This is a genomic window from Aliiglaciecola sp. 3_MG-2023 (assembly GCF_030548205.1).
Taxonomy (GTDB): Bacteria; Pseudomonadota; Gammaproteobacteria; order Enterobacterales; family Alteromonadaceae; genus Aliiglaciecola.
The window spans coordinates 1-107,190 of the sequence record NZ_JAUORV010000020.1 but is presented as its reverse complement, the minus strand read 5'-3'; the positions used below and the strand labels follow the sequence as shown (position 1 = coordinate 107,190).

The following is a 107,190-nucleotide window of genomic DNA, read 5'->3' as shown; positions in this document are numbered from 1 at the left end:
CCATGATTTCCTTCATGGCCGAGCTTACATAGACACCCATGGTTTCCTTCATGGGCGAGCTTACATAGACACCCATGATTTCCTTCATGGGTGAGCTTACATAGACACCCATGATTTCCTTCATGGCCGAGCTTACATAGACACCCATGGTTTCCTTCATGGGCGAGCTTACATAGACACCCATGGTTTCCTTCATGGGCGAGCTTACATAGACACCCATGGTTTCCTTCATGGGTGAGCTTACATAGACACCCATGATTTATTCAGATTCGGTAACTGCTCGGTCGTCAATGGGGGTATAGAGTTGGGCTCCTTGAGCTTTAAATTCTTCTGATTTTTGTGCCATTGCTGAGTCGATTTCTTGTTGATTCAGTCCTGCTTTACTTAATTTCAGTCGAGACGCGTCTTGTTCGATCTGTATTTTTTGCTTCGCGGCATACTCGCGTACGTCTTGGGTGATTTTCATGGAGCAGAATTTGGGGCCGCACATGGAGCAAAAATGCGCCACTTTAGCTGACTCTTGAGGCAGGCTTTCATCGTGATATCGTCTGGCGGTATCGGGATCTAAGCCAAGGTTGTATTGGTCTTCCCAGCGGAATTCGAAACGGGCTTTAGACAATGCATTATCGCGAATTTGTGCACCCAAGTGGCCTTTTGCTACGTCAGCCGCATGGGCTGCTATTTTATAGGCTATCAAGCCTTGCTTAACATCTTCTTTATTGGGTAAGCCTAAATGCTCTTTTGGGGTGACATAACACAACATTGCGACGCCATACCAACCTATCATCGCTGCGCCTATGCCTGAGGTGAAATGGTCGTAGCCTGGCGCTATATCCGTTGTTTGAGGGCCAAGAGTGTAAAAGGGCGCTTCGGCACAAATTTGCAATTGTTTGTCCATATTTTCTTTGATCAATTGCATAGGAATATGCCCAGGGCCTTCAACGATAGTTTGCACATCATATTGCCAAGCTATTTTGACTAGCTCTCCCAAGGTTTCTAATTCGGCAAACTGGGCTTCGTCATTCGCGTCGGCGATACAGCCCGGGCGCATACCATCCCCTAAAGACAGGGATACGTCGTAAGCGGCGCACAGTTCGCAAATTTCCCGAAAATGTTCATACAAAAAGCTTTCCTTATGATGGAATAAACACCATTTAGCCATAATTGAACCGCCGCGAGACACTATGCCCGTGAGCCGTTTTGCGGTCATGGGCACGTAACGAAGTAGTACGCCGGCATGAATAGTAAAGTAGTCTACTCCTTGTTCGGCTTGCTCGATGAGAGTGTCACGGAATATCTCCCACGTAAGGTCTTCTGCAACCCCATTTACTTTTTCCAGGGCTTGGTAAATGGGAACTGTGCCAATTGGGACAGGGGAGTTGCGGATAATCCATTCTCGGGTTTCGTGAATATAGCGTCCAGTGGACAAATCCATCACAGTGTCGGCCCCCCAGCGTGTTGACCACACTAGTTTTTCAACTTCTTCTTCGATAGAGGAAGTGACCGCAGAGTTACCAATATTAGCGTTTACTTTGACTAAGAAATTACGCCCGATGATCATGGGTTCGGATTCGGGGTGATTAATATTGGCTGGGATAATGGCACGACCTCTGGCTACTTCGTCACGCACAAATTCGGCGGTAATAGGTTTTCCGACCATTGCTCCAAAAGCATTGCCTTGGGCTTTTTGGCATAACACAGGATCGCTGACATCTTCTCTAGCCATATTTTCACGGATCGCGATATATTCCATTTCTGGAGTAATGATCCCCGCTTTTGCATAGTGCATTTGGGTGACCGCTTTACCAGGTTTGGCTTTTAGTGGGTTCACCGAGCGGTTAAATCGCAAATGCTCTAAATCATCATCGCCGCTGCGTGCTTGGCTAAACTCAGAGCTAACTTGCCCTAGCTGTTCGACGTTTCCTCGGTGCATAATCCAGTTGTGGCGAAGCTTACTTAAACCTTGGTGTATATTAATTTTTGCCGCAGGGTCAGAATACGGCCCTGTGCAGTCGTATACTAAAATATCTGGATTTTGTTCGGTGATAGGCGCGTCTTTACTGCCACCTAAAATAGTCTCTGTCTGGGATATTGCACGCATACCAACACGAATATCGTGTAGATCACCTGGCACATACACTTTGTTCGAGTTGGGATAAGAAAAGGGTGTAAAGTTATCAATAAATTGTTTCGCATTAGCGCGAGTTTGACGACGATTTGACATTAGCAATCTCTCATATTGTTAAAAATGAAGTTGCTTGTCTGGAGAGGTTTGGTGTTGAAAAGCGCCAATTATCGAAAAGGGCAGGTTGCTTCTAACAATTCAGAAGATTACCCCAATTGGCAAAATAAGCTGTAAAACTAATCAGCAATAAAAGCACGTTAGTGGTTACAGCATTACGCTTGTTTCCTTCGCGGGTATTAGCCCGATCAGGTTCAACGGATCCCGAATTAACGGTCTCAGCCCACACTACTTAGTAACCTAAATGGTGCTAGCACTCCGACAAGAGGCACTAATATAAACACACTAATGAGATTTAACAAGGGAATTATTGAGTAATAAATTTATCTTAGATTGAATAATGGTTCGCCTAGATTAAAGCTAATAAAGCGATAATATCGAAGCCCTTTCTATTCATTTTAAAGGACTATAAAGCTATCTGGTGTTGACGGTTTCTAGTTGAAAATGAGGAATGAGCATACAAAAAGCCCTCGTTTTACGGAGAGCTTATTTGCATTTTTAGTTTACATCATCCCTTTAGAATCGAGGGATGGAGAAGAGAATGAAGCTTTATTCTTCATCGTATTTTATATACTCAAAATCATGCTCAGATTTTGACATGTTGAATGAATACATTTCAGATAAAACATGAATTCTGAAATCACGTTCAACCACGGCTTTCCAGGGGCGAACACAAATGTAATGAGTAAGACGGCGGCACGAACGACTTTTGGTCATGATATTTCGGGCTATTTCCCAAGCGCGGTCTACAATGTTTTCACGTTCAACCACTTCGTTAACTGCACCCAATTCTAAACAAGTTTGTGCATCCATGGCTTCACATGTCAGCATCATATAGTTGCCACGTTTTACCCCTAAAATCTCTTGTAAACAAAGACCCATACCATCACCAGGTACATGGCCACTGTCCATGCCGTAATGGTCATCCTGTAATACGAAATCAGGTGTACACAGTGTAATGTCGCTCATCATACACATTTCCCAGTGGATCCCTTTACCGTTAATCACTGCGATGGTAGGGATTTCCAGATCATTGATAAAGTTCTCAACAATTTTAAGGGTATCGTATATTTGCACATCAAAACGTTTGTCATCATCTGGTGATTGCTCAACTTCTTTGAATGATTCAACATCCCATTCGTTAATCCACTTATCGTCAGTCGACGTTAAAATTAATACTTCGTTTTCTTTGTCGTGACCGATGACTGTCCACAGTTCTGCAAGGGCATGGTGGAACTGATAACTCCATTTTACCGGGCCGTTTTTGGTGTGCATTTTCACTTCGAGAATGCCATTTTCCCGCTTGAACTTGAAAAAGTCCTTAAACTTTTCGCTATATTCTTCTAATTTAGGTACTTGATAATATTGATTAATAGCCATTATGTTGTCCTCGTTAGGTTGCGATTTTCGCTCAATTAGTTAGTGTTTGTTTCGCTTTCGCGACTAAATGTTCACGTACGCGATTGCGCACTTCGTCTGCGGCTTCAGGCGTCCATTGGCGAAAACCGCCACCCGTCTTCATGCCTAATTGTCCAGTTTCAACTCGCTCAACCAATGTGGATTGCGGCGTTGCACTGGTATCTAGTGATGGATAAATAGTTGTTAGAATGCGCAGGGTGAGATCCAGTCCCACTAAGTCAGATTGCTCAAGGGGGCCCAGCACAGCTAAGCGTTGACCAAACCCATGTTTAACCACATCGTCAATGGTCTGCGCATCACAGACGCCTGCTTCTAACATGGCAATCGCTTCACGTTTCATCGCGTGTTGCAGACGATTGCCGATAAAACCTGGAATATCCCGCTTAACATGGACTGACTTCATGCCCACACTATCAAGTAGCGCAATGGTCTGTTCTATGGTGCTTAGGCTAGTTTCATCTCCTTGCACCACTTCAACCAATCTCACTAAGTGTGGTGGGTTCCAGAAGTGGGCCCCAACAATGCGTTGTGGATGGGAAATGCCTTTGGCAATCTCCGAAATGGGGATAGCTGAAGTATTACTCGCTAGTATGCATTCCGGTCCGCTAAAGCGTGCTAGTTGGGTAAAGATATCTCTTTTTACATCGAGTATTTCTGGTCCTGCTTCGATGACCAACTTAGCGCCTTCCACCGCGGGTTGTATTTCTGTGTACAGGCTTAAAAGATCACCCTTGACATAAGGTTGTTCAAGCAGTGTGAAAATATCACTAATTTGCTGCTCAGCTTGCTCGAGCACTTGCAAATTGGGATCAACTAAATTGACTGGATAGCCCGCGGCTAAAAAGCGCTGAGCGATACCGTGTCCCATTAAGCCAGCACCAATTACGGTAACCTTAGGTTGATCTGCCATTTTCATTACCCCGCTGTAAAGCCGCCATCAACGTACATAATTTGGCCTGTACAAAAGTTTGATGCAGGCGACAAAAGATATAACGCCATACCCACTAAATCTTCAGGTTCGCCAAGGCGTCCCAAAGGTAAACGTGATAAAGAACGCTGCTTAGTTGCCTGTCCTAGTTCGTTGTCTTCGTCAAACATCCAAGCGGTGAGTTTTGAGCGAAATACCGTGGGTGCAATAGAATTGACGTTGATACCGTGCTGTCCCCACTCGGTGGCGAGCACTTTGGTTAACATATCGGTAGCGCCTTTGCTGGTGCAATAACCCGTGTAGCCTGAAATATTGCCATGGCGGCCACGCACCGACGACACCATCACCACTTTACCGCCAGTTAAGTTATTGTTGATGCGGTAGGTGCCGTAGGCTTTCGCCATGAACCAATTACCTCGTACATTGGCATCCATAACGGCCTGCCAATCTTCGTACTCCTGTTCGTGAATAAAGCCGGCTTTGTTGTAACCTGAGCCGATGAACATCAACTCAAGGTCACCATAAGCTTCAACCGCAGCGTTGACCATGGCACTGGCATCTTCTAATGAGTCTGGACGCAAATTAAGGGTTTGCACAGTGCCGCCCACTTCTCTACATTCTGCAGCAACGGCTTCTAATTCTTCTTTGTTGCCCGCCACTAAGGTCAACTTAGCCCCAAGAGACGCTAAGGTGATGGCCACAGCGCGACCAAATGCGCCGGATGCACCCGTAATCAATGCAGATTTGTTACTCACATCAAACAACGACAATGGGTTTTTTAAGGTTTCAGAAATCATAATGTGATGCTCCTAATTGGAAATGACAACAAGTATCGTAGCGACCTTGTTAGTGCGATTCTCTACTGCACGGAGTTCGTTGAATTCAATTAAACAGGAATCTAAATGTCCAAGGGTGGTTTCTTTTTGGACACCATCTTCTTTGGTTAATATTGTGATTTCACCGTCAAGTACGATATAGGCTTTTTCATTTGGAGAAGATGCCCACTCAGCGCCACCACCGGGTAAAAAATAAGATAAACAACAGCTAAACTTTTCAATCTCAGTAGCATCTGCGCCTTGTAAGCGTAAACCTGCCATATCCCAATGCTGTTTCGCTTCGTAAGTTTTTGCATCGCTTAATTTAGTTACTTGCATAATCGTCTCCTTTATCGATCACATATGATTGTTCGGGATCTACAATGGCTACTAGTCGAATTCCACAGCCATCGCCACCAGGCCAGCGCCATGGGAAGCCCATGAAAGTGCAACGTTTACCCGTGACTTTATCGATGTCTCCACCAACGTTTTCGATACCCGGGATCCCAGCGGCTAACAGAGCTTTGTGTGACGGTTCCCAGTGTGGGAAGTCTTTCATCACATCTCGCCCCGTTTCTTCTTTATATTCTTTGAATAAGTGGTGGTGAGTGGGGCCAGGACCATGATCAACCAGCTTGGTACCTAGGGGGTGATCTAGCGCCTGCACATCTATGCCTAATAGTTTGATTTTATGCTCAACTAACCATTCAGCACCTTCTTTATAAAGGCCTGGGGAGTATTGAAAATATTCATCATTATCTCCCAAGTTTTTGTGGCTGCCGGTGTTGATTATGACAATATCGTTTTCACGGATCTGTGGTCTGGCTTTTTCTAAATCTTCGGGTGTGACCACACCCCATTTACCCTTTGGAATAGACACAACAACGCCCGTTCCAAAAAAGCGCCAGGGCTCGAAGTCATCTAAATGAGGGGCATTTTCAGTAACATGAATAGGCGCATCCATATGGGTGCCGCGGTGCATAATGCCCTCCCATTCAAGCACTTGACAGCCGTTCATGGCATGAAATTGTTGGGTGCTAATGGCAATTCCTTTAGGGCTAGACGGCCATTGAGGCATACCGTGTCCCCAACGATTACTTAAATCAAAAAACTGTAAACCTTGTGTTGTTTGTGACATTACGCTCTCCTTATTCCTGATTCGTACCGGATTCGATACGGTATTGCCCACTTGGATCTGAAATTGCCATTAAACGAATTACGCAAGCGTCGCCTTCGTTCCAGCGCCAGGGCATAGCATGAAATGTGGTGCGTTTACCGGTGACAGCATCAAGATCGCCACCCACATTCTCGATAGTTGGAATACCGTTTTGTAACAATAGTTTGTGAGCGGGTATCCAATCTGGGAAGTCTTCTGTTGCACTACGGCCAGTTTCAGTTTCATATTCTGGCGCTAAGCGTTTCATGGTTGGGCCGTTTCTGTGCGGTCCCAATGAGGTAGCAAGCGGGTGGTCAACTTGGGGTGTATCAACACCTAACATTTTGATTTTCTTATCCACAAACCATTGTGCGGCATCTTCTGTCATACCTGGAGAATGTCCAAAGTATGCTTGGCTGTCAGCGTAAAGGTGATGCCATCCTGTATTGATTAGTACGATATCGCCAGAATTGATATATTGGTCAAATGCGGCTAAATCGGCAGCGCTAATCTTTTCCCATTTTTGTTTAGGAATAGAAAGGACGACGCCAGTTCCCCAAAATGTCTCAAGGGGTAATTCACCCACGCCTTTTGCGCCGGACACTAAATGTATCGGTGCATTAACATGAGTCGATGTATGAAAAGTAGTTTTAAATTTTTGGCTCATCACACCGTGTTTCGCATGGTTCACGGAACGGTATAAGATAAGTTCGTCGTGTCCAGGCAAAACGGGTTGGTTGTGGTGCCATGGGTGGCTCAACTCTACAAATTGAAGGCCAGTGTTTGGTTCTGTTTTAACGGTCATTTTGTTATCCACAGTTGCAAGGTGTGAAAAGAGTATTGCACGGGAAAAGGGACGCTTCGACAGGGTTGTCTTAACTATTGAAACACTATTTAAATTTAAATGGTTTTTCCCCTTAGACTGCAGAATACTTGGGTTGAAGGCAATTTATTGTCCGTTTTAAACTTAAGGGAGTTACAATTATGCAACAAATATCACCAGCATCTTTATTTAGCCTAGATGGCAAGTCAGCCCTCGTAGTTGGTGCTACGGGTGCGTTGGGATCTGCGGCGGCTAGAGCGTTGGCAGCAGCAGGTGCAAACATTACATTAACAGGCTCGAATAGTGAGACACTGTCTGCCCTAGCAAAGGAGCTTGAATCATACTCAGTGGATGTTTCCTATTTTGTTGGTAGACCCGAAAATGAAGAAGCAGTAGCAAGCATGATTAAGCATGCAACACAAAAGCACCCCCTAGATATTCTTGTCTGTGCTTCGGGCACCGCTGTAGTCAAACCCATCGCAGAAATGAGCCCAGCAGAGTTTGATAAAGTCATGGATGCGAATGTTAAACAAAGCTGGTTGGTGTCACGGGAAGCCAGTAAAGTGATGACCGAACAAGGTCGCGGTGGAAAAATCATCTTAGTGTCTTCGGTGCGCGCCCAATTTGCCACGGCAGCAGGAACTTCAGCCTATGGAACCTCAAAAGCGGCGGTCAATATGTTAACCCGTTCTTTAGCGGTGGAACTAGGGCCACATGATATTTGTGTTAACGCTATCGCTCCTACGGTATTTCGTTCGGCTTTAACTAGCTGGTTGTTTGAACCTGAAGCTGCCGATAAGCGGGCCGATGTGTTAAGTCGGATCCCCTTGGGTCGCTTAGGGGAGCCTGAAGACTTCAATGGCATCTTTATGTTTTTAGCATCCGCAGCTTCAAACTTGGTGACCGGTGAAGTGATTAATATTGATGGCGGATTTTCGTGTAATTAACGATATTGAAGAATGCCCAAGCGTACTAGCTCGGGCACAACCCGCTGATTAAACGCGGGTTGACTTTGAGTAATAATGGAAACGAACATTTGTTTATCTATAGGTTGTCCATTGGCGTCGTGAAACGCATTGCGCAAATCGCTCATTTGATCCCATGCTGAGCCAACATCACCAAATACTAATGCCCACAAATATAATCTATCTTTTATAGGCAGTAGTAATCGCGTACCTATAACCGGCGAGGCCAAAGGGCGTCCGTGTTCTAGGTGGATGTCTTGTTTAAGCAGCGTCTGATTTAAAACTGAAGGCATATACAGACTACCTTGTTGCAATGGGGCCTCAACAGGGTTCGCTAAAGACATCACTCTGGTTGCTAATAACTGGTTGATTAATTTCTCTTTTTCTAAGAAATCATGGCCAGTTTTTTGTTGATATTGCTGGCAAAAATGGGCTACTAATTCATTAATGGTGGAGCAATGTTTATGTTGTCTGAGCAAGGATATGATGCTCGGAGTGAGTAAACTTGCTGCTGGAAATTGGGCAGTAATACCTTTTATCACGGCATCACTAAGTGCGCCAGGTGCAAAATAAAAATGACAGTCACCGACTCTTTGCAAAATCGATGTAGTCGATGGTTTGCAACCCTTACAATAAATGTCTTTTCGCTGTGCCACATTCCAAGCTATATCTTGTAGCATTTGGCGAGTTGCCGTTGAAAATTGTTGACTATTTTTAGGCAATCCTAAATGGGCTGAAAATTCCTCGAGGTTGTGATGAAGTCCTGCACTGCCGACGAATGCAAGGCCGACATCTTCTGCCTTGGCTATAATGTCACGACTCCAAACACTGCGAGCTTGCAAGTTGAGCACTTCGTGAGCTTCATCTTCTGGAGGATTGGCTAGTAATCTATCAAAGCGTTCGTTCGCCTGGCTATTTTGCTGAAAAAACTGGCCATTATTACTTTTAACTTCGGCAAGTAACTGACTTGCCCCTTTTAGTTTTTCAGCACTGCTGCCGGAATATTCACTAGACAACTGCTGTAACATGCCATACAAAGTTGCGTTTTGAGTAATACCTGGCAAGGCACAATAATCTAGGAAAAATAAGCCACCTTGTGCCAGCGCGTGGTTGGCAACATCAAATAATGCAGCTTGGCGGTTTTCATCAAGCCAGGAATATACCCCACTAGCAGTACAGTAATCGAAACCGGTTAAATTCAGTGCCGAGGCATCAGCTATATCGGTGCAAATAAAGGTGAGATTATCTAACTTCCCTTCGCGAGCTAATGTTTGACCTTGTTCAATGTGAACGGGGTTGATGTCTAAGCCAACAAACTCAGCGTCAGGATAGGCATCTGCAAGAAGTGTCAAGGTGTGCCCGTTGCCACAGGCTAAATCTAGATATCGAAAATGGCCGCTATATTTAGCGGCATCCCAACCCGATAGAAGGGCGGCTGTTGCTAAGTGAACAGGTGTTTGTAATGCACCAAAATCTGAATTAAACGCGACGTCTTGAGTGTATTCTGAGTTCATTACTGCACCTGTATTTTAATTGTTATTTGGCTGCTTCCACCCAAGGCACTCGGGTTTCTGGTTTGCGGATATCGTAGACAAATTTGCCATCCGGTCCATAAAATAAGGATTCTGGAGGTGGCCCTTTCGCCGCTTTGGACGGTTGTGCGCTTTTAGTCATTAATTGTTGCGACAGTTTCGACACTATATCTGGGTGCATTGCCGCTAAGTTATGTTGTTCAAACTCATCTTCTAAAAGATTAAATAACAAGGTATCGCCACCATCATTTAACAATTTAAAAGGCCACTGATAGACCGCTTTTGATTTTGCGGTACCAATCACTATGGTTCTGTCGGTATTCTTTGCTGTTCCCGTTTCTAGCAGTGAAATCATACTTTGACCATTAAAATTAGCGGGATCATATTGGATGTTCGCTGCATCTAATAATGTGGGCAGCCAATCTTGGGTGAATAGAGGCGTATCTGCGATTGTCTTTTTCGCAAAACCTGCGGGCCAGCGTACTATTGTAGGCACTCGAACCCCGCCTTCATAGGCGCTGGCTTTACCTTTCAACAGTTGGCCATTACTTGCTCCGGCGTGTAAGTTACCGCCATTATCACTCATAAATACCACTAGAGTATTATCAGCAATGCCTTTTTCCTCAAGTGCTTGTAATACTTCCCCAATGCGCTGGTCAACGTGTGATGTCATATCAGCAAAGACTCTGCGATCAGCTGATTCAATGGCGCTGTAGTCGTAAATTGGTTCAGGTACGTACTGCAAAGGAGTGTGGGGGGCATTGAGGGACAAATACATAAAAAATGGCGCATCATTTTGATAGTTCTGTATTTTTTCAATTGCCTTTTTGGCTAACAAGTCGGTGGCATGGCCTTCTTCTCTAAGTGATGTGTCATTGTGCTGCCAGTCAAGGCCACCAAAATAAACATGAGTATAGAAATCCACAAAACCACCTAAGAAGCCGTAAAAATCATCGAATCCTCGGTTATGGGGCATGGCTGATTTTTTAGCCATGCCTAAGTGCCATTTACCCACCATCCAGGTTTGATAACCTGCTTGTTGAAACATTTCAGGCATAGTGGTCAAGTGTTCAGGTAACATGGCATCATTTTCCATTGGTCCATCAATACCAAATTCTAAAGGATTTTTACCGGTCATTAGTGCAGCCCGAGTGGGGCTGCAAATGGGGTAAGCATAACTATGATTAATCACCACGCCTTGTTCGGCTAGGGCATCAATATTGGGTGTGTTAATTTCCGAGCCCAAATACCCCACATCACCGAAGCCCAAATCGTCCAGCAGAATAAATATGATATTCGGTTGAGCGTTGGCTTGTGGCGCAATGTCCGTTTCAGTTTCTGTTTTAACACAGCCGTTAATACAACAAGCTAAAATCAGTACACCCATTAGATGTAATACAGATTTAGTTATATTCATGTTTCTTAATACCCCTAGCGTGCTAATTAAAAGAAGCTGTATGACAAATTGATACCAGCGGTTCTTGGTTCACGAAGTCGAACACTGGTGTTGTAATACATACCTGCTATGCGGCCATCGAAAAAGCGTACTGCGCCAGCCGGAGAGTCTTCATCAAAAAGGTTGTTAACATACAGTTCAACAGACCAGTTGTCAGCTTGAATTCCACTGCGAAGGTTGACCATCGAATAAGCGGGCAAATAATCGGTGTTTATTTGTTCAACATAACGTTTCGAGCGATATTGATAATCGATACGACTGTATGACACTAAGTCTTGATTGAGCTCTACCGTGTAGGTTGCATTTAATGAGAATGTGAAGCGAGATAACATAGGGGGCGCGTTACCGCCAATGGTTGCCGCACAGTTGTATGGTTCAGTGGACGTTGCCGCTACGCCGTAATCTAACGGAATTGGCGAACAAGCATCATCTTTAAATTCAAGTCCAGTGTAAGATATGGCGGTGCCTATATCTAGATAGTCAATGGGTTGCCACTCACCTTCGAATTCTATTCCTGCGCCGTCTAAATCACCGGTATTTAAAAATAATCGAGAGTAGTAATCATCTGCAGTGGTTCCATCAGCTAAGATACCATCAGAAGGCGTCCAGTTAGCTGTAGCGGGTTGTACATAACCTTCCCAGTCCAAATAGTATAGAGCTAAAGAATAGCGGAAGTCATGATCAGGCAGGTAGCCTTTCATACCGAGTTCATAACTGACAATTACTTCTTCTTCATAGGTTTGGAATGCGTCCAAATCGAAATCTTCTTCGGCAGCGGTTTGCAGTAATATTGGGTCAAGGGCATTGGCATTAAAGCCAGCCGGGTTGGTACCGCGAGCAAATTGAGCGTAGACGTTATTATTTTTATCTAGTTCATAACTAAGGGCAATACGAGGTTGGAAGGATTTCGTATCGCTGCTTGATTCAATGTCGGTTTCAGCGCCTCTAGCGGCATTTTCTGGATAAACACTGTCGATCTCATCCGATTGATAACGACCTTCAAGTGAACCGGTTAAACGGTCGGTAAATTGATAACCAACGTTAAAAAACAAACCGATATTTCTTGCGCCTTCGGAATATAAATCCATAACAGCGCCAGTGGATCTGTTGGCATAAACGGTATTCAAATAATCATATTCATATAAAGATGCACCCACTAACCAATTTAAATCACCTTCATCTGATGATGCTAAACGCACCTCGGCATAACTTTCGTCGCTTTCTGGAGAAGAGCCAACATGGATAAGCAGAAGATCGTCATAGGAGTCTCGATCAAACCAGGTATCGCCCTCTTCATCAGTTACCGCACCTAACACGGTTAATGCCATACCATTGTCAAACTCAACTTCCACTGAACCTTGAATTCGGTCGCGGCTAACTCGCGTTCCTGGATCCAAGATTGGATTGGCCGCTGAATCGAAATTGTAATCAAAGTAAGGTTCGATATGGTCAATTTCACCCATGATCACACATGAGTTTGTACCACCGTTGATGCTACATAACCCGTCACTGTCTAGAGCGTAAGGTTCTAATTGATCCAAGTTGGCGAACAACACCGCGGTATGACCATCATCGATTTCTTGGTTGATATACATCAATTCCGCTTTGATATTATCAGTTGGTGTATACACAAATTTTACCGAACCTAGGGTATCTTTTTTGGCTCCGAGTTGGTCGCCAGATGTAGTGACCCATTCACTAGGACCGCCATAACTGTTTGATTCAAGTGTTACCGCTACCGCCAGCTTATCTTCCACTAAAGGAGAAATAAGGGATAGACTGATATTTTTGGTATCATCTGTACCTATGGTTGCTCTCACATCAAACTCTAAATCACCGAGGGGATCGGGATCACGGGTAACATAGTTTATTGCACCACCAAAGGTTGAACGTCCGAATGCTGCACTTTGTGGGCCACGCAAGACTTCAACTTGTTGTAGGCCTGCAAATGAGCTCATGCCTTGTGCGCCGACGATGGGAATACCATCTATAAAGGTTGTGACCTTGGCTCTAATTGAAGAGTTTTCAGTGGAACCTACGCCGCGAATCGCCGGTTTGTTTGCGATACGGCTTCCGTCTGCGTTGTTTTCTACACCGGGCATTAATGCAAACATGCCAGTAATATCGGAAACACCTGCCTTGGCCAATTCATCTCCACTCATAGCGGTAAGTGATACAGGTACATCTTTTTCTTGCTCACCGCGTTTTCGAGCAAAAACAACAATTTGTTCAACGGCTTCTTCTTCCGTGAGATTTTGTTGTTCTTGTGCAAAAAGTTGAGTGTTACCAACTACCGGATTTAGCAAAAGCGTACATACTGCAAGTGCTAGGGGGTTTCTTTTAAAACGTCTTTGTACATCATTACTCATAAGTACTCCTCAATGCGCCATCGCATTTTCGTGAAACGATCAATGTAATAAATTTGTTAAATCTAGGTTACGAATGGTCGATTCTCCGGTCAATGGATGTGTTTCACATATTGAAACGCTTTGAAAGTAAACTCAGTCCCGTGCTGTGGCGCTATTTGCACATATTCCTGCAAGGTGTCTCATATAGTGATACGCCAGCCTTGCTGCTGAATCCTTTTCAGCCTTACTATTGTTAACGAAACTTTAACAACTATAAAGCAACATTCGGAATATTATTCATGATCTCTCAACAACTAAAAAATATAAAACGCGTAGCCGTTATTGGTGCTGGTGTAATGGGTCAAGGAATTGCGCAAGGCTTTGCCCAAGCCGGTTTAAAAGTCGATGTATACGATATTTCGGAAGATGCTTTAGGGCGTTGTGAAAGCGGCATCAGTCGTAACTTGGAGCAGTTCCAAACACATGGGCTTATTGCTGAGAATAAAGTAGAAATTTTAAAACGGATCAACTACACAGCGACAGAAGATGTGGCTAAACACCTGGAGTATTGTGATGTAGTTGTGGAAGTGTTGCCTGAGCTTATCGATCTAAAACAACAATTTTTCGAGAAACTCGACGGCTTGCCGGAAAACATTATTTTGGCCACCAATACTAGCAGTATGACAGTGTCAGATGTGGGCGCAAAAATGACGACTCAACACCGTTTAATTGGCCTTCATTATTTTAATCCGGCACATATTATTCCAGCTGTAGAAGTACATAAATGTTCGCAAACCTCTCAGCACACCATTGATCTTACCCTTGCCCTAATGAAAGCCATTGGTAAACAGCCGGTATTGGTTAGAAAAGAAATTCCGGGTTTTATTATCAATCGACTTACTGGTGCTATGGAACGGGAAATTGATTATTTGCTGGAGCAAGGCGTTGTGTCACCGGAAGACTTAGATACTGCGGTAAAGGCCAGTTATGGTTTTAGGCTTGCTTGCCTAGGCCCTATGGAGGCCGAAGATATGATTGGTCTTGATACCGCAGCGAGAGCGTCAGCTAACATTTTCCCTACCCTCAGCAAAGCTGATTTACCTTCTCAACAACTCATCGATAAAGTTGAGCGTGGAGAATTGGGATTGAAGTCGGGTGAGGGGTGGTATCAATATGACCAAGGTCGCGGAGAGAAAAAAGTGGCTGTTAATAACGAACGTTTGTTGCGCCAACTTAAGCTTTTCATTGAAAACAATTAACCCCCAGAATGCAAACAAAGCATACTTTTTATTGACGACAAATACTATTTTGCAAGGAGTACACCTGTGAAACTCATTTCTTTTTCTGTTGACTCGCCCTTTGGACCGATTAACCGCATAGGTGCGCAATTGCACGAGTATGTTGTTGATCTTAATTTCGCATACGCGTTTTTCTTAAAACAACATACTGGGTCTGAACGCTGCCAAGAAATTGCTGATGCTGTGGTTCCTGCTGATATGCTACTACTTTTACAAGGCGGCGCTTACAGCATGGACGAAGCGAAAAAAGGCTTTGAATTTGTAAAAAGTCGTTATGCGAATAATCAGCCAATGTTTGGTCCGGAAAATCAACCTTTGCAGCTATTAATGTCGCAAGTGACATTGCTTGCACCGGTTTTAAAACCAAATTCAATACGAGATACCATCAGCTTTGAAACCCACGCCAAGAATTTTGAAAAGCGCACGGGTAAGCCTATTCCAGAGCTTTGGTATCAGCAACCACTTTATTATAAAGGCAACACTAGTACGGTATGTGGTAATAACAGCGTGATCCCTTGGCCCAATTACACGAAGAAACTCGACTTCGAATTGGAGTTTGGTATTTACATTGGTAAAACTGGACGCAACATACGTGCTGAGGACGCAGCTGAATATATTGCGGGATACACCATATTTAACGATATCAGTGCAAGAGATGTGCTTCAGCAGGAAATTACCATGTTGCTGGGACCTGCCAAAGGAAAAGATATGGATATGGGAAATGTAATGGGACCTTGTTTAGTCACACCAGATGAACTTGATCCTGCAAATCTAAAAATGGAAGCTCGCATAAACGGTGAAACCTGGTCGCAGGGTAACACCTCTGATATGTACTGGAGTTTTGCTCAGATCATAGAGCATGTATCAAAGTCTGAGACATTACATCCCGGCGACTTTATTGGTTCTGGCACCATTGCCTTTGGTTGTGGTGATGAACTTGAACGCTGGATAGAGCCCGGTGACAATATTGAATTAGAAGTTGAAGGCATTGGAATTCTTCGCTCTCAAGTCGGCTCACCTGAGTAAATATAACACTTTCACAAGCCCTAGAGTGTGTTTGCCTGTCGCGGAATAAGCCCTGCGACGGGCCTTTTTTATTTAGGTGCTTGGGCAATTTATTGTGACTTATTCACCCCTAACGATGACCAAGATACAATTTTATATTACAAAGTGTTCACAATTTAAATACACTATATAAACTATTTGTCTCATATATTGAGACATGTTTATTGCGGAATTTGGTGTCCTCAGTAATATCGGTATAACTAATTTTAGGGGGCACTATGAAAGAATGTGACTCATCGTCTACCGTAGACAAAGCAATTCGTATTCTGATTGAACTGGCTAAAGAAAACCAAGAAGTGGGTACAACAAGTCTGGGTAGAAAGTTGGATATTCATAAAGCTACGGTTTCTCGATTACTGATGAAATTGGCGGAACACGAATTCGTCTATAAAAACAAAGAAACTGGCAAATACTGGTTAGGACCAGCCATCTATCAACTTGCTATGACCATGGCCGACGTAAATTTTGACGAGATCTTACATCTTGCTAGACCTCATATAGATGAACTTCGTGATGGATTACAAGAAACAGTTACTTTGGAAATATGGTTAGGTAATTCTACCGTGCCAACGTATTCCGCACCTTCTAATTTGCCGTTAAAAGTGGTTCTTCCGCCGGGTGAAGTTTTACCTCTGCACACTGCAGCGGGGGCTAAAGCCATTCTTTCCTATATTCATGATGAACGGGTCGATATGTTGTTGAAAGGGGAGCTTGAGAAAGTCACCCCGAATACCATCACCGACAAACAACAATTACGCGAGCGATTAGTTGAATACAACAAGCAAGGATATGCCACCGACAAAGAAGAATTACATTTGGGGATATGTGCTGTCGCAGTGCCAATCTTCAATAGTATTCGTCAGCCCATTGCTGCAATTGTGGTGTTAACGCCATCCTCTCGCTTTAGCCAAAAGCTAGAGCCTTCACTAATCAGTAAGTTAAAAAAGAAAGCCGCTGTGATAGGCACGGAGATGATGAAGCGTGGAATCAGATACTAAATTAAATAAACAAAATCCCTTTTTGGATGGTACTCATGATCCGTCATTGATAAGTTGGCTTGATAGTGCCAATGGCCATCCTCTTTTTTCTATTCATAATCTGCCGTTTGGGGTTTTTAAGGATAGCGACGGGGTTCGTAAATGCTGTGTCGCCATTGGCGACTATGTGATCAATTTACATGGGCTTTGGGCTGAGCGTCCATTTACCGGACAAGGGGAAGTGGGACTCGAAGCACTCACAGATACTTCATTAAATCGTTTTATGTCATTGGGGCGTGAGGTTTCTAAAAAGTTTAGGCAATCATTATCACAGGCCTTAACCCTTGGCTCTGATTGCGAGCCGCTAATTAGGCGCGCTTTATTGCCTATGTCAGATGTGAGTTTATGTCTGCCTTGTCAGATTGGCGATTACACGGACTTCTACACCTCTATCCATCATGCCACATCAGTTGGAAAACTATTCCGACCGGATAATCCATTGTTGCCAAATTATCAATGGTTACCCATAGGCTATCATGGCCGAGCATCAAGTATTCATCCATCGGGCACTATGGTTTATCGTCCCGTTGGCCAGTGTTTAAATCCTGATACTCAAACCCCTAAATTAAAGGCGACAGCTAAACTTGATTATGAAGTTGAGTTGGGCATATTCATTGGGCAGCCAACGCGCGCCTTCGAAGCGGTAACTATTGAACATGCTGAGGAACACTTTTTTGGGGTGTGTATGCTTAATGACTGGTCGGCACGGGATATCCAAGCCTGGGAGTATCAACCACTAGGTCCATTTTTGTCTAAGAATTTTATGACAAGTATTTCCCCTTGGGTGGTAACGGCGGAAGCCCTGGCTCCATTTCGAGTCCCTCCAACACACTATGCTAACAGACCGAAAGTGGTGACACTGGAAAGCAACGAAAATAGTGCTTTTGGGGGCATCAATATTCAAATGACATGTCAGATTAGCACTGCACAAATGCGGAAAAATGGCATCCCTGCAATAAAACTCAGTCAAACCAGTTTCAAGCATGCATTTTGGACCATAAATCAAATGATCAGTCACCACACCCAAACCGGTTGCAATCTAAATTCCGGCGACCTGTTAGGTTCTGGTACACAATCTGGTCCCAATGCAGAAGAGGCGGGCTCATTAATCGAGATTACGCGGGGAGGGCAAGAGGTGATTGCCCTTCCAGAGAATGAATTCAGAGGGTTTTTAGAAGACGGAGACGAGATCGAACTGAGCGGATTTTGTGAGTCAGAAAATGGCCTGCGTATCGGACTGGGAACCGTTGTTGGACGCATTGCTCCTGCACTTTCTTCCGCTAATTTTAGTCAACAAGGGGGAGTGTAAATCTATGAATATGTCGCTTATTTTATGTGTGCTGATTTACGAACTTGTTTTGATTGGTGGCGTTGGCTATTTAGTTGCCAGACAAGCAAATAAAAGCACCGTAGCCCACGACGCGGAATTTACCCACGGTGGACGCCAATTAGGAGTTACCGTGATAGCGGCAACGTTGGCTCTGACGGTTTTGGGAACGCCTCATATTATGGGCATATTCGAAATGTCGTGGGATATGGGGGCTACCGCCCTGTGGTTTTCTATTGCTCACGTTATTCTGCTGGTGGTGGTGTGTTTAACCACGGGATTGTGGATGCGTCGCACGGGAGTGAATTCCGTTCCACAATTGCTGGAAGACCTTTATAACCCGGGCATTCGAGTGGTTGTTGGCTGCGTGATGGCAGGTTCAATTTTTGGGGTGTTAACGCTTGAGACCCAAGGTCTAGCAATTCTACTTTCTGCGATGACGGGGTGGGATGTGCAATACAGTGCGATTGCTGGTGGTGTACTAGGCATTTTGTATGTGGTGTTAGCTGGGATTAAAGAAGTGGGTTGGATTAACGTCGCCAATGCCATCATCATGTACATTGCCGTTATTCTGGCGACCATATTTATCGCTTTTCAGCTACCCAACAATGACTTCAGTTCCGTATCTGAGTTCTATGTTAGCAGCGGCAATGAAGCGGCTCTATCTGTTTTTGGTTCCTCACATTTACTATGGACTTTTGCCTTTGGACTGGTTGTTGCCTTGGTGTTTAGTCAGCCAGCTAATCAACCCTTATTGCAGGTGTGTATGAGCGCAAAAGATGAGCGCACAATTGTTAAAGCGCTGTGGATTGCAGCACCAGTAAACGGGATGTTTGGTGTGTTTATTTGTGTCATAGGACTGACGGCTAAATCGATTCCTGAATTTGCCGCCCTTGGCCCGAAAACCGCGGCAACATCGATGTTGGTAAATATGTTGCCTGATTGGCTGGTGATCCTGTTACTTGGTTCGTTTATGGCAGCAATATTGTCTTCGTTTGCGATGACAGCGTTAGCGCCGGCTACTATTTTTAGTAACGATATTTATCGACGATTTTATCGTCAAAACGCCACTGAAAAAGAGATCGCTAAGGTGACCCGAATTGTTATTGTTTTATTATCTTTGGTGGCGATTTTAGTGGGCTCATTCTTGCCACAAATTCTCGCTTCAGTGGGGTGGGTGCTGGCTTGGCTAATGCCGGTGTTGTGGTTGATTCTAAGTGGTCTATTTTGGAAACGCTCAAGCTTAGGTGCGGCAATCACATTAGCTTGTGTATGGTGCGTTAACACTATTTGGTCCTTTACCAACTTACCACAAATATTAGGAATGGCAGATATTCCCAATTCTTACGTTATGTTGATTCTGACTATATCTGTGGGTGTGACCACTAATTTATTGTGTGCTGGGAAAGATAAGTACTTCAACTCGGTGGAATATAACGCTCAAGTTGTTGCAAATAGTAAAACAAATTGAAAAAGGAAGTAACATGTTCTGGAATATTTTTTTACAAGTATTTATCATCATAGTAACAATTATGTTGATAGGTTATGCCTTTTACCGAATTTTTTATGCTGGAAAATGGGAATAACCTTTTATAAATAGAAGAGGGTAATATCATGCAAGAGTTCGAAATCACTCATTTTTGGATGTTAGGCGTAATGTGTATCATGTTTATATTTTTAGGCGCAGCGCTTATCGGGCATTACCATAATCAACAACGATAAAACGTATTTCCTTTGAAACTCGACCATAAAAAAGGGTCAGTGTGCATTTTACACTGACCCTTTTTTGTTTTTATGTATTTAAGGTTTGCGGCGACGTAATCCCATAGCTAACATGCCTAAACCGAGAAGTGCCATAGCACCAGGCTCTGACACCACACCATAAGTTAGGTTGTCATAACGCACATCAAATGAATTTCCATCATTTTTAGCGTTTAAAATAATGTCCCCGAATGAGCTTGTTCCAGACGCTGTTTCTGAGTACACCATAGTACCGTTAACATAATATTGCACACCGTTATTCGCGGCTTTGTAGGCTATGGTGTTGAATTCGTCGATATTGAAAAGTGACACTACATCAACCCAAGCGTTATCCCAAATTGCAAGCCCTGCATCTGGTGAATTAACACCGGCTCCTTGAAATTCTAAAATGGGGTAGCTTGAAATAGTGTTGCTATCGTTTAAACCCACTCCCCACATACCCGCGAAACGCTCACTATTGGTCCAAGCTGAATCGATGTACATATCAATGGATACGAAGTTTGAACCCGTAGTGTCTATTTTCATACCTTGAGTATCGTAAAATGCACTCGCGCCAGCACCAAATGTTGAACCATCAATACTCATTACCAGTTCATTACTGACAATTTGGAATCCTGCTGGTGCCGCACGGTCTACGGAAAAGTCTGCCAGTGAGTCGCCGTTGTCAAATGTCTTGGTGACTAAAGTTGCTTGACTCGAGAGTGTGACAAACGCTGAACCTAAAACTGCTATTTTAATTAATTTAGAAAAATTCATAATACTTCCTTTTTTATTTAGATTTCACAAATTTTTAAATTTGCACAGTGGTTTAGCATATTTTAAGCCAAAATGTTAAATATAATATATTCAATAACTTACCTTTATTTTGTTATTTTAATGTTAATTTTTTTGACAGTGATATCAGAGATTCCGGGAATAAAAATACGCGGCGTTAATCTAACTTCAAGGCACTAAGTTTGCTGAAACAAGAGTTATTGATAAGCAGACAAAATCCTATCTTGTTTTATACTATTTATCATAATGGTTAGCGTCACTCACTTATTGTTGGATAAAGTTGATTTTCGGCCAGAAATAAATGAAAAAACAGAATAAAACGATACATAAGTCGGCAGAGACGGTAGATGTTAGTTCATCACCTTGCGAAATGGCGAGGTTTTCAGACTATTTTTTCGGTTTGGATAATAAACCTAAAAAATTGATAAATGCGAAACTCAAAACTAAAAATAAAAGGCAGAGTTAATTAAGTCTATATCATTAACTCTGACTCAATGTGGGAATGGGGTTTATAAGACTAAGCTAGCTTGATAGTCGTTAGCGTATTGTAATATGACTTTTTTAGCGCCTGTAATACCTTTTAATCGAGCAATATTAATATGTCCGGGGTTTTCAGACATGGCGTCAATATTGAAGGTCACTTTATTTACTTGTGCCGGTACATTGCTGGCACTAAAGACAAAATCACTTTGATGATCATCTAGATTTGTCTTAATGGCTGCCAATTTAACTGTTGTAGCGTTATTCACAATAATTTCACTGTGATTTATCAGATAGCTATTGGCTAATTCTAGGTTATATTTGCCTTTATCCGTCCACAGCTCGGATTCTTGATGATGTTTCAATAATGCTTGGTGAAGCCCGCCTAGGGGGACGCTAATTGTTAACGTCCAATTTCCATTTTGCTGTTGAGCTAGCTGATAGGTTGCTACCGCAGCACTATGAGCCTGGGTTTCTCCAACGCTGGATAAACACATTGCGATGGCTAAAATAGAGTATTTCTTCATCATCAATCCCTCTATCGAATGTATGGTGAGGTGCGGGTACTCACTGACGCACCGGTAATACAAGTGGGTAAGTTTGGCGCATCTAATGAAGCATGATAATGATATATGCCATCAGGATATTCTGCTGTTATACCAGTATGTCCATTGCATGAGTCCAAATCTGAGGGAGTAACCACCTCGCCATCGACTAAATCTTGATACGCGTAGATGGGATAACCGTCACGGGCAAAGCCGCTTAATGCTGTATTATCTTGGGTGATATACACACTGCAATCTGCTTGATCATTGGTGCCTTGTTCTGCATGCATTACGTCCGCAGATTCAGGGATCCCATGCCAATGATAGTAACCAGCAGGATCATGGTGGCCACCGCAATGATCCAAAGAAGGAATATTACCGCCTCGCCCTACAACTGAAGGTGGATCACCAGTGATGGGCACGCCATCAAGAGACAAACCAATATGTTCAATTTCACCCAACTGATCTGGCGTAGCAAGTGGCACTGGCGTAACTGGAATGGTGTAGGTTATCGTTAAGCCGTCATCGGCACTGGCATTCAGGCAATAAGAGGTGCAATTGCTGCCAATATTTGCGCGGCTTCCCCCAGGATCTTGAATGCAGATAATACCCGCTGATTCGTCAATTATATCGTATCCGTCAATGGCCATATTGTCCCATAGGGTTTGCACTAAGTTTTGAAACCCTGGGCCAGTGTTACCGTCGTAAATGCCAACTCCACCGTCATCACCAGTGTATGACGAAGGACAAAATGGCCCAGCTTCATCGTCAATGAGCTCTCCTGAACCACTGCCATCACGTATTTCATTCACGTTAAAGACTAATTCGTAGCAGGTAGTTTGAGTGCCGTCATCCAAGGTACATGAAACCGTAGACGAGGATGAAATGTCTCTGAACAAACTTAGCTCAATACCTGAATCTGTGGTGTCTAAACCGTCATTACCATCCTCGTCAGGATCAGTTACCACAGTATCCTCATCGGTTGTAACGGCATCAGTATCGCTAGTGTCAGTGCCCGAGCAGGCAGACAATACCAGTAGCAGTGTAAACCAGTAGAATATTTTAAATAATTGGAAACCATTGCCCATCATCAATTCTCATCTTAACCCTTTGTCGTGGTTAATTATTCCACACTGCTAAATTTGAATAGTGCAGAAAATGTGAAGATGTCGTGGATTCTGGAGGGAGTGTTATTGAGCAAGTAGGCTACTGTAAGAGGGAAAACATCATAACGCACTACATTATATTATTAATTCTGAAGATTGTGGTTGTGTGAATAACGAGAATTTCACACAACCACTTACTTAAGGCTGCTTTCTATCTAAAGTGCAAAAGATGCTCGAATATAAACATTGCGACCATCGGTATCATATGGCGCGTTACGGGAATATATCAAACCTCGGTTTGCTTGATAAACCGCTTCTTGCGGATAAGAATCAAAAACATTCTCTGCTCCTAAGCTTAACGTAAGTTTTTCGTTTACATCATAAGTAGCTGATATATCCGTGAAATACTCACCGTCAAAATCTTGGAAAACGTCTCCATCACTATTTCCTGAATAGTCAGTCCAAGAACCGTAGTAGCGAACTCGCGCCATTACACTCACGACATCCATTTGATAATTTACGCTAAGATTAGCCGTGTTTTGTGGCAAGATATTTTCGAAACGATTACGAGTTGTGTCGTTGTCAACTAAGCTACCATTTAGCACTTCCGTTTTATTGTGATTCAGTGCTGAGGTTAGCGATAAAACACCTTGATTCAAATTAGTGGTGTAACCTATGACTAAGTCTATCCCTGTTGTACGAGTATCAAAATCATTTTGATAAAAGTTAACGCGGGTAATACTTTCGCCTCCAGGAACACCCAAAGAAGCAAGCTGAGTCCTTTCATCATCGGTAACCGTGTAAGTAGAAGACGTACTTAGGCGATTATCCACATCCACTTGATAAAAATCTAATGATGAATGGAAACCGCTGTCATGGCGATACACTATCCCCGCACTGAAGTTATTTGATTCTTCTGCTTCAAGGGGATTGATGGTCACGTCTTCTCGTTGAGATATTACATTTGCGACATCACCTTCAGGTGAAAAACGACCAGTGGTGAATATATTTAAGGTATTAGTGTCTAGTCCTTGAGACGTGCGTTCACTGAATAGTTGCCCAGGTGTAGGGGCTTTGAATCCAGTGGATATTGTTCCTCTAATGGCTAGATCACTATTCATTTCATAGCGTGCAGAGAGCTTACCGGTTAATTTTCCGTTTCCATATTCTGAATATTTCTCATAACGTGAGGCTAAACCAATAGTTAACATTTCGCTTATTGGTAAATCAATATCCACATATACTGATTGGCTATTTTGACTGGATTCTCCTGATTGATTTGGCGAAAATCCAGGGAAACCATTTGAACCTGAAGGCAATCCTACCGTAGCGCCAGGTCCTATTTCATAGGATGCGAGATCACCGGGTTTTATCTCATAGGTTTCTTTACGATATTCAACACCAAATGCAATATTGGCAGCATCGCTGAGCATAGATGAAGCCCAAAGGTAATTGAAATCAGCGTTAACATTGGTTTCATTTTGGCTCAATTCACCAATGTAGAAATCGGTAGGACTTAGCGGGCCTAGGGAGGCATTAATGCTGTTGGACATGTTATATTCGATACTGTTTTGTCCAAAGCCAACACTGAGATCCCAATCTAAATCGTTGGATAAAGTGCCTTTTACGCCAACATTTAGTGAGTGGTCACTATCTTCATGACCAAACTGAGGAGAGAAGCCCGCTGGATAAGTGTCTCTTAGGTCAAAGTCTGGGAATACATCTGTTAAATTGAACGCACTAGTGCTGTCTGGATTACGCCAGTTAAAGTCAGTTAGGCCTTCTCCTTGGCCGAAAGTAGCAAACAAATAGGCCATGCCGATTTGGGTATCTAAACCTGAATTCAATGCAACTCTTAGGGTTTCTGTTTCTGGCTGTCCCCAGTTTTGCACGGGGTTAGGTACGTCAACTTCAGGATGGTCGGCTGCAAACTGAATGGCATCAGGTCGCTGTCGACTTCGGGAGGTTTTTTGAGCATCTGCATATTCAAAACTTACTGTAACAAAACCGTCGTCGCCTAATTCCATTCCGCCTTTGATACCAGTCCTGATATTTTCACCGTCTCCTTCGGCATATTCTGAATATTGCACAAAACCTTCAAGCCCTTGGCTATCGTCTAATATGATATTAATTACCCCTGCAATCGCATCAGAGCCATACTGAGCCGATGCTCCGTCTCGCAAAACCTCAATGCGTTTAATTGCTGAAGCAGGTATCTGCGATAGGTCGGGAGCCTGAGCGCCATTACCGCCTAAAAGAGCTGAACGGTGGCGGCGTTTACCATTGATCAATACTAAGGTGTGATCCGCTGATAATCCACGCAAGGTGGCTGGGCGAACAAATACTTGACCATCGGCCATTGGTAACCTTTGAACTTTATAAGAGGGCACTAACTGGGCTAGGGTATCTGACAAGTCTTCTGATACTGTTCCCATAAGCTCATCTGCAGCAATTAGGTCGATAGGAGCACTAGAATCAAATACGGTTTTTTCGGAAGAACGAGTTCCAGTAACAATGATACTCTCTAAGTTGTTACTCGCAGCATCATCGGGCGTTTGTTGAGCCTGACTTAAAGAGGGAAGAATGGCACTAACACTGCAAACAAAACATATAGAACGAGAAACCTTTGATAACGCAAACATAAATTAAACCCTAGAATTATTTAAATGTGAATGATGAAGGGCGCTACTGTTGCACGTTAAAATGACAAAGCGGTTAAGGAAAAATGGCAGTTTTATTTATCCTTTCCATTTGATTTTATTAGGTTTTATCTTCCGGTAAAATAAACTCTCGCAGATCAAATATCGATTACAGATTCCTTATTTTATTAAAATGTCATAAATTACCTTTACCCTAATTTTCGAATTGAAATGAATAAGCAGCCCTCATATGAACCACTCTAAATTTTCCTTAAGTCGTCGTAATTTATTAACTGGAGTTGCCACAACGGCTGCTCTTTCCTCATTTGGCGTTGCTGCTGAAAAAGAATCTTCGAGGTTAATATTGCCTAAAGCAAGTCATGGTTCTGCACAGAGTTTAGCCGCTGACGAAGGGTTCTGGGCTGAGGTCGCCACTTATTATGATCGAACACAGGGAATCGTTAATTTAGAGCACGGTTATTGGGGAAAAATGGCCAAGCCAGTCATTGAGGCTTACCAACGCGCCACTAAGATGGTCAACGATCAAAACTCGTTTTACGCCCGCAAAGATTTTCCTGGTGATATCCGCCATGCCATGAGTCGAGTGGCTCATGCCCTTGGTGCCCAAGATGGTGAAATCGTTTTGACCCGCAATGCCACTGAGGCTATCCATAATCTGATTCGTCAATATCAAGGATTAAATGTTGGAGACGGGGTGTTGTTTGCAGACAGTGATTATCCTAGTTTTAAAACAACCATGAAATGGTTGGAGCAGGATCAAGGGGTGGAAAGCATAGAGGTAATCACACCGAGTCTGGCTGACCAACAACAATTATTGCAAGCCTATATTGCCGCTTTCGATAAGCACCCTAATATTAAACTGATGTTACTCACCCATGTGAGTAATCAACATGGATTAGTCTTTCCTGTGGTTGAAATTGTCGAAGAAGCTAAAAAGCGGGGAATTGATGTTATTTGTGATTGTGCACAATCGTGGGGGTTAATTGATTATAAAATCTCTGATCTAAACGTCAATTGGGCAGGATTTAATTTACATAAGTGGATAGGCTCTCCGGTAGGAGTCGGTGCTTTATACATGCAAAAAGGGACGCTGGATAAAATCGCTCCTTATCCTGGTGAGTCCGATCCGAATAACAATCGAGCTTACACCCGCGTGCATACGGCCACTGCCAATTTTGCAGCGTTTTTAACAGTGCCTGTAGCGCTGGATTTTCATCAGGCCATAGGTGGAGAAAATAAACAAGCGCGACTTAAATACTTGCGAGATTTGTGGTTTTCAGAAGCGCAGTCAATGGGACATATTGAAGTGTTAGGTGGAAAAGACAGCATGTCAGCTACCGGTATGAGCTCATTTCGAATAAAAGGTAAAACCACAATCGATGATGCCAATCAACTGCAACAAAAATTGGAGAAGGATTTTGGTATTTTTACGGTTATCCGAAAGGGCTTAGATTCTGGTGCATGTGTCCGTATTACGCCCCAAGTATTTACCAGTGCTGATGAAATTCAACAATTAGTGGAGAGTTTAAAGAAGCTAGCTTAATAGGAAAATAAAAAAGAGGCGTTGTGACATCCTAAGAGACTTAGGGTACAAGGATTTAAACGTACTTCTAATTGCTGAAAACAAGTGGGCCAGAGAGAAGCCGTACTTTCTCTCTGGCTTTTTTCATCGTGTTTACAGAATAGTTTGCAATACTTTTTGAACAACTATGTTGCTTTGTTCAGCACAGACATCATAACCATTGCAATTAAAAAAGACGGTGAAAGCAATATCGTCTTCCAATATATAAAAGGTTTCTGTTTTATAACCAGGTTCGTCTCCGCCGTGGTGGTATACAGTTTTAGCGTTGGACATTTCTTTGAAAATACCCAAACCATACTCTAGGGTGTTCGAAGCTTGTACCATACTTTCAGGTGAGGTGATTAACGCTCTCACATCGCTGGCGACAACAGAGTCCTCATCTACTATGGATTTCAGTAATAAAGAAATATCGCTGACTGAACTCACTAATGGCGCATCAGAAACCCCAATGTTTTCGTACACGGGTTTGGCATTTTCCAATACGCCGTCAATGTTGACGTATCCAGATATAATAGTGCCCAAGCTTTTTTCTAAACCATTGTAGTAGGTACTATTTAATCCAAGGGGAAGAATAACCCGATTGCGCATTTCGGTATAATGATGTTCGCCCAATACTTCATCTAAAATAAGCCCTGCAAGCAAATAGCCAGTATTCGAATAATGAAAATCAGTGCCTGGCATAAAATAAGCCGGCTGATCTAGTGCAAATTGCAATGCATAGATATCGGTTTTGAGTGAGCTAGGGTCGCTCATTATTGTCGAGTACCAATTTGCTTGAGTCGCAGAGTCTAAATAGTCATAAACACCAGCGCTGTGGTTCAACAACTGACGCAACGTCATACTGCGACTATTTTCGATTCGATCTAGAATTTCATCGGGCAGCCAAGTATCGATAGTATCGTCAATATTTAAAACTCCGTCGTTATGTAACATCGCTACGAGCAACGCTGTGGCTTTTTTACCCGCGCTGCCATTGGGCATGACATGATCTATTTGCATGGGGGTTTGCTGTTGTATGTCGGCTAAGCCAGCGCTGCCGATGAAGTCTATTTCTGGTCCTTCAATGGACATTATTACGCCTGGGATACCCTGTTCGACGGCATCGTCTAGAAATTCCTGATAATCCACCTCTTGGGCAACAGGTGGTGAAATAGTTGTGTTGTCATTGCTGCTAGAGCCACATGCGCCTAATAGCAATATGGCAGCCGCGCTAGTTAATAAATAGTTGATTTTTCGAAATGTAGTCATTGTTAGTACCTTTATGCGTTGTCTGAAAGTGAGCATAAAAGTAACGGGTGGGAGGTGAACTAGAAGTGAAATTAAGACGGAATTATGTACTAAGGCAACGTTTATTCCTTTCAAACTAGTTTAATAAGCCGCTCTGCAAACAGCCGACATTGTTTTGATTAATTTCACCCTGCTTTTACCTTGCCGTTGTAAAAATGCCCCCACTGAATCAACTATAAACAGGCATTAACAGATGAAAAAACAACTCTCAATATTAGCGTTACTTTTTATACCCACCCACCTATTCGCAAATACCTTAAGCGATGCAAACCCGGTAATGCGCAATTTAACCCTGAATGACAACGAAATACTGATTGGATTAGGGGCATCCTACGGTACAGGTTATGGGGAAAATGATGTTCAACCCTTGTTCTCACTTGCCTACGGTGTTACTGACAATTTAACCATTGGCCCAGCAGGAGTAAGGTATGCTGTTTGGCAACGCCCTGAAGCGAATACCGGTTGGGAAGTTACCATTGATGGTGGCTTGATGGGGCTATATGAGTCTGCAGAATATGATGATAGTTATGCACTCGGGGGAGGATTAAGCAGTAAATACGTCATATCTAAAGACTTTTCCATTGGTGCATCGGCCCACTATTTACATTGGAATGAAGATAAGCGTGATAATAAAACTGAGTTCAGAGGCGAGTTGTCAGCAATGTGGCGGGTAAACAGTGACCTGACAGTGTATGGCAGTGGTATGTATCGAGAGCTCAAAGACTTTGCCCAAGATAATGCTTACGCCCTATCGACGGGACTAATTTGGAACCCATCCAAACAAATGGATGTAATCCTTGATTTTACCTACACGGATTTCGATTCGTTGCAAAACGGTTATGACATTGACGCGCATTTTAAACGTCAATATGGCCTTAAAGTCATCTATCGCTTCTAACTAAAAGGTTGTTTAACGCAAGTTTATCATCGATGCCGTTCCCGTCGCTATCGGTGATGGACTTGCTAAACATCGTGGACATTTTTTGGCAGCGCTGGCGCCGTATCGCGCACCTTTGATAAGCAGGAAGTTGCTAGCATTAGGTCGCATATTTTAATCTAGGAGGTATTATGAAGTACCACATCAATATAATCATTTTGCTAGTCGTGTTTGGCTTGTTGTTGAGCGGCTGTTCCTTAGTGAATAGTCTTCGAATGATGCATGCTAATGACGATATTGAGCCTAATTGGCCGAGCCCAAAAAACGATCAAGTTTTACCTGCAATCTATATTGGTGAAAAACCTTATGTGCGTTTGTTAGTAAATGACTCAACAGAGCTGCTGTTTTTAATTGATACAGGGGCTTCTTTCAGCATGGTTTTTGATACACCAAAAGGGAAATCTCTACTCACTAAAAAAGGTTTTGAACTGAAAATAGCAGGCTGGGGTGAAGGCCAAGATACCCAGGCTTATCAATCTGAACTAGCTAGTTTACATATTGGTGAAGTTGAGTTTGAAAACGTCAAAGTTGCTTACATTCCTATTTCATTAAGCCCTTACTATTTGCGCGAAGATGAGGCGATTTTTGATGGTGTTTTAGGTCACGACATACTCCGACATTTTGCCTGGACCTTGGATAAACAAAAAGCCTTAATAACCGCATCTGCTGAGCCGCAAACCGTACATAAAGGCGATGATGCTATGCCGATTTCCGTGTCATTTAGCAAGTTAAGCATTGATGCCACTGTGGAGTTTAATCAAAGCACAAAATTGCAACGAGAAGTATTGATAGATACGGGGAGCAGGCATTATTTTAAAATGAGTGCGGCCTTCCCAATTGAAAATGATATTGCGCTACCCACTAAAAAAATCATGGCTGCCGATTTTGGAATGAGTGGCATGACCGAACATCAAAGGGTTACGATTCCTGCAATACATTTTCAGTCATTACAGATAAACGGAGTAAAAACCAATCTAATCCCAAGCGATGATGAAGACGACTGGTGGGTGATTGGCAGCGCACTAATGAATCAATTTATTACCGTGATTGACTATCACAATCATCAATTCATTATGCGAGCTTATCCTCAGCATGTTTTCGCTTCACGATATAATTTAGCTGGCGTGGAGTTGCGAAAATTACAAAACGGAAATTTCGTAGTACGCTATGTCACAGCAGGACTTCCCGCTGAAGTTTCTGGATTACAAGCCGGGGATGAAATTATCAGTATCAATCAAATACCAGCGATACAGATTTCAGAACAGCAATGGATTGAACTCAATGCAACCCCCGGAAGCAGACAGATGTGTGTTAGAAACCGAGATTGTATTTCCTATGTCAGTCAACATATTTTAGGTTATTCTTCCCACATGTAAGCGTGATTAAGGAAAAGATATGAGTCGACTACAAGATAAAGTTGCCCTGATAACCGGAGGAGCCCAAGGTATTGGATTAGCCACTGCTCAGGCTTTCGTCGACGCTGGCGCTAGGGTCTATATTGCCGATATTGAAGATGATATCGGCCGAAAGGCGGCTGAGATGCTTGGCACCAACGCGGAATACTTATCTCTGGATGTTGGTGAGGAGACCCAATGGAAAGAGACTACAGCTTTGCTTTTACAAAAGCATGAATGTCTTGATATTGTTGTCAATAATGCGGGAATCACAGGGTTTACAGAGACCTCCACGCCTCAGGATCCAGAACATTTTGAGCTAGCGGCTTGGCACAGTGTGCATAAAACCAATTTAGACGGTGTTAGTTTGGGCTGCAAATATGCCATTGCCATGTTAAAAAATGCCAAGTCGGCGAGTATCGTGAATATTTCTTCTCGTTCTGGCATGGTTGGCATTCCTGGCGCAGCGGCCTATGCCAGTAGTAAAGCTGCGGTGAGAAACCATAGTAAAACAGTTGCCTTGTATTGTGCGCAACAAGGTTACCCTATTCGCTGTAATTCGGTACATCCAGGGGCAATATTAACCCCCATGTGGAATGCAATGCTAGGCGAAGGAGAGCAGCGCAAGGCCGCTATAGATATGGTCGCACAAGATATTCCATTGCAAACCATGGGCACGCCGGAAGACGTTGCTTATGCGGTACTTTACCTGGCGTCTGATGAGGCTAAGTATGTGACTGGCATCGAATTGACAGTGGATGGCGGTATTTTGGCCGGTGCCACTGCAGCACCTAAAAAATCAAGCTAACAAAATTTGATAATAACTGAAACAGGCATTCACCAGTCATATAGCAGATAACAATAAAAAGCCTAATTGTGTAATCAATGAATATGTAAATTTAAACACATTTTGAATTACTTTTTAGTAAGCCACTAACCTTACCCAAGACTTGGCCGATGGTTATTTGTGCTATATTCTCGCTTCATCAATAATGATCATAAACTCAGCATTGTGGAAACTGACGAGTGAAAACTCAAATTAATTTAGCGGCAATTGCGTCTTTAACCTGCGCACTATCATTTATCTTTGGATTGACTCTAATATTGGTGTGGGTGCCTGACTTCAATGACGGACCTTCTCAGCGTCTGCAGGTGTTTACCGAGCACCCAATGTTAATGCAATTCTGGTATTTTATTGTATATATTGTTTTCGCGGTGGCCATTTTATTATTGAGCATGCAGATCACGGCTAGAGGCACACTAGAACATTCAAAAATGCATAAACTAACGATGTTAGTCAGCTATATTTGGTCTTCATATATTTTTGCCAGCGGTTTAATTGCAATCCTTTCTATTGAGTTTTTATTCAATGCTTGGTTACCCGCTAAAGGGGAAATTTCGGAAATATGGCAAGATATTTACGCCATTCAAATGGGTTTAGGTGAAGGCGTAGAGTGGGTAGGCGGGATCTGGATGTTAGTCATGACTTTAACCCTCATTGAGCAACGGCGTTTCTCTAGGGTAATTCATGGTTTAGGTTATATTACTGCCGCCTTTGGTTTATTAACCTTGATACCGAGTTTAAGTCTAGTCGGCGCACTTTTTGGTGCCCTACAGGTTGTTTGGTTTGTATGTTTAAGCCTTTTACTGTTTAAACAAAATCAACCTGTGGCAATTAGTAAGGGATAACTGTCACTCGATATGAATCATCAAACTGCTCTATGGATAAATCCCAGCCCATCACATTGGCGATTCGATTAACTAAATATTGGCCGTGACCTAACCCTTGATAATAGGGTCTTTCGTCTATTTCACTCAACTCGTTTTCAAAAATTAATTTGTTGCCTTCTGCACTAATTTTCATGCCGCCTTTATAGCCGTGATAGAAACCATTATTGACTAGATTTTGGCAAAGGAGAGAAATTAAATAGTGGTTTCCAGTGACTTTCATAGAAGGAGGAATAGCAATATTGACTTGAAAACCGATGTGCGGATAAATACGGTAGATAGCTAGCACGGTTTTTTCAACAATGGGTAAAATTGCTAGGGAGTTGAATTCAAGGTTTTTTTCTCTGGCTAACGCTAATAAAACTTCTACTGTTTGTTTTAATTCATTGCTAGCTTGTTCTAAAATTAAAAACCCTTCTTTATCTAAAGGCGATGTTTTACTCAGCTCCAATGTGTTTTTAATCAGTGTTATTGGGGTTCGTAATTCATGGCTTACGTCACGTGTGAAATCTTGTTCTCGTTTTAGTGCTCTTTGCAACTGTTCAAAGGTTTCAGAAAATGCTACTGCAAGATGGCCAATTTCATCTTCTCGTTCTTTTCCTTGGATTTCACAATCTTGAGATGATCTGTGGGCGATTACGCTGTTGGTAAGAGATTGTACAGGACGGGAAATCAATGTCGCCAGATACCAAGAACTGAGGAGGGTTAAAACACTAACGCCGATTGAAATGCTAAACAAAAATAGTGGCATGACGCTCGACATATGGGAGGCAGATTCTAACTGTGTTCGATTGAGTAATAAAAACACTTGGGCATTGTTAGCCAAGGGCTGAGATAACAGAAAGCTATAGTTGGATTGATAGTGAATTTTATTGACCCCTTGATTTTGGTCGAATTGCTGTTGGATCTCTGGCGGAAGCTGACTTAGGTCGGAGTATATTGAAATATAGTTAACACTCGTGTCTGGGATAGTCTTGTACTGTTGGTAGATGGAAGCGATATGCAGACCTTCATTACGCAAAATAGTCTCTGCACTGTTCTGTTGAATAATATCGGCAAATAAAAAACTGAGTCGAATAAAAAAAAGACAAATGATTAAACTCAATCCACCAAATGCACAAAACAACTGTAGTTTCAGAGATTTAAATTTAATCATCTAAAGCCTGCAATTGGTAACCTATATTGCTGATAGTGCATAATACCGGCTTGTCTGTGACTTTTTCAAAAGATTTTCGTAAGCCGTAAATATGCGATTTTAGGGCATTGCTCTCAGGAGGTTCATCACCCCATAAATGACGAATTAATTCGGAACGACTCACGGGGTAAGGGTATTCCTCAACTAACTTTTGTAAAATACGAAAGCCAATACCTGTAGTGGTTAATTCTAAATTGTTAAAGGTGGCTTTATGGGCTCTACTATCAATGCTCAACATGCCTTTTTGCAGCAAAGTTTCACCATGTAGTTGAGGCCTTCGCGCCAATGCCTCACAACGAAGGACGAGTTCTCTTAAATCAAAAGGTTTTGTTAAATAATCATCAGCGCCAATACCAAATCCTTTCGCTTTATCTTCGAATGCATCGCGGGCAGTTAACATTAAAATAGGAATGTTTCGGTCAGCTGTGCGTTTTATTTCATCGCAAACAACCAGACCATCTATATCTGGAAGATTGAGATCCAACACAATTAAATCAAAGTGATATTGCAGGGCTAAATCTAACCCTTGTTTGCCAAGGGTAGCACAATCAATAATCCAGTTTTGCGCCTCTAAAAAGCCAGCAACCTGTTTCGCAATAGCTAAATTGTCTTCTATCAATAATACCGACAAATTACTTTTATTTTTTGCCATGACCAATCCTACAGGATATATCTTTGCCATATCTGCTTAAGGTAAATACTTCAATAGTTCTGCAAATATGGCAAATTTTTATCAATGTTATTTGTTTCGAAACCGCATACTGACATAGACAAGGTCAAACGAGGGTAAAATTTCTGGTTAGCGTGGGTGTCTATGTAATTGCTATGGGTGTCTCGATAATGTTGAAATTAACATGGGTGTCTCAATAACGGACGTTGAAATTAGCATGGGTGTCTCAATAACGGACGCTGATATTAACATGGGTGTCTCGATAAGGAGGGGGGGCTCTATTCCCAGAGGATGTAGCTGACTAATTTGTATAAAGCTGCTAGTTTTAGAGTGAAAATAATACAATTTGGCATGAGCCTCGTGGCTAGTCGTCGCTAATGGAAGTGAATTAAGGATGGATTTGTGTTTAATAAAAACAACCCAAAAGAGAGCGGTGGAGAGTTACTTCACAACCACATACCTATTAAGCTCGTAACTGTCCATGGCACTGGGGCGGGCGATATCACTAGCTCAGGAGATAAGTGGTGGCAACTTGGCAGTGTGTTTATGGACGAATTACAAAAACGACTAGACCTGGATCCTAATCAAGTCGAAATAGTACCGTTTCAATGGGAAAATGGTCCTAACAGCGAAGATAAAAGGCGAGATGCAGGCTCTGCACTAGCAAAACAGTTAGCATCCTATGACGAAGCTGAGCAAGATTACTATCTAATTGGACATAGTCATGGGGGCTCGGTTATTTATAATGCCTTGTTGAAATCAGTTGACAATAAAACCCCTTTTAAACGGCTTAAAGTGTGGTGTACCGTTGGCACTCCTTTTCTAGATTACAGACCAAATACGTTTCTATTTCAACGCCTTAGAAGCATAGGATTAACTATTTACACAACGGGTATTGTGTCTTTGGTGTTGGGGTTCTGGATCATGCTTATGGCGTTATTTAAAACTGAAGTTAACCAAAATATAGTAACGCTAGGTCATGCAATGACACTTTATGGAGTGATTACTTATGCTTGCCTGTGGTTATATGAACGTCGGAGAAAAAGTTGGTTTACGAAAAAACAGAAGAAACGAGTAGAAGCGCTGTACAGTAATTTGTGGTGTGGATTGTGGCATAAAGAAGACGAAGCGATTAGCGCACTTAGTAACGTGCAAAATATAAGTGCACCGATTATTCCAAGTACATTTCTACTCCCCGTTGTTGCCAGCTTTCAATTTGGGTTAGTTATTTTGATTGGTTTGATCTTTGCTTTTGATTTGGCTTTTAATAGCGGTGACATGCTCAATTATTTTCTCACATCTGAGGATGGCTCTGAAGGTTTTAGTATTGGCGGTATTACTTTTTCAATTGCATTTGAAATTTTGCTTATTTGGATTCCCATAACATGGATTCTTACCAAACTATTGAGTGTATTCGCCCACTTATTTGGTCGCCCTTTGGCTTATATACTGAACAAAATTGTTTGGGCATCCATTCAGAAACGCGCATGGGGTGATGATTTATTGAAAGAAGATGTCCATGCAATCAGTTCGCACCCTCCTGAATTTGAGCACAAGTGTGATTTTCTTGGTGATTCAATTGCAGATCCGTTACGTCAGCACAGCGAGAAAAATGCGATTAAAACCCTACATAAAGTGCGCTTAGTGTTAGGCATGTCTGAAAATGCCGATGCCACACCAGATATTCGCACCGAATTGAGTGATAGTATCAATTGGCAGGAGTTAATACATACCTCGTATTTTGATGTCCCTGCATTTATTGATTTACTCGCGGAGTCTTTGCAACAGGCAGGGTTAGTTAATGATAATCAAGCAACCTTAGCTGACAAATGACACAGAGGATCTACTCTTGTTTGAAAATTTCCAATACACGTGATGCTGGTTGCATAGTTCAGTCATTATATTTATGCTTCTGCAGGTTAATTTTGTCACAACTAATTGAACCAAAAGGAATAATAAAAAAGTGAAATTAATTAGTGTGTTATTTGTATTGTGGTTGCCGTTTTTTGCATTTGCTCAATTTTCAGACCCATCTCCGTGGCCAGAGATCCGTAAACAGCGAATTGCCACATTGCTGCCATCAGCACTGGCAAAAGCAGAGGTTGATGCTTGGTTGGTGATTTGTCGAGAGAATAACAATGACCCGCTGGCTGACCATGTGGGTTGTGAGAATGCGGGTCAAACTGCAGTGTTTTTATTCTATAACCACAAGAATCAATTCCATTCAATGGCGTTCTCGCCGGCGGGTGAATCTACCGCCCTCAAAGATGTCAATTTATTGGATGAAGTGGTTTCAGTGGAACGAAATGGATCGGCCATTCAAACCGCTGCGAATTTTATTATCGAAAAGAACTTTGCCAATATCGCAATTAATATGTCGACTAAAAATGCTCAAGCCGATGGAATAAGTTTCACCCAGTATCAACAATTAACCAAAGCCTTAGGCGCGAAGTTTACGCAACGTTTAACCTCAGCTGAAGAGGTCATTTATCAATGGCTGTCCATCAAGCTACCAGCGGAAATTGATATTATGCGCAAGGCTGCAGTGTTGACTGCGCAATGGCAGGTTGAGGCTTATCAGCAAGTTATACCTGGGGTCACCACCGATGCCGATGTGGCTCGTTTTCTTAAAATGAAAATGCGAGAAGCGGGTGTAACAGACGGTTGGGCGGCAGCGCAAAATCCGAATATCAATTCAGGTTCAGATCGTGGACACTCCCACCCAACCGACAAAATTATTCAGCCTGGAGATGTGATTCAAACTGATTTTGGTATTCGTGTTTACGATCGCTGGGTAACTGACATTCAACGCTTTGCTTATGTATTAAAAGACGGTGAAAGTGCTGCGCCAGCAGATATACAACGCTATTGGAAAAATGCTAAACAAGGACAAAATGCCGCGTTTACTGCAATGAAACCTGGTGTTAGAGGGATTGATGTAGATACCGCACAGCGCAAAGTGATGGAAGCCACCGGCTCTATACCATTGATGTGGAGTACCGGGCATCCAGTGGGATATGTTGCCCACGACACTGGACCTAACCTGGGTGGTTCAAGGGCTGTCAGCGTGCGACCCGCTTCTTTACGAACCTTAGCTGAAGGCATGACCTTTGCTTTTGATGGATTTTATAGCTGGTCATTAGACGATGGTCAACCTAAAACCATATCGGTTGAGGAAATGGTACAAATTACCAAAGACGGAGCTGAGTATTTAATTCCTGTGCAACAAGAACTTATATTGATTAAATCTAATTAGTATCAAGGTTCACTTTATGCAGATGCTGGAGGGATTGAGCAACCAGCATCTGCGTGCATTCAATACAAGTCTTTAGATCAAATTCAAAATACACGCGATAATAACGCCAGCTAGATGCGCTTAAGTTATAGCGAATATTGGCGGCAGTCCTGACAATTTCTTGTTCCGCAGCATGGGGATAAGCTTCAGTTAGCAGCTGGGTTAATTCAGTCAGTCGTTGTTTTGCCGTGGTTGACAAAACACGTTGAAAAACCTCACCTTTTAACAAAACCAGAACCTGTCTAGGTTGGCTGTCCAGTTTAGTATAAAAATGCGAAATGTAGTCGGGCAGCTGATTTATTGTTGTTGGCAACATGGGCAACGCCAATTGCTGATAAAGCAGTGCTGTGAGTTCATTTAAAAAAGTATCTCGACTCTCAAAGTATCTAAATATTGTGCGCTCAGAAATATTTGCATGTTGAGCAACTTTCTTAAAACTAATTTCATCAACATCTAGTTCATGTGTTAATTCACATGCCGCGTCCAAGATTAGGTTACGGGTAAATTCCATTTTTTTTTGCTGCAAAGTCGTCATCGGATCTAAGTGGTTTGTCATTTATAATGTAATCTTGACATAGGTACTGACATCTGTCTAATATTTATACTGATTAAAGTTTATACTGGCTAATATCTAGAATAGGAGCATATCAGATGGAGTCGAGATCTATAATTAAACATGCGAGTGACGAAAACTGGTTAGCTGTTCTAGGGATGAGACTAAAGTTTTTATGCACCGCAGAAGAAACCAACGGCCGTTACTCCAGTATGCTCAATACCGTCCCTAAGGGGCTAGGCGCCCCTCCTCATTCACATCCTTGGGACGAAAGCTTCTATGTTTTACAAGGGCAAGTTGAACTGCGTTTAGGTGACACAATCACGCGAATGAATCCTGGTGACTATGCCTTGGTTCCGGCTAATCACGTGCATGGATTTACTGGTTTATCAGATGAAGAAGGGTTGCTCATTACGTTTGAATCTCCCAGTCATTCCCATTCGTTCTTTCAGGAAATTAACGATCGCGTAAAAACCATGCCTGATGATCTGTACAAAATGCCAGACATTGGTGAGCGCCATAAGGTCACCTTTGTTTAAGGGGGTTAAATAAATCTCCGTATTTGGATAACGTTTAAGTGACAAACAATAGATGAACAATAACGCATTTTACATTACAATCCGCGACTTTATTTTTCACTAGTGTTGGACTCAAATGGCAGCGATTGGTATAGATTATGGCACCTCAAATTCCGAGGTAGTTTTTTTTGATGGTAAGAAACACCAATTTATCAAACTTGACCCTGATCTTGATGCAGCTAATAAGATTCGATCCTCAGTCTTTATTTATTATGAAGACGATTTACCCTTGCCACCCATTGGAATTATTGAAGCAAAAGTCGCGCAAATTAAACGTGCGGTAAATGACCAGATTGAAAAAGCCAAGCAAAGCTACTATGAAGCTGCAGATCCAAGAGAGCAGCGGATTTACAGTGAAAAAATAGATGACTTGCGGGGCGAATTACACAACTTGCCAGCGCTGCAGCGTAAGGCTATTCAACTGTTGCTGAAAGACATGACCGTGCAAGATTTATCCTTACAGCAACTCGTTGAAACAGGCAAATTCGCATTCGGTGAAGAGGGTTTCAAACGTTATTTAAAAATGCCGGAAAAGGGGCGTCTTATTTATTCACCCAAGAACTTTTTGGGAGCCACCTTGATTGCCGGTCAGCAGCAAGCATTCGTCGGCATTATAGCGAAACAATTGGAATTCTTTCGCCTAAGTGCTGAAAAACAATTACAAACTTCTGTGGATACAGCGGTTATTGGAAGACCTGTTAAGTTTCACGGTACTCGAGGCGATGCTGGAAACAATCAAGCCATTGAAATTATGACCCAAGCGGCGCAAAAAGCAGGCTTTAAACAAGTTGAATTTCTCGAAGAACCCATTGCCGCGGCATATCAAATTGAACGAACCCTAGATAAACCAACCAATGTGCTGGTGGTGGATATTGGCGGTGGGACGACCGATGTGTGTTGCATTAAATTATCCCCTCAAAAACGCACGAACCTAGACCGTCAACAAGACGTACTTGCGGTGACAGGTACGCGCTTGGGAGGAATGGAGTGTGACAAAAACCTCATTGTAAAATCCATTGCACCGACCATGGGGCAGGATTTGTTAACCCAAAGCGGATTACCTATACCACCTACCTATTTTTCAGATATGTGTGCCGTTGATGACATTGCGAAACTTAATCGGTTTTTCTCTGAAGATTATGGGTTAGAAATCGCACAAACCATGTCTATTACCAAAGATCCGAGATTGTTGGAAAGGTTGTTGATAGTACAAGAACAAAAATTGTCAGCTAGACTTGTCAACTCCTCGCGTTTAGCAAAAGAATTGCTATCTTCTAAAGATGAAGTGACTCTGCCACTGCATTACATTGAGCCAGATTACGATGTTAATATTACTCTGACTGATTTGAATCGTTCGATGCAAACTTGGATGCGCAGAGTGAAACGTTTAGTCACTCAGTGTTTAGACATTAGCAGTGAGCCCCCTGAAATGTTGTTTATTACAGGCGGTATGAGTTTGTCACCGATTGTCAGAAAGGAGCTTCAGGAAGTAATGTTGCCCCATTTACCGGTTATGGAAGGTGATGCATTTAATTCTGTGTGCGAAGGGCTAGCAATACAGGCCAGTAAACTGACAAAAAACAACTAAAATTTAGCCCTGAGTATTGATATCCATTGTGGGTGAATTGCCAAAGGTTTAAATCATTTATATTTCTCTCACGAAATGGTGCTTGGCTCGGTATCACCTGCGGTGAAATTATTCTATGGATTCAGAATTTGCCGTGGTATAGCAGGATGTAGGCGCATTTTTATTCCATTTCGATAAACTGTGTTACGGCGTTGGCCAATGACGGAAAAGCAATTTTACTGACGTCGATTTCATCTAGCGCTATCCAACGAGCTTCCTGTATTTCAGCTTTTTCTAATTGCACTTCTGGTTTTTGGTCTAGCTCACATGCAAACACACTATCTATGGTGTGGTAATTGATGTTCTTATATAGATATTGATTTGGGAAAGAACAAAAATATTGCCACTTTTGAGGAGCAATCGTTAAGCTTAACTCTTCCGTTAACTCTCTACTTAGGCCTTGTTCTAGGGTCTCATGGTAGTCTACAAACCCTCCAGGTAAGTCTAGTTTTCCTTGTTCGGGATTTTTTGCACGAACAGTGAAAAGCAGTTGATTGCGATATTTTATCAATCCAGCAACGCCGGCGGCGGTATTATGAAAATACACGAAATCGCAATTGCCACAATCCCAATAACGCTGACCTTCAAAACTGATATCTGAACTTTGACATTTAGGGCAGTATTTAAACATGCTAGATACTTTTTATTGATTGAATAGATAGGTTGAAGATTTTACATGAAAATCCAAGCAAATAGCGTTTGAAAAGTTACCATTGCACTATATTTTTAAAATGGCCTGTTTAATCGAAAATCGAAATAGAAAGAAAAGGCAGGATTGTAGTGCAAACCTCTGTCTGCACTACAATATGCAATATAACTATATATTCAGTCTAAGTTTTTTAAAGGGATAAAATCGCAGTAACACAATAGGAGCGAGCAAAAATAACCAAAACAAGCTGCCGCCTTGGCGTTCTACTTCTTCTTCAAGGGCATCACAATTATCTATTGATCCCCCGGAAATGGGTTCGAGTTTTACTGCTACATAACGGGTAGTTTCCACTTCAGCACCATAATCATCATAAATAATTTCACCTGATAGATTGCGACTAGCCTCTGTCACTGTGGCGGTGGCAACTATGATATTATCATCATTGATTTCATGGGCCTCTACGATGTTGTAGGCACTATTACACTCTATTAAAGTATTAATTTCATTGAAAATATCATTTCTATAATCATATAGAAAAGCCCCGGTACGACTAGAGCCTGATGTGGTGAGTTCAGAATCGCCATAACCGATAATCATGTTTTGATCATTAATCCCCGTAGCATAGCTGTTGGCTGAGGTATAAAAATCATCTGGATACTCGGTGACATCTGCATCCACATCGTGAACGAAGAATTTATTCACCAAACTGCCGTTTACCAATTTTGATGCATAACCAACCACGATATTGTCATTATTTATGGCTGTTGCAGTGCTAGAGTAAACATATTCATCTTCATTGATCGTGCTCGCTTCATCATCTATATAGATAGCGGCGGCAGTGGTTATGGTTGTGCCATCAAGGTAGTAGGCAGGTGATTCTCCCACGGCGACACCATAATCGTTGATGGCGACTGCAGTGCTGCTATAAATTGTTTCATCGTCACTGTCAGGTTCGATAAGCATAGGTAAAACATAAGTATCGGTTACGCTTCCTCGTTCATCTACTTGCCAAATGATGCCTCTGCTTTGAGAAATTGTCGAAACGCTACTGCTAAGTTCAACACTTAGACTACGTAAACATGACTCTTCAGGTACATCTGCCCTGGCATCATCATCTGCGCAGTCTTCTACACTTTGTGCAAACTCATCAGATACTAATTCAGTCGTACCAAACCCAACCACTTGGTTGCTGTCATTGATATCATAAGCGTAGCTTAAACCTCCAGCGGTTGTTTCGGGTGGTGGTAAGTCAACGGTATCGCCGTCAATGTATGCAAACCCTCTGACATAAAAGTCATTCAATACATAAGTGACATCGTCAATATCATCATTGATGTAATCGACGGTGTAAAACCCATCATGGCTGAATCCTACCGCGTAGCCAAAATCGTTGATCCCTTGTGCGCTAACGTATGCACTATTGCTGTAATCATCTGTTACCGAGTCAAAAGTGTCAAAACCATGCAACTCTTCACTGTCTGATTCAGTAGCAATAAACGCATTTTGAGCTGCAATTTGTTGATATAACTGATTCTCAGCAAATGATTGAATATAACTGTACAGAAATGCGTAATCCTCGTCGTTGAAATCACCTACTTTTGCCGACTCAACATCGGTTAGATAAGCAGACAATGCGTCAAAATCGAGTAGCGATATATCAATCGGGGGATTGTATTTAGTTACTAGATTGACCGTAACCTCTCCAATACTATTAATATCTGTGGGAGACGTGCTATTACCTAATTCGGTAACGGGTAACTCTATCACTTCGTATTGTGCAGCATAGACCTTAAAACCCAATATCATGGAGCAGGACAACGCTAGTACAAGTCGGATTTTTTTCATTGAATTTCCTGTTTACTACTTTTAGCTAGCCCGCAAGCAAATTTCAGATAAGCCCTATGGCAGGCACAATATTGTTGTGCCTGCATTAAAAGGGAATTGTTGTGATGTTTACTAGCGAGCTGTTGTCAGATTACTCGTCAGATGATTGGTTAACTAAGGTCATTTCATAACCAGATGGCATAGATTCATTTTCTGCGAATATTAGAAATTGTTCCACGCTGTCTTCATCTAAGGTCATCGACATACTGTCCATAATAACGTCGGTACCGTCTATTGTGGCGATGGCGAAAATATCGTAGGTGTTATTCAGTAAGGAAACTGAACCACTACTGGTTTCTAGAACCGATAATTTGTTTTCAGCTGTAGAAATTATTTCGTCATTTAAAACGAAATAGAATGTCACGCGGCTAAAATCGTCAGAATCAGATAAGTTAACCACTTTGATACCATGGCTATAGATACTAGAAGTGTTGCTCTTGGTAATTGTAAGTGACTTTATTGTGGCTTCGTAACCGTCAACTACACCATCACTGTCTTCATCAATGTCGTCGTCTTCATCATCATCAATAGGGTCAATCTTGTTATAAATGAAGATGGTACTATCGGCATTTTCTTCCAAACTTAATAATGCATCGCTGATATATGTATCGTCAGTGTAACTATCCGTAACGTCAAATCCATAGTCGCCATTCGCAGTGGTTGTGGAATCACTGAATTCACCTGTGCCTAAGTTTTCAATCAATATTTCTGAGTCGTCATCTAATTTGACATCAATATTGATATAGCCGCCGTAGTAAGGTAAATATTCACTTTCCGCCACACCGTTATAGAAACCGAAGGTGGCTTCTGAATCAACATCGTTCAACAAGGTTGCGCCATTTGTGCCAATACTATCGATAGCAAAAGGTGATGAACCAACCCCAACATTTTCTCGTAATACAATGACATACTGACTTACAGTGCTATAGGATTGGTCAGTAGAGGTATAAATAACTTCGTCACTACCTGCTTCTGTGATGTAGAAAATATATTGGTCTTGGTCCATTTTTATATTTTCAGACAATTCGTTATAACTGCTTGTATTAACGAATACCGCTTCATTAAAGGTTTCATTATCCGCAGACATATATACGTCAACGTACGTGTAGTCAGGGTGCAGATTTAAAAATCGCAGATTAAACAAATCATCATCATCGTCGTCATCGTCATCGACAATTTCAATATCAAATTTAAGTACCTCGGGGTCTCTAATATCGCCCGTCATAGCAAGGAACGTAATGCTGTCAGAGTTGATGCTTAATTGTTCCTGATAGACCATTTCGAGATCACTGCGATCACTACTTTCTTCATCCTGCCATGCTAATTCAACATAATAGCTACCCGTATCCAACTCGTTATTTGCACTGACTTCTGCAAACTCCACAGCGCTGTAGGTAAGTTCAATTTCATCGTCGTCGTCATTATCTAAATCTTCATCAACTGTGAGGTAAACCCCAGGCGCATTCGCCGATGCATTATAGAATTTAATATAACCTGAACTGTCGTCGTCACTGCCACAGCCAGTTAGTACGAATAGCATTAAACCCATACATACCCAAGGGTAGTAAGTGAATTTAAGGGGGGTCTTACTGATTTTCATGGATTCTCCACATTAATTATTGTTGGCAAAAGCGAGGTAATGAGCATAGAAGTCATATTTCTCACAATGGCGATTCGGACAGAGTTAAGTTCTACTTAGTTCATTAGTAAGGGGCGTCTTTACAGAAACTTTACGATCTAAATGAATTTGTTATCTCACTTGCTAAAAGCCCTTAAGAGGTCACCATGAAGCGTATGAATCAACGAGCATCCGATGATTTATTTTGGGAAAAAGGTAGCGGTTTTTCGCCTAACTAATCCAAATATCAATTTAGTATGCAAATACTCTGGCTTAGTTATAACTGTTTTGAGATGAGCTTTATTCAACGCACCTCATATGAATGTTAAGTGTTAACCACTAAAAAATTGAAATCACATTTCATGATGTAAAAAACATCCAATTTGGTGCAAAGCAGAAATGATTGAATAAAAATTCACTTTTTAGTGCATATTTACTCTTTCTTGAAGGTCAAAATGGGCTAGGGTAAGCGCGGCGTTTAGGGTTGAGCAAAATATTGGAAGTCTCATTGTATATTACAATATGTTTCTAAAATCATGACATATAGAAAATTATATCATTATAAGTGGTCATAATTAGGATGTTTATAACTTTAGGTCGGGTTAAAAAATTCTCCAATGTATAATTATCATCCGTATTTCCATTCCATTGCATCGAAATAGTGCGAGTTTTCAAAATGCATAAATGAAGTTTATTTTTGCATAAGATTTTTTTATCAAATTTAAAAAATATTAATTAATCTTATCTCAATCCTCAAATTTCAATAAGAAAATCTTATATGTTTCAGTCTGTAAATAAAATGTTTTTATGTCTGTCAAGTTGCTGTTATTAAAGATATTTTTTTATCTTTTTAGGTTGTTTCAATTTAACTTCTTCAAAGAAATTCAATAATAATTTTTTAAATCAATGTTTTAGGTATGACTTGTGCTTTTAACTCGTTGCAAGTGTAACGACGTGAAAATGCATTTATGTTTTAAGTCACAAAAAATCAGCAAATAAAAATAACTATTACATCCTTTGTACAGGAGAAGAACACATGAAAAGCCCCATTAAATCAAAAACGCATAGAGTTACCTATCTGGCTACATTGATTTCTAGCATGTTGGCAGTGAATACCGCTCTTGCTCAGGAAGCAGCTAGTGAATACGACAGTTTAAGCGAAGATGACAAATTAGAATCCATTCAAATTACAGGTTCACGGGTAGCAAGGGACGGCTATGACACGCCAGCACCCGTGACCATAATGACACAAGATGACATTAATGCTTACGCACCAGGAAGTGTGGCTGAGTTTGTTAATACGTTACCTTCTGTTACCGGCAGTAGTACCGCGTCTACATCATCCGGCTCATTGAGTAACGGTGCCTCAGGTATCGCAGCATTGAACTTAAGAAACTTGGGTGTCGGTCGTACCTTGGTGTTATTCGACGGTCAGCGTAACGTCGTGTCTGCATCAACGGGTCAGGTAGATACCAATACTTTCCCACAGGCATTGATCAAAAATGTTGAGGTGGTAACTGGCGGTGCATCCTCTGTATATGGCTCAGATGCCGTGAGTGGTGTAGTGAACTTTATACTCGATAAAGAATATACCGGTTTTAAATCTCAAGTTGAGTATGGCGAAACCACCTACAGTGATAGAGAAAATGGCAAAGTGGTACTAACCTACGGTACTGAATTGGCCGATGGAGCAGGGCACTTATTATTAAGTGGCGAATACTACTCTGCAAATGGCATTCACTATGAGACGCGAGATTGGGCTGAAAGAGGTTATGTTGGGATGATAAATCCTGATACCAGCGACGGTTCTCCATTCTTCTTAGTGGATGAAGGCATTGGTATTTCTAATTATACACCAGGCGGAATGATCGCCTCTGGTCCTTTATATGGTACCTATTTTGGCGTTGATGGCGCGGTTAATCAGCTGGCTTTTGGCGATGTTTCAGGTCAGTGGATGCAAGGTGGTGATTGGCAATATACTTCTTCGGGTATGGTCGGCACGAACTCTTTAGCAGCCGATGAAGAACGTAAAAATTTATTTGCTCGTCTGAGTTATATGATTGGCGAAACAGAGGTGTATTTGCAAGGTTCTTATGCTGAATATGAAGGCTTAGCTTATTACATCAATCCGACCACTAAAGGCGTTACTATATATGCTGACAATGCATATTTACCTGATTCAATAGCCACGCAAATGGCAGACGAAGGGTTAGAGAGCTTTAGTTTAAATACAAGTAATGTCGACATGCCTGCATCAGGCGCAAATAACGTCCGCGATACCACTCGAATTGTATTGGGTGCTGATGGTGAATTTGAGATGGGCGGCAAGTACTTTACTTGGGATGCTTATTATCAATACGGTAAAACCAAGACCGATGAGCATATGACCCCAACCTATAATTCAGCTCGTTTAACTTTGGCAACCGATGCGGTAGTTGATTCTTCCACTGGCGAAGTTGTTTGTCGTTCTACTTTAACTGACCCCAGTAACGGCTGTGTTCCATTAAATCGTCTAGGTGTGGGTGTTGCCAGTGACGAAGCATTGGATTATGTATTAGGTCGTCCGCGCCGTGAACAAGAATTTATTCAAAATGTGGCTGCGGTTAACTTCAGTACCGGTGATTTTGAGGGCTGGGCGGGTCCAATTTCTGTTGCTTTTGGTGCTGAATACCGTAAAGAAGAAATGGATGGTTATGTCGAGTCACAATATCAATCAGGCTGGAAATACGGTAACTACAAAGTGACTGAAGGTGACTACGATGTAATCGAAGGTTATGTTGAAACGTTGATCCCACTAATGGATGATTTAGACTTTAATGGTGCAGTCCGCTACACCGATTACAGTACCTCTGGTGGTGTTACTACCTGGAAAGCGGGTTTAACCTATCAACCAATCGAAGAAGCAACATTTCGTTTAACCAAGTCACGCGATATCCGTGCGCCTAACTTGAGTGAACTCTACGCTGCAGGTACTGCCCGTAGTAACTCTGTTACAATCGACGGCGCATCAGTTCCTATGATTCAAAACCTGCAAGGAAACCCTGATGTAGCGCCAGAAGAAGCCGATTCTTTGGGAATAGGTGTAATTTTACGTCCTAGCTTCTTAGAAAATTTCTCTGCTGCAATTGATTATTACGAAGTTGAAATCGATGGCATCATTAGTTTCGTATCAGCTGATGATACCGCGGAATTCTGCGTTGAATTTGGTGTCCAGAAATACTGTGACAACATGATTTATGATGAAACAGGTACGCTACAAACCATCAACCTTTTGTATGACAACCTAAACGTTATGACGGCCAAAGGTATTGATTATGACCTAACCTACACGTTCGATTTAGGTGACGTTTTTGATGATGCACCTGGCGCTTTTAAACTGCGTTTCTTAGCCACTAATTATTTAGAAAGTATCACCGATAATGGTGTTACTGCGGTTGATTCTGCTGGTGCCAATACAACTAGTACACCAGATTGGAAATACCGCGCTTCTGCAACGTATACCCTAGATGGTGTCACGGTTGATTTGACCGCTCGAGGTGTCAGTGACGGGGTGTTAAGTAATGCTTATATTGAGTGTACTTCTAGTTGTCCTGAAAGTGTTGCGCCTAACTACACAATCAATGACAACAGTGTTGATGGTGAAGTTTACTTTGATTTGTATGCCGCTAAAAAAGTTAGCTTTAGTCAAGACTCTGAAGCTGAATTTTATCTATCAATCCGCAATCTCTTTGATACCGATCCGGCAGATGTCGCATTTCCTGCTTCTCAAGGTTCTGAAAACCGTCCTGGCTATTTAGAAACACACCGCGGTTTGTACGACGTATTGGGTCGTCAGTTTAAAGTTGGCTTCCGAGTAGAAATGTAATGAATAAAATGCTAATCAAAAAGGACAAAAGCATGTTTAAACGCAACGTTTTAAACGCCATCATTGGCTTAACTATGACGTCAATTGTTGGTTCAGCTGCAGCTTTTGAAGATATGTCTCAAGTCGAGCGTATGGAAGCAAAAATGACACTGATTGATGCAGTCGGTGCTAAAGCTAAGCAAGCGCAGGTGATGAACGATATGATCTTCAGTTTTGGGGAATTAGGCTTCCAAGAATTTGAAACCTCTGCATACCTAACCAAAATATTAGAAGACAATGGATTTACCATAGAGCGTGGTATTTCCGGTATTCCAACAGCTTGGATGGCGACTTGGGGAGATGGCGGTCCCGTCATCGCCCTTGGCTCTGATATTGATGGCATCCCCAAGGCTTCTCAGAAGCCTGGGGTGGCTTATCATGATCCTATTGTTGAAGGCGCTCCTGGCCATGGTGAAGGGCATAACTCTGGGCAAGTGGTTAACATCCTTGCGGCGTTAACCGTTAAAGAATACATGGAAAAAAATGATATCGATGGCACCATTAAAATTTGGCCTGGTGTGGCCGAAGAGCAGTTAGGGACTAAAGCTTATTACGTCCGTGACGGTTACTTTGATGAAGTTGATGCTGTATTGTTTTCCCACGTATCCAATAGTTTCAGTACGAGCTGGGGAGCTGGACGAGGAAACGGTTTAGTCTCAGTGCAATATGACTTCTTTGGTGAATCTGCGCACAGTGCTGGTTCTCCTTGGCGTGGCCGTAGTGCATTAGATGCTGTTGAATTAATGAGTGTGGGTATTAATTACCGCCGCGAACATTTGCGTTTATCCCAACGCATCCACTCTATAATTGTAGATGGCGGTGACCAGCCAAATGTTGTACCTCAAAAAGCGAGTATCTGGTACTTCTTTAGAGAAACTGATTTTCCCCATATTAAATCCTTGTGGGAAATTGGTGACAAAATGGCAGAAGGGGCATCTCTGATGAGTAATACCTCTTGGTCATCGACGGTTTTAGGTTCAGCTTGGCCACAACATATGAACAAAGCTATTGCTGAAGATGCCTACGAAAATATCAAATTGGTAGGCATGCCTGAGTGGTCAGCTGATGACATCGCTTTGGCTAAAGCGTTACAAACTGAAATTGGTGTCGCGCCGGAAGGCCTTAAAACGGAGCTCAATCCGTTACTCGATCCGCCTGATCCTGCCAAGTTAACGGGTGGCGGTTCTGACGATATTGGTGATATTTCTTGGCAAGTACCTACTATCACCTTGCGCTACCCAGCTAATATTCCTAATTTACCCGGGCACAACTGGTCTAACTCAGTTGCTATGGCAACCCCTATTGCTCACAAAGGGATTGTTGCTGGTGCTAAAGCGCAAGCCTTGAATTTATTCGACTTGTTGACCAATAGTGCGTTGATGGATGAAGCATGGGATTATTATAAGAACGTGCAAACGAAAGAAGACAAATACACGCCTTTATTGCGTCCTCAAGACAAGCCTGCCATTCATTTAAACAAAGAAATAATGGCAACTTACAAGTCTGAATTGGAAAAGTTCTACTACGATCCTGAAAAGTACGATACCTACTTAGAACAATTAGGTGTCGAATATCCAACCGTTAAAAACCCTTAGTACAGGTATTTGGTGGCAGTCGTTGGCTGTCACCATATTTTCGTTGAATAAGTAATGGTCACCGTGATCATAGTTAATGAACGTCTCGGAGCATATCAAGATGTTAAGTTTCACTAAAAAAAGTCTCTCCAAAAAGGCAGGCATGGCAATGCTTGGCTTATTTTTTTCTCAATGCACTTTAGCAACTACCTTCACCGACGCACAGCGCGAGACGGCTAAGCAACAAGTTGCCGCCGCAGTCGATAAAAATGCAAAACTTGCTCAAGTCATGAACGACATGATTTTTTCTTTCGGTGAGTTAGGTTTCCAAGAATTTGAAACATCAGCCTATCTAACCAATCATTTAGCTGAACAAGGCTTTAAAATAGAAAAGGGCATTGCTGGTATTCCAACGGCATGGGTAGCCACTTGGGGTTCCGGTAAACCCGTCATTGCCTTGGGAACCGATTTAGACGGTATTCCCAAAGCCTCGCAAAAACCCGGTGTCGCCTATCATGATCCTATTGTTGAAGGTGCTCCTGGCCACGGTGAAGGGCACAACTCTGGCCAAGTGGTGAATATATTAGCTGCTATGGCGCTTAAAGAATATATGTCAGAAAACAATATTGAAGGCACCATTATGTTATGGCCTGGTGTTGCTGAAGAGCAGCTTGCCACTAAAGCCTATTATGTGCGTGAAGGTTATTTTGACGATGTTGATGCGGTACTGTATTCCCACGTAGGTAACCGTTTTGGTACGTTTTACGGCAACCCGTTCTTCTCTGGGATGGTGTCAGTCCAATATAATTTTTATGGTGAGTCTGCTCACAGTGCTGGTGCACCTTGGCGTGGCAGAAGCGCATTAGATGCCGTTGAGTTGATGAGTGTGGGTATTAACTATCGTCGTGAGCATTTACGCATCGCTCAGCGCACTCACTCGGTAGTGGTCGATGGTGGCGATCAGCCTAATGTAGTGCCTTCTAAGGCGACTTCTTGGTATTACTTTAGAGAGTTAGACTACCCACACGTAAAAGCTCTTTGGGAAGTGGGTGACAAAATCGCACAGGGTGCAGCTTTGATGACTAACACCACGTGGGATTCAACGGTAATGGGAACGGCTTGGCCTGGTCATTACAATAAACCTATGGCAATGCGGGCCTTTGAAAATATCCAAAAAGTCGGTATGCCTGAGTGGTCTGAAGACGATATTTTGCTGGCCAAATCATTGCAAAAAGAAGTGGGGGCGCCACAAACGGGTTTACCCACAGAGGTAATGCCTGTTGTTGCCCCCCCAGATCCTAAAACAATGACTGGCGGCGGCTCTGACGATATGGGAGATATCTCTTGGGTAACGCCTTCAATGTGGCTGTCTTATCCTTCAAACATTCCTAATTTGCAAGGACACCACTGGTCCAACGCAGTAGCAATGGCTACGCCTATTGCTCACAAGGGGATTGTTGCAGGTGCTAAAGCACATGCCATGACGATGATTGATTTATTCACCGATCCAGAATTGATGGCTGAGGTGCAAGACTATTTCGACAATGTACAAACCAAAGATATGAAATATCAATCATTTTTACGTGATACCGATAAGCCACAAATTCATTTGAATGAGAATATCATGGGTGAATTTAGAGAAAAGATGCGACCTTTTTATTACGATCCTGAAAAGTACGATACGTACCTTGAGCAGTTAGGTATTGAGTATCCAATGGTGAAAGAATAATGAAAGGTGGCTTTATCTCAGAACTTCTGAACCGCACCCTACCGGCAACTTTGCGAGTAGCGGCAATTTTCGTTGTCGCTATCAGTCAAAGTACGGCTGCGAGTTTAAGTGACAGTGAGCGTCGAGCCGCTAAAGAGCAAATCGCAGCGAAAATTGAAGGCCAGAAGAAATTAGCGCAAGTCATGAATGACACCCTCTATTCCTTTGGCGAGTTGGGGTTTCAAGAAATTGAAACTTCCGCTTATTTAACCCAATTTCTCACGGAGCAGGGATTTACAGTCGAAAAAGGTATCTCTGATATTCCCACAGCATGGATAGCCAAGTGGGGAAGCGGAAAACCGGTTATTGCGCTAGGTACTGATTTAGATGGTATCCCTAAAGGCTCGCAAAAACCCGGTGTTGCCTATCATGACCCCATTGTTGATGGAGCTCCTGGTCATGGTGAAGGTCATAATTCAGGTCAGGTGGTGAATATTATTGCTGCATTGGTCCTTAAGGATTATATGTCTGAGCATCAAATAGAAGGCACAATCATGCTTTGGCCTGGGGTGGCTGAAGAGCAACTCGCTACCAAAGCTTATTATGTGCGTGACGGGTATTTTGATGATGTAGATGCGGTCTTGTACTCACATGTAGGAAGTGGTTTTGGCACTTTCTACGGAGAAGTGGGTATGTCAGGTTTAGTGTCAGTTCAATATAATTTCTATGGTGAGTCAGCCCACAGTGCTAGTGGTCCCTGGCGAGGAAGAAGTGCTTTAGATGCTGTAGAGCTGATGAGCGTCGGACTAAATTACCGTCGAGAGCATTTACGCTTAGCGCAACGCATTCACTCAGTGATTGCTGATGGTGGTGACCAACCTAATGTAGTGCCATCTAAAGCAACGGCATGGTATTACTTTCGTGAAATGGACTACGACCACATTAAAGCGTTGTGGGAAGTGGGTGACAAAATTGCCGAAGGCGCAGCACTTATGACCGATACCTCTTGGGATTCAGTCGTCATGGGAACGGCTTGGCCCGGACACTTTAATAAACCTATGGCATTGCGTGCTTATGAAAACATTAAAGCGGTTGGTATGCCCCAATGGTCTGCTGAAGACATCACTTTGGCCAAAGCAGTTCAAACCGAGATTGGTGCCAGTGCTGTTGGTTTGTATAGCAAGGTGATGCCGATTGGTGATCCTCGCAAGCCTAAAGTACCAACCGGTGGCCCCTCTGACGATGTAGGCGATATCTCATGGAGTGTGCCAACTATCTTTATGTTGTACCCCTCTAATATTCCTAATTTGCCCGGTCATCACTGGTCTAATGCGGTGTCGATGGCTACACCTATAGCCCACAAAGGAATTATTGCGGGGGCGAAAGCCCACGGCATGACGCTGCTCGATCTATTTACTGATCCGGCTTTAATGGATGATGTGACAGAATACTTTACTGAAGTACAAACCAAAGATGTTAAATATAAGTCGCTTTTGCGCAAAGGTGATAAGCCTCAAACCCAGCTAAACGAGGAGATAATGCAGCGTTATCGAGAGAAAATGCGGGCCTACTATTATGACGCCAATAAATATGACACTTATATGGAGCAACTAGGCGTGGAATATCCGACGGTTAAGGACAAACCTTAATTCCAGTGAAATAGATAAATAACAATAACTAATTGTGTTCGTGTGTATGCTCCCAAGAGCAACTTTCAGCACCTTAAGTTTTCCTTAAGGTGCTGCTTTTTGGGTTGTTCGTTTCTAGATTTTGCAGGTTTGATTGATCAGCCGTTTAATCAAAAATGGAGTTTGATAGCTTAAATCGCCAACTGAGCAACCATATCCTTCGCTAACAATTCAATGGCTTCCGAGCGCACTTTTTGAGGATTCAACAAACATACACCAATGTGCCCTAAGTCAGGTAAATCGGCTTGCGGTGGCAACACAAATAAACCTGGTGGCACTGTACTTCTGGCTAATACGGTAATGCCTAAGTCTTCATTAATGGCCGCTTGAATACCGTTCAGATCTGAGATGGTATACACAACTTGCCATTGTTTTTTGCACTTTCCTAATACATGGGTTGCCCGTTTGCGATAAATACAAGGCGCAGGAGCGGCAATTATCGGTAGCTTGTTAGGCACTTTATTAACGTATCTCTGACTGCCCACCCAAACCAGTTGATCAGTAATGATAAAGCCTTCTTGTTCGGGATCCGGTTGTTCCTGTAGGGATAGAATCAAATCAAATTGACTTTTTAGGGGTTCACACACCAAATCTTTACTTAAAGCACAATGGACTTCTAATGATACTTCAGGGTAGGTGTGAGTAAAGCGGCGAATTATCTTCGGCATTAAAGTGGTGGAAAATTCACTAGGAATGCCTAATTTAATATTACCACTGACTTGTGGCTTACCAAATTCCGCCATTGCTTGATCATTTAGCATCAGTATTTTCATGCCAAACTCAAGTAACTTACTGCCGGCTAACGTGAGGGTAAGTCGATTCCCTTCCCGCAGAAAAAGTTTTTCTCCCACCACTTCTTCTAGTTTTTTGATTTGCAAACTAATCGCCGGCTGAGTACGTTTAAGCCGTTCCGCACACAATGTATAACTGCCTGTTTGTGCGATGGTCACAAATGATCGCAGAAAATCTATAGATAAATTTTTCATGGCTTCACTCCTTATTAAAGTGGGTGGCATTTATGTTTATGCCTTGTTAAAGCCATATTAAAATCTTATGAGCTCATATTTATTATTAATTTTATTTATTTCATTAGTAGTTCTAGCATAGAGTTTCTCGAAAGGCAATGGACATATAATGATGCAACTAAATAACCCGTTAAAAACTGTAGACCCTGATATTTTCGACATAATCGAAGATGAAGAAAAACGACAAGAAGCACACATCGAATTGATAGCTTCAGAAAACTATACCAGTCAAGCGGTGATGGAAGCACAAGGTAGCGTGTTAACCAATAAATACGCAGAAGGTTACTCTGGTAAACGTTATTACGGCGGCTGCGAATTTGCAGATAAAGCTGAAACGTTAGCAATTGAACGGGCTAAGCAACTTTTTGCTGCTGATTACGCCAATGTTCAGCCTCATTCTGGTTCACAAGCTAATGCCGCAGTGTACATGGCACTGCTTAAGCCTGGCGATACTATTCTTGGTTTGAGCTTAGATCACGGTGGGCATTTAACCCATGGTGCAAAGCCGAACTTTTCTGGGAAATTATACAACGCGATACAGTATGGCTTAGATACAGAAACCGGTGAAATTGACTATCAACAAGTGGCTGAGTTAGCACAAGAGCATAAGCCGAAAATGATAGTGGCAGGCTTTTCTGCCTATTCACGCGTGGTAGATTGGCAGAAGTTCAAAGATATCGCACAAAGTGTCGGTGCCTATTTATTCGTAGACATGGCTCATGTTGCAGGATTAGTTGCAGCAGGCCTGTATCCTAATCCTGTGCCTATTGCTGACGTTGTGACCACTACCACCCATAAAACCCTTCGTGGACCTCGTGGCGGCCTAATAGTGTGTAAATCAAACCCTGAGCTGGAAAAGAAGTTTAATTCGTTAATTTTTCCGGGTATCCAAGGTGGTCCACTTATGCACGTTATTGCTGCAAAAGCAGTGGCATTTAAAGAGGCCCTTTCCCCTGAGTTTACAACTTATCAGCAACAAGTGATTGATAATGCCCAAGCAATGGCTAACGTGTTCCTAGAGCGTGGCTATGGTGTGGTTTCAGGTGGCACGGACAATCATCTGTTCTTGGTGGATTTGATTGCTCGTGGAATGACCGGAAAAGAAGCTGATGCGTTACTTGGTTCGGTAAATATTACGGTTAATAAAAATACGGTTCCCAATGATCCACAATCTCCCTTTGTGACCAGTGGAATACGCATTGGTACACCCGCTGTGACTTCTAGAGGTTTCAAAGTCTCTCATGTTACTGATTTAGCAAATTGGATATGTGATTTATTGGATAACCCAGAAGATACTTCAGTACGTGAACAAGTGACGTCTAAGGTTGCACAATTGACCGCTGAGTTTCCAGTCTACGCATAAAAAAACGCGCTGTACCCAAAGGTGCAGCGCGCTTTACATCTACTTATCACTTAACTTTTAAAACAAGTCATCGCAATACTTACTTATTAAGCTCCTGCTAATTTTGACGAATTGCCTAACGATTTAGGTGAATTTGGGTCATTCTTAATAATTGTGACTGCGTATTCTAACGCGGCCAATAGACTATCAAACGACTCTACATCCGTTTGCGCAGCATTAATCCCTATCAGCACTTTTTGAATGTCGTCATTGGCACCGCAAATTAGTAGTGTTCTGCCGGAAAGTTTAGCGTCTGTTGCAACGGTTTCAACGGCCATACCTGCTGATACATCCATAGTGGGTACGCGGGTAAAATCCATTATCAATATCTGTGATCCAGGTTTTACTTTATCACGAACGTGATGCCCTACATCAGCCGCAGCACCAAAGCTCAGTGGTCCACCAAAACTGAAAATACTGACTTTTCCTTTTGCTTGTTTAAGCAATGCATTCTCTTTTGGATCATTCAACGTATCAGGGATTTTCTGTAAGTCTTCAATTTGAATTTGTGCAATTTGACGCACGAAAGCCAAGGCTGCAAGCACTACACCTACGCCAACTGCCGTTATCAAGTCAACAAATACAGTAAGTCCTAGTACCAGAATCATCAATGCAAAATCCCAGCGCGGGCCATTGTGGGCACGTCTTAAGTAACTCCAGTCAATAATGTCTAGACCTACTTTAACAAGTATCCCTGCTAAGACTGCATGAGGTATGCTCGCTGCCAATGGACTTAATCCAAGCACAACTGCTAGCAACACAAAGGAATGAACCATCCCTGAAATACGGGTTTTACCACCAGTACGGATGTTAACTACCGTACGCATGGTTGCTCCAGCACCGGCGATACCGCCAATCAATCCTGCAACAGTGTTACCAATACCCTGACCGATAAGTTCTTTTTTACTGTCATGGCGAGTACGAGTCATATTGTCTGCAACCAAAGATGTTAGCAAACTATCTATTGCTCCTAATATGGCGAGAATGAAAGCGGCTTCTAGGACGAGAAGGAATTTACTTTGTTCATACACAGGTAGATGCAAACTCGGCAGTCCAGTGGGGATATTACCCAGTGCTGGCACGTTAGAAAATGCAAAACTAGCAAGGGTCCCAATCACTAAGGCTGCTAATGGTCCAGGAATATATTTTGCTAAAGAAGCGGGCCATTTGTATGCAATAGCTAATGTCCCAATACCCAGTATTAAAGTAGCAAAATTAATGTCAGCCAAAGCCGTGGGCATATAGCTCAGGGCACCGATAGTGCCACCTGGAGGCTCATGTCCTAACAACCGACCTAGTTGAAGGATAATAATAATTGCGCCAATACCACTCATAAATCCAGAGATGACGGGATAAGGAACTAATCGGATATATTGGCCGACTCCCAACAAACCAAATGCAATTTGCAACAGGCCTGCCAGCATTACCGCAGTGAAAATAAGCGTCACATCGCCAGATAAACTCGCGAACAAACCAGCTAAAACCACGACCATTGGCCCCGTTGGACCGGATATTTGAGAAGGGGTTCCGCCAAATAAAGCAGCAAAAAAGCCTAATGCAATTGCGCCATAAAGACCTGCCATCGGGCCCAAGCCCGACGCAACACCTAGAGCCAATGCTAAGGGAAGGGCAACAATACCAGCGGTTAAACCGCCCGTTATATCACCCTTTAAGTTTGATAAATCAAATTTCATAAATGGACCTTAATTGCTATTACGCAACTGATAGTTTTTCTGCTTTTTCTTGCCCCAAAGGTACAAACTTAGCAATTTCGGCGTCATAGTTTAACACTTGACCGTTTTCAATATTATAAACCCAGCCGTGGAGTTTCACTTGTCCAGTGGCCAACTTAGCGGCGACAGATGGGTGAGTGCGAAGATGTTGTAGCTGTTGAACTACGTTCTCTTCGGTTAACTTTTCCAAATGCTCCATGTTCAGACTGCCATATTTTTCTTTCACCACTTCCGAGGCACAACGACTATGAGATAACCATTCTTTAACGTGAGGTAACCCGTCAAGCTTTTCAGGGTTCAACGCACCTTTCATCGCTCCACAGTCAGAATGACCACATACAATGATATGCGATACACCTAACGCTGCCACTGCGAACTCGATAGATGCAGTAATACCACCCGTTACGTTACTGTGGGGAGGGACAATGTTGCCCGCATTTCGGCAAATAAATAGTTCACCGGGATCTGTTTGAGTCAAAAGATTAGGATCGATTCGCGAATCTGCGCAGGTAATAAATAACACTTCAGGGTTTTGCCCGTTTGCTAACTTTTGGAAAGTAGCCTTTTTGTCAGGAAAGACTTCTTTTTGAAATTTAGCCACACCAGTAATTACATGGTCCATGATAGTCACTCCTATTAAATTATTTAAAAATTGATTATACGATTCGAATACACTTTTAGTTTTACCTGATAGCCATATAGAAGTATACTTTATGTCGTGATAGTAAATAGCTATCAGTTGGTGTGATGAAAAAACCTAAAATATTATCAGGTACGAAAATGATCTCAGACAATAAGTTCCCTTCAATAAATCAATTAAAGTACTTTGTAGCAGTGGCCAAAAGTTTGAGTTTTCGACGGGCTGCACAAAGTCTAGGGATCAGTCAGCCAACGTTAACGACTCAAGTTCAAGCTCTCGAAAAAACAATGAATTTGAGTTTATTTGAACGTAACCGAAGCGGCACTTTGCTCACTCCTCAAGGCAATACGCTGCTACCTCTTGCTGAAGAAGTTTTGCGTTCTGGCCAACGGTTTAATGACACTGCCCGTGAGCTTACTGATGGTGCCTCCACTACCTATCGCTTGGGCGTTCCTCCAACGTTAGGTCCCTATTTGTTGCCGTTTGTATTACCTGAATTACATCGTCGATTTAAACAATTAAAGTTTTATGTACGAGAAGAGTTTCCACAACAATTGGAAGAAGGTTTGCTTAATGGTCAGTATGACTTAATTATATCACCTTCAACACATGAGTCTTCGCAATTTATAGTCTCAGAGTTGTTTACTGAACCTTTGAAATTGGTGATACCCAGGGATCATCCTTTGGCAGGCCAAGATTTTGTTAAGCCGGCCGATGTACAAGGGGAAAAAGTGCTCACCTTAGAAGGTCATCACCATTTTCACCATCAAGTTCAAACCATTTGTGCTCAAATTGGTGCACAAATGTATCGAGATTATGAAGGCACTAGTTTAGATACATTGCGACAAATGGTAGTGATGGGGGTAGGTATCTCTTTTTTACCCGGGCTGTATGTGCATTCTGAATTGCATCGCCCCAATGAGCTGCATGTCTGTGAACTTGAAAATATTCCAATAACTCGTAAGCAGCATTTAATTTGGCGAAATACTGCGCCTGGTCGAGTTTTCTTCCGTGAGTTAGCACAATTTTTTAGGGAGGTTGTCGCCGAAAAACTCGCTGATGCAGTTCACGTTAAACGTCATACTATTCGCTAATTACTGAGTAATTAATAGGGTTTTAATAATCACTTTTAAAATTGTCTTTCAGTCGTGTGAATTACCTATCCTTAGCCATGCACCACTTTGGTAGTCTTGCACGAAATATGAACACTGCTTGCACAGTTTTGGTGGTGCATTGCTCAATGCTGCCATTATAAAAGAGGCTGCAAGGGGAAACAGCAGGAATAGATCTTGCTAAGCGACCATCACTTAACTGAAATAATGTATGTCTAAGGTCATCGGTTGTCTGATAATTTTTGGTTGCTTCTGTCAGCGATGTTTGTGTTTTTGATGCAAGCAGGGTTTCTTTGCCTGGAAAGTGGTAGAACCCGTAGCAAAAACAGTATCAATGTGGCCGCAAAAAATATTGGTGACTTCATTGTTTCTGCTAGTGTTTTTTGGTTGTTTGGATTTGGCATTATGTTTGGCCCTAGTCTTGGTGGCTGGACTGGCACTGGCGACTTTGTATTTGGCGATAACAGTTCTTCTTTTCAGATTACCTTCTTCTTGTTTCAAATGATGTTCTGCAGCACTGCGGCAACATTAACCTCGGGGGCTATTGCCGAACGAACTCGGTTTTCCGGCTACATATATATCACGTTAACACTAAGTGGTCTGATTTATCCCTTTGTGGGGCATTGGGTGTGGGCCGGTGTATATAATATGGACAATCAAGGTTGGCTTGAGTCATTGGGATTTATAGACTTCGCAGGTTCTACAGTAGTGCATTCTGTGGGCGGTTGGGTTGCATTGGCCAGTGTACTCATTGTTGGACCACGAATTGACCGATTTAAGGAAAATACAAAATTTCCTTCAGGCAGTAACTTACCTTTGGCTGCTTTGGGAACGTTACTTATTTGGTTTGGGTGGTTTGGTTTCAACGGCGGCAGTACCTTAGTATTTGACGACCAAGTTCCTTACATCATCCTGAATACTTGTCTTGCTGCGATTTGGGGTGGAATAACCGCTACATTCATACATTTGCGAAGCCAGAAATATGTAGATATGGGAGCTAGTCTAAATGGTGTTATTGCCGGTTTAGTTGCAATAACCGCGGGTTGTCACGCTGTTGCGCCTGTGGATGCAGCAATAATAGGAATTGTAGCCGGTATCGTTGTGCAATACGGCTCTAAATTAATGGATTGGGCGAAACTTGACGATGCCTTAAATGTTATTCCTGCCCACCTATTTTCTGGTATTTGGGGGACATTGGCGGTCGCCTTTTTTGGCGAACAAGCTAAATTAGGAACAGGCTTATCGTTTACCTCACAACTCACAATTCAACTTTTGGGGGTTGTTGTGATTGGCATATTTAGTTTTTTTAGTTGTTATCTCATCCTCTATATTTTGAATAGAATAACACCATTAAGGGTAACCAAAGAGCAGGAGCTGAGTGGACTGAATATCAGTGAGCATCAAGCATCTACTGAATTAATAGACTTGCTAGCAGATATGCAGAATCATCAAAACAAAGGTGATTTTTCTGTGCAAGTAAAAGAGGAGCCGTTTACGGAAGTTGGCCAAATAGCGCGCAAATATAACCAAGTTATCAGTCAAGTTTCAAAAGAGATGATACAGCGTGAAAAGGCAATAAATCAGTTCAAAATAAGTGAAAGACGAAAGAGTGCTATTTTAGATTCATCTATGGACTGCATTGTCTCCATTGATTGGCAGGGTAATATCATCGAATTTAATCCGGCTGCGGAAAGAACCTTTGGCTGTTTGAAAAGCGAGGTGATGCAACGAAGCTTTATTCACAATTTTGCTTTAGATAAAGATATTCAACGATTTAATGAAAGTTTAAAGTTGCAGTTTGTTTCGTCAAATGGGCTCGTACTCAATAGACGCAGTGAAATAGTGTTAAAGCGCGCAGCAGGACAAACTTTTCCTGCTGAAGTAACTATCACCAGTAGTAAGTTAAACGAAAGCCATGTAAATGAATTCACATTGCACCTGAGAGACGTTACCAAACAACAAAAAATTCAAGGGCGACTGAACTTTTTAGCGTATCACGACCCGTTAACCCATTTATCGAATCGCACCCACTTAATTAGTGAATTAAATTATCAGGTGGCAAAAGCCCAAAAAGATTTAGGGATTATTGCCTTATTTTTTTTGGATTTAGACAAATTTAAGAAAATCAACGATACCTTAGGGCATAAAGCCGGGGACTATCTATTGTGTGAAGTCGCTAATCGCTTAAAAAACATTTGTCGCGAAGAAGATATTATCGCGCGCCTAGGTGGCGATGAATTTATCGTCGTTATGACGGGGGAGTTAACTGAGTCTTTAATCACTGAAAAGGCCCAGCGGATCTTAACCATAATGCGAGAACCCATTACCTTGAATGATAAAAATTATCACATTGCGACTAGTGTGGGAGTGGCCGTTTCACACTGCGGTGAGTTTGGTACTGAGGAATTAATCCAACGGGCAGATATTGCTATGTATAACGCAAAATTATTTGGTCGTGATAACTTTAAAGTGTATACCGAAAAAATGGGGCAAAAAGCTCAGCAGGAAATGAGTTTTGAAAGAAAAATTGAACAAGCGATCAAGCAAGATGAATTCAGAGTCGTCTATCAACCCAAAGTTAAAGGAGATGGCGAGATATTATCATTGGAGGCATTGATTCGATGGCCGCAAAAAAGTTCAGATGATATATCCCCAAAAGCCTTTATACCCATTGCTGAGCAAAGTAATTTGATCGTGCAAATTGGTGAAATCATGATGACGAAAGTTCTTCAACAATTGCGTTATTGGCTCGATGAAAAATCACAAGTGGTGCCCGTCGCCATCAATATTTCAGGTCGCCAATTGGTTGCAGAAGATTTTATTCAGTGTGTTAAACAGTTACTAAGTAAGTATTCAATTCCCGGTGAACTGCTTGAGTTTGAAATTACAGAAGGTATTTTGATTCAGGATATAGAGAGTTGTATTGCCATTTTACAAGAATTGAAAGCCCTGAATATCAGAGTCTCTATTGATGACTTCGGTACAGGCTACTCTTCCTTGAGCTACCTTAAAAAGCTGCCACTGGATATTTTAAAAATTGACCGTTCTTTTGTCCATGAATGCGACTCGAAAACCGAAGATGCGGAGATTTGTGCGACTATCATTAATTTAGCCAAAAGCTTAAACTTGATGACTGTTGCCGAAGGGGTAGAAAGCAATTCGCAATTGAAAACACTGCAAAATATGGGCTGTGATCTTTACCAAGGTTATCTATTCCATCATCCACTTGCTGCCGAAGAGGTGATTAAACTATTAAATTCTAGATAAGGAATTTACGATTTTAACTCCCCTTATTTAATATTATAAAGTATAAAATATGGGATGCTCTTTCATCCTTAACTCTCATTTAGTCACGCCGAAATTCAGGGGATGCTCATGGACGCTTACCAACCTAAACCTCTATTTAAAGGACTTCCATTGCATGCACAACACTTTAGTCGTGCACAAATAGCGAATGCAGGCTGGAATATTCTACAAGAAGATGTGCCTTTGCCTTGTGCCATAATTAAGCAGCATGCGCTACAACAAAATAGTGAACGCATGAAGCAATGGCTTGAACAAAATAACCTATTTATTGCCCCTCATATTAAAACGACCATGAGTCCAGAGCTAATTTCACAACAATTGGTGGATGGAGCCTGGGGGTTGACTGTTGCTAATGTGATGAATTTAAGATTAGCTGCTCAGATGGGGGCCAATCACATCATATTTGCCAATCAATTGGTTGGTCGCGCGAATATCAAAGAAGTTGAACAACTGCTCGCTCAGTACCCTGACTTGTTGCTTTACCTTTTTGTCGATTCTTTAGATGCCTTTGAATTGTTAAAACAGGCCAATTTGAATAAATCAAACCAACTTAAATTACTCATTGAGTTGGGAGCTGAAGGTGGACGATGTGGCGTTCGAGAACCTTCAGTGGCCAAAGCCCTGATCCAATCCATTAGCGCGAATCAATGGGAGGTGGCAGGCTTTAGTGCATACGAAGCGGTTTTTGAAGGCGCGAATGAACACAAAGAGCAGCGAGTACGAGATTTTCTTAAGGTATTGGACGCGACTATAACACTATTTGTAGAGCGGCAAGTTATCTTACCCAACAAATCATTGATTATTACTATTGGCGGGTCTGAGTATTACGACTTATGCGCTTCAGCTTTTGTCGATTTGCAGGGAAAACTAGATGTAAAAGTCGTACTGAGAAGTGGTTGCTATTTATTTAGCGACTCTGGGGTTTACGAAAAAGCCTCAATAGCCATAGATGAACGCTTGGCTAACGCTCAAATTGCCTTGCCCGCGTCTGAAGCGGCGATTGAAGTTTGCTGTTATGTGTTGTCGAAACCTGAAGCGGGTGTGGTTATTTTAGGTGCAGGTAAGCGAGACTTTTCCTATGACAAAGGACTGCCTAAGCCTTTGTATGCTAAATCTAGACTAAAGCATCAACTCATAACTCTTGATCAGGAAGGTTATCAAATTACTCGAATTAATGATCAACATTGCTTTTTAGCTGTACCTCAAGACGATCATTTAAAGGTGGGGGATATAGTCGCACTTGGCATTTCACATCCATGTACCACCTTTGATAAATGGCGAAAAATGTTGGTTGTTGATGAGCAATACAAGGTTATTGATGCTTTCCAGGCATGGTTCTAAAAAATCAAACTTCGACTTCGGCTTTATCAAATATACTAATTTTCACTTAGTTTTTATCCTAGCACTCTATTGGGGCTTCCCAAGTTATAGATAAATAGGATGTAAAATGAAGATGAAAAAATTAATAACCCTTTCAAGTTTAATCTTGTTGTCTTTTAGTGCGCTCGCTAACACAACAATGACAAGACAAAACGGTGCACCTATTGGTGACAACCAAAACTCTCAAACTGCTGGTCCTTGGGGTGGAGTGCTACTTCAAGACAGTCACTTAATTGAAAAACTCGCCGCTTTTGATAGAGAACGAGTACCTGAAAGGGTTGTCCATGCTCGAGGTGTGGGTATTCACGGCTATTATGAAAACTATGCTGATTTGTCTGATTTAACCATGGCAGCTCCTTTCCAGGAGAAAGGTAAAAATACCGAAGTATTTACTCGTTTCTCAGCGGTAATTCACGGCCACCAATCCCCTGAAACATTGCGCGATCCTCGTGGATTCGCTGTGAAGTTTTATACTGAACAAGGCAACTGGGACTTAGTCGGTAATAACTTCCCAATCTTCTTTATACGCGATGCTATTAAATTTCCAGATATGGTTCATAGTTTAAAGCCATCACCTTATGACAATGTGCAAAAAGCATCCAGAGTGTTTGACTTCTTTTCACACGTACCAGAATCAACACAAATGCTAACCATGCTGTTTTCTGACTACGGTACACCAAAAAGTTACTTAAATATGGATGGTTCCAGTGTTCACGCCTACAAATTTGTCAATGACAAAGGTGAAATGAACTATGTGAAATTTAGCTGGAAAACCAATCAAGGCGTAAAGAATTTCACCTATAAAGAAGCCATGACGGTGCAGGGGCAAGACATGCAACCCCATACCACAGATGTGTATACTCGCATTGGTGAAAAAGGCGAAAGTGCGTCTTGGGATTTATACATTCAGGTGTTGTCGCCAAAAGATGTGAATAACTTTGATTTTAACCCCCTTGATGCCACCAAAGTATGGCCAGAAGATAAGCTACCCCTTCGCAAAGTGGGCAGAATGGTATTAAACCGAGTGCCTGACAACTTTTTTGAAGAAACTGAGCAAGCTGCGTTTGCACCGAGCAATGTCATACCAGGTATAGAGCCATCAGAAGATCGATTGTTACAAGGCAGAGTGTTTGCCTATGCAGATACCCAACGATACCGTTTAGGTGTGAATTCATACCGTATACCGATTAACGCTCCTAAGAATGTGAAAATTAATAACCACATGCAACACGGCAAGCTGCGCCCGACCAATACTCAGCGGGAAGTTAATTATCAGCCAAGTGAGTACATTGATTTAGCTGAAGACACACAGTACAAATATTCTGCGATGCCATTGATAGGAAGTTATCAGCAAATACCTTTCTACAAGCAGTTGAACTTTAGCCAAGCTGGGGATTTGTATCGCTCATTTTCTAAGGACGAACAAGCCAGACTTATTGAAGTGTTAGGGGGCGCTTTAGCAACGTCTGATAAAGAGCTTGTTCGGATCAATATAAGTGCATTCATGTACAACGCTGATAAAGATTACGGTACAGCTATCGCTAAACGCTCAGGTACCAACTTAAGTAAAGTAAAAGCCAGAGCAAAAACGCTGATGGCAGAGCAACAAGCATTAGCGGCCCAGGGCGAAAAAATTGCCCTTAAGTTAAGCGAATTGTTCTAATTTAATAAATGTTTAAATCAGTCTTACTGCCTGCCAGTGCAGGCAGTATCTTGATAAGGAAAACCTAATGAAAACTATAGCAATACTCTCTTTACTACTATTCATTGCTTCAGCGTTAAATCCTTCATTTGCCAATGAAACTGACCAGAGTAAACAACTTAAAACGCTGTATTTTGATGCCGCTAGAAACGGCGATATCGAATTGTTACAGACCTTTTACAAGGCAGGCTTGTCAGTTAATATCGCCAATGAAAAGGGATATACGGCACTCATTTTATCTGCTTACAATGGTCAGACTGAGACGGTGAACTTTTTACTTGATGTAGACGATATCAATCCATGCCAAGAGGATGCTAGAGGCAACACCGCTTTAATGGGCGCCATTTTTAAAGGCAACCTTCGCATTGCTAAATCATTAATGGGGCGAGACTGCGAAGTGGACCAAACCAATCAAAATGGTCAAACCGCACTGATGTTTGCTACCTTATTTGATAGACAAAACATTATTGAAGAGCTTATTGATCAAGGTGCCAACATAAGCTTAAAAGATAGTCACAGCCGCAGTTTATCAGATATTGCTGCAAGTCAGGGAAATCTGAGTTTAGCTGACAAATTTAAACAGTCTAAACCTTAAAATATAATTGGCTTGCGTTGAAAAAAGTTAGCCCAACCATATAGGGTTAGAAAAAAACTAAATTATTATACCAAGGGAAAGTCGAACTAATGCGCTCAGCAGCAAGAGACTATGTGGAATTTGACCCAGTTACTAATTGCATGTTTAATCAATAAATTAGTTTATTGAGGTGTAAAAATATGACAGTAGTAAACACCTTTGGCCTGGCTTATTTTAGTCACGATTATGGCAGCCCAAGCTTTGACCTGCTGGTTGATGGAAAATCGTATTTAGAAACTATCACTGATTTTGAAAAGCCTTTTGCCGGGCAAATAGCGGGTACTTATCAACCAGGGTTAGGAATTAATCAGTTAGATTCAGCCGATAGAGCGATTCCCTATGTTTGCACATGTGGAGAACCTATGTGCTGGTATTTAACCGTTGATATTATTTGTCAGAGTGACCTTAATGCAGAATACATTATCTGGCATCGCTGGGTGAATCCCTATCGAGAAGACAAGAGCAAAGCCGATTCGGGTCTATATTGGAACTATTCAGCCCTCGCCCCTTTAATATTCGAAAAACAACAATATTTAGGTGAAATCGAACGAAATCGCCAAGCCTATGGCTAATGGGTACCTAGCTACTATGCAAATCTGCGCTAAAGTGAGTATTCCCATTTATGAGTATTACCTTCTAAATATTGCGACTCATAATTGGCAACATTATCTTAGCGTAACCTGATTTTAGGGTGGGCAGTTTGGCTGGTTAACACCTATAACTTCAAAGCTCATCAAACTTATTTTTATGTAAATTTTTGATTTAAACGAAACTCTTAATTGACTGATAATAAATTTTTTATGCCTGTTCATAGATTTTGCGTTTAACGCCTATTAACTTGTTTTCAGCGCATTGCCCACAATATTGCTGACGTTGAAGGGAATGGCGAAGGATAAAAACGTGATAAAAGTAAGGAGGTGGGTAGGCACCTTGGAGAAAATGCCTACCCGGTTGGTTGCGTTAAGCCAGGACCAGTGAAACTTAACGATTCCAGGCAGAACCATCATATTGTAAATGAAAATCATTATCAATAGTGTTTGGTGGTTTTTTTGATTATTTATTTAATTGCTTTATTTATCAATAGTTTAGTTTTATTAATCGAGTTGTGGTTAGGTATTTATGAAATGCCGCACTGGGTTGACAAGCTATTTCAATCTCATGATAATAAGAATTATTATCATTTGGTGGGTGGCCTAGCCGCCTAAAAATTGGATGTGATTCTGTGAATGAAGCATTGGCATTCGGGACATTAGAGTTGACCATTCGTCATGGTTTACAGCCTGATAACCCTCATACTCTATACCATTATTTAGACGTGGTTGAAGATCGATTAGCCACAGAAAAAAACGAAAACGTAAAAAGAGCGATGTTAAAACGGGTGTTGCACACTTTGTTAGATACAATTTGTGATACTAGTATTAGTTTTCACTGGCGTTATTTGTGTTTAGATAACATTTACAAACCACTAAACAGTGTAGAGCAATACGATAAAACTGAGGGACAAAAGGCAGAAACACGACATTTTAAATATGAATTGTCTTTGTTAGGAACATATTTTTTATAAAAAAGGGGATTAACATGACAGAAGTAAGAATCGAAAAAGATAGCATGGGCGAGCTTGAGGTTCCCAAAGATGCGTTATATGGCGCCCAGACCCAAAGAGCGATTAATAACTTCAATATCAGTCACACTCCTATGCCTGAAGCTTTTATTCGCGCGCTGATTCAGATTAAATCTGCTGCAGCCACGGTAAATGTAAACCTTAAAGGTATTGACGAGCCGACAGCGCAAGCCATTAAACAAGCCTGTACCACTTTATTAGATGATAAAAATCTGATGCATCACTTTCCCGTTGATGTATTCCAAACGGGTTCTGGCACTAGTACCAATATGAATGCCAATGAGGTGATTGCCAACCTTGCGTCTAAGCAATCCAATTTGCACATTCACCCAAATGATCATGTTAACTTTGGCCAAAGTAGCAATGATGTCATCCCGACTTGTATTCATGTTAGTGCCGCCTTGGCAATTCACCAAAACTTAATGCCTTCTCTGAGACATTTGGCTAAAACCATCGATGAAAAATCCCTAAAGTTAGCGGGATATTGCAAAACCGGACGCACTCATTTAATGGATGCTATGCCAATTCGAATGGATCAAAGTATGTCTGCTTGGTCGGCCCAGATTAAGCAACAAATCTCTCATCTTGAGAGTTTGCAGCCTTCAATACAGTCACTTGTTTTAGGTGGTACTGCCGTTGGTACTGGCATTAATTCCCATCCTGATTTCGCCGACCAATTTTCTGATATTTTAAGTCGAGAAACCGATGTGCCTTTTGTTAAAGCAGCAAATTTTTTTGCTGGGATTGCTGCACAAGATAGCGCAGTGAGTTTGTCGGGGTTAACTAAATCCATCGCCGTTAGTTTTATGAAAATAGCTAATGATTTACGTTGGATGAACTCGGGGCCGTTAGCTGGGCTAGGTGAGATTGCTTTGCCAGCATTGCAACCGGGTTCGTCGATTATGCCGGGGAAAGTCAATCCGGTTATCCCCGAGGCAGTTGCTATGCTATCTGCACAGGTTATTGGCAATGACTCGGCTATCACCATTGGCGGTCAATCGGGCAATTTTGAATTAAATGTTATGTTACCCATGATCGCTCTTAACTTGTTGTCGAGCATAGAATTATTGTCTAATGGCGCGGTTTCATTGGCGGACTATGCCATTCGCGATTTTGAGGTGAATCAGCAAAATCTTGAAAAGCCTCTGCATAAAAATCCCATTTTGGTAACTGCGTTGAACCCCATTATTGGTTATGCCAAAGCAGCGGAAATTGCTAAGAAGGCTTACAAGGAAAATCGGCCTATTATTGATGTGGCTGCAGAAAATACTGATATTCCACGGACAAAACTAGAAGCACTTTTAGATCCTGTTAGTCTGACAAAAAACGATTCATAAACATAGTCGTTTAGATATTTTCAGCAAAGGGGCACATATTTTATAGGTTGCTAGAAAACAGGTTTTTAACTTCTATTAATGTATTTTTTTAATTGAAAAGTCGTCATGTGAGGTAAACTACCTGCCTAAGCGCATTAATTCTGCTAATAGGTTTTATGTCACAGACTAAATTTGAGCAAGTAAGTGGTTTGGGGGATAGTAACGCACACATTAATGTGTATATACAAAATCGCCCCAGATTTTCTTTCGCGGCAAGCCAACAGCTGGTTTATCCCCTTAAAAAAGGTGAAATTTATGCCATAGGTCAGGCTTGTGGGAATGGTTGGCGAAAAGTTTTCAATGTCTATGCAAAGTTGTTATTCCCGATGCTGAGCAAGTTTAGTGAACTGAATGATAGTTATTCTAGCTGGCAGCAATATCGTGATGACGAACTTTTGCAATTTGGCAGTCAAACGGCACTTTACTTTACCCCACCTAAATTTGAACAAACCGAAAAGTTGCACATAATTATGGGGCGCACTTATGCCAAGTCATGTACTTTGCCAAACACTTTTGAGTGGATTAACCAAGAATTTGCCATTGACCTAAATCATCGCACCATTGTCTGTCCGTATTTTGACTATCGTCAGTTATCCAACCAAAAAATTATATTTATGTCAGAGTTAATTTCTAAACACTTTCTAAAAAAATAACATGCCGTTACACCTTTATGTAGCCGCTACAGGGTTTTTTGCGATATAATTCTCACGTTTTTTAGTGTCCTGCAACGGGGCGCATTTTCTACTCTCAGTAATCTGGAACGCACACCATGTTCGATATGTTTGAAATATCCATTATTGGCTTGGCTATTTTAGCTTTGCTATCCATCGTCTTTGAAGAAGTTACCCATATCAATAAAGCCAAAACCACCTTATTTTTAGGGTGTTTAGTGTGGTGTTTATTATTCATTCGAGGGCATGGTTCTGGACAGGCAGAAATAGAGAATGCACTCAACGAGAATTTACTGGAAATCGCGAAATTGTGGTTGTTTCTTATGGCAACAATGACCTTTGTTGCATACCTAAATGCCAGAGGGTTGATTGGCGCTATGGTGAATCGACTCTTGCCCGGTGAATTGTCCTTACGCAAATTAACCTTATTGGTCGCTTTGTTCGCGCTGGTGTTATCAATGCTGTGCGACAATATCACTGCCACCCTAGTATCAATTAGTATTATCTTCGCATTTAAATTAAAGGTGGCAGAGAAAGTAAAACTCTGTGTATTAATTATATTTGCAGTGAATTCTGGTGGGGTGGTTTTGATCACCGGAGACGTAACCACGCTGATGATATTCAGTGAGAAACATGTTTCGATCGTCAAATTGTTAGGCTTGATTTTACCCGCTGTAGCAGGCGTCGTGGTGCTGGCTATATTAATGAGTTTTGGTAAAAATCGACGGGTTGAGGCGACCATTGGCAGTGAAAAATTCAAATCCCTTGATTTTGTTATCGCCGGTCTATTTTTTAGCACTATATGCTGCACTATGCTGTTTAATTTGTTGTTTGAAATTCCGCCTGTTTTAACCTTTTTATTAGGCCTATCTGTGATGTTCTTAATTGGTGGTATGGTGAACAAGTTTAAGTACGAAATTCATCTATTAGATTACGTCCGTAAAATACAGTTTGATACCTTGATGTTCTTTCTAGGAATACTGCTTATAGTTGGCTCACTCAAAGAAATCGGTGTGCTAATTTGGATGACAAATATTTACTTTATGCTCGATCCTGATTATTCGAATTATTTGGTGGGAATTTTATCTGCGTTTTTAGATAACGTCCCGTTAACTGCGGCACTACTTAAAGCGCAGCCAGAGTTAACCAATATTCAATGGTTATCCCTGACTTACGCTGTTGGTGTCGGAGGATCAATGTTGGTGATAGGCTCAGCCGCAGGAATAGTGGCCATGAGTCGCGTGAAAGAGCTCACATTCGTAAGTTACAGTAAATATATTGTGCATTTGTTGGTGGCTTATACCGTGGGGTATGGATTATGTTTAGTTAACGTATAACATAGTCTGACTAAACATTAGGCTCAAAGACAGCAGATTAATGCCTGGGTAGTAAAAGACCTAACGGCTTAATATCCTGTTTATTTGGGTAACCCATGGATTGGGTATTATACAAAAGTCTAATACCCTTTGATGGCGGACAGGGTTTTAATGCCCTATGGTCTCAACATAATATTGCTCAATTATTATTAAATCTAATGAACCTCGATGTCTTTAGAGTCTCCTGAAAGTTCCATCGACTATATTCGTGAGAAACTAACAAATACTGTTTTAATGGTCACGTTGGCTTTCGCTGGCGTCGCTTTAGCAGGCTCTCTTTCCCGTGTTCCTGAAATTGGTTTTTTGCCAGTGATGTGGGTACATATTGTTAGTACCTGTGTGCTATTGACGTTTTATTTATTTCGACGTCGTTTTTCAAATAATGTTACCGCTAGTTTGATTGCATCGTTATTTTTTATAATGGGGTTTGCGGGAATACATACCTTAGGTCTATCAGGAAACGGAATTTACCTGATTATGGCTGCTTCCATATTTAGTAGTTTCATGCTCAGTGTGAGAGTCGCTGTAGCAATTGCCATTTCAGGCGGCTTATTTTTATTCTATTACATGAGCCTTGTTTGGTTAGGAAAATTTGAGTTTACGGTAACGCAAAGTGCTTATGGTTTAAGTGTATCCGCTTGGATTACTGCGCTGCTAACATATGGATTTATCATTAGTATTGTGTTGTTTTTGATACAACACTTTTTACACTATTTACAGTCTCTATTGTTAGACAAGCAAGTCACTATTGATAGCCAGACCAGTAAAATCGAACACTCAGAGGCAATCTTCCAAACCGTTATAAATCACTTACCCTACGGCATTTCATGGAAAGATAAGCAATTAAGATATTTAGGCGCAAATCAGGCGTTTATAGAAGATTCTAAATTACAAAATATTGAACAATTGAAAGGTAAAACAGATTTTGATTTAGCCAATGAAACCCGTGCGCAAAAAATCATTAATATTGATCGACGCATCCTTTACGGTGATGAAACTAATATTCACTATCAAGAAAAAGAAGGCCAAGAAAAGGAAGGCCAAGAAAAAGGAAACCAAGGAAAACAGGGCCAACAGAAATCCCCATATACGAATGTTCAAGTTAAGTATAAAGAGGTGACTCACTTAGCATTGCATTCTAAAAATCAAGATCTGATTGGTGTGCTTATTTTCTACCATGACGTGACTAAAAGTAAAAATTTAGAATTAAAAGCCCAAAGGGCAAGAGAGCACGCAGAGCAGGCTAATCAAATTAAATCCCAATTTTTAGCAAATATGTCCCACGAAATTCGAACGCCAATAAACGGCGTTTTAGGATTGTTGGACTTGTGTATGCACACCCAATTAAACGAACAACAGACTGAATATTTAAACCGCGCAAACTTTTCTGCAAAACTTTTAATGCAGATTGTTAATGATGTACTTGATTTATCAAAAATTGAGTCTGGACATTTTGAGTTAGAGCAACATCACTTTTGTTTCGAAGACATTCTTTTGCAAGTTGAAAACTTGTTTACAAGTCAGGCTCAGGCGAAAAACATTGCGCTGAATACTAAAATTGTAGGCAGACAGAATACACTTGTTTTAGGCGACCCCACCCGCGTTACCCAAATATTAATGAATTTGACCTCAAATGCGGTAAAATTCACACAGACTGGAAGGGTCGATGTATTGGTTAAATTAGTCACCAATGATGTGTTAGCTAAAGTGAAGATTTCTGTGAATGACACAGGTGTGGGAATTGAAGATAAATCAATTAAAACGCTATTTAATAAATTCACTCAAGTGGATGAAAGTATTACCCGCAAATATGGTGGTACAGGGTTAGGGCTCTCTATTGTTAAAGAGTTGGTTGAAGCAATGGGCTCGACTATTCATGTTAAGAGTGAATTAGCTAAGGGGACTGAGTTCAGTTTTATATTGGAGCTTCCCATCGCTCAAAAACCGCGAGTTGATATTCCGATACTCGAGCTAAAACAAGATCTAGCCAATAAACGTATTTTACTGGTGGAAGACAATGAAATTAACCAGCAAGTTGCTAAAAATATATTAGAGCAAAACAATCTGCGTGTAACGGTTGCTAGCAATGGACAAGAATCACTGGATGTACTTGCCAAACAAGAGTTTGATTTAGTGTTAATGGATATTCAAATGCCGGTAATGGACGGTTGCAGTGCACTGAAAATTTTACGTAAAAATAAAAAGTGGATTGATTTACCCGTTATCGCATTAACAGCTAATGTCTTTGCTGACGAAGTTGCCCATTATAAGAAAGTTGGTTTTACTGACCATTTAGGCAAACCTTTTTCTCGGGATGCTCTCTTATCAACAGTGCAACAATATGCGGTAAGCAACAAAGATTTTATAGGCGTTTAGGCTAAAATTTGAGACATCGTTTAATCGGCATATCCACTGCCGATGGCATTAAATGGCAGGGTAAGTTCTAATTCGGGCACCTGTAATGCAATCCAAGCAGGAAAGGTATTGCTGTTAGGTCCTGGAAAAATAGTATACTCATTTGCCCAAGGATAACGTTGGATAGCTGCCGATATTTTCGGTATCAGATCACTGGCTTTTTCACCTTGAATTGAAAGCAGCTTTTCAGGTTTTGCTCCGTACCAAAAACGGTCTGGTATCGGTGTCTGGTAACTGCGTAAGGCAGGAAGCCCGCTTTTGACTCGCCAGCCAACCACTTCATACACCGTATAATTTGGTGCATTTTGTGTTTTTATGGCAATCCAAGTATGCACAGCGAACCATCCTCGCCAACTGTATGCATCCGCAGCATAAACTTCGATAACCGCATTTTTATTAATTTCGGGGTTAGGTGCAATTCCAGCAGATTCTCTGCTTGCCGTGCGCCAGTTGTTGTTTGAGCAGGCATTTATCAGCAAGCCAGCCAAAATTACATATAGGATCTTTTTCATTTAACACCTTACACCAGTAGAATTTGTTGACTGTTGTGCATTGATCTTTACCCAGAAACTTGAAAAATATTGCCAACCGCAATGGACACAGCCATGGCTAATGAGCCCCAAATTAGCACCCGAATAGAGCCTTTTAAAATAGATGCGCCTCCAATATTCGCCGATACGCTTCCAAGTAGTACCAATGACAGCAATGAAACCAGCACAATTGAAGGGATTAACCAGGGACCGTTGACGACTAATACGGTTAAAAGCGGTAATAGTGCACCGGCGGTAAAAGACAATGCTGAAAACAACGCCGCTTGAAAAGGATTACCCTGGGATTGTTCGGTAATACCTAGCTCGTCTCTAACATGACTGCCGATGGCATCTTTTGCCATGAGTTGCTTGGCAACCTGCATCGCTAAATCACCTTCCAGACCTCGTTCTATATAGATGTTTGCCAGCTCCTGTTCTTCGGCTGCCCAATGACGGTCAATATGTTTTTGCTCCAAGGAAATTTCGGCATGCTCGATGTCGGTTTGCGAACTCACAGACACAAATTCTCCCGCAGCCATAGACATCGCCCCAGCCACTAAAGCGGCTAGACCTACAATAAATAAGTGTTCTGTTGCAACTTGGGATGCGGCGATACCGACGATGAGGCTTGCCGTAGAAACTATGCCATCATTAGCGCCTAACACAACCGCTCTAATCCAGCCTATTCGGTCTGCTTTATGTTCGTGATTATAATCCATATGGAATTTATCTCTACTTCAGGAAAGGAATTGATTATCGGACGAGTTCATTGTTACAGAACATAATATTGCAAATATAAACACAGGCCAACTATAGCGGTAGTTTTATTGTTGTTAGCGCGCTGGCTATATTGTTAACTAAGGCATTATATTAATTGGATCTTAGAATTACTGTACAACTCTCAGTTGTTGAGTATGATCTTTTAATCATTCATTTTTGCAGGTATATAACGTTTTTGAACAAGCTCCCCGTCACCACAGTTGCCCTTATTGTTGTTTGTCTTGGTTCTTTTATTGGGCCATTGGGGATGGCGTCGGTTAATGTTGCTATTCCTAATTTAGCTGCTGATTTACATGCTAACGCTAAAATGGTGAGCTGGTTACCCACACTTTTTCTGCTCAGTAGTGTGGTTTTTATGTTGCCATTTGGCAAGTTGGCTGATAACTACGGAAGAAAACGAATTTATACCATTGGCCTGGCATTAAATGCCTTTACGTCTTTGATGTGTGCATTGGGCCAACAAGTAGAGTGGGTATTATTCTGGCGATTTGTTCAAGGCGCTGCTTCGGCTATGATCTTCGGAACTGGTGTGGCGATTCTGACCTCGGTTACTCCCCCCCACAAGCGCGGTGCAGCCCTTGGTTTGACCGCAGCATGCGTTTATATAGGGTTAACCTTAGCGCCAGCAATTGGTGGATTAGTGACTGAGATTTGGAGTTGGCGAGCGGTATTTTTGTTTCAACTACCTTTAATTCTGGTGCTATTGGCATTAATCAAGTGGGGATTACATGGCGAGTGGAAAAATGAAAACATAGCTTCATTTGATTGGCGCGGTAGCTTCATTTTTGCTGTTTCTTCCACGTCATTAGTATTCGGCTTTAGTTCCCTTCCTAAACTACATGGATTTTTATTATTGATATTATCGGTTATCACAATGATTTTATTTGTGTATCACCAAAGTCGGCACCATACTCCTTTAATTCGCGTTCAGATGTTCCGCGAAAGCCGTGTTTTTTCTATGTCTTTGACCACATCTTTATTGATGTATGGAAGCAATTTTCCACTAGCCTTTCTGTTGAGTTTGTACTTACAAGTTGTACAAGGTTACAGTCCTGCAGATGCGGGAAAAATATTACTTTTACAGGCCTTTGCGATGGCCTTTTTAGCACCAATGTCAGGTCGACTTTCGGACAAAATCCAGCCTAGATTTTTAGCTACACTAGGTTGTGCAATTGTCGCCTGCGGATTTTTGGTCTTGACACAAATGACCACAGCAACAGGAACAACTTATATTGGCGGCTCCCTGTTACTCATCGGCATAGGTTTCGGTTTATTTTCTTCGCCCAATAACAATGCCATCATGGGAGCGGTGCAAGAAAGTGAACTTGGCGTTGCTTCTGCAACCTTAAATCTAGCTCGAACGATTGGTAACCTGTTAGGAATGAGTGCAGTCAATTTATTAGTGCATTATTATCTTGGTGAGAATAAAATCACGCCTGAACAAACCCCTGCGTTAATGAACACATTATCGTTAGCGTTTTATATATCCTTTATCAGTGTCATTGTTGCCACTTTGTTATCTGGCTTTCGCGGAAAAGCGGGTCAACAAAACAAATGAAGATAAGCAAAGCCAGTTTTTGGGCTCACTGAAGTGAACTTATAAGCCAGCATAAATTCATTGTTTAAACTTCGGTATAAATTTTTTCCTCATCGTCAAATTCCCAACTAAAAAACTTATATCATTGTCTTTAAAGGAAAAACAGTTCTAAACTTGGATCCGTTTAGTAATTGTTATTTTCCTTAAATAAATACTTGTTCGACTTTTAAACAACCGCTAATATGAAATTTGGAACCCAATATTCATTGCCTAAAAGTGCATAATTTTTCATATGTTTACTAGTGACACAGTTATTAGTGTGGGTCGTTGCGCGCAAACAAATGACGTTCATATTAATGATCCAAGTGTTTCTCGTAACCACTTACAACTAAGATTCAATAACTTAGACTTTATCGAAGTCAGAGATTGTGAATCATCTTATGGATCATTTTATTGGGAACGGAATCAATGGCTTCAATTTGACGTTGTCACGTTAACTGCTAACGATTATATCGTTGTGGGTGAAACGAAACTTCGCATAATGGAAATCATGATCGCATATCAAATAAAGAGCAGGAGCCGTGGTATATGACCAGTTTGGAGAAAGAAGAATCTTACTATCGTCTGGTTGTGTTACTAGCAATGTCTTTCATTGCCTTTGTAATCATTATTATTGGGTTTGTTTTAACAGAAAAACAACCTAGCACCAGTACAGAAATGCGTTTAGCCGATATTCTTTTTGACCGTAGCGGTCCTTCTTATCCTTTTACCATTCAAAATCTTATGTGGCTGTTTTTCTTTGTCTGTGGCGGTGAAATATGGGTTCGTTGGCAAAGAGCTACCCAAGAAATTAATCAAATCAATCGAGGCTTAATCAGTGATGATGACGATGCCCTTTATCGTCCCAAAGATTTGGGACCAATCTATCAGGCAATAAAAGCGGATAAACTCGGTAGTCGTTTTTACCTACAACGCTTAATTAAACGCGTAATTCTGCAATTTCAACTTTCTAGAAGCACTGAGCAAGCGAATAACCTGATGAACTCCTCTTTGGAGTTAATGCAACATGAAGTCGATCTGAAATACACCATGGTGCGTTATTTGGTTTGGCTTATACCTACGTTAGGTTTTATCGGAACAGTGATTGGTATTGCTATGGCATTGTCTAGCGCAGGTGATATGCCGCCATTGTCTGATTCTGATGCCATCAAAGATTGGGTTGCTGTTATTACCATCAAATTAGGGGTTGCCTTTAACACGACATTATTAGCATTAATAATGTCAGCGGCCTTAGTATTTTTTATGCATCTGGCACAAGGACGCGAAGAAAAAGCGTTAAATCAGGTTGGCCAGTATTGTTTAGACAGATTAGTAAACCGCTTAATAGTGGCAGATTAAAATTAAGGAGAATACACCATGAGCTTTAGGCTTGGTCCAGACGGGAAGCCCGTCGAAATAGAATCCAGTTTTGTTAAAAGTGATGATAAACCCAAACATTCAATCCCCGAAGGAGGCACCAAACCGCCTCAAGGTCAGTTTGGTGGGCAAGGTGGTACGCCTAAAGAAGGAGCTACGCAGCCACCTGGAGTCGATTTGTTTAACCATATGAAATCTTCTGGTTCGGCGATGCGCCCAGGGGGAGTTGCTGTTTCACCTGAGCCGCCTACACGTCCAGCCAATATTCCTGGCGCGAGTAACCCTGCAGGAAGCTCGGACCAAGGTACAATTCCGCCAAAAGGGCAACAGGCCGCTCCTAAGCCTGTGGTTGAAGAACCCAAAACCTCGATTAACTTCGGTGGCGCTGTTAACGCGGGGGGGGATGCATCTAATGCCAGCGCAGAATCTTTTGTGTGCGGATGGTTAGTAGTGGTGGATGGACCAGGAAAAGGCAAAAGTGTGGTGATAGGTCCGGGGCAAAGTGCGATTTCACGCTCTCCTACTGAACGTATTACCTTGAATTTTGGTGATACCTCTATTACCTCTAAACAGCAATTGTTAGTCATCTATGACGATGAAAACCGCGAGTTCATCGTAGCGCCAGGAAATGGTTCAAGTTTAAACCGTGTGAATGGACAAATTGTCGCAGGGCAAACTGTTTTAGAAACAGGAAGCCTTTTAAAAGTTGGCGCAACGACCCTAAGGTTTGTGGCGTTTTGTGACCAAAATTTTAATTGGGAATAATGATGCTTCAAATCTCCGTAGGATGGGCTCAAACCGTCGGAAAGCGAGACTATCAGCAAGATGGTGTAACCAAATTGGTTTGGCCCAACGGGTTTGCATTGACTGTTTTATCAGATGGTATGGGTGGGGCTGTACATGGTGAAGTCGCCAGTCAGCAAATTCTTCAAGCTTTTAATGACGCCTTTTGCAATAGTGAAGAGGAACAAATGGAGGCACGTTTACAACTCAGTTTAAACGCCACCAATCAGCATTTAGCCGAATACATTGTAGAGAATCCTGAATGTAATGGCATGGGAGGGACACTAATTGCAGCGGCATTTACCGGTGAATATTTAGATTTTCTCAGTGTGGGTGATAGTCCTTTATGGCTTTGTCGAAATAATGCCTTACAACGCATCAATCAAGATCACTCAAAAAAATCGGAATTAATGCAGTTGGTTGACGAAGGGGTGATGACCGAAGATGACGTTGCCGTCCACCCCCAACGTAATCAGTTAACTTCAGCTGTTATGGGCTACGACGTCGACATGGTGGATATTAATAGTATTGAGTTAAGAGTAGGCGATATCGTACTTTTGGCCAGTGATGGAATCGAAAGCATTCCCGAGCAGGATATTGCGACCATGTGTCACCGATTTAATCAATCTGACCCACAGGTATTGGCAGAACATATCGTTAGTTATGTCGATAGTCTCGACAAGGATTACCAAGACAACGCCACTGTCATGGTATTAAAGGTTTCTCAGGAAGCCGACTCGGAAGAAATAACAGAATAATATACCTAAGGAAATCGGCATGTTTTTGTCACCTAAAATGTTTGCACTACTGATATTGGCTTTTAGTTCGACAGTTTTTTCCGCTGCTGCAGAGTACGCGTATCAAATTGAAATAGAACGCAAAAGTGGTAAAACCATAACCGCCATTGCAACTAAAGTGAACGACCATCAATTTGTCACTGATGCTGAAGTTATCGATGGCGCTAAATCGATTTTTATTGTCGATAACTCGGTAAGCCCAGCAGCTAAAATACTGGCAACAGTGATTGTTGAAAATGAAGACAAACGTTTAGCCATTTTGTCTGCCAGTAACGTAACTGGTGAGCCAATTACGTTAGGGAAAGAAGCGCAAACCCTGGGTGAACAGCTAATTTTAAAAACAAACTCTGCCGAAATGCCATCAATTGTGCAGCGATTGGAACCGGTGAAAAACCTTTCTGAAGGCAATATCTATGTCCACACAGCCCTCTACAAAGACGGCCAGTGGGCAGCTCCATTACTGAATAATTGTCACCAGTTGGTTGGGATTAGTGTCTTTGAAACGGCTTTATTTGCGGGTATGAAAGCCCCTGAGAACATCGCATATGCGCTGTCTACGCAAACGCTAAAGTCGTTTTTAGCTGCAAATAAGATCACTTTTAAAGTTGCTGATGAAGTCTGTCTCTCTGATGTGGAGCAAGCTAAAGCAAAAGCAGATAAGGCCGCAAAAGACGCCGAAGAAGCCGCTAAACTTGCCGAACTTGCACAAAAAGAAAAAGAAGATGCAGATTTAGCTGCAAAAGCGAAATTAGAAGAAGCGCAAAAGAAAGCCCAAGAGGCAAAAGAAGAAGCTGAAAAAGCACTGCAAGAAGCTAAAGATGAAGCCGCCAGGATTGAAGCTGAAAATTTAGAAAAACAGAAGAAAATCGAAGAAGCCATTAAGAAGGCTGAAGAAGAGCGTTTAGCGTTAGAAGAAGAGAAGAAAAAAGCAGAGCAAGCCGCAGAATTAGAAGCGCAAAAGAAAGCTAAGTCAGAACAGCAGAAAACCTACATTATGTTAGGTGGTGGCGTGCTGTTATTGGTTATGTTGTTGTTGTTCGTCATTTTGATGCGCAAGCGCAAAGAGGCCATGCAAGCTCAAACAGACGAGCTGCAAAATAAAGTGAAAGAAGCCAGTAACCTTGCTCAAGAAAAAGATAACCTGGCGGGTAAAATCGCTGAGATGGAGAAATCTTTCAATGATATTTTACTCGATGGTACTACCGCCAAAGGTGATTCGGTCAGAATTAAAATTAACGGAAAGACACTAGCTCAAAGTGAAGGGCAAGTCATAGGCCGCGAAAGCGCGCAAGTAGATTATGTTTTAGGTGAAAGCGAAATTTCAAGAAAGCACTTAATGATTCGCTTGCATGAAAATAAAATTTATGTGGAAGACATGGGAAGTCAAAATGGTAGTTGGGTGAATGAGGTACCACTTACCCCAGGGCAACCAGTGGAACTTTCTAATGGCATGGATCTTCGCTTAAGCACTATCACGTTTAAAGTGACTGTACTTTAAATTTACTTAGTCGACAGCGCCTGGTGCTGTCGGCGATGTAGTTAAAAGGGAAATCGATACATGAAGCTTAAAAGTAGGGAAATCAATATCTTTAGCATGTCTGCTTTAGATTTGTTTGCTTCAGGAATGGGGGCGTTTATTTTACTCGCTGTTATTTCACTCCCTTTCTTTGGGAATGTGTCGAAAATTCCTACATCAGCACCGCAACAGTGCCCAGAAGTGAAAGTGTGTCCTCCTCCTAGTACGCCAAAACCAGATCCTGTGCCAGCGCCAACCCCACCAGGTTTTCAGAAAATGCAAACTCTTGATTTAGTGGTTGTGCTGGATGTGACCGGCAGTATGGGCCAGGAAATTAATGGATTGCGCGCTGAAATAGGCAATATTGCTCGTATTATTGAGATGTTATCTGATTCGGCTGCCATGCGCATTGTTACTTTTGGTGATAAAAACTTTGATCGACCGGTATCTCAATTCCCCCTTACTCTGACCAAAGACATTGCCGTATTAAAATCCTATTTAGACCAAGTCAATCTTAACTTAGGTATGGGGAGAGGATTCAACCCTGGTGATAATGGTGAGTCTGTTTATGCCGGTTTTGAAGAGGGGTTAAATACGAAATGGCGTTCAGAAGCGCAACGTAGAGTGATTTTTATTATCACCGATGATGAAGCCCATTCTGGCGAAGCTCGACCGTTAATGAGAAAAGTTCAGCAGTTTGCTAGCGAAAAATACAGTGTTTCGGTGCGCTATTCCGGTGATGAAAAACACGAAAAAGAGTTTTATCAGGAGTTAGCAGAAATAGGCTTAGGTAATTATTTAGACGCCTCTGATGGTTCTTTAACCGCGGCGTTACTCATCGCGCTCATGCCCAAGTAGTGCGAGATAAATACCATGACGCGAGAACTGCAACCCGGCAATCGAATACATCGTTATGTAATTGAGAAAGTACTGGGAAGCGGTGGCTTTGGGGTGGTTTATTTAGCTCAACACGCTTCTCTAGAGTATAGGGTTGTGATTAAAGAATACCTGCCCAATCAAATTGCCCATCGTGTTGATGGGGTGGTTAAACCATTCATGGCAGATTTGGTGCAAGTATATGAAACCGCACTGCAGCAGTTTAAACACGAATGTGAAACTTTGCTGACCCTAGATCATGACAATATTGTTTATGTTTACGATTGCTTTTATGAAGCGGGTACAGCCTATATGGTAATGCATCAGGAAATTGGTAACACCTTATGGGAAAGTTTTGTACAACAGGTTGAAACCTATAACCAGCCATTTACATGGCAGCAAGTTGGTGCGGTATTACCAGGTGTGATGGCAGGTCTTGACTATTTGCATCAACAAAATTTAGTACATAGAGATATGAAGGCCAGTAACGTTTTTTTACGTTCAGGGTCTGAACTCCATCCGATATTGATTGATTTTGGCGCGGTAAAAGTAGCTGGCGGCTATGTCAGTCAACAAGCTCAAAATACCCAGTCTTATGCTGCGTTGGAACAAGAATATAATGTTTTTCCCATTGGCCCCTGGACTGACATCCATGCGCTGGGAGTCATGATTATAGAGTTGTTGACAGGACAACGGCCAATCAAGGCCTTTGACAGACATACCCAATCAGGCAACGGTGGTAGTGACCCCATTTTAATGTTGTTAGAGCAAGTAGCTCACTACTGTGGAGAAGATCTTGCGAATGCATTGTTTTACGCAACGCAACTACAACCTGAGCATAGATATCAGAATATTAGTGAATTTAAAGCTGCGCTGCCATTGTAGGGGCGCTCGCAAGGGAATTATACATGTCTAATAACCATATTATTTTTGAGAAATCTGAGCAAGCTGGTAGAGACTATAATCAAGACCGCTATGCTTACCATTTGAGTGATCACAACGATGATATTTTTATTGTTGTTGCTGATGGAGTCGGTGGTACTGAGCAAGGAGAATTAGCCGCGGAAATTATAGCCCATAAAAGTGGCGAGTTCTGGCAAAAGCGCGAAGAGTTCTCGAACGGCGAAGATTTTCTAAAAGCTTTCTCTGATGCATGTAATTTAGCGATTAAACAAACCTGTGAACAAGGGGTATCCACTGCCGCAACCTTAACTGCATTGTTACTGTTAAAGGGGGAGTTAGTTTCAGCTCACGCGGGAGATTCACGAATTTGCCAATTTGATCAAAGTGGTAAAGTTAATCAAACTAAAGATCATTCATTGGCTTACGCCAAATTCTTAATGGGGGAAATTCGTGAAGATGAATTGGCCACTCACCCAAGCCAAACCCAACTTTTAAATTGTCTAGATGGCAGTGAAAGTGCTCAGTGTGAAATTAACCATTGGCAGTTGGCCGAAGGTGAGTACTTTGCGCTATGCACAGATGGCTTTTGGGAAATATTTGATAATGATGAAATTTTAGAATTAATCAAAAATGAAAATAGAGATTACATATTCGCTAACCGAATCGATGAAATCTTGCAAACTAAACCGACACAAGACAACACTACTGCGGTGTTGTGCCAATTAGATAAGTCTATAGCCCCTCCCATTGTTGCTAGTTATCAAACAACGAAAACTGAGGCCGAGCCACAAAGTTCCCTTGCCAGTAGCGAAAGGGTTTCTGAGCCAGCTGACAGTGTGCCAGTTAACAGTGCGGCAGAGCAGGATTCGAACTCATTACTCAATTGGAAGGTGATCCTGTTGGCGCTAGTCGCACTGATGTTGATCGTGTTGTTGTATTTTACTTATCGCAATTACACTCAACCTTGCTGCGCAAATGAACCTCCAGTCATAACCGAACAACAACTTGAGCCTTCTTTTAATGGTGGCGACCCGTCTGATTTGTCCCCCAGTGAGTTAAACTCTGACGTTGACTCCAGCATTGGCGAAGAAGAAAAGCCTGCACAGGAAATAGCCACTCCGGCTAACCAGGCATCAGAAGAAGTTGAAGAAACACTAGAACCCTTACCGTCCTCTGTAACTAATAAGGCAAAAGACGCCATCAATGACACTATGGGTGAAGCTGAAGCGTCTTTGCATGATGTGAAAGAGACTATGGGTGAAGCTGAAGCGTCTTTGGATGATGTGGAAGAGACTATGGGTGAAGCTGAAGCGTCTTTGGATGATGTGGAAGAGACTATGGGTGAAGCTGAAGCGTCATTGGATGATGTGGAAGAGTCGTTGAGTGAAAGTAAAACGATTGAAAGTGCTGAACAGATAAAGGATCAAGAATCCTCAGCATCCCCTGTGAAAACCTTTGTTGATAGCAATGATGCAGATCCTAGCGCTGATGCTAATGAAGAGGGCAATGTCTCTGGACCGGCAGATTTAAACGCGAATTTAGATTCAGCTCCAAGTTTGTCGTTAGACGTAGCGCCTGGAGAAGATCCCATTGCCAAGCTTGAAACTCAGTTAACCCAAGATGGCAGCCTCGCCAAAGGCAGTAAATTAGATCAAACGGATGTAATGAAAGATCAATATGCAGAAATCATTACCGTTCAATTAGAAGTGAAAGGTACACCGGTATACGGCGCTGTTTTACGTTACCAGAAAACCAGTTCAGGTATTGAAGTTATCGCCGGTAAAGTCAGTAATTTACCTCAGGTTCCAGATGCTCCAACCCATGATTTTGCGCGCTGCTTCAGTCAATACCAGCAAGGGCAAAGTCAACAGAATAAAACGGTTGAAAAAGGTCAGTCTGATCCTGTGCTTTATATTGATCCTGCGAGTTCAGGTTATTTTTGGTTAACAGATATTAAGATCAAAGAAACAGGACAGGCATATGATTTATTTTTGCTAGATGTAAGTTGTGAAGCACTCCGTCTAGTGTCTAAACACGTAAGCCATTAAGGAACATAAGTTGTGAAATACTTAACCTTAGTTGCTGTTTTTATTAGTTTTATCAGTGTTGCACATGGCGAGTTGGAAGAGCAGGCTAGTAGTGGTGGTACTCGGTTGCACGCTCCTCGTATCGAAACATCTTTTGCGCCTGTTGATACGCCAATTGTCACAGAGCAGGGGTTCAGCGCTTGGGTAAGTGATAATAAACAGCTTTTAGGGATGTCAGACGCAGCGCAGATACAAGTACTGCAAAGCACCCAAGAAGACAATGGTTATAGTATTTATCGTATTCAACAACAATTGCATAATATTGATGTGTTTACCCATCAGTCCGTCGTCATATTATCTGCAGGACAACCCATAAGTGCGCATTTAGTCACCACAGACTTATCAGCACAAGCCCCGCCCGATATGGCAAGTTTACAACACACTGTTAGTACCACTTTAGCTGATTTGAAAATCGAATATCAGGATGAGCCTTTGCTTAAACCTGTTTATTTTAGAACAGCAAAAGCACTAGTCTCGGCGGCTATAGTGCGCGGTAAATTCAAAAAGAACCAGTTAGATTATTTGTATACTTTGGTTATCTCCAGTGCCGGAGAAGTTCTGCAAACCATCCCCAATCGCCTTGATTTTAGTTATGGTTTGATTGACGTTGATGAAATGTGTGGCGCTTTGGGTTATCAACGTCCAACCACAATCGTTGAACTCTTGATTATGGCTGATGGTGGATATTTGCAAACTCATCCTCCTGCTCAGTCGCCATCGACGGCAACTACCAATAGCGAGCTAAAATTAGCCTCCATGCTAGAAGAAGCGAATGCTTATTTGAAGGACCAATTTGGTCATTCTGGTATTGATAGAAACGATAAAGTCCGGGTTTTAGCATTTGTTGGACAAAATTTTTATGAGGAAAGTTTGAGTTGCGCTGGCAACAATACCACCAACGCATTTTGGACTGAACTTAGTGACACACTTGGTTTAATGCAAATTCATGGGCCTTTATTACAGAACCCCGAAGTGATTATGCACGAACTTACCCACGGTATAGTCGCTTATGGCGCTGGCTTAGTTTATCAACAACAGTCAGGGGCACTAAATGAGGCGATAGGTGATGCAATTGGTGTGGGCTTCGTAAGTTGGAAGCATAATCGGCTAAATTCTCCAGCTACTTCCGACTGGAAATTAAAGTTGGGAAAAGAAGTCATACGTGACTTTGGTTACCCGACACGTGTTCAAAATATGCCTGATCACTACAGTGAACGTTATACCGGTAGTAAAGATCATGGTGGCGTACATATCAATTCCTCGATTATTAATCATGCATTTTATCTATTGTCTGAAGGCGGAGAACATCGACGTTTAGGGGGGGATAAGGTACCCAAAATAGGAATGAAGAAAGCCTTACAAATCTGGCAGTATGGCGCAACAAAAATTTTGACTCAAACCTCAGATTTCGAAGATGCGCGCTATGCTTTTGCTCGTTCAGCCGAGATTATTTTTGGAAAATATAGCGAGGAAAGAACGGCAGTTCATATGGCCTTTGACGCCATAGGTGTAAAAGGTCGTTGGACTAAAAATGTACCGCCAGCACCAGCACCTAAACCGGATCCCAAGCCCGACCCAAAACCTGATCCCAAACCGGATCCCAAACCGGATCCAAAACCAGACCCTAAGCCCGATCCTAAACCTGATGGTAAGCCGAATGTTAGTAGCAAACTCACCACAGAGGTGATGCTGCTGACAGGTGTGTGCGTGTTTTTGTTGATTGTTGTGTTAATAATATTGCTCAAGCGGAGTCGTCCGGGCAAACCTGAGAATCCAAAATATACCCCTTATAATGTTAACCCTAGCTCTGCCTCTGTGCATCGTCAGCTAGAAAAGGATGATAAATCGAGTCCAGTTATTGCTGGAAATTATGGCTTTTTTGTGGCCGATGATAGTTACCATGCCCTCTCTAATGCAGCATTAAATGAGAAAGGAATAACCGTTGGTCGAAGTGAATCAGCCACTATTCCCCTCGCTCACCCATCGGTATCCAGTTTCCATATCCGTTTATTCTTAAAACAAAACCAGCTATTTGTTGAAGATTTGGGTTCTAGTTATGGAACCTTTATTAACGCTCAAAAAATAGATAAGCATCAAGGGGTTAAAGTTAACTTTGGGGATAAGGTTGTGCTCGCAGATTTACCTTGTCAGTTAGTTGAAAGTCAACCCTCCTCAAATCAGCAAGAGCGCAAAAAAACTGAGAGTTCATCCACTTTAACCTTAGTGACTGACAAGGGGCGTTTTAATCTGCACAGCGAGCAAGCACTAGGTGAAGGCGCGAAAATTGGTCGAAAAGAGACGTGTTCGTTGGTCATGCCACACAACTCTGTTTCAGGAACTCATGGTAAATTTACGTTTAAAAAGGGGCGTTGGTATTTTCAAGATTTGGATTCGTCATACGGGTCATTTTTGCAGAAAAATAGCAAGCCGGTCCGTTTAGAAAAATTCGTAGAACAGGAAATTGAAAATGGCAGCGTTTTGTATTTGGCCGATTTTAAAATTGAAGTGAAGATTCAACAGATGGAAGCAAAAGTCCGGCTGTAGTGTTGTTTAAATTATTTTAGGTAAATTGATTAGGGGTTTAATGGAATGGATGAAAATATTTTAGCGTTACCGCAAGGTACTGAGCTAAATCATTACATCATTGAATCCGTACTTGGACAAGGTGGCTTTGGGGTGGTGTACAAAGCCCACCATGCTCACCTAAAAAGTGCAGTAGTGATTAAGGAGTTTTTACCCCTTGAATTGGCAAGTCGGGAAGGTAAAACCGTGTCGCCCCATACGGCCTCCAAACACGATTTATATGTGAATTGTTTGAATCGTTTCATGTCTGAAGGACGTACTTTAGTAAGCCTTAGTCACTCGAATATTGTGCGCTGCAGAGATCTTTTTACTGCCAACGGCACTGCTTACTTGGTGATGGATTATGAAGAGGGGTTAGCCTTAGATGAACTTGTAACTAGTCTTGAGTCTCAAGGGCAACATTATTCCCAAGCACAATTATTGCACTTTTTATTGCCATTAGCAGATGGGCTGGCGTATATCCACAGTCAAGGCGTGCTACATCGCGATATTAAGCCTGCTAATATTTTCATTCGTCGCAGTGACGGTTCTCCGGTGCTTATTGATTTTGGTGCGGCCAAGCAAAACTTTGCTATCGCTTCACAATCCCAAGCCCCATACACAGAATTTTATGCGCCCATGGAGCAAATAGAAGGGGGGGGCGAGGCGAAAGAAACCATTGATATTTATGCATTTGGCGCGCTTATGTACCGCATTGTAACCGGCGCTGTGGGAATGAAGTCGGAAAGTCGGGCGTTAGCATTGGTAATGGGGAAGGATGATCCTCTAATTAGCGCAAGCAAAGCTGCCAAAGGAACCTACTCTGAAGATTTTTTATGCCTTATCGATAGTTGCTTAAAGTTTGAGGCGAAAGACCGGCCACAAACCATGGAAGCGGTCAAGAAACAATTAATGAGGGTAGCGAAACTCAATGAAGGCAACCCCAATTCCAATAATGCATCCCTTGGATTGCTTGATGATTTAATTACTATGGCTGGCAGTGATAGTGTGATTACTGACAGCGAAATGCAGTTAATTTTATCCAAAGCGCAATCAGCGAATATTGATCTCGCTGCGGCAAAAAATTATATTCTTACTATAGCGACACAAAATAATTGGCAAATCCAGAGCACCTCTTCTGACGGAACTGCATGTGATGAACCCCCAGAAATAGTTTCCTCGGAAATAGATACCCCGAAAAAACCAGAATCCCCCTTTGCTAAATCGCCCGTAGATATGGATGCTGAGCCTGTTGAAGAAACTCCAGAACATCATAAAAAAAACCTGTCATTTAGCCGCAAGTTGCTTGCTGTTGTTGTACTGGTTGGGGTTTCTGTTGGTATAGCCAAGATTGTCGATTATCAAAAACAACTGGAAAGAGACCGACTTGCCCAGGCTTACCAGCAAAAAAAGGATAGCATTGCTTTAAAACTTATGGCCGAAGATCAAAGAGCTTGGGATAAAGCCAAGTCACGCCATAGCGAGGAGGCATATCAAGAATACCTGGATGTTCAACAAAACGGTCGTTATCGTAACCAGGCGAATAGCGCTATTGCGCAATTAAAAATTGAACAAAAACGACAACAAGAACGGCAAGCACAGATTCAACAAGACGAAGCGGATTGGGCAATAGCGAAAAAAGGTAATACGGCTTTACACTATCAAGGTTACTTAGATAAAGGAGCCGTTCGAAAGTACCAACAAGAAGCATTAAATGCACTAGCCGATTTAACCGCGCAGGGGCTGAATCCTGCGGATGCTAAGGAGCAATTTTCATTAGGTTATAAGTTTGATATTGGTAAAGAAGGCTATCAGCAATCATACCAGCAAGCGGCATATTGGTATAAAAAAGCTGTCGACCAAGGTAATTCGGGAGCCATGAATAATCTAGGCATTTTGTATAACGCCGGTGATGGTGTTGAACAATCCTATGCCCAAGCTTTGACCTATTTCCGCAAAGGTGCTGAACTCGGAAGTGCCTATGCCGCAAATAATTTAGGGGAGATGTATCGTGATGGTACAGGAGTCACTCAATCCCATCAAACCGCGAATAAATGGTTCACTGAAGCAGTAGAAAAAAAGCACACTGGTGCATACTTAAATTTAGGTACTCAACACTACCATGGGCATGGGCTAGCACAATCCTATTCAGAAGCATTAAAATACTTCCAACTGGCCGCTGATAAGAATAACCGAGTTGGCCAATATAATGTGGCCATTATGTATGACAATGGCGATGGCGTAACTCAGTCAGATTCTGAAGCGATAAAATGGTATCGATTGTCCGCTAAACAGGGGTATGAAAAAGCCCAGCAAAAGTTAGAAAAAAGAAATCTAACTTGGTAAAAATTTAGATAGAACTTAATAGTCGAATTTAATTAGCATAAGAGCATTAAAAATGGAAAACATACTAGCCCTTCCCAGTGGAACAGAGATAAATCACTACGTTATTGAATCCGTGCTAGGACAAGGTGGATTTGGTGTGGTGTATAAAGCCCACCACGCTCATTTGGACGAGGAAGTGGTGATTAAAGAGTTTCTGCCCGTTGAGCTAGCAAGTCGACAAGGGGAAACTGTCACGCCCCATGGTACTTCTAAACAAGATGTGTATGGCGATTGTTTACGACGCTTCATGGAAGAGGGACGCACTTTGGTGAAGCTTCGTCATCCTAATGTAGTGCGTTGTCGTGATTTATTCACTTCCAATGGTACTGCCTACTTGGTCATGGATTTTGAAGATGGGTTAGCCCTAGATGAACTAATCAACAGCTTAGAATCCCAAGGCCAACATTATTCACAAGAACAATTGATGCATTTTTTGCTGCCTTTGGCTGATGGGTTGAGTTATATCCACAGCAAAGGTGTGCTACATCGCGATATTAAGCCTGCTAATATTTTCATTCGTCGCAGTGACGGTTCTCCGGTTTTGTTGGATTTTGGTGCGGCTAAACAAAACTTTGCGTTGGCATCTCAATCCCAAGCGCCTTATACCGAATTTTATGCGCCCATGGAACAAATTGAAGGTGGAGGTGAGGCTAAGCCTAGCATCGATATTCACGCTTTTGGCGCGTTAATTTATCGAATCGTAACCGGTGAAAAAGGTACAAAAGCGGAAAGTCGGACATTAGCATTTGCCATGGGCAAACCCGATCCACTGGTGTCAGCTAGTGAACTTAAAAAAGGGGATTTTAGCCCATCATTGCTTAATTTGGTGGATGATTGTTTGCAGTTTAGAGCTGTTGATCGTCCGCAGACAATGCAAGAAGTGAAAGAACGATTATTGAAAAGCGCCAGCAATACCGAGGAAGTGGCAGATAGCTCACAGCAATTACTGGCAAAATTAGACGATCTCATTGTTCTGGCAGGAAGTGATGGTGAAATCAGTGAGGCTGAAATGAAACTGATTTTAGACAAAGCCGTTATGTTGACGATTGATCCAGTGGAAGCACAACGATATGTTGTGTCTAAAGCGATTGAGCATGGCTGGCGCTTAGATACAGCCATCGAGCCTGGCCCCGTGGTTACTGATCCTCCGCCCCCTCCGCCTCCTCCTCCGACACCTGAGCCGCCTAAACCTGAGCCAACAGGAGAGCCGGTTTGGCCTGCCAATGAAAAAGTTGAATCCTCGGGAGGGGGGAAATGGTTGGCAATCGTGATTGTGTTAATACTGGTATCCGGTGGCGGTTTCTACGGTTACTCAGAGTATGAAAAAAAGCAAGACGAGCTGGCGAGACATGAACGTTATCTAGCGCAAAAACAACGAGAGTTAGATAAACAAAAACAACAACAAGCAGAATTACTTGCTCAGCAACAAGCAGAACAAAACAAAAAAGAAGAGGATGACCGAGCATGGCAGGCTGCGGCAAAACTCAATTCACGTTCCTCTTACCAACATTATCTTGATGTGCAAACTGAAGGGCGTTACCGCACCTCTGCACAAAACCGAATTGACCAGTTTGAACGGCTAGCGAAACAACGCCAAAAAGAGTCTGCAGAAAAGAAAGCCTGGGATAAAGTGAAAGCGGCGAATACGGCTATGGCTTATGATAATTTTTTGGATCGCTACCCATCTGGAACCTATGGTTCTCAAGCTGAGGCCGCACTGCGACGCTTAACTGAAGAGGGCTTGAACCCGTCAGATGCTAAGGAGCAGTTTGAATTAGGTAACGATTTTCGCACCGGTGATAATGCTGATATTGCTAAGTCTTATGAACAATCAGTGTATTGGTACAGACGTTCCGCTGATCAGGGATATGCTGATTCAGCAAATAATTTAGGTTACATGTATGAAAATGGTTTTGGCGTAAACGAATCCTTTACGGAGGCAGCAAAATGGTATTTAAAAGCTGCTGAATTGGGCAGTAAATACGGTCAAAATAATATTGGAATATTGTACCGAGATGGCGAAGGGATTGAGCAATCCTATTCCAAAGCATTTTATTGGTTTCGAAAATCTGCCGAACAAAATCATGCAAGTGCCCAGCATAACCTAGGTAACTTGTATCGGGATGGTAATGGCGTTACTCAGTCACATACAAAAGCCATTGAGCTATATCGCCAAGCAGCTGAACAAGATAATGCGAGTGCTCAAGTGAGTTTAGGCTTGCAATATGAGCGGGGACACGGCGTATCGGTCTCTAAAAAAGATGCGGCCTATTGGTATCGTAAAGCAGCCGAGCTGGGCAATCCATGGGGGCAATATGATTTAGGTCTGTGTTACGAATTTGGTCGAGGGGTTGAACAGTCCCTATCGACAGCTGTTGAGTGGTATAAAAAAGCCGCTAAACAAGGTCACCAGGACTCTCAGGGTAGGTTAACAGACAAAGGTTATAGCTGGTAATGCGGGTACTTTGAATACTAACTATAAGCATAATTTTGAAGGCCGATTATCGCTAGAAAACAGAGCATGCAGTTACTTTCCCTGCAGGTATAGAGCTTAATCATTAGGTGATGGAATCTGTATTAGAAATGAAGGTATTTGATGTGGTGTGCAAAGTACAGCATGCTTTATTTCGCCAAATGGAAGTGGAATAATACAATCTGACGAGAACGCCGTGTAGTGGTATAAAAAACAGCACAATATGGCCATTCCCCGCAAAAGAAGCATTAAGCGGCAAAGGGATTTTATGGTTAATAATATTGTGCGAAGAGGAATAATAAATGATACAAGCGGCAACGTTAGGGGACGTGATAAATGGATGAAAATATTTTAGCCCTGCCTCAAGGCACCCCGTTAAATCACTATGTTATCGAGTCTGTTTTAGGACAAGGTGGCTTTGGCGTGGTGTATAAGGCCCATCATGCTCATTTGAAAGAACAGGTGGTGATCAAAGAGTTTTTACCGGTGGAACTTGCCAGTCGGCAGGGGACTACTGTTATTCCCCACGGTTCATCTAAACAAGATGTATACAGTGATTGTTTGCGCCGATTTATGGAAGAAGGTCGCACTTTAGTCAAGTTACGCCACCAGAATGTGGTGCGTTGTCGTGATCTGTTTACTGCCAATGGTACGGCTTATTTGGTGATGGACTTTGAAGATGGTTTAGCACTTGATGAATTGATTTTAAGTTTAGAAGCCCAAGGCCAACGATATTCACAAGAGCAATTACTCCATTTTCTAATCCCCATGGCCGATGGCTTAGCCTATGTCCATCAGCAAGGGGTATTGCATCGTGATATTAAACCGGCAAACGTATTTATTCGTCGTTCAGATGGATCCCCTGTGTTAATCGATTTTGGTGCGGCCAAACAGAATTTTGCTTTGGCGTCTCAATCCCAAGCCCCTTATTCTGATTTTTATGCGCCTATGGAGCAAATTGAAGGCACAGGAGAAGCCAAACCAACAGTGGATATTCATGCTTTTGGTGCGCTTATGTACCGAATTGTTACGGGCACTGGTGGCATCAAAGCGGAAAGTCGCATTTTGGCCATTGTCAGTGGCCGTGAGGATCCCCTTAAAGCGGCTACGAGTTTTACTGATTTAGGGTATTCCGCTAAGTTGCTGAGCTTAATTGATGATTGTTTGAAGTTTAAACCCCTCGAACGGCCACAGACAATGCAAGAAGTTAAGGCCCGTTTATTAGCCAGCGTGGAAGTGGATGGCAGTGATGTAAAGGGGCAAGACAATCCCTTGTCACGGCTAGAGGATATGCTTGAATTAGCTGGCTCTGATGGTGTCATAAGTGAAACCGAAATGGCCTTACTCATCAGTAAAGGCATCAGTTTTGGTGCGGATGAATCTACCGTCCGTCAATATGTAGTGGAGGAGGCAACACGCAACGGTTGGCGATTAGAATTAGCAGGCAGTGGCGGTAATAAGGGCCGTTCAACTGCGCAGACTGACCGAACTGAAGATGTGTCCGCAGATACAGTATCAAAAGATATCAATCATTCCCTGGCTTATTCTTTAGAAAATTCCGCTAGCGAAAATGTGGTAGATATCAATTTTAGCAAAATCGTGTCTTGTGAAACTTGTCTTGCTGCCGGTGCAGTTAATTCCAGCTGCGCTACATGCGCTGGTAAAGGGCTGCAAGAAAAGAATCAAACCTTAAGGGTTAAAATTCCCCAAGGCGTGATGACCGCCGACCGAATTCGCTTGCGTGGCGAAGGAAATGTTACTGAATTTGGGCAAAGTTCGGGTGATTTGTATATCGTAATAGCCATTGAGCCCCACCCAGTATTCACCATTCATGGGCAAGATTTACATGCTTCCATAGCGGTGGATGAGAAAGACTTGTTCTCAGGAAATCAGATACCTTTCAATGCAATAGATAGACAATTCAAGTTGAAAGTCCCAGAAGGTTATAAAAAAGGCCAAGCCATTCGCTTAAATGGCATAGGCTTACCCTTCGGCGGTGAAACCCACTTGCGAGGTAGTCTTTTCCTCACCCTCGAACCTAAGAAAGCGAATAAAAGCAAAACCACGAATGATGGTGCTATCGTTATAGTATTGGAAAGGAATTGCCCTGCTATTAAGAGTGGTGTCCTGCAAGAAAATATTGGCATTGAAACATTAGGCAGCACCCTGACACCTTTGGTATCCAAAGGTACTAACCTGATGAATCCAGTGGCACAAACCTTCTCAACATCTGAAGATAACCAAACTGTGGTTTCCCTCAATATGTATCGAGGAAATAGCACAACACTGAGCAAAGGGATCTTTTTAGGTACCTTTGATATCAGCGATATTTCAACCGCGCAAAAAGGCATTCCTAAAATTGAAGTATCTGTGTTTTGTGAAAACAACGATGTCTTTCTGAAGGTGAAAAGTTTAGATGGCGATAAACTGCGTTTAACCAGTGAAAATCCGGTAAGTGCGCAAACGATTAAGTCCCAAAGTGCAAAGTCAGCGACTCATCAAGCGCCTCCCGACGCCACAGGAAATGAGGATGATGACAAAAAGTTCACCAAGTGGGGGATTTTTTGGCGGGTTTTAATTTGGGTGGTGTTTGTTTTGATTGCAAAAACACTCATTTCCGTTGCCATCAACTAGCTGCTTGGTGTTGAAAGAGAAATACCCTGTCAAACCCCAGTAATTGTTGTCATCAATTACTGGGAATTAAGCTGGCAAAATTAAATGTGTTTTTGCTTAGCAATTTATTGGTTTAATTGGCGGGTAGTTGTTTGGGAAAGGCTGCTGTGCCCCACAAAGGCACCGTTGATAAACTGTGTTTGTAACTGCCGGACGTTTCTTTAGTGGAATAGGAAAGGTACATCAGGGTTTGCGATTGCGGATCAAAAATACGTCTTACTTTCATGTTTTTAAAAAAGATGCTCTTCGACTTTTTAAAGACCACTTCACCGGAATCAGACTTATCTATTTGATTAATCATTTCGGCAGTAATTTCACCGGTTTGTCGGCATGCAATGGAACTATCGGAAGGATCGGATAAATCTAAATTAGCTTCAATACTTGAGATGTGACAAGTGACGCCCGTTACTATGGGATCTTGCAACGCATCTAACTTAATATCTTTGGTTGTGAATACACCCAAAGACACATCACCCACTTCATTGTCACTGCATGCAGACATACTCAGTGATAGGAGTAAAATGGTAATCAATTTTTTCATGCTGTTCGTCCTCTTTGGTATTTTACTACCTATTTAAAAGCCACTTTTCATAACGTGCTATAAAAAGCTGCAGATTTCGGAAAGTGCTTTTTTATTTTGCGCGTGTTTAGGGATGCTGGCATTGTCGGCAGGATACCCCGTTATTAGCAACATGTAAGGGCGCTCATCATCAGGCCGGTTACAAATTTTCGATAAAAAAGACATGGGTTTTGGTGTGTGGGTTAGGGTAACTAAGCCTGCATGATGCAATGCGGTAATTAACATGCCTGTAGCTATGCCTACTGATTCATGCACATAGTAATTAGTGTGTTTTTCGCCTGCGGTTACACCGCCTTTTTTTTGGCTAAATATGGCGATTAACCAAGGAGCATGCTCTAAATAAGGTTTTTGCGCATCTGTGCCTAAAGGTTTAAGGGCATCAAGCCACTCTTCACCAGCACGGCCGGCATAAAATCCTTGTTCATGCTGTTCGGCTTGTTCTCTAACTTGTTTTTTTACTGCAGTTGAATGAATCGCAACAAAATGCCAAGGCTGATGATTGGCTCCACTAGGTGCTGTTCCCGCAGCTTTAATACAGTTTTCAATAATTGACTGAGGCACGGAACGATCACTAAATTGGCGGATACTGTGTCGTCGTTTAAGGTTTTGGTAGAAGTCTTGGGAACGCTTTTGCATATCCTCTACACAATATTCAATATAATCACACAGTGGTGTCGCATCATGTTGTTTCATCTAATTCCAATTTTTAGTTTGCCTATCGATTATTCACAATGAGTATATCGAGTTATCTAATTAAACAGCAAATTTAAGCTCTGTTGCAAAGAGTGAAATAGTACCAAAGTTATAACCGTTAATATGATAAAGATCATTGATCTCTGCTTCTTAATGCTCTAGTTTGCTTCTACAATTTTTCAAAGGAAAACCGTTGGCAGCTATTAGACGTCTTGTTTTCGGGGCATTTTATGCTGCTAATTCAGTATAAGGGGTTATATAAATGAGTAACGATACTATAGTTATTGTGTCTGCTAAACGTACCGCCATGGGTGGTTTTATGGGGAGCTTATCCGCTGTCGATTCAACAGACCTAGGCGCAACTGCGGTTAAAGCTGCCTTAGGTGATGTTGATAAAAATATCATTGATGAAGTTATTATGGGCTGTGTATTACCGGCAGGTTTAGGCCAGGCTCCCGCTAGACAAGCAACAATAAAAGCTGGGTTACCGTTAAGCACAGGTGCATTAACCATCAACAAAGTCTGTGGTTCGGGTATGAAAGCCGTTATGTTAGCCAACGATTTAGTCGCCTCAGGTTCAGCACAAGTGGTTATTGCTGGTGGCATGGAAAGCATGAGTAATGCTCCTTACATTTTACCTAAAGCCCGAGCCGGTTATCGCATGGGCCACGGCCAAGTACTTGACCACATGATGTTGGATGGTCTTGAAAATGCTTATGATGGAAAGGCAATGGGATGCTTTGCACAAGATACTGCGGATGCTGAATCTATCACCCGAGAACAAATGGATGAGTTTGCCTTATCTTCGTTAACGAAAGCATCAAATGCCATTGAAACCGGTGCCTTCAAAAATGAAATTACCGGGGTTACGGTAAAAACCCGTAAAGGTGACGTTGTCGTGGATACCGATGAAGGTCCAGGCAATGCAATGCCAGATAAGATTCCTAAATTACGTCCAGCATTTAAAAAAGATGGCACTGTTACGGCTGCCAATTCTAGCTCAATATCAGATGGCGCGGCTGCGTTGATGATAATGACCGAAGCGAAAGCTCAATCCCTTGGCCTGACACCATTGGCTAAGATTGTAGGACATGCTACCAACTCCATTAAGCCAGAAGATTTTACCGTTGCTCCTGTTGGTGCGATGGAAAAATTATTGGTTAAAACAGGCTGGGCAAAAGAAGATGTCGATTTATTTGAAATCAATGAAGCCTTTGCCATGGTGACCATGCTAGCCATTGATAAATTAGGCTTAGACAGCGATAAAGTGAATATCAATGGCGGTGCCTGTGCCCTTGGTCATCCCATTGGAGCCTCAGGAGCTCGCGTTATTGTGACCCTTCTTCATGCATTGCAAAATAAAGGTTTGAAGAAAGGGATTGCCTCATTGTGTATCGGTGGTGGAGAAGCGACTGCTGTTGCCGTTGAAATGTACTCGTAACGTTACTGAGTAGGCGGGGCTGTTGCCCCGTTTGAAGCAATTTGCTATTTCCACGGGATAAATCCCGTGCTACAGGGTTAATTCAATGGTTATTTCCACGGGATAAATCCCGTGCTACAGGGTTAATTCAATGGTTATTTCCACGGGATAAATCCCGTGCTACAAGGTTAATTCAATGGCTATTTCCACGGGATAAATCCCGTGCTACAAGGTTAATTCAATGGCTATTTCCACGGGATAAATCCCGTGCTACAGGGTTAATTCAATGGTTATTTCCACGGGATAAATTCCGTGCTACAGGGTTAATTCAATGGTTATTTTCACGGGATAAATCCCGTGCTACAGGGTTAATTCAATGGCTATTTCCACGGGATAAATCCCGTGCTACAGGGTTTAATTCAATGGCTATTTCCACGGGATACATCCCGTGCTACAACACACTTCCCCCATGACATACTGACAAAATGGGTGTCTTTACTGTCTACTAATTCATTTATTAAGAATAATATTATATTCTACTGAACAATCACCTTTGATTAGAAAAACGTTATAAATAGAGTGAACCGCAGGGAATGTGCGAATGGGTAGATACATTGTCGTTATTTTAATCACTATTTGTTTATCAGCCTATTCACAATATGGAATGGGGCAACAACATAGTTCATCGTCTCATCTGAATACTAAAGTAGCATTAACTACTGGCTCTAATTACTATCCGTATGTGGATCCTAAAGCGATGGATAACGGCTGGTCGGTATCCATAGTCGAAGCCGTATATCAGCAAATGGGTAAACAAATTGATATTGAAATATTACCTTGGCAGCGAGGTTATAAGTGGACAGCTGAAGGACTCTATGAAGGCACTTTTCCATATGTGTATACTGAACAACGAGCAAAGTCGTTTATCTATTCAAAGCCCATTAATTTAATCCCTGTTCGAATATATACAAACAAAAACAAGGTTGTGAAGTCTTTGGCGGAATTACACAACGCTCGTTTGTGTTTACCCTACGGTTACAGCCTAAGTCGTGAACAACTAGAATTAATTAATAAACATCAGTTGGTTATTCAAAAAGCCGCAAATGCAGGGGGATGTTTATTACAAGTCGCTAAAGGGTGGAGTGATTTAGGCTTTATCAATGGTTATCTGCAAAGTGAAAACAACGCTAAACTCTTTGATAGCTTGTCAAAAGTCAACATATTGAAAATCCCCGTTGCCAATGTCCCCTTGTTTTATATTGTTTCTCGTCAGTTAAAGAATGCACAACAGCAAATCGACCAATTTAATCAAGGGTTAGCGCAACTTGAACAGTCAGGTAAAAGGCGTGAAATAGATGAAAAGTTTGAGTCATTTCTGAATGCGCCAGAGTCGCTAATTGGCTTGGAGTATTGAAAAAGTTTATTCCTCTGGATTTAAAGGTATTTGAGCCGAATTATCATTACAACTTGGGTTAGTTTGCGTAGGATACCCAAAACGTTAAGTGAATGAGAGCCCATGTCATCAGAAAGAATCGAAACTCGCCAATTAATTAAATGGATTTTTAGTCAACTTAAACCCTACCGTCGAAAAGTGGTGTTGGCAATTCTTGCCCTTGTCATTGGTGCTGTATCTTGGTTAATGCTAGGGCAAGGGGTGAAAGTGGTTGTCGATGAAGGTTTCCTCGCCGATAACAGTAATAGATTAAATCAAATGATGTTCGCGGTTTTAGGCATTGCTTTGGTGGGAAGTGTCGCGGCATTTTTTAGATTTTATTTAATGATTTGGCTCGGTGAACGGGTTAGTGCTGATATTCGCAAGCAAGTCTATTTTCATCTGCTGGATTTGTCCCCAGGATTTTTTGAATCTACCCGTACCGGTGAAGTCATTTCGCGATTTACTGCAGATACCACAGTTTTACAAACCGTAGTGGGAATGGGGCTCTCCATGGCACTACGCGCCTCTATTACCTTTATTGGTTCAATGTTGCTGATGCTGATCACCAGTCCTCTATTGACCTTATATGTTTTTATTGCCGTCCCCTTGGTGTTGCTGCCAATCAAATTCTTAGGCGAACGGGTAAGGACTTATGCTAAAAATAGTCAAGACAGAGTGGCTGATATGGGGGCCTATGTGGACGAAAGTTTACATGAAATTCAAACCGTACAAGCCTATACCCATGAAGATATCGACCGTAGTTTGTTTGGCGAACGCATTGAGGCGGTGATGTTAGCGGCTAGCCATCGAATTAAATACCGTGCATTAATGATTGCTTTGGTGATGGGGATTAGTATTACCGCTATTACCATTGTTGCTTGGTTAGGGGCTAAAGAAGTGCTCAGTGCAGGCATTAGTGCGGGTGAACTGACTGCATTTATGTTTTATGCCGTAATGGCCGGTGGCGCTGTTGCCACTATTAGTGAAGTGATTGGTGAAATACAAAAAGCAGCCGGGGCCAGTGAACGTTTGTTAGAATTACTGAAAACACGTCCTCTGGTTGAAGCACCTGCAAAGCCAGCGGCGTTGCCTGAGGTGATTTGTGGACGCTTAGACATGTTAGATGTCAATTTCGCCTATCCAAGCGCAAAACAAGTACCCGTTCTCAAACATCTGAATTTACACATTCAAGCGGGAGAACGAGTTGCCTTAGTCGGGCCTAGCGGTGCTGGGAAATCCACCTTATTTCAACTACTGCTCAGATTTTACGATTTAAGCAGTGGCAGTATTCAGATTGACGGTATTCAAAGTCAGATGTTATCACCAGAGACACTGCGCAAACAATTTGCATTGGTACCGCAAGAATCTGTCATATTTGCTACCAATGCCTTTGAAAATATTCGCTATGGAAGGCCAGATGCTAGTATGGATGAGGTGATTGAAGCCGCAAAAGCGGCAAGGGCAGATCAGTTTATTAGTGAACTAAAAGATGGTTATTTTACGGATTTAGGTGAGCGCGGTGTTAGATTATCAGGTGGGCAAAAACAGCGTATTGCCATTGCCAGAGCCATTCTTGCTGATCGTCCTATTTTACTGCTCGACGAAGCGACGAGTGCACTGGACGCCAGCAACGAACAATTAGTCAAACTTGCCCTCGATAAATTAATGGAAGGTAAAACTACGTTGATTATTGCCCATCGATTATCTACTGTGGTCAATGCTGACAGAATCGTGGTGATGGATAAAGGTGAAGTGGTAGCCATAGGTAGTCATCAGGAATTGATGCAAGGTAACAGTGTTTATCGTCAGTTTGCGGAATTACAACTTGTCAGTTAACGGCCATTACTGATAAAAATAGTCAGACATGAATGTACTCAAAATGAAAATACGCCAATTTTCATTTTGACTTAGCCTAAATGATTTCGCCACAGGCACATTACTAGGAACCCAGATCTAACATGTTGCAACTTATTGATGTTAAAAAACAGTTTCAGAATGGTGAGGAAATCGTCACTGCTCTGGACGGTGTCTCGCTGAGCATAAAAGAAAATGAATTTGTTGCCGTAATGGGCAGTTCAGGTTCGGGCAAGTCTACCCTGATGAATGTGCTAGGTTGTTTGGATACCCCAAATCATGGTCAATATTTACTTGCCGGTCAAGACGTCGCCAAATTAGACGATGACACCTTATCATCCATCCGTAATAGTCATATCGGTTTTATTTTTCAAACATTCCATTTATTACCCAAACTCGATGCATTGGGAAATGTACTTTTACCCCTGCGCTATGCCCAAACCAGTGAGGAGGAGGCAATGCAGCGGGCGTTAACACTTATTGATAGGGTGGGATTAAGTCAGCGTAAACATCACAAACCATTCGAAATGTCTGGAGGACAGCGGCAGCGTGTGGCTATTGCCCGAGCACTCATAAATCAGCCTAAAGTTATACTGGCGGATGAGCCCACTGGAAATCTAGATAGTAAAACCTCAGTTGAAATTATGGCGCTACTAACCGAATTACATCAAGCTGGGCAAACCATTGTCATGGTGACCCACGAAGAAGATATTGCCGCTTACGCACAACGGGTGATTAGAATGAAGGATGGCCAGATCATTGATGAACATTAATAAGCCTGGGGTTGCCTCTAAATTAAGCGTTTTTCAGCGACTGGGTTGCATCTTAGTTATGCTGCTTTTCAGCCATCCTGTTGTTGCCGCGGGTGAGTCATTATTGTTAACAGGAAAAATTAGCTCGGCCAAGAAGCAAGTGGTGACAGCCCCACGTGGACGCAGTTGGAATATTCAAGTTCAATGGTTAGAAGAGGAAGGCAAAGTAGTTGAAGCCGGTGATTTGATAGCGGTTTTTGATGGTTCCTTAATCCAAAGCCAGTTGGAAGCCAACGAAGAGATACTCGAGACAGAACAGTTAGAATTAACTCAAATTACCATGGACTTAGAGCAAGCTTATTTAGAGGCAAAAGGCGCTTTAACACTTGCTCAAATGCAGGTTGAACAAGCTAAAATTGAAGCCAATGTACCTGATTCACAGGTTAGTCAGTTAGATAAAGGCAAATTTGAGTTAACCCTACAGCGTACCCAAATGGAGCTGGTCAAAGCCAGGGAAAACCTTAAATTGGCAGAGCAAGCCATGCAAACGGGAGTTGAAAAACAACGAATTCAGATCCGTTTAATTGAAGACGAAATAAGTTATCAACGCAGTCAAATGGAAAAAATGAGTGTTACTGCTAATTTCAAAGGGCCAATTAGCTATGCAATTCACCCTTGGACGGGAGAAAAAATGGCGGCTGGGATGACCGCCCGTTCAGCGTGGAATATTATCGATGTGCAAGCCACAGATGACTTTCAAATTGAAAGCTGGGTTCATGAAATTGATGTTGAACGAGTTAAGGCTAGTAATAGGGTTGAGCTAGTGTTAGATGCTTACCCCAGCAAAAAGTTTAAAGGCAAGCTCACCTTTTTATCTACTCAAACAGAGAAAAAAGTACAGTGGAGCAATAGCGTTTATTACCCGGTGATCTTTCAATTTGTAGATATGCCTGATTTGACCCTGCTACCAGGTATGAGTGTGCGTGTGGATATCCAGCAATCAGCTAACCAAGAGCAATAACATGAAAAATTTTTGTTTATTACTGTTTGTCATCTGGCTAAGTCTTTGTGCTTTGTGGGGGTGTTCTGAAATTGTTACTGCCACGGATGAAAAGGACAACAGCAAAGACTCTATTATAGCTCCGGCTGAATTGGTTTCACTGCAAGACGCGCCTATCGGACCCCCCTCTATTCGCCGCATGTGGCAGTTTAAAATTGAATATTTAGCACCAGAAAACGCTTTGATAAAAAAGGGCGATTTAGTGGTTAAATTTGATGGTGACAAGCTGATGGAGGATTTAGTTAGTAAGCAAAGTGATTTAGAGGCCGCAATTAAAGAATCTGAGAAACGAAAACTCAAAGAGCAAGCAACGGAAAAAGACCTTGAATTAGCCATGGCTGAAGCAAAAATGAACATGGAAATCTCCCAGCGTAAAGTGGCGATTACTGATGCTTCACGTTCAGAGGTAGAACGCTTAAAACAAGTGTCAGAATCTGCAATAAACCGCGTTATATATGAACAGTCCATACAGAAATTGGCACAACATAAAGAGCGAATGGTGATTAATGGAGAAGTTCAAAATGGTCGAATTAAAAAATTACAGCTAAGGGTGAAAACAATTCAAGACAGCTTAGACAGGTTAGTTGTTAAAGCCCCCAAAGACGGTTTAGTTGTGTATCAAGTGGATAACAATGACAACAAACCCGCAGTAGGTGAAACTGTCTATATGGGGCGTCCTATTGTGACCCTACCATCATTAGATAAACTTGCTGTGAAAGTGGAATTTGATGAATCAGATTCTTCAGTGGTCAAGGTTGGTCAGCAAGTAAAAGTAATATTAGATGCTCATCCTGAAAAGCCTTTTGCTGGCACTATCACATCTCTTGGCCAAGCCTATCGAAATCGATCTCAGCATAACCTGAAGGTGGTATTTGATGCATGGGTAAAGCTTGACAAGCTAGACTTGGAAATGATGCGTCCGGGCATGAAGGCGAATGTGGAATTGCTGACAGAGGACCGTACATGAGCCCAATAAAATACTATTTCAGCGTACTGTGCTTAGTGCTTTTAACTGGCTGTGAAGAGGAAGTGAGCCAAATACCGACCTTTGAGGTGAATACCAAGCCCTTTGCTATCAGCCTCGATGGATTCGGTGAGATTGAAGCAGTCCAAGCTCAAAAAATAGTCTCTCCTGGCAGGCGTCCTATGGTTATCTCCTGGTTGGCAGATGAAAATAGCCTAGTTAAAAAAGGCGATATCATAGCCCGTTTTGATGCCGAACAATTATTAGTTGATAGCAAAGAAGAAGAATTACGAATGGCACTGTTCAGCCAAGATATTATTCAAAGCGAAGCTGAACGATATCAACAACAAAATGATATTCTCTCTGAACAAGAATTCGTTGATTACGAGTTCGATTTTGCCGATAAATTTGCCATTGATGACTTGCGGGTGTACTCCAAGTTGGAAATTATCGATTCCTTTCAAAATCGCGATTTTTTGGGAGCCAAGGACAAGTTTTTGGATTGGAAGCGAGACAGTGTTGAACAGCAAAATAACAGTAACGTGGGGGTGTTGGAAATAAAGCGCAGAGGCCATGAACTCAAATATTTACGTCATCAGCAAGCTCTGTCGCAACTTCAGGTATTTGCTCCTAATGATGGACTGCTTACCTATGAAAAAGACCGTATGGGAGAAAAACCCTCTGTGGGGCAAACTGTTTTTCCTGGTCGTGCCATTGCTAAAATCCCTAATTTGAATAACATGCAAGCCCGCGTTTTTGTATTGGCTAAAGATGCCATTAGTTTAAAGCCAGGCATTGAGGTGAAAGTCACACTCGATGCATACCCCGATAAAACCTTTAATGGCAAAGTATCGACTGTTTCGGGTTACCCTCGTTCAATCGAAAGAGGTAATCCTGTAACGTATTATGAGCTCGTTGTTGCCTTAACCCAGCAAGATATTCGCCTAATGCAGCCAGGTCGGAAGCTCAAAGCTGAAATATTAGTGCAGGATGCGAAACCTGCTTTATTGGTACCTTTGCAAGCGATACATCATCAACATGGTCAAAGTTATGTTTACTTGAAAACAGGTTTGAACTTCGAACAACGTCCTGTTACCACAGTGAAAAAGAATTTGTATTTTGTAGAAGTTGAAAGTGGATTACAGGAAGGTGATGTTATTTCCCTGAGCTTACCGGAGCCGTCATCATGAAGCGTTACTGGAGTTTAATTGCTGACGCCATAGCTGAATTGTCGGCGCAAAAATTACGTACCTTTTTGACATTGTTGGGTATGATCTTTGGTGTCGGTGCGGTGATTGCCATGCTGAACATCGGCAAAGGAGCAGAAAACGAAGCACTTAAGCTGATCGACTCCATGGGGGTTAACAATATCATTGTGCAAGGTGTTAATTATGATAAAGACGAGTTAGTAGAAATCCGCGAAGAAAGCATGGGGTTGACCATGGGGGATGTGCGTGCAGCCCTGAGAACCTTGCCCTTCGTTGCAGATTACAGCGCCAGTAAAGGCATTAAAGTACACGATATTTATAGTGACTACGGAAAATCTGATGCCCAGTTAATAGGCGTCTCTAGCAGTTATTACCAACATGCTAATATGCGCCTCACTTCCGGACGGTTTACGAACCAAGATGACAATGACAGCTTAGCACAAGTGGCGGTTTTGGGCATTGATGTTGCCAATGAGTTGTTTCCCAACCAGGAAGCCCTTGGGAAGTACGTTAAAGTGAACCATATCTGGTTGCATGTTGTGGGGGTGCTAGCCCCGCCGGAAGGAAACAAAAATGAGTTTCAAGGCGTAAAGATAGGCGGCGATCGTTATCGCATTTTTATTCCTATCTCTACTGCCGAACAAAAACTAAAAAGCGAAAAGTTAGCCAGTGAATTAGACAGTATTAAGCTGAGCATTGAAAAATCCACAGATCCAATTGTCGCTTCTAAAGCCGTTGCTGAGTTGATGAAAATGCGCCATGGTGGTGTTCAAGATTATGAGTTAATTATTCCGGCCGCGCTGTTGGAGCAACAAAAACAAACCCAAGAAATTTTTAATATTGTCATGGCCTGTGTGGCGGGTATTTCTTTACTAGTCGGTGGTATCGGTATTATGAATATTATGTTGGCCAACGTGATGGAAAGGACCACTGAAATTGGCCTTTTGCGGGCTGTCGGCGCACGCCAGATCGACATTAAGCAACAATTTCTTGCTGAGAGCTTTACTATTTCTGTATTAGGCGGACTTTTGGGGGTGTTCTTTGGTTTAGTGTTATCTGAGATTATCGGTTTCTATTCTGGTTGGGCGGTGAGTTGGTCTATGACAGCAATTGTTTTATCCTTGTCGATTTGTATGATTGTAGGTGTTGGATTTGGTGTATTTCCAGCGATTAAAGCATCGAGACTTAACCCCATTGAAGCCTTGCATTCAGACTAACCTTAAGGCCCATTGAATGGAATTTGAAAACAATACAATCGTTGCCCTCGTTGGCTCAAAAAATCCGGTAAAAGTTAACGCATTTAAAGATACCTTAGCGAGAATTTATCCAGACAAACTAATTGATTGCCGAGGGGTAGATGCACCTTCTTTGGTTTCTGAACAGCCTCTGTCAGAAAAAGAAACCTATCAAGGCGCAGTTAATCGAGTTAATTACTGCCAGTCTCATTTTGAGGCGGATTTTTACGCCGCTATGGAGGGCGGTGTAGACCATTTTGAATATGGTCCCGCTACCTTTGCTTATGTGGTGATTTCGGCAGGATCTAAAATGCAAGTGGGCAGAAGCGCCAACTTACCCATCCCTGAATCCGTGTATAATCGGCTGCAGCAAGGCGAAGAGCTTGGGCCCTTAATGGACCAGTTGTTCGGTACCAGTAACATCAAACAAAAAGGCGGTGCAATAGGGTTGTTAACCAATGGACTTGAAACCCGAGGTGGCAATTATACCCAAGCCCTAACCTTGGCAATGGCTCCCTTTCTCCACGCAGATAGGTTTTCGTAGGCAGGTGCTTGGCCTGTAGTCGGCGGCTTTAGCCCCGAGCGAAGGATATCAATAACCCATGGAACGCCCATGGCCTAAAGACCATGCTACAGGGGTACATTTCCCCGCTGTAGTCGGCGGCTTTAG

83 protein-coding genes and 1 riboswitch are annotated in these 107,190 nt (G+C 42.1%); of the genes, 54 read left to right on the top strand and 29 right to left on the bottom strand.

Annotated features, from left to right (window positions below; genetic code table 11):
* From Q4574_RS19275 to Q4574_RS19240, 8 genes are all read right to left on the bottom strand, one after another.
* On the bottom strand, positions 1 to 232 hold a 232-nt coding region (locus Q4574_RS19275), incomplete at its 3' end, for a hypothetical protein (RefSeq protein WP_303476738.1).
* A gap of 27 nt (positions 233 to 259) precedes the next feature.
* Positions 260 to 2,224, bottom strand: coding sequence for a phosphomethylpyrimidine synthase ThiC (gene thiC / locus Q4574_RS19270; RefSeq protein ID WP_303476735.1), 1,965 nt, complete (start codon positions 2,222 to 2,224; stop codon positions 260 to 262).
* 166 nt (positions 2,225 to 2,390) lie between these two features.
* Positions 2,391 to 2,513, bottom strand: a riboswitch (TPP riboswitch).
* Positions 2,514 to 2,791: 278 nt separating this feature from the next.
* Positions 2,792 to 3,622, bottom strand: a complete 831-nt coding sequence (locus Q4574_RS19265; protein ID WP_303476733.1) for an enoyl-CoA hydratase/isomerase family protein — start codon at positions 3,620 to 3,622, stop codon at positions 2,792 to 2,794.
* A 31-nt stretch (positions 3,623 to 3,653) separates the two neighbouring features.
* On the bottom strand, positions 3,654 to 4,571 hold the full coding sequence (locus tag Q4574_RS19260) for a 3-hydroxyacyl-CoA dehydrogenase family protein (protein ID WP_303476730.1): 918 nt from the start codon (positions 4,569 to 4,571) through the stop codon (positions 3,654 to 3,656).
* 5 nt (positions 4,572 to 4,576) lie between these two features.
* The gene (locus tag Q4574_RS19255) at positions 4,577 to 5,386 is read right to left on the bottom strand and encodes an SDR family NAD(P)-dependent oxidoreductase (protein ID WP_303476729.1); all 810 of its coding nucleotides are present in this window, start codon (positions 5,384 to 5,386) and stop codon (positions 4,577 to 4,579) included.
* A gap of 12 nt (positions 5,387 to 5,398) precedes the next feature.
* Positions 5,399 to 5,743, bottom strand: coding sequence for a cupin domain-containing protein (locus tag Q4574_RS19250; RefSeq protein ID WP_303476726.1), 345 nt, complete (start codon positions 5,741 to 5,743; stop codon positions 5,399 to 5,401).
* Complete coding sequence (locus Q4574_RS19245; RefSeq protein ID WP_303476723.1) at positions 5,730 to 6,542, bottom strand: cyclase family protein; 813 nt, start codon at positions 6,540 to 6,542, stop codon at positions 5,730 to 5,732. Before Q4574_RS19245 ends, Q4574_RS19250 begins: the two co-directional genes overlap by 14 nt.
* A 10-nt stretch (positions 6,543 to 6,552) precedes the next feature.
* Positions 6,553 to 7,365 carry a cyclase family protein gene (locus Q4574_RS19240; protein ID WP_303476720.1) on the bottom strand — a complete coding sequence of 271 codons (813 nt, stop codon included), beginning with the start codon at positions 7,363 to 7,365 and terminating at the stop codon, positions 6,553 to 6,555.
* A gap of 179 nt (positions 7,366 to 7,544) precedes the next feature.
* Here Q4574_RS19240 and Q4574_RS19235 point away from each other — a divergent pair, with 179 nt between their 5' ends.
* A complete protein-coding gene (locus Q4574_RS19235; protein ID WP_303476717.1) occupies positions 7,545 to 8,330 on the top strand; it encodes an SDR family NAD(P)-dependent oxidoreductase in 786 nt (261 codons plus the stop codon).
* Here Q4574_RS19235 and Q4574_RS19230 read toward each other — a convergent pair.
* Genes Q4574_RS19230 through Q4574_RS19220 form a run of 3 tightly spaced genes read right to left on the bottom strand, consistent with a single transcriptional unit; the run spans position 8,327 to position 13,705 of the window.
* Positions 8,327 to 9,862, bottom strand: coding sequence for a class I SAM-dependent methyltransferase (locus tag Q4574_RS19230; RefSeq protein WP_303476714.1), 1,536 nt, complete (start codon positions 9,860 to 9,862; stop codon positions 8,327 to 8,329). The genes Q4574_RS19235 and Q4574_RS19230 overlap by 4 nt on opposite strands.
* A 22-nt stretch (positions 9,863 to 9,884) precedes the next feature.
* On the bottom strand, positions 9,885 to 11,297 hold the full coding sequence (locus tag Q4574_RS19225; protein WP_303476710.1) for an arylsulfatase: 1,413 nt from the start codon (positions 11,295 to 11,297) through the stop codon (positions 9,885 to 9,887).
* A gap of 26 nt (positions 11,298 to 11,323) precedes the next feature.
* Positions 11,324 to 13,705 carry a TonB-dependent receptor gene (locus Q4574_RS19220; RefSeq protein WP_303476707.1) on the bottom strand — a complete coding sequence of 794 codons (2,382 nt, stop codon included), beginning with the start codon at positions 13,703 to 13,705 and terminating at the stop codon, positions 11,324 to 11,326.
* A gap of 278 nt (positions 13,706 to 13,983) precedes the next feature.
* Between Q4574_RS19220 and Q4574_RS19215 the strand changes: the two genes are divergently transcribed.
* The 5 genes from Q4574_RS19215 to Q4574_RS19195 all read left to right on the top strand — a co-directional run bounded on the left by Q4574_RS19215 (position 13,984) and on the right by Q4574_RS19195 (position 19,882).
* Entirely contained in the window at positions 13,984 to 14,943 is a 960-nt protein-coding gene (locus Q4574_RS19215; protein ID WP_303476704.1) for a 3-hydroxyacyl-CoA dehydrogenase family protein, read from the top strand.
* Positions 14,944 to 15,009: 66 nt separating this feature from the next.
* Complete coding sequence (locus tag Q4574_RS19210) at positions 15,010 to 16,008, top strand: fumarylacetoacetate hydrolase family protein (protein ID WP_303476702.1); 999 nt, start codon at positions 15,010 to 15,012, stop codon at positions 16,006 to 16,008.
* 257 nt (positions 16,009 to 16,265) lie between these two features.
* Positions 16,266 to 17,045, top strand: a complete 780-nt coding sequence (locus Q4574_RS19205) for an IclR family transcriptional regulator (protein ID WP_303476699.1) — start codon at positions 16,266 to 16,268, stop codon at positions 17,043 to 17,045.
* Positions 17,029 to 18,393, top strand: coding sequence for a fumarylacetoacetase (fahA, locus tag Q4574_RS19200; RefSeq protein ID WP_303476694.1), 1,365 nt, complete (start codon positions 17,029 to 17,031; stop codon positions 18,391 to 18,393). Before Q4574_RS19205 ends, fahA begins: the two co-directional genes overlap by 17 nt.
* A gap of 4 nt (positions 18,394 to 18,397) precedes the next feature.
* A complete protein-coding gene (locus Q4574_RS19195) occupies positions 18,398 to 19,882 on the top strand; it encodes a sodium:solute symporter (protein ID WP_303476691.1) in 1,485 nt (494 codons plus the stop codon).
* A gap of 329 nt (positions 19,883 to 20,211) precedes the next feature.
* On the opposite strand, the gene Q4574_RS19190 is transcribed toward Q4574_RS19195, so the two are convergent.
* The 4 genes from Q4574_RS19190 to Q4574_RS19175 form a co-directional block, all read right to left on the bottom strand.
* Positions 20,212 to 20,928 (bottom strand): PEP-CTERM sorting domain-containing protein, encoded by a 717-nt coding sequence (locus Q4574_RS19190; RefSeq protein ID WP_303476688.1) that lies wholly within the window; start codon positions 20,926 to 20,928, stop codon positions 20,212 to 20,214.
* 527 nt (positions 20,929 to 21,455) lie between these two features.
* Complete coding sequence (locus Q4574_RS19185) at positions 21,456 to 21,953, bottom strand: hypothetical protein (protein ID WP_303476685.1); 498 nt, start codon at positions 21,951 to 21,953, stop codon at positions 21,456 to 21,458.
* Positions 21,954 to 21,964: 11 nt separating this feature from the next.
* Complete coding sequence (locus Q4574_RS19180; protein WP_303476683.1) at positions 21,965 to 23,062, bottom strand: YHYH protein; 1,098 nt, start codon at positions 23,060 to 23,062, stop codon at positions 21,965 to 21,967.
* A gap of 230 nt (positions 23,063 to 23,292) precedes the next feature.
* Positions 23,293 to 25,719 (bottom strand): TonB-dependent siderophore receptor, encoded by a 2,427-nt coding sequence (locus Q4574_RS19175; protein ID WP_303476680.1) that lies wholly within the window; start codon positions 25,717 to 25,719, stop codon positions 23,293 to 23,295.
* A gap of 247 nt (positions 25,720 to 25,966) precedes the next feature.
* Between Q4574_RS19175 and Q4574_RS19170 the strand changes: the two genes are divergently transcribed.
* Complete coding sequence (locus Q4574_RS19170; RefSeq protein ID WP_303476677.1) at positions 25,967 to 27,280, top strand: aminotransferase class V-fold PLP-dependent enzyme; 1,314 nt, start codon at positions 25,967 to 25,969, stop codon at positions 27,278 to 27,280.
* A gap of 132 nt (positions 27,281 to 27,412) precedes the next feature.
* Here the strand turns inward: Q4574_RS19170 and Q4574_RS19165 are convergent, their stop codons facing one another.
* Positions 27,413 to 28,567, bottom strand: coding sequence for a serine hydrolase (locus Q4574_RS19165; protein WP_303476674.1), 1,155 nt, complete (start codon positions 28,565 to 28,567; stop codon positions 27,413 to 27,415).
* A gap of 232 nt (positions 28,568 to 28,799) precedes the next feature.
* Here Q4574_RS19165 and Q4574_RS19160 point away from each other — a divergent pair, with 232 nt between their 5' ends.
* The 4 genes from Q4574_RS19160 to Q4574_RS19145 all read left to right on the top strand — a co-directional run bounded on the left by Q4574_RS19160 (position 28,800) and on the right by Q4574_RS19145 (position 32,626).
* The gene (locus Q4574_RS19160) at positions 28,800 to 29,504 is read left to right on the top strand and encodes a hypothetical protein (protein ID WP_303476672.1); all 705 of its coding nucleotides are present in this window, start codon (positions 28,800 to 28,802) and stop codon (positions 29,502 to 29,504) included.
* 170 nt (positions 29,505 to 29,674) lie between these two features.
* Positions 29,675 to 30,919 carry an aspartyl protease family protein gene (locus Q4574_RS19155; protein WP_303476669.1) on the top strand — a complete coding sequence of 415 codons (1,245 nt, stop codon included), beginning with the start codon at positions 29,675 to 29,677 and terminating at the stop codon, positions 30,917 to 30,919.
* Between the two features lie 19 nt (positions 30,920 to 30,938).
* On the top strand, positions 30,939 to 31,745 hold the full coding sequence (locus Q4574_RS19150) for an SDR family oxidoreductase (RefSeq protein ID WP_303476667.1): 807 nt from the start codon (positions 30,939 to 30,941) through the stop codon (positions 31,743 to 31,745).
* Between the two features lie 218 nt (positions 31,746 to 31,963).
* Positions 31,964 to 32,626 carry a hypothetical protein gene (locus tag Q4574_RS19145; RefSeq protein WP_303476665.1) on the top strand — a complete coding sequence of 221 codons (663 nt, stop codon included), beginning with the start codon at positions 31,964 to 31,966 and terminating at the stop codon, positions 32,624 to 32,626.
* On the opposite strand, the gene Q4574_RS19140 is transcribed toward Q4574_RS19145, so the two are convergent.
* Together Q4574_RS19140 and Q4574_RS19135 are read right to left on the bottom strand one after the other, a co-directional pair.
* Positions 32,613 to 33,821 (bottom strand): histidine kinase dimerization/phospho-acceptor domain-containing protein, encoded by a 1,209-nt coding sequence (locus Q4574_RS19140; protein WP_303476663.1) that lies wholly within the window; start codon positions 33,819 to 33,821, stop codon positions 32,613 to 32,615. The genes Q4574_RS19145 and Q4574_RS19140 overlap by 14 nt on opposite strands.
* The gene (locus tag Q4574_RS19135; RefSeq protein WP_303476660.1) at positions 33,814 to 34,512 is read right to left on the bottom strand and encodes a response regulator transcription factor; all 699 of its coding nucleotides are present in this window, start codon (positions 34,510 to 34,512) and stop codon (positions 33,814 to 33,816) included. Before Q4574_RS19135 ends, Q4574_RS19140 begins: the two co-directional genes overlap by 8 nt.
* Before the next feature lie 420 nt (positions 34,513 to 34,932).
* Here Q4574_RS19135 and Q4574_RS19130 point away from each other — a divergent pair, with 420 nt between their 5' ends.
* Both Q4574_RS19130 and Q4574_RS19125 read left to right on the top strand, forming a co-directional pair.
* Complete coding sequence (locus tag Q4574_RS19130) at positions 34,933 to 36,363, top strand: hypothetical protein (protein ID WP_303476657.1); 1,431 nt, start codon at positions 34,933 to 34,935, stop codon at positions 36,361 to 36,363.
* Positions 36,364 to 36,493: 130 nt separating this feature from the next.
* Positions 36,494 to 37,786, top strand: a complete 1,293-nt coding sequence (locus tag Q4574_RS19125; RefSeq protein ID WP_303476655.1) for a Xaa-Pro peptidase family protein — start codon at positions 36,494 to 36,496, stop codon at positions 37,784 to 37,786.
* On the opposite strand, the gene Q4574_RS19120 is transcribed toward Q4574_RS19125, so the two are convergent.
* Positions 37,779 to 38,381 (bottom strand): TetR/AcrR family transcriptional regulator, encoded by a 603-nt coding sequence (locus Q4574_RS19120; RefSeq protein ID WP_303476652.1) that lies wholly within the window; start codon positions 38,379 to 38,381, stop codon positions 37,779 to 37,781. The two genes, Q4574_RS19125 and Q4574_RS19120, sit on opposite strands and share 8 nt — an antisense overlap.
* 95 nt (positions 38,382 to 38,476) lie before the next feature.
* Between Q4574_RS19120 and Q4574_RS19115 the strand changes: the two genes are divergently transcribed.
* Both Q4574_RS19115 and Q4574_RS19110 read left to right on the top strand, forming a co-directional pair.
* Positions 38,477 to 38,917, top strand: coding sequence for a cupin domain-containing protein (locus tag Q4574_RS19115; RefSeq protein ID WP_303476649.1), 441 nt, complete (start codon positions 38,477 to 38,479; stop codon positions 38,915 to 38,917).
* 115 nt (positions 38,918 to 39,032) lie between these two features.
* The gene (locus Q4574_RS19110; protein WP_303476647.1) at positions 39,033 to 40,544 is read left to right on the top strand and encodes an Hsp70 family protein; all 1,512 of its coding nucleotides are present in this window, start codon (positions 39,033 to 39,035) and stop codon (positions 40,542 to 40,544) included.
* Between the two features lie 160 nt (positions 40,545 to 40,704).
* Here Q4574_RS19110 and Q4574_RS19105 read toward each other — a convergent pair whose 3' ends face one another.
* The 3 genes from Q4574_RS19105 to Q4574_RS19095 all read right to left on the bottom strand — a co-directional run bounded on the left by Q4574_RS19105 (position 40,705) and on the right by Q4574_RS19095 (position 44,716).
* The gene (locus Q4574_RS19105) at positions 40,705 to 41,214 is read right to left on the bottom strand and encodes an NUDIX domain-containing protein (RefSeq protein ID WP_303476645.1); all 510 of its coding nucleotides are present in this window, start codon (positions 41,212 to 41,214) and stop codon (positions 40,705 to 40,707) included.
* Between the two features lie 186 nt (positions 41,215 to 41,400).
* Complete coding sequence (locus tag Q4574_RS19100) at positions 41,401 to 43,077, bottom strand: DUF3466 family protein (protein ID WP_303476642.1); 1,677 nt, start codon at positions 43,075 to 43,077, stop codon at positions 41,401 to 41,403.
* 130 nt (positions 43,078 to 43,207) lie between these two features.
* The gene (locus Q4574_RS19095) at positions 43,208 to 44,716 is read right to left on the bottom strand and encodes a DUF4397 domain-containing protein (protein WP_303476639.1); all 1,509 of its coding nucleotides are present in this window, start codon (positions 44,714 to 44,716) and stop codon (positions 43,208 to 43,210) included.
* A 1,054-nt stretch (positions 44,717 to 45,770) separates the two neighbouring features.
* Between Q4574_RS19095 and Q4574_RS19090 the strand changes: the two genes are divergently transcribed.
* From Q4574_RS19090 to Q4574_RS19075, 4 genes are all read left to right on the top strand, one after another.
* Positions 45,771 to 48,599, top strand: coding sequence for a TonB-dependent siderophore receptor (locus tag Q4574_RS19090; RefSeq protein WP_303476636.1), 2,829 nt, complete (start codon positions 45,771 to 45,773; stop codon positions 48,597 to 48,599).
* A gap of 32 nt (positions 48,600 to 48,631) precedes the next feature.
* Positions 48,632 to 50,233: a peptidase dimerization domain-containing protein gene (locus Q4574_RS19085; RefSeq protein WP_303476633.1), complete on the top strand. Its 1,602-nt coding sequence runs from the start codon at positions 48,632 to 48,634 to the stop codon at positions 50,231 to 50,233.
* Between the two features lie 100 nt (positions 50,234 to 50,333).
* Positions 50,334 to 51,941: an amidohydrolase gene (locus tag Q4574_RS19080; protein ID WP_303476630.1), complete on the top strand. Its 1,608-nt coding sequence runs from the start codon at positions 50,334 to 50,336 to the stop codon at positions 51,939 to 51,941.
* A complete protein-coding gene (locus tag Q4574_RS19075; RefSeq protein ID WP_303476628.1) occupies positions 51,941 to 53,569 on the top strand; it encodes an amidohydrolase in 1,629 nt (542 codons plus the stop codon). The genes Q4574_RS19080 and Q4574_RS19075 overlap by 1 nt, the downstream gene beginning before the upstream one ends.
* Positions 53,570 to 53,739: 170 nt before the next feature.
* Here the strand turns inward: Q4574_RS19075 and Q4574_RS19070 are convergent, their stop codons facing one another.
* Positions 53,740 to 54,594, bottom strand: coding sequence for a LysR family transcriptional regulator (locus Q4574_RS19070; protein WP_303476626.1), 855 nt, complete (start codon positions 54,592 to 54,594; stop codon positions 53,740 to 53,742).
* Positions 54,595 to 54,742: 148 nt separating this feature from the next.
* Between Q4574_RS19070 and glyA the strand changes: the two genes are divergently transcribed.
* Complete coding sequence (glyA, locus tag Q4574_RS19065) at positions 54,743 to 55,996, top strand: serine hydroxymethyltransferase (RefSeq protein ID WP_303476623.1); 1,254 nt, start codon at positions 54,743 to 54,745, stop codon at positions 55,994 to 55,996.
* An 86-nt stretch (positions 55,997 to 56,082) separates the two neighbouring features.
* On the opposite strand, the gene Q4574_RS19060 is transcribed toward glyA, so the two are convergent.
* Positions 56,083 to 57,729, bottom strand: a complete 1,647-nt coding sequence (locus tag Q4574_RS19060; RefSeq protein WP_303476620.1) for a SulP family inorganic anion transporter — start codon at positions 57,727 to 57,729, stop codon at positions 56,083 to 56,085.
* A gap of 19 nt (positions 57,730 to 57,748) precedes the next feature.
* Entirely contained in the window at positions 57,749 to 58,390 is a 642-nt protein-coding gene (locus Q4574_RS19055; RefSeq protein ID WP_303476617.1) for a carbonic anhydrase, read from the bottom strand.
* A 158-nt stretch (positions 58,391 to 58,548) separates the two neighbouring features.
* Here Q4574_RS19055 and Q4574_RS19050 point away from each other — a divergent pair, with 158 nt between their 5' ends.
* From Q4574_RS19050 to Q4574_RS19000, 11 genes are all read left to right on the top strand, one after another.
* Positions 58,549 to 59,502 (top strand): hydrogen peroxide-inducible genes activator, encoded by a 954-nt coding sequence (locus Q4574_RS19050; protein ID WP_303476615.1) that lies wholly within the window; start codon positions 58,549 to 58,551, stop codon positions 59,500 to 59,502.
* Between the two features lie 246 nt (positions 59,503 to 59,748).
* Positions 59,749 to 62,787: an ammonium transporter gene (amt, locus tag Q4574_RS19045; protein ID WP_303476612.1), complete on the top strand. Its 3,039-nt coding sequence runs from the start codon at positions 59,749 to 59,751 to the stop codon at positions 62,785 to 62,787.
* A 108-nt stretch (positions 62,788 to 62,895) separates the two neighbouring features.
* On the top strand, positions 62,896 to 64,167 hold the full coding sequence (locus Q4574_RS19040; RefSeq protein WP_303476609.1) for an alanine racemase: 1,272 nt from the start codon (positions 62,896 to 62,898) through the stop codon (positions 64,165 to 64,167).
* A gap of 106 nt (positions 64,168 to 64,273) precedes the next feature.
* On the top strand, positions 64,274 to 65,869 hold the full coding sequence (locus Q4574_RS19035; RefSeq protein WP_303476607.1) for a catalase: 1,596 nt from the start codon (positions 64,274 to 64,276) through the stop codon (positions 65,867 to 65,869).
* Positions 65,870 to 65,936: 67 nt separating this feature from the next.
* Positions 65,937 to 66,503, top strand: a complete 567-nt coding sequence (locus Q4574_RS19030) for an ankyrin repeat domain-containing protein (RefSeq protein WP_303476604.1) — start codon at positions 65,937 to 65,939, stop codon at positions 66,501 to 66,503.
* A gap of 179 nt (positions 66,504 to 66,682) precedes the next feature.
* On the top strand, positions 66,683 to 67,114 hold the full coding sequence (locus Q4574_RS19025) for a hypothetical protein (protein ID WP_303476602.1): 432 nt from the start codon (positions 66,683 to 66,685) through the stop codon (positions 67,112 to 67,114).
* A gap of 650 nt (positions 67,115 to 67,764) precedes the next feature.
* Positions 67,765 to 68,106 (top strand): hypothetical protein, encoded by a 342-nt coding sequence (locus tag Q4574_RS19020; protein ID WP_303476599.1) that lies wholly within the window; start codon positions 67,765 to 67,767, stop codon positions 68,104 to 68,106.
* A gap of 14 nt (positions 68,107 to 68,120) precedes the next feature.
* Positions 68,121 to 69,500 (top strand): lyase family protein, encoded by a 1,380-nt coding sequence (locus Q4574_RS19015; protein WP_303476597.1) that lies wholly within the window; start codon positions 68,121 to 68,123, stop codon positions 69,498 to 69,500.
* A 155-nt stretch (positions 69,501 to 69,655) separates the two neighbouring features.
* The gene (locus Q4574_RS19010; protein WP_303476594.1) at positions 69,656 to 70,192 is read left to right on the top strand and encodes a hypothetical protein; all 537 of its coding nucleotides are present in this window, start codon (positions 69,656 to 69,658) and stop codon (positions 70,190 to 70,192) included.
* A 125-nt stretch (positions 70,193 to 70,317) separates the two neighbouring features.
* Positions 70,318 to 71,547 (top strand): sodium:proton antiporter NhaD, encoded by a 1,230-nt coding sequence (gene nhaD, locus Q4574_RS19005; protein WP_303476740.1) that lies wholly within the window; start codon positions 70,318 to 70,320, stop codon positions 71,545 to 71,547.
* A 207-nt stretch (positions 71,548 to 71,754) separates the two neighbouring features.
* Positions 71,755 to 73,962 carry an ATP-binding protein gene (locus tag Q4574_RS19000; protein ID WP_303476593.1) on the top strand — a complete coding sequence of 736 codons (2,208 nt, stop codon included), beginning with the start codon at positions 71,755 to 71,757 and terminating at the stop codon, positions 73,960 to 73,962.
* 20 nt (positions 73,963 to 73,982) lie between these two features.
* Here Q4574_RS19000 and Q4574_RS18995 read toward each other — a convergent pair whose 3' ends face one another.
* Positions 73,983 to 74,513, bottom strand: a complete 531-nt coding sequence (locus Q4574_RS18995) for a DUF3750 domain-containing protein (protein WP_303476591.1) — start codon at positions 74,511 to 74,513, stop codon at positions 73,983 to 73,985.
* Between the two features lie 47 nt (positions 74,514 to 74,560).
* Positions 74,561 to 75,250 (bottom strand): VIT family protein, encoded by a 690-nt coding sequence (locus Q4574_RS18990; protein ID WP_303476588.1) that lies wholly within the window; start codon positions 75,248 to 75,250, stop codon positions 74,561 to 74,563.
* A gap of 236 nt (positions 75,251 to 75,486) precedes the next feature.
* On the opposite strand from Q4574_RS18990, the gene Q4574_RS18985 reads away from it, so the two are divergent.
* From Q4574_RS18985 to Q4574_RS18930, 13 genes are all read left to right on the top strand, one after another.
* A complete protein-coding gene (locus Q4574_RS18985) occupies positions 75,487 to 76,869 on the top strand; it encodes an MFS transporter (RefSeq protein WP_303476586.1) in 1,383 nt (460 codons plus the stop codon).
* A gap of 271 nt (positions 76,870 to 77,140) precedes the next feature.
* A complete protein-coding gene (locus Q4574_RS21520; protein WP_368411655.1) occupies positions 77,141 to 77,440 on the top strand; it encodes an FHA domain-containing protein in 300 nt (99 codons plus the stop codon).
* Complete coding sequence (locus Q4574_RS18980) at positions 77,437 to 78,246, top strand: MotA/TolQ/ExbB proton channel family protein (protein WP_303476584.1); 810 nt, start codon at positions 77,437 to 77,439, stop codon at positions 78,244 to 78,246. Before Q4574_RS21520 ends, Q4574_RS18980 begins: the two co-directional genes overlap by 4 nt.
* 18 nt (positions 78,247 to 78,264) lie before the next feature.
* Positions 78,265 to 79,029: an FHA domain-containing protein gene (locus Q4574_RS18975; RefSeq protein WP_303476581.1), complete on the top strand. Its 765-nt coding sequence runs from the start codon at positions 78,265 to 78,267 to the stop codon at positions 79,027 to 79,029.
* Between the two features lie 2 nt (positions 79,030 to 79,031).
* Positions 79,032 to 79,805 (top strand): PP2C family serine/threonine-protein phosphatase, encoded by a 774-nt coding sequence (locus tag Q4574_RS18970; RefSeq protein WP_303476580.1) that lies wholly within the window; start codon positions 79,032 to 79,034, stop codon positions 79,803 to 79,805.
* A gap of 19 nt (positions 79,806 to 79,824) precedes the next feature.
* The gene (locus tag Q4574_RS18965; protein ID WP_303476578.1) at positions 79,825 to 81,342 is read left to right on the top strand and encodes an FHA domain-containing protein; all 1,518 of its coding nucleotides are present in this window, start codon (positions 79,825 to 79,827) and stop codon (positions 81,340 to 81,342) included.
* Between the two features lie 60 nt (positions 81,343 to 81,402).
* Complete coding sequence (locus tag Q4574_RS18960) at positions 81,403 to 82,218, top strand: vWA domain-containing protein (RefSeq protein WP_303476576.1); 816 nt, start codon at positions 81,403 to 81,405, stop codon at positions 82,216 to 82,218.
* A 15-nt stretch (positions 82,219 to 82,233) separates the two neighbouring features.
* The gene (locus Q4574_RS18955; RefSeq protein ID WP_303476573.1) at positions 82,234 to 83,121 is read left to right on the top strand and encodes a serine/threonine-protein kinase; all 888 of its coding nucleotides are present in this window, start codon (positions 82,234 to 82,236) and stop codon (positions 83,119 to 83,121) included.
* Between the two features lie 23 nt (positions 83,122 to 83,144).
* Positions 83,145 to 85,187 (top strand): PP2C family serine/threonine-protein phosphatase, encoded by a 2,043-nt coding sequence (locus tag Q4574_RS18950; protein WP_303476570.1) that lies wholly within the window; start codon positions 83,145 to 83,147, stop codon positions 85,185 to 85,187.
* A 12-nt stretch (positions 85,188 to 85,199) separates the two neighbouring features.
* Positions 85,200 to 87,770, top strand: a complete 2,571-nt coding sequence (locus Q4574_RS18945; protein ID WP_303476568.1) for a M4 family metallopeptidase — start codon at positions 85,200 to 85,202, stop codon at positions 87,768 to 87,770.
* A 45-nt stretch (positions 87,771 to 87,815) separates the two neighbouring features.
* Entirely contained in the window at positions 87,816 to 90,134 is a 2,319-nt protein-coding gene (locus Q4574_RS18940; RefSeq protein WP_303476565.1) for a serine/threonine-protein kinase, read from the top strand.
* Positions 90,135 to 90,186: 52 nt separating this feature from the next.
* A complete protein-coding gene (locus tag Q4574_RS18935; RefSeq protein ID WP_303476562.1) occupies positions 90,187 to 92,628 on the top strand; it encodes a serine/threonine-protein kinase in 2,442 nt (813 codons plus the stop codon).
* Positions 92,629 to 92,982: 354 nt separating this feature from the next.
* A complete protein-coding gene (locus tag Q4574_RS18930; RefSeq protein ID WP_303476559.1) occupies positions 92,983 to 95,280 on the top strand; it encodes a DnaJ C-terminal domain-containing protein in 2,298 nt (765 codons plus the stop codon).
* Between the two features lie 112 nt (positions 95,281 to 95,392).
* On the opposite strand, the gene Q4574_RS18925 is transcribed toward Q4574_RS18930, so the two are convergent.
* Together Q4574_RS18925 and Q4574_RS18920 are read right to left on the bottom strand one after the other, a co-directional pair.
* A complete protein-coding gene (locus tag Q4574_RS18925) occupies positions 95,393 to 95,860 on the bottom strand; it encodes a CreA family protein (RefSeq protein WP_303476557.1) in 468 nt (155 codons plus the stop codon).
* A gap of 57 nt (positions 95,861 to 95,917) precedes the next feature.
* Positions 95,918 to 96,592 carry a nitroreductase family protein gene (locus Q4574_RS18920; RefSeq protein WP_303476555.1) on the bottom strand — a complete coding sequence of 225 codons (675 nt, stop codon included), beginning with the start codon at positions 96,590 to 96,592 and terminating at the stop codon, positions 95,918 to 95,920.
* Between the two features lie 262 nt (positions 96,593 to 96,854).
* Here Q4574_RS18920 and Q4574_RS18915 point away from each other — a divergent pair, with 262 nt between their 5' ends.
* The 10 genes from Q4574_RS18915 (at position 96,855) to yjjX (ending at position 107,064) form a co-directional block, all read left to right on the top strand.
* A complete protein-coding gene (locus tag Q4574_RS18915) occupies positions 96,855 to 98,033 on the top strand; it encodes a thiolase family protein (protein ID WP_303476553.1) in 1,179 nt (392 codons plus the stop codon).
* A gap of 41 nt (positions 98,034 to 98,074) precedes the next feature.
* The gene (locus Q4574_RS18910) at positions 98,075 to 98,485 is read left to right on the top strand and encodes a hypothetical protein (protein WP_303476551.1); all 411 of its coding nucleotides are present in this window, start codon (positions 98,075 to 98,077) and stop codon (positions 98,483 to 98,485) included.
* 128 nt (positions 98,486 to 98,613) lie between these two features.
* Positions 98,614 to 99,426, top strand: a complete 813-nt coding sequence (locus tag Q4574_RS18905) for an ABC transporter substrate-binding protein (RefSeq protein WP_303476548.1) — start codon at positions 98,614 to 98,616, stop codon at positions 99,424 to 99,426.
* Between the two features lie 102 nt (positions 99,427 to 99,528).
* Positions 99,529 to 101,283, top strand: coding sequence for an ABC transporter transmembrane domain-containing protein (locus tag Q4574_RS18900; RefSeq protein WP_303476545.1), 1,755 nt, complete (start codon positions 99,529 to 99,531; stop codon positions 101,281 to 101,283).
* Between the two features lie 122 nt (positions 101,284 to 101,405).
* Positions 101,406 to 102,074, top strand: a complete 669-nt coding sequence (locus tag Q4574_RS18895; RefSeq protein WP_303476542.1) for an ABC transporter ATP-binding protein — start codon at positions 101,406 to 101,408, stop codon at positions 102,072 to 102,074.
* Positions 102,064 to 103,074 (top strand): HlyD family secretion protein, encoded by a 1,011-nt coding sequence (locus tag Q4574_RS18890; protein WP_303476540.1) that lies wholly within the window; start codon positions 102,064 to 102,066, stop codon positions 103,072 to 103,074. The genes Q4574_RS18895 and Q4574_RS18890 overlap by 11 nt, the downstream gene beginning before the upstream one ends.
* Position 103,075: 1 nt before the next feature.
* A complete protein-coding gene (locus Q4574_RS18885; protein WP_303476538.1) occupies positions 103,076 to 104,080 on the top strand; it encodes an HlyD family secretion protein in 1,005 nt (334 codons plus the stop codon).
* Positions 104,077 to 105,267: an efflux RND transporter periplasmic adaptor subunit gene (locus tag Q4574_RS18880; protein WP_303476536.1), complete on the top strand. Its 1,191-nt coding sequence runs from the start codon at positions 104,077 to 104,079 to the stop codon at positions 105,265 to 105,267. The genes Q4574_RS18885 and Q4574_RS18880 overlap by 4 nt, the downstream gene beginning before the upstream one ends.
* On the top strand, positions 105,264 to 106,502 hold the full coding sequence (locus Q4574_RS18875; protein WP_303476533.1) for an ABC transporter permease: 1,239 nt from the start codon (positions 105,264 to 105,266) through the stop codon (positions 106,500 to 106,502). Before Q4574_RS18880 ends, Q4574_RS18875 begins: the two co-directional genes overlap by 4 nt.
* A 16-nt stretch (positions 106,503 to 106,518) precedes the next feature.
* Entirely contained in the window at positions 106,519 to 107,064 is a 546-nt protein-coding gene (gene yjjX / locus Q4574_RS18870; protein ID WP_303476532.1) for an inosine/xanthosine triphosphatase, read from the top strand.
* The last annotated feature ends 126 nt before the right edge of the window (positions 107,065 to 107,190 follow it).

Excerpts from the sequence above, each read along its gene's own strand:
- thiC (WP_303476735.1), bottom strand. The coding sequence starts at position 2,224 with ATGTCAAATCGTCGTCAAACTCGCGCTAATGCGAAACAATTTATTGAT.
- Q4574_RS19265 (WP_303476733.1), bottom strand. The coding sequence starts at position 3,622 with ATGGCTATTAATCAATATTATCAAGTACCTAAATTAGAAGAATATAGC.
- Q4574_RS19260 (WP_303476730.1), bottom strand. The coding sequence starts at position 4,571 with ATGGCAGATCAACCTAAGGTTACCGTAATTGGTGCTGGCTTAATGGGA.
- Q4574_RS19255 (WP_303476729.1), bottom strand. The coding sequence starts at position 5,386 with ATGATTTCTGAAACCTTAAAAAACCCATTGTCGTTGTTTGATGTGAGT.
- Q4574_RS19250 (WP_303476726.1), bottom strand. The coding sequence starts at position 5,743 with ATGCAAGTAACTAAATTAAGCGATGCAAAAACTTACGAAGCGAAACAG.
- Q4574_RS19245 (WP_303476723.1), bottom strand. The coding sequence starts at position 6,542 with ATGTCACAAACAACACAAGGTTTACAGTTTTTTGATTTAAGTAATCGT.
- Q4574_RS19240 (WP_303476720.1), bottom strand. The coding sequence starts at position 7,365 with ATGACCGTTAAAACAGAACCAAACACTGGCCTTCAATTTGTAGAGTTG.
- Q4574_RS19235 (WP_303476717.1), top strand. The coding sequence starts at position 7,545 with ATGCAACAAATATCACCAGCATCTTTATTTAGCCTAGATGGCAAGTCA.
- Q4574_RS19230 (WP_303476714.1), bottom strand. The coding sequence starts at position 9,862 with ATGAACTCAGAATACACTCAAGACGTCGCGTTTAATTCAGATTTTGGT.
- Q4574_RS19225 (WP_303476710.1), bottom strand. The coding sequence starts at position 11,297 with ATGAATATAACTAAATCTGTATTACATCTAATGGGTGTACTGATTTTA.
- Q4574_RS19220 (WP_303476707.1), bottom strand. The coding sequence starts at position 13,705 with ATGAGTAATGATGTACAAAGACGTTTTAAAAGAAACCCCCTAGCACTT.
- Q4574_RS19215 (WP_303476704.1), top strand. The coding sequence starts at position 13,984 with ATGATCTCTCAACAACTAAAAAATATAAAACGCGTAGCCGTTATTGGT.
- Q4574_RS19205 (WP_303476699.1), top strand. The coding sequence starts at position 16,266 with ATGAAAGAATGTGACTCATCGTCTACCGTAGACAAAGCAATTCGTATT.
- Q4574_RS19195 (WP_303476691.1), top strand. The coding sequence starts at position 18,398 with ATGAATATGTCGCTTATTTTATGTGTGCTGATTTACGAACTTGTTTTG.
- Q4574_RS19190 (WP_303476688.1), bottom strand. The coding sequence starts at position 20,928 with ATGAATTTTTCTAAATTAATTAAAATAGCAGTTTTAGGTTCAGCGTTT.
- Q4574_RS19185 (WP_303476685.1), bottom strand. The coding sequence starts at position 21,953 with ATGAAGAAATACTCTATTTTAGCCATCGCAATGTGTTTATCCAGCGTT.
- Q4574_RS19180 (WP_303476683.1), bottom strand. The coding sequence starts at position 23,062 with ATGATGGGCAATGGTTTCCAATTATTTAAAATATTCTACTGGTTTACA.
- Q4574_RS19175 (WP_303476680.1), bottom strand. The coding sequence starts at position 25,719 with ATGTTTGCGTTATCAAAGGTTTCTCGTTCTATATGTTTTGTTTGCAGT.
- Q4574_RS19170 (WP_303476677.1), top strand. The coding sequence starts at position 25,967 with ATGAACCACTCTAAATTTTCCTTAAGTCGTCGTAATTTATTAACTGGA.
- Q4574_RS19165 (WP_303476674.1), bottom strand. The coding sequence starts at position 28,567 with ATGACTACATTTCGAAAAATCAACTATTTATTAACTAGCGCGGCTGCC.
- Q4574_RS19160 (WP_303476672.1), top strand. The coding sequence starts at position 28,800 with ATGAAAAAACAACTCTCAATATTAGCGTTACTTTTTATACCCACCCAC.
- Q4574_RS19155 (WP_303476669.1), top strand. The coding sequence starts at position 29,675 with ATGAAGTACCACATCAATATAATCATTTTGCTAGTCGTGTTTGGCTTG.
- Q4574_RS19150 (WP_303476667.1), top strand. The coding sequence starts at position 30,939 with ATGAGTCGACTACAAGATAAAGTTGCCCTGATAACCGGAGGAGCCCAA.
- Q4574_RS19140 (WP_303476663.1), bottom strand. The coding sequence starts at position 33,821 with ATGATTAAATTTAAATCTCTGAAACTACAGTTGTTTTGTGCATTTGGT.
- Q4574_RS19135 (WP_303476660.1), bottom strand. The coding sequence starts at position 34,512 with ATGGCAAAAAATAAAAGTAATTTGTCGGTATTATTGATAGAAGACAAT.
- Q4574_RS19120 (WP_303476652.1), bottom strand. The coding sequence starts at position 38,381 with ATGACAAACCACTTAGATCCGATGACGACTTTGCAGCAAAAAAAAATG.
- Q4574_RS19115 (WP_303476649.1), top strand. The coding sequence starts at position 38,477 with ATGGAGTCGAGATCTATAATTAAACATGCGAGTGACGAAAACTGGTTA.
- Q4574_RS19110 (WP_303476647.1), top strand. The coding sequence starts at position 39,033 with ATGGCAGCGATTGGTATAGATTATGGCACCTCAAATTCCGAGGTAGTT.
- Q4574_RS19105 (WP_303476645.1), bottom strand. The coding sequence starts at position 41,214 with ATGTTTAAATACTGCCCTAAATGTCAAAGTTCAGATATCAGTTTTGAA.
- Q4574_RS19100 (WP_303476642.1), bottom strand. The coding sequence starts at position 43,077 with ATGAAAAAAATCCGACTTGTACTAGCGTTGTCCTGCTCCATGATATTG.
- Q4574_RS19095 (WP_303476639.1), bottom strand. The coding sequence starts at position 44,716 with ATGAAAATCAGTAAGACCCCCCTTAAATTCACTTACTACCCTTGGGTA.
- Q4574_RS19090 (WP_303476636.1), top strand. The coding sequence starts at position 45,771 with ATGAAAAGCCCCATTAAATCAAAAACGCATAGAGTTACCTATCTGGCT.
- Q4574_RS19085 (WP_303476633.1), top strand. The coding sequence starts at position 48,632 with ATGTTTAAACGCAACGTTTTAAACGCCATCATTGGCTTAACTATGACG.
- Q4574_RS19080 (WP_303476630.1), top strand. The coding sequence starts at position 50,334 with ATGTTAAGTTTCACTAAAAAAAGTCTCTCCAAAAAGGCAGGCATGGCA.
- Q4574_RS19075 (WP_303476628.1), top strand. The coding sequence starts at position 51,941 with ATGAAAGGTGGCTTTATCTCAGAACTTCTGAACCGCACCCTACCGGCA.
- Q4574_RS19070 (WP_303476626.1), bottom strand. The coding sequence starts at position 54,594 with ATGAAAAATTTATCTATAGATTTTCTGCGATCATTTGTGACCATCGCA.
- glyA (WP_303476623.1), top strand. The coding sequence starts at position 54,743 with ATGATGCAACTAAATAACCCGTTAAAAACTGTAGACCCTGATATTTTC.
- Q4574_RS19060 (WP_303476620.1), bottom strand. The coding sequence starts at position 57,729 with ATGAAATTTGATTTATCAAACTTAAAGGGTGATATAACGGGCGGTTTA.
- Q4574_RS19055 (WP_303476617.1), bottom strand. The coding sequence starts at position 58,390 with ATGGACCATGTAATTACTGGTGTGGCTAAATTTCAAAAAGAAGTCTTT.
- Q4574_RS19050 (WP_303476615.1), top strand. The coding sequence starts at position 58,549 with ATGATCTCAGACAATAAGTTCCCTTCAATAAATCAATTAAAGTACTTT.
- Q4574_RS19040 (WP_303476609.1), top strand. The coding sequence starts at position 62,896 with ATGGACGCTTACCAACCTAAACCTCTATTTAAAGGACTTCCATTGCAT.
- Q4574_RS19035 (WP_303476607.1), top strand. The coding sequence starts at position 64,274 with ATGAAGATGAAAAAATTAATAACCCTTTCAAGTTTAATCTTGTTGTCT.
- Q4574_RS19030 (WP_303476604.1), top strand. The coding sequence starts at position 65,937 with ATGAAAACTATAGCAATACTCTCTTTACTACTATTCATTGCTTCAGCG.
- Q4574_RS19025 (WP_303476602.1), top strand. The coding sequence starts at position 66,683 with ATGACAGTAGTAAACACCTTTGGCCTGGCTTATTTTAGTCACGATTAT.
- Q4574_RS19015 (WP_303476597.1), top strand. The coding sequence starts at position 68,121 with ATGACAGAAGTAAGAATCGAAAAAGATAGCATGGGCGAGCTTGAGGTT.
- Q4574_RS19010 (WP_303476594.1), top strand. The coding sequence starts at position 69,656 with ATGTCACAGACTAAATTTGAGCAAGTAAGTGGTTTGGGGGATAGTAAC.
- nhaD (WP_303476740.1), top strand. The coding sequence starts at position 70,318 with ATGTTTGAAATATCCATTATTGGCTTGGCTATTTTAGCTTTGCTATCC.
- Q4574_RS19000 (WP_303476593.1), top strand. The coding sequence starts at position 71,755 with ATGTCTTTAGAGTCTCCTGAAAGTTCCATCGACTATATTCGTGAGAAA.
- Q4574_RS18995 (WP_303476591.1), bottom strand. The coding sequence starts at position 74,513 with ATGAAAAAGATCCTATATGTAATTTTGGCTGGCTTGCTGATAAATGCC.
- Q4574_RS18990 (WP_303476588.1), bottom strand. The coding sequence starts at position 75,250 with ATGGATTATAATCACGAACATAAAGCAGACCGAATAGGCTGGATTAGA.
- Q4574_RS21520 (WP_368411655.1), top strand. The coding sequence starts at position 77,141 with ATGTTTACTAGTGACACAGTTATTAGTGTGGGTCGTTGCGCGCAAACA.
- Q4574_RS18980 (WP_303476584.1), top strand. The coding sequence starts at position 77,437 with ATGACCAGTTTGGAGAAAGAAGAATCTTACTATCGTCTGGTTGTGTTA.
- Q4574_RS18975 (WP_303476581.1), top strand. The coding sequence starts at position 78,265 with ATGAGCTTTAGGCTTGGTCCAGACGGGAAGCCCGTCGAAATAGAATCC.
- Q4574_RS18970 (WP_303476580.1), top strand. The coding sequence starts at position 79,032 with ATGCTTCAAATCTCCGTAGGATGGGCTCAAACCGTCGGAAAGCGAGAC.
- Q4574_RS18965 (WP_303476578.1), top strand. The coding sequence starts at position 79,825 with ATGTTTTTGTCACCTAAAATGTTTGCACTACTGATATTGGCTTTTAGT.
- Q4574_RS18960 (WP_303476576.1), top strand. The coding sequence starts at position 81,403 with ATGAAGCTTAAAAGTAGGGAAATCAATATCTTTAGCATGTCTGCTTTA.
- Q4574_RS18955 (WP_303476573.1), top strand. The coding sequence starts at position 82,234 with ATGACGCGAGAACTGCAACCCGGCAATCGAATACATCGTTATGTAATT.
- Q4574_RS18950 (WP_303476570.1), top strand. The coding sequence starts at position 83,145 with ATGTCTAATAACCATATTATTTTTGAGAAATCTGAGCAAGCTGGTAGA.
- Q4574_RS18940 (WP_303476565.1), top strand. The coding sequence starts at position 87,816 with ATGGATGAAAATATTTTAGCGTTACCGCAAGGTACTGAGCTAAATCAT.
- Q4574_RS18935 (WP_303476562.1), top strand. The coding sequence starts at position 90,187 with ATGGAAAACATACTAGCCCTTCCCAGTGGAACAGAGATAAATCACTAC.
- Q4574_RS18930 (WP_303476559.1), top strand. The coding sequence starts at position 92,983 with ATGGATGAAAATATTTTAGCCCTGCCTCAAGGCACCCCGTTAAATCAC.
- Q4574_RS18925 (WP_303476557.1), bottom strand. The coding sequence starts at position 95,860 with ATGAAAAAATTGATTACCATTTTACTCCTATCACTGAGTATGTCTGCA.
- Q4574_RS18920 (WP_303476555.1), bottom strand. The coding sequence starts at position 96,592 with ATGAAACAACATGATGCGACACCACTGTGTGATTATATTGAATATTGT.
- Q4574_RS18915 (WP_303476553.1), top strand. The coding sequence starts at position 96,855 with ATGAGTAACGATACTATAGTTATTGTGTCTGCTAAACGTACCGCCATG.
- Q4574_RS18905 (WP_303476548.1), top strand. The coding sequence starts at position 98,614 with ATGGGTAGATACATTGTCGTTATTTTAATCACTATTTGTTTATCAGCC.
- Q4574_RS18900 (WP_303476545.1), top strand. The coding sequence starts at position 99,529 with ATGTCATCAGAAAGAATCGAAACTCGCCAATTAATTAAATGGATTTTT.
- Q4574_RS18895 (WP_303476542.1), top strand. The coding sequence starts at position 101,406 with ATGTTGCAACTTATTGATGTTAAAAAACAGTTTCAGAATGGTGAGGAA.
- Q4574_RS18890 (WP_303476540.1), top strand. The coding sequence starts at position 102,064 with ATGAACATTAATAAGCCTGGGGTTGCCTCTAAATTAAGCGTTTTTCAG.
- Q4574_RS18885 (WP_303476538.1), top strand. The coding sequence starts at position 103,076 with ATGAAAAATTTTTGTTTATTACTGTTTGTCATCTGGCTAAGTCTTTGT.
- Q4574_RS18880 (WP_303476536.1), top strand. The coding sequence starts at position 104,077 with ATGAGCCCAATAAAATACTATTTCAGCGTACTGTGCTTAGTGCTTTTA.
- Q4574_RS18875 (WP_303476533.1), top strand. The coding sequence starts at position 105,264 with ATGAAGCGTTACTGGAGTTTAATTGCTGACGCCATAGCTGAATTGTCG.
- yjjX (WP_303476532.1), top strand. The coding sequence starts at position 106,519 with ATGGAATTTGAAAACAATACAATCGTTGCCCTCGTTGGCTCAAAAAAT.